Here is a 112772-nt window from a genome sequence, read left to right as displayed (position 1 = left end):
TACGCCCGGCTGATCGCCCAGGCCCGCAGCCGCGGCGTGCGCGTGGTCGGCGCCACCCTGACGCCATTCGCAGGCGCCCTGCCCGGCACACCGCTGAGCGACTATTATCAGCCTGATAAAGATGCGCTGCGCCAGCAACTCAATGCGTGGATACGCGCCAGCGGCCATTTTGACGCCGTGCTCGACTTCGACGCCTGGGCGCGCGACCCCGCGCACCCGCTGCGCCTGCTGCCCGCCTACGACTCGGGCGACCACCTGCACCCGGGCGACGCGGGCAACCGGGCGCTGGCGGAAGGGATAGCCCTGCCGCTGCTATTGAATCAGTCGCCCAGGCCTGCGTACAAGGCCGTGCTCAGGTAGCGCTCGCCAAACGACGGGATGATGGTGACGATGGTCTTGCCCGCGTTTTCCGGACGGCGCGCCACTTGCAGGGCCGCCCACAGGGCGGCGCCGGACGAGATGCCGACCAGCAAGCCTTCATCGCTGGCGGCCAGGCGTGCCGTGGCGAACGCGTCGTCGTTCTTGACGCAAATGATTTCGTCGTAGATAGCCGTATTCAGGATTTGCGGCACGAAGCCGGCGCCGATGCCCTGGATCGGGTGCGGGCCCTTGGTCCCCTTCGACAGCATCGGCGACGCTTCCGGTTCCACGGCGATCATTTGCAAGCCAGGCTTGCGTTCCTTCAACACTTCGCCGATGCCCGTGATCGTGCCGCCCGTGCCCACGCCGGCGACGACGATGTCCACTTGCCCATCCGTGTCGCGCCAGATTTCCTCGGCCGTCGTGGCGCGGTGGATGGCGGGATTGGCGGGGTTATTGAATTGCTGCAACATCAGGTAGCGCGGGTCGGCCGCCACCAGTTCCTCGGCCTTGCGGATGGCGCCCAGCATGCCTTCGCTGCCGGGCGTGAGCACCAGCTCGGCGCCGTAGGCGCGCAGCAGGATGCGCCGTTCGCGACTCATGGTGTCGGGCATGACGAGGGTGCAGCGGTAGCCGCGCGCGGCGCACACCATGGCCAGCGCGATGCCCGTGTTGCCGCTGGTGGGCTCGACGATGACGGTATCGGGATGGATCTTGCCGGCGGCCTCGGCCGCAACGATCATGGACAGGCCGATGCGGTCCTTGACGCTGTGCGCGGGATTGTAGAATTCGAGTTTGGCCAGGATGGTGGCCACACTGCCGGCGGCGATGCGGTTGATGCGCACCAGGGGGGTGTTGCCGATCAGTTCAGTGACGTCGTTGGCGATGTTCATGGAAGGAAGCTCCGCTATTTCAAGAAACCCCAGTCTACCGCGTTTCAAGACACTGAACAAAAAGTTCATGGCGTTGTTGCAATGCCTTGCCGTACTTTCGTACTGTCTTCGGCAATGCGCCTAGCCCTGAACATTTTGTTACGTGCCGATGACGGCGGCGCGAGCATGCGCCGCCGCCAAACTGAACAATTACTTCACGTCCAGCAATTCCACATCGAAGATCAGTGCCGAGTTCGGCGGAATGTCGCCATTGCCGGCGCCGCGCGGGCCGTAGGCCAGTTCGCCTGGAATGATCAGGGTGCGCTTGCCGCCCACTTTCATGCCGGCCACGCCCTGGTCCCAGCCCTTGATGACCATGCCCTTGCCGAGCGGGAAGTCAAACGGACCACGGCCCACGGAGCTGTCGAACTTCTTGCCGCGCGAATCTTTCGCCAGCGGACGGTACAGCCAGCCCGTGTAGTGCACGGTGACGTTGTTGCCTGCGGACGCTTCCTTGCCCGTGCCGACCTTGTTGTCGATCAAGATCAATTTATCGGCGACAGGGCCGGGGCTCAGCGAGACGGCGGAGGCGGGAACAGGCGCTGGCGCCTGTGCCTGCGCCAGCGACGCGGCGACGGAGCAGATCAGGGCAAACAAAACGGAGCTACGCGTCATGATGTATTCTTTCAGTGAGTTTCGGTGAGATCCCTGCGCCAGCGAACCGGCAGGGAACGCCAATAATAGCAAACCGCCGCAACGATAGGAAAAACTTGTCGCCCGATGCCCATTGCCCCCGCCTGTTTTACGCCCTGTGGCCCGATGCGGCCACGCGCGCGGCCCTGGCCGCTTGGCAGGCGCGCCTGGAAGGCAAGCCCGTGCGCGCGGACAAGCTGCACCTGACCCTGGCCTTCCTGGGCCAGCGCCCGGCCAGCGAGCTGCCCGCCCTGCTGGGTATTCTGGAACACATGCCGGCGCGGGCCATGCCCCTGCTGTTCGATCACGCCAGCCATTTTACGCAGCTGGCGCTGGCCTGGGCCGCCCTGGCGCGGCCCTCGCCCGCCTTGCTCGACTTGCGCGCGGCCTGCATGCAGCGTCTGGCGGAACAGGGACTGGCGCCGCGCTTCGAGCACGACCGCTTCACGCCGCACGTGACCCTGGCGCGCCAGGCGCCGCCGCCGGCCATCGAGGTTTTCGCGCCCATCGCCTGGCAGGCGGACGAACTGGTGCTGGTGGAATCGCTGAAAAGCAGCGGCGATTACCGCATCCTGGCCAGCAGGAAGCTGATTTAAGCAGCGTGACTCAGGCGGCGTCCGGCACTGACATTGGCGCTGGCACTTCAGCAACTTTGTCCTGGCGCAAGCTTTTCAGCGCATGGGCGGCCGCCACCATGCCGAAGCTGGCCGTCACCACCACGCTGGAACCGAAGCCGGCGCAATTGAGTCCCGTCACGCCGGCGGGCGCGCTGCCGTCGATGGCGCACGCTTCCGCGCTCTCGGGCGTGCTCAGCGGCTCCATGGAAAACACGGCGTCGACATTGAATTTGTTTTTCACGCCACGGGGGAAACCATATTCCGTGCGCAACAATTTGCGCACGCGCTTGAGCAGCGGTTCCTGTTCCGTCTTCGACAAGTCGCGCACGGCGATCAGTGTCGGGTCCGTCTGCCCGCCCGCGCTGCCGATGGTCAGCATGGGAATGTTGTGCGCGCGGCAATACGCAATCACGGCCGCTTTCGCCTTGGCATTGTCGATGGCGTCGACCAGGTAATCGAAATCGCGCCCGCCCAGCAATTGCTCCAGATTATCGGGGGTAATGAAATCCTCGATCTGCGTGACTTGGCAAAACGGGTTGATCAATTCGATGCGTTCGGCCAGGGCCGTGATCTTGGCCTTGCCGATGGTGTCGCTCATGGCCTGGATCTGGCGATTGATGTTCGATTCGGCCACATTATCCAGGTCGATCAGGGTCAGGCGGCCGACGGCGCTGCGCGCCAGCGCTTCGACGATCCAGGAACCGACGCCGCCCACGCCGATCACACACACATGCGCGGCGCGGAAGCGCGCCAGCGCGGGCGCGCCGTACAGGCGGGCAATGCCGCCGAAACGCCGCTCAAAATCGATCTCGGTCAAGTCCATGGAAATTAGTTCATTGGTGGAGGTATGCATGGCGCCATTTTAACGGACACTGCGCTGGCGGATATTCTAAAATAGCCGAATTGACACAGCGACAAGAGCAATTGTCGCCGCGCCCCCACACCGCTCACCACGAGAACTCGCCATGACCTCTCCCCTGTTCGACTCCGTTCCCGGCTTTGACCAGCCCATCGCCGTGCTCAAGCATTGCCACGACAAGATCCGCAAGCAGCTGACGACCCTGCAAAACCTGCTGGGCCATCTGGCGCAGCACGGCAACACGGCGGACGCGCAGCAGGCGGCCAAGGCGGTGTTGCAATATTTCAATAAAGCGGCCCATCTGCACCATGACGATGAAGAGCAGGACTTGATGCCCATGCTGCAGGCGACGGCCACGGGCGACGATGCCGCCCTGCTGACCACGCTGGTGCCGGAAATCCTCGCCGACCACCAGCGCATGGATCAGGCCTGGCTGACCCTGCGCCCGGAACTGGACGCCATCGCTGCCGGCACGGGCACGCAGCTGTCCGCCGACGGCGTGCGCGATTATGTTGCCGCCTACCAGGCCCACATGGCCAAGGAAGAAGGCCAGCTGGCGCCCATGGCCAAGCGCCTGTTCAGCGCGCAACAGATGGAGCAGCTGGGCACGGCCATGCAGCGCCGTCGCGGCATCGCGCCGGAAGAGACCGCCGCCCCGGCAGCGGCCACCGTGCCCGTGCACGATGCAGCCACCCTGGCCGCCATGCGCATCGATTATGTGCAAAGACTGTTATCCGAGGAAGACGTGCAGCGCGACCCGATTGCGCAATTTGAAAAGTGGTTCGACGAAGCGCTCAAGTCCCAGGTCAGCGAACCGAACGCCATGAGCTTGTCCACCGTCAGTCCCGACGGCAAGCCCAGCTCGCGCATCGTGCTGATCAAGCAGTTCGACGAACGGGGTTTCACCTGGTACACGAATTACAACAGCGACAAGGGCCAGCAGCTGGAACACAATCCGCACGCGGCCCTGCTGTTCTTCTGGCGCGAGCTGGAGCGGCAAGTGCGCATCGAGGGCACGGTGGTGAAGACCACGGCGGCCGAGAGCGACGAGTATTTCAATGTGCGCCCCCTGCAAAGCCGGCTGTCAGCGATTGCCTCGCAGCAAAGTACACCGATCGCCAGCCGCGCCGAGCTGGAAAGCCATTACGAGGCCGTGGCCGCCGCCGTCGGCGACGCGCAGCCACCCCGTCCCGCCCACTGGGGCGGCTACCGTTTGCAGCCGGAACGCATCGAATTCTGGCAGGGACGCCGCTCGCGCTTCCACGACCGCATCGTGTTCACCCGCGATGCTGACGGGCAATGGAGCATGCAGCGCCTGCAACCCTGAGCAGGATAAGCAAGGCGGCGCAAAGCAAGCTGGTCAATATAGGTGTAGGCTATGAGGGTAGAAGTTACTAAATGACATTGTTTCTCAATTTGCGGCTGCCATGGCGGCCGCTTCATTGGAGGCCATTTTGTTTGTACAAAACCAACTCAAGTCCTGGATCGCCAGCATCCGCAGCAAGACCGCCTTGCCGCTGCGCATAGAATTGTGGAACGGCCAGCATGTCGACCTGTCCAGCGAAGCGCCCAGAGTCACCATCCGCCTGCCGACCGTCGCCTCGGCCCGCTACCTGCTGAACCCGTCGCTGGCCAACCTGGGCTCGGCCTATGTGGAAGGCAATATCGAGGTCAAGGGCACGGCGATGGACATGATTTCCATCTGCAATGCCCTGGCGCGCACGACCTTGAAGCCGGAAGGCAAGCTGGCCCGCATCGTGCGCAGCTTTACGCATGACAAGAGCAAGGATGCCGAAGCCATCCGCTACCATTACGACGTGTCGAATGCGTTCTATGAACAATTTCTCGACCCCGCCCTCGTGTATTCCTGCGCGTATTTCGAACACGGCGATGAAACCCTGGCGCAGGCGCAAGTCAAGAAGATCGACCATATCCTGAAGAAAATCCAGCTGCAGCCGGGCCAGACCCTGCTCGACATCGGCTGCGGCTGGGGCGCGCTCGTGATTCGTGCCGCGCAGCAATATGGCGCCCGCTGCGTGGGCGTGACCCTGTCGGAAAACCAGTACGCGCTGGCGCGCGAGCGCGTGGCGGCGGCCGGCCTGGCCCATTTGATCGATATCCGCCTGCAAGATTACCGCGACGTCACGGGCCAGTTCGACCGCATCACCAGCGTGGGCATGTTCGAACACGTGGGCCTGAAACACTTGCCCGACTACTTTTCCATCATCCACAAGCTGCTGGCGCCCGATGGCATGGCGATGAACCACGGCATCACCTCGACCGACCCGGACAATGGCGAAACGCCGTATGGCGGCGGCGAGTTCATCGAAAAGTATGTGTTTCCGCACGGCGAGCTGGCGCACATCGGCAATGTCCTGAAAACCATGCAGCAGGGGGGACTGGAAGTGCTGGACGTGGAAAACCTGCGCCGCCACTATGCGCGCACCTGCGCCCTGTGGACGGAGAATTTCGAAGCCCATGCCGAGCAGATCCGTCCGCTGGCGGGCGAGCGGCGCTTCCGCATCTGGCACGTCTACCTGGCCGGCTGCGCCTATGCCTTCGAGCAAGATCTGATCAGCCTGTACCAGATCGTCTGCGTGAAGGCGGGCCGGCGCTCTTCCACCCTGCCCTGGTCGCGCAACTACATGTATGCGCAAGAGAATACGCAGGAAACAAGGCCGGCGCCCGTGCTCGCGCCCTGACAGGCGCGCGGGGCCGTCTTACTTCAGGCGGCCCGCATACATGGCGCGGAATTTCTCCACCTTGGGCGCGACGACGAGGGCGCAATAGCCCTGCAAGGGATGCTGCTCGACATAATTCTGGTGGTAATCCTCGGCCGGGTAAAAGGTGGCGGCCGGCGCCAGCTGCGTGACGATGGGCGCATCCCACACGCCGGCCATTTCGGCGAGCACCTTGCGCGCCACGCTTTCCTGCGCGGCCGACTGGTAATAGATGACGGAGCGAAATTGCGTACCGACATCATTTCCCTGGCGATTCAAGGTGGTGGGGTCGTGCAGCGTGAAAAAGATTTCCAGCAAGTCGTGGTAAGCGATGATGGCAGGATCGAATTTCAGGCGCACCACTTCCGCGTGGCCCGTGCCGCCCGCGCACACCTGTTCATAAGTGGGATGGGGAACGCTGCCGCCCGTGTAGCCGGACTCGACGCGCGTCACGCCGCGCACTTCCCCATACACGGCGGCGAGGCACCAGAAACAGCCACCGCCGAATACCGCCACTTCCGTCTGTTGATTCATGATGTCCTCCCGCAACGCTGCTGCGACTTATCATTTCACCACTGTAACGCAAAGCGCCATGGCTTGCAGCGCCGCTTGAAACGGCGCGTGGGACACCGCACATACGGGCATGCCGGCCACGATTGCGCTGGCATGGCCGATTTTTGGCATAATGTCAGCAAATAGACAGGTCACCCATGAACACACGCTCTCCCCGCGCGCCCGCGCAAGAATTCGATACGACACATTTCCGCCAGGCACTGTCGCAGTTTGCCACCGGCGTGACGGTCATTACGACGCGCCTGGCCGACGGCAGTTTCCGCGGTTTGACGGCCAGTTCCTTCAATTCCGTCTCGCTGTCGCCGCCCCTGGTGCTGTGGAGCCTCGGTTCCGTGGCGAACAGCATGCCCATTTTCAGCGGCAACTCGCATTACGTCATCAATGTGCTGGGCGCCGACCAGGCGGAACTGGCCACGCGCTTTTCACGCCGCACGCCGAATCCCTTCGACGACGTGGAATACGAACTGTCGCGCACGGGCCAGCCCATCCTGAAAGGCGCATCGGCCTGGTTCGAATGCCACAACCGCAGCCGCTATCCGGAAGGCGACCACGTCATTTTCGTGGGCGAAGTGGAACAATGCGCGTTTGCCGCGCAGCCGCCCTTGATCTTCCACAATGGTAAGTTCAATACACCGCCAGCCTGAGCGGGACAAAAAAAATCCGCCGAGGCGGATTTTTTGTTTTACAGGGTAAAGTTATACCCGATGCTGATACTCACGGCGACCGGGTCGAGCTTGATGTCCTGCGTTTGCCCCGTGGAGAATTTCGCCTTGGTTTTCAGGTAGGTCTTGACCACGGCCACATCGGCAAACCAGCGCTCGTTGAAGGCCAGGGTGCTGCCGACCACCAGGCTGCCTGTCAGCTTGTTGTCCATGCGGTACGTCACTGGTTTTCCACCCGGATCCAGCAAGGCCGTCATCTGGCCCGAGCCTTTTTCCTTCTGGAAATAGGCATACGTCAAGCCCGCGCCCACGTAGGGGCGGATCATCGCATTGGGCTGGAAGAAACGGTACTGGATGAAGGCTGTCGGCGGCAAGGCTTCCGCCGTCCCCAGCTTGCCCGTGCCCTTGATGGAACCGTCGCCGATCAGGTCATGCTTGTACGGCACGCCCAAAATCATTTCAGCGGAAACATTGTCCGTGATCATGTAGGCAAAGGTCAGGATGGGCTTGGTATCCGACTTGACGTCGGCTTTCGTGCCCGGCAATGCTGGCGCGGAAATGTCGCCACTTTCCACGTGCGGCGTGATCTTGTTGAGGCCAGCCTTGGCCATCCAGGTGCCTGCGCTTTGCGCCGAAGCGCCCGTCGCCATGGCCATCGCGGCGGCCGCGGCCAGCACGCGTACAGCGGTATTCAAACGATTCTTCATCTTGTCTCCTGATTCATTATGTGCGGATAGCCCCGCTATCCAGTCTTGTCGCTGCCAGCGCCAGCCACATCGCGGGGATGCAGCTGGCGCGGCCCTCCCTTACAGCCAGCCCCGCACGACCATGTCCTTGGCCACATAACGGGCCAGCAACAGGTTGTTGAACGGCGTAGGGTGCACATCGTCGGCATACGAGTAGTGGCTGACGTCGCCCGCTTTCAGGTTCGTGCCATTGCACACGAGCGAGCTGCCCAGGAAATTCTTCGCTGGCGTCAGGTCGCACGCCGTCTCGCTGACATTGGTCAAGCCATACGGGCCAGGATTGACGCCCTGGTCATGGCTGACGGCAAACACGTCGACCAGCAAGACTTTCGCGTTGCCGTTCAAGCCCCCGCTCAGCTCTCCGTTGAAGGCGCTGACCATGGCATTGATGAGCGCCTTGGTATTGGCATCCTTGCTCAGGCCCGATGGTGTACCGGCCACGTCAGGCAGGTTGTTGACCACCACATAGTTGGCGCCCTTGGCAATGATCTGATCCTTGACCAGCGCCACCAGCTCGGTGCCAGCCTGTTTCATGGCACCAACCAGTGCAGGACCATTCGCCGCGGCGTAATCGGCACCAGCCTTGGCGCCGGCAGCGGCACCGGCGGCGTTGCCGGTGACCGTCGCATCGGCTTGCGCCTTGGTCACCAGCGGGCTATACACGGCTGGCGAAGCGACCGCCGTATCGCCGGCGGTGGCGGCAGCGGTCACGGCAGCGCCCACGATCGATGCTGACGTGGCGCCAGGCGCCGCAGCGGCGGCCGCCACGGCCGCGCCGATGGCTTGCGCTGCCGTGGCAGGGTTGGCGGCGCGCGCTGCCAGGGCAGCAACCAGATTGGAGGCAAAGGCTTTCGCGCCAGCAGCGGCACCGGCAGCCGCGCCAGCCGTCTGGCCAGCAGCAGTGGCCTTCGCTTGCAAGTCGCCCAGCAGGAACAGCACGTCGTTACCGCCCGCCATCACGAAGACGGCTTCCGTACCGCTGAACTTGCCGCCGGAAACGGCCAGGTGGTTCGCAATCTGCGTCACCACGGGCACGGTCAGGGCGCCCAGCGCACCGCCCGCCAACTTGTTGTTCGGGCCGACCGGGTTGGTGACGCGCGAACCGCCCATGGCGTAGCCGAAGCAGCCCGCATGCTTGACGCGCGGAGCCTGCAGGGAGGGAATGCTGCCTTCCAGGCCCGTTTCGGCGGCGCATGGCGCCGGCAAGCCGAATTGCGCGGCTAGGTGCTCGGTCCAGTTCTTGCCCGTCAGTTCAGGATTGATCTTGGTATTGTCGCCATTGATGGTGAATTTGCCGCCACCGCTCACCGCCACGCCGGCGACGGCATACGAACCGACATCGGACAGGCTGTCGCCGAACGACACCTGCGCCGTGTATTTGACTTTCAAGGCTTGATCACCGCCACTGGCGCCGCCGCAACCTGCCAGGACAGCCGCAGCCAGCACGGCCAGCGCGAATTTTGTTTGATGCATTTTGTCTCCTCGGTCTTTTTTCTGGTTTCTAAACGAACGGGCGTGCTATTCGCTACCCAACTAATATGCCATCGTTCCTCAGGCTTGTATAGAAAATATGTTTTAAAAATCAACGAAATAACAACACCGCCAGCGCCCCGTCACGACCGGGCGATCCGCTGAATTATGGAGGATATAAGATGTTTCGTGGCAAGCATCTCTATTGCGCTGCATCAAGAAAAAGCCCCTTGCGGGGCTTTTATTATGCGGACAGAAATTGCTGCAAGATACCACTTGAGCCGAAGGCGGCACGCCGCAGACGGTCATTCACGCCCAGCCACGCGGGGCCGGTGGGCGGTGCTTCGACGAGTATCAGCTCGGCGCCGACCTGGTCCATCGTGCGCAGCGAGGCATACAGCGCATGTGCGTAATTTTCCGGGGTCGCTGCCAGGCGCACGCTGGCGCTGGCCGGCGGCAGATCCGAGTAGTGGATCAGGGCCACGCGGCGCCCGTCATTGAGCAGGCGGTTCAAGGTGGCGCGCACGTCGTCGCTGTGCTGCATCGCAACAGGCGTGTGCGGTGCGTAATGCGATTCCAGGGTGCCCGAGGCGCGCGGCGCGGCCGCGTCCGCCACGGCCGGTGCGCGACCGATGACGGCGGCGATCTGCTCGCTGCTGATATGGCCGGGACGCAACAGCACGGGACCGTGCGTGGCCAGGCGCGACAAATCGACGATGGTCGACTCGATGCCGACATCGCTCTGTCCGCCGTCGAGGACTTGGCCCAGCAAGCCGCTGGCGAGTTCCGCCGCGAATTCATCGCGCACGTGCTGCGCCGTGGTGGGGCTGACATTGCCGAATTTGTTTGCCGACGGCGCCGCCAGGCCGCCCTTGCCGCCCTTGAAGGTGCGTAGCAATGCGATAGCCACCGGGTGCGACGGGCAGCGCAAGCCCACCGTATCCTGGCCGCCGGACACGGCATCGGGAATATGCGCGGCGCGCTTGACGATCAGGGTCAGCGGACCGGGCCAGAAGGCAGCCACCAGTTGCTGCGCTTCGGGCGGAATATCGTCGGACCAGTGCGCCAAGTCGGCGCCAGGCGCCACGTGCACGATCACGGGATGGTCCGAAGGCCGGCCCTTGGCTTCGTAGATGCGCGCCACGGCGGCCGGGTTTTCCGCATCGGCGCCCAGGCCATACACCGTTTCCGTCGGGAAAGCGACGAGGCCGCCCCCTTCCAGCACGGCAGCGGCCGCCGCCAGATCGTGTGCAAGTACGCTCACGGCGCGATTCCCAGGATCAGGCAAGCGTCGCGCAGGCGCTGCTGCGCCTCTTGCAAGGTGGCCGCGATGAAGGTCAGGTGGCCCATCTTGCGGCCACGGCGCGGGTCGTCCTTGCCATACAGGTGCAGGCACGCGCCCGGCAGCGCCAGCACCTGGTCCCACGCCGGTTCGCAGGCAACATCGCTGTCGCCGGCAAACCAGGCGTCGCCCAGGATGTTGAGCATCACGGCCGGCGAATGCTGGCGCACGTCGCCCAGCGGCAGACGCGCCATGGCCCGCACCTGCTGCGCGAACTGGCTGGTGACGCAGGCATCCATCGTGTAGTGGCCGCTGTTGTGGGGACGGGGCGCCATTTCATTGACCACCAGGCTGCCGTCGTCCAGCACGAAAAATTCGATGCACAGCACGCCGACATAACCGAGTTCGGCGACCATGGCTTGCGCCGCCCGCTGCGCCCTGGCGGCGCAGTCGTCCGACACGTTCGGGCCCGGCACCGTGGTGGTAAACAGGACGCCGTCGCGGTGCACGTTTTCGGCGATCGGATACACGACCGATTCGCCATCCACGCCGCGCGCCGTCAGCACGGACACTTCATACGCCAGCGGCAGCATTTTTTCCAACAGGCAAGTTACCTCGCCCATTTCCGCAAAGGCGGCGCGCACCTCGTCGCGCGTGCGCACGCGGAACTGGCCCTTGCCGTCATAGCCCATGCGCACGGTTTTCAGTATGCCCGGCAGCAAGTCGTCGCCGATGGCGTCGATATCGTCCTGCGTGGCGATGACCCTATGCGGCGCCGGCAACACGCCCGATTTCGCGGCACAGTCGACAAAGAAACGCTTTTCCGCGATGCGGTCTTGCGCCACCGACACGCCGTGGGCGTTGGGGGCAACAAACACGCGTTCGGCCAGGCGCGACAGGCTGTCGGCCGGCACGTTCTCGAACTCGGTGGTGACGGCCAGGCATTGCGCCGCCAGGGCGTCGAGGCCGGCGACATCATCATATGCGGCATGGATCAGGCGCTGCGCCACCTGCCCCGCAGGGCAGGCGTCGGATGGCTCCAGTACGGCCACCTGGTAACCCATGCCTTGTGCGGCCTGGGCAAACATGCGGCCGAGCTGGCCGCCGCCCATCACGCCCAGCCATGCCGGTGGATGGGCGGCAGGCAGCAATGGGGAAGTCGATTTACTATTCATTATTTTTCAAACATATTAATCAGGCAAGACCATGGCCTTGGCGGCGGCCGTTTGCGTGGTACGGAACGCTTCCAGCTTTTCGGCCAGGACATCGTCGTTGGCGGCCAGCATCGCCACGGCCGTCAGCGCCGCATTCGCCGCGCCCGCTTCGCCGATGGCGAAAGTGGCAACCGGCACGCCCTTGGGCATTTGCAGGATGGACAACATGGAGTCTTCGCCACGCAAGTATTTCGATGGCACGGGCACGCCCAGCACGGGCACGATGGTCATCGCCGCCACCATGCCAGGCAGGTGGGCCGCGCCGCCGGCGCCGGCGATGATGGCGCGCAAGCCGCGCGCGCGCGCGCTTTTCGCGTACGCATACATCTCGTCGGGCATGCGGTGCGCGGAAATGACTTGCGCTTCGTACGGCACGCCAAACTGTTTCAGGATGGCAACCGCATTCTGCATCACGTCCCAGTCAGAGGACGACCCCATGATGACGCCGACCAGCGGCTTATTCTGCTCGCTCATCTCAGGCCTTCAGCTTCTCGCCCGTCAGGCGTTCGATGGCTTCGAAGTACTTGGCCTGGGTTTTTTCGATGACGTCGGCCGGCAGCGCCGGCGCCGGCGCGGTCTTGCCCCAGGTCAATGTTTCCAGGTAGTCGCGCACGAATTGCTTGTCGAACGACGGCGGCGAAATGCCTGACTGGTAGGAATCGGCAGGCCAGAAGCGCGACGAGTCGGCCGTCAGCACTTCATCCATCAGATGCATGACGCCATTGTCGTCCAGGCCGAATTCGAACTTGGTGTCGGCGATGATGATGCCGCGCGTGGCCGCATATTCGGCGGCCGTCTTGTACAGGGCAATGGCGACGTCGCGCATCTTGGCGGCCAGGTCGGCACCGATGCGCTCTTCCATTTCAGCAAAGCTGATGTTTTCGTCATGCTCGCCCAGCTCGGCCTTGGCTGCCGGGGTGAAGATCGGCTCCGGCAGTTTTTCCGCCTGTTGCAAGCCCGCTGGCAACGCGATGCCGCAGATGCTGCCCGTATCTTGGTAATCTTTCCAGCCCGAACCGATGATGTAGCCGCGCACGACCGCCTCGACCATGATCGGTTTCAAACGCTTGGCCACCACGGCGCGGCCTTGCACTTGCTCCACTTCCTCTGGCGCCACCACGGATTCCGGCGCCACGCCGGTCAGGTGGTTCGGCACGATGTGGCCCAGTTTCTCGAACCAGAAATCGCTCATCTGGTTGAGAACCTTGCCCTTGCCGGGGATAGGCTCGTTCATGACGACATCGAAGGCCGACAGGCGGTCCGTGGTGACGATCAGGATCTTGTCGTCGCCAACGGCGTAATTGTCGCGGACCTTGCCGTGGCCCAGCAATGGCAGGGAGTGGATGGAAGTCTGATAGAGGCTGTTCATAGCGGGGGAATAGTTGGATGAAACGAAACCGGCGGGCAGGGGGTGCCCGCCGGTCGAGAAAATCGGGCACGGAGCATTGCTTCCGGCCCGTTCCAGACAGAATTTTACTTCACAATTTGCGACAGCTCGCCGGCCTTGTAGCGCTCGGCCATTTTTTCCATCGTGATGACCTTGATTTTCGACGCCTGGCCTTCGCAGCCGAACGCCTGCATGCGCGCGCGCACGATTTGCTCGGCGGCGGCACGGGCTGGCTTCAGGAAGTCGCGCGGGTCGAATTTCGACGGGTTCTCGAACAGATACTTGCGCACGGCAGCCGTCATCGCCAGGCGGATGTCGGTGTCGATGTTGATCTTGCGCACGCCGTGACGGATGCCTTCCTGGATTTCCTCGACTGGCACGCCGTAGGTTTCCTTCATGTCGCCGCCGAATTCGCGGATGATGGCCAGCAATTCCTGCGGCACCGACGACGAACCGTGCATCACCAGGTGAGTGTTCGGGATGCGCGCGTGGATTTCCTTGATGCGGTCGATGGCCAGGATGTCGCCCGTCGGCTTGCGGGTAAACTTGTACGCGCCGTGCGAGGTGCCGATGGCGATCGCCAGGGCGTCGCACTGGGTGCGCTGCACGAAGTCGGCCGCTTGCGCCACGTCCGTCAGCAGTTGCTCGCGGGTCATGGTGCCGTCGGCGCCGTGACCGTCTTCCTTGTCGCCCTTCATGGTTTCCAGCGAACCGAGCACGCCCAGTTCCGCTTCCACCGTCACGCCGATGGCGTGCGAGAATTTCACCACTTCACGCGACACTTCCACGTTGTATTCGTAGGAAGCGACCGACTTGCCGTCCGCTTCCAGCGAACCGTCCATCATCACGGAAGTAAAACCCGAGCGGATGGCGGCCATGCAGACGGCCGGCGACTGGCCGTGATCCTGGTGCATGACGACAGGAATGTGCGGATACGCTTCGACAGCGGCGTCGATCAGGTGGCGCAGGAACGCTTCACCGGCGTACTTGCGCGCGCCAGCGGACGCTTGCATGATCACCGGGCTGTTCAGCGCATCGGCGGCAGCCATGATGGCTTGCACTTGCTCCAGGTTGTTGACGTTGAAAGCAGGAATGCCATAACCGTTTTCGGCGGCATGGTCCAGCAGTTGACGCATGGATACGAGAGACATGGTAATACTCCAGATAACAATAGAAACCGTTGCGGCGCTTCGCGGTGATCAACAACCGCGGCGGCGCCTGAATTCTTTCAACTAAATTAGAACGTCCAACAAACTGCTCAGGGCTAGGCGCGTTGCCGAAGGCAGTACAACTAGTACGACTAGGCAATGCAACAACGCCCTGGGCAGTTTTTACTCGAATTCGCCTACCTTCACAATCTTCAAGGCATTCGTGCCGCCCACCTGCCCCATCGGCTCGCCCCAGGTGACGACGATCATGTCGCCCTTGCGGACGATGCCCTGCGCCACCAGCAGCTCTTCCGCCTGCTTCAGTACTTGCGCGCTGGGGGCATTCTGCATCAGATGATACGCCCGAACATTGCGGTACAGCGCGGCTTTGCGCAAAGTGGTGACACTGGGCGTGAGCGCGTAGATCGGCGTGTCGATACTGTGGCGGCTCATCCACAAGGCGGTGGAACCGGATTCCGTCAGCGCCACGATGGCTTTGACGCGCAGGTGATGGGCCGTGAACAGCGCGCCATACGCGATCGACTGGTCGATGCGGGTAAACGTGACGTTGAGGAAATCGGCATCGAGCTTGTTGTATTCGGACTGTTCCGCTTCCACGCAGATGGCGGCCATCATTTCCACCGTTTCGATCGGGTACTTGCCCGAGGCCGTTTCGGCCGACGTCATGACGGCGTCCGTGCCATCGAGCACGGCATTGGCCACGTCGGACACTTCCGCGCGGGTCGGCACGGCGTTGACGATCATCGATTCCATCATCTGAGTTGCCGTAATGGCAATCTTGTTCGACGCGCGCGCCATCTTGATCATGCGTTTCTGCAAGGCCGGCACGGCCGCATTGCCCACCTCGACCGCCAGGTCGCCGCGCGCCACCATGATGCCGTCGGACGCGTCGAGAATCTCTTGCAGGGCAGGAATGGCTTCCGCGCGCTCGATCTTGGCGATCATCATCGGCTTGTGGTGGTACGGTTCGCCGGCGATATTGGCCAGCTGGCGCGCCATTTCCATGTCGGTCGCACATTTCGGGAAGGAAATAGCCAGATAGTCGGCCTGGAAACTCATGGCCGTCTTGATATCTTCCATATCCTTGGCCGTCAGCGCGGGCGCGGACAGGCCGCCGCCCTGGCGGTTGATACCCTTGTTGTTCGACAACTCGCCGCCAATCTTGACGGTGGTGTGGATTTCGCTGCCGTGGATGCGTTCGACGATCAGCACGATGAGGCCGTCGTTCAGCAGCAGCACGTCACCCTTGTGCAAGTCGCGCGGCAGGGCCTTGTAGTCGAGACCGACACGCTCCTGGTTGCCCAGTTCGCCGTTTTCGCCCCACTTGGCGTCGAGGATGAACTTGTCGCCCGCTTCCAGCTGGATGCGGGAATTTTCAAACTTGCCGACGCGAATCTTCGGCCCTTGCATGTCGGCCATGATGGCCACTTCGCGGCCGCACTCGGCCGCCGCCAGGCGCACCAGCGCCGCGCGGTCGATATGGTCTTGCGCCTTGCCGTGGGAAAAATTTAAGCGCACCACGTCGACGCCCGCGCGTATCATCTTCACCAGGATATCGAAGTCGGTGGAAGCGGGGCCGATTGTTGCTACGATTTTTGTACCGCGTGGCATAGGAGTCCTTGTGCGCGAGCGAAGGTGAGCAAGACCTGGCGGCTGAACCGCCCGGCAAGGTAAAAGCGCAGCGATCAGGCTGCGCTTGGTACTGAATTGCTGACGGTAGCGCCTTAAGCGGCGCGTTGCATCAGGATTTCAACGGCGGGCAAAGTCTTGCCTTCCAGGAACTCCAGGAAAGCGCCGCCGCCCGTCGAGATATAGCTGATTTTATCGGTAATGTCGTATTTGGCAATCGCCGCCAGGGTGTCGCCACCGCCAGCGATCGAGAAAGCTTTCGAATCGGCAATGGCCAAGGCCAGGGTCTTGGTGCCGTTGCCGAACTGGTCGAATTCGAACACGCCGACGGGGCCGTTCCACACGATGGTGCCGGCGGCGCCGATTTGCTGCGCCAGCAAGGCGGCCGTTTTCGGGCCGATATCGAGGATCATGTCGTCGTCCGCCACGTCGGCCACGTCTTTGACGGTGGCAACGGCCGTGGGCGAGAATTCCTTGGCGCACACGACATCGACGGGAATCGGCACTTGCGCGCCGCGCTTGGCCATGATGTCGATGATGGCTTTCGCTTCCTCGACGAGTTCCGCTTCCACCAGCGACTTGCCGACATTCAAGCCGACAGCCTTCATGAAGGTGTTGGCGATGCCGCCGCCGACGATCAGGTTATCGACCTTGTCGGACAGGGCTTTCAAGATGGTCAGCTTGCTCGATACTTTCGAACCAGCAACAATGGCCAGCAGCGGACGGGCTGGCGCGTGCAGCGCCTTGCCCAACGCATCGAGTTCGGCGGCCAGCAGCGGGCCGGCGCAGGCGACGGGCGCGAACTTGGCGATGCCGTGCGTGGACGCTTCGGCGCGATGGGCCGTGCCGAACGCGTCATTGACGTAGATATCGCACAATTTGGCCATTTTTTGCGCCAGCTCATCGCTGTTTTTCTTTTCGCCCTTGTTCACGCGCACGTTTTCCAGCAGGACGACCTGGCCGGCAGCCAGGTTTTCCAGGCCAGCGCCATCGACCCAGTTTTGTTTCAATGCAACTTCCTGGCCCAGCAGCTCGGACAGGCGGGCCGCCACGGGCGCCAGGCTGTCGGCAGGCTTGAACTCGCCTTCCGTCGGACGGCCCAGGTGCGACGTCACCATGACGGCGGCGCCAGCGTCCAGCGCGGCGCGGATGGCCGGCACCGAGGCGCGGATGCGCGTATCTTCGGTGATCTTGCCACTGTCATCTTGCGGGACGTTCAGGTCGGCGCGGATAAACACGCGCTTGCCTTGCAGTGCATTTTGGGCGATCAAATCTTGCAGACGGATGAAGTTGAGAACAGCTGACATGGCGATCCAGATGACGAGTGGAAGGAAGTGCGCTATTTTACCGCAATGACCAGAGCAAATCCCCGATTTGTCCTGCTTTACTGAAAAACGTGCAACAGTCGCAAGCCCGTGAAAACCAGCATGCCGAACACGATGGTTTGCAGCATATTGCGGCGGATCACAAAAAAGAGCGTGGCGGCAATACCGGACAAGAGTTTCAAATTCGACAACTCAAGGTGCACTTGCTGCCCCTCCATCAGCATGTCGGGTGCGATGATGGCGGCCAGCGCGCACGCCGGCGCATAGCGCAGCATCTCGCCCACGCGGCGCGGAATGGTGATGTGATGGCCGATCAGCCAAAAGGTGCTGCGCGTGGCGGCCGTCGCCACCACCAGCACGGCGATGGCGATCCACACGTCGGCCCTGCCCCAGTCTATGCCGTCAAACATGGCGTTTTGTCCATTTTTCTGTCAATTCTTCCACGGCCATGGCGCTGACCATGCCCACCACGACGGCCACCAGCAAGCCCAGCTTATACGGCAGGCCGTAGGCCAGCACGGCCACCGCACCCGCCACCAGCACGCCGCACAGGGCGGCGCGGCTGAGGATCAGCGGCACCGTCACGCACAGGATCGCCAGGGTGCCGGCAAAACCCAAGCCCCATTCGGCCGGCACGACGGCGCCCAGCACGATACCGATGAAGGAACCGATTTGCCAGGCCAGCCAGTTGGGGTAGATCAAGCCTTTCAGGAAAGGCAGCTTGGCCGGGTCCGGCGTTTCGTGCGGATAGCGCTGCAGGAACAGGCCCACCGTGATGTCGCCCGCCACATAGCCGAGCCCAAAGCGCTGGCGCCACGGCAGATGGGAAAAATGGGGGGCCAGCAGCACGGAAAAGATGACAAAACGCAAATTGACGACGAGGGCCGTGGCGAAGATCACCCACACGGGCGCATGCGCGGCCAGCAGCGGCAAGGACGCGAGCTGGGCCGAGCCGGCAAAGACAAACAGGGTCATGGCCCCCGCCTGCGCTACAGTCAAGCCGCTTTTCACCATGGCCACGCCCACCACCATGCCCCAGGCGGCGATGCCCAGCAGGGTGGGCGCACCCAGGTTCAGGCCGGCGCGCCAGGCATCTTTCAGCAGGGCGTCGTCCTTGGCGGCCAGGACGGCGTTCACGCGGCGCTCCGGCAGGCGTACTGTGGTAACTGCACAACAATGGTGCGTGGCGACAAGGGTGACAACGGCGATACCGGCAAGGCAAATCCAGTCAGTGTGGCGCTGCAGCTGCCATATTTCCGTAAAAACCCGCGCCGCAGCCGAAGATGATCGAGCCGCCATTTTAGCCATGATTTTTGCTGTCTGCCTGAATCCGTTAAAATCGTGGTTTTGGCAGCAGCCGACTTCCTTCCATACAGCCTCACGGAGCATGACAAGATGACAAAAACCACCCAGCCAGCGGTCGAACTCGACAGTAAAGACCTGCCAGCCCACTGCCCTAACCCGGCCATGCCGCTGTGGTCGTCGCATCCGCGTGTGTTCCTGGAATTCAACAAGGACGGTATCGCCAAGTGCCCGTACTGCGGCACGGCCTACACCCTGAAGGAAGGCGCCAGCGCCGGCCACCATTAAAAAACTGCCCAGCGGCGCGCCACCAGCGCGCCGTTTTTATTTGTATCAAGTTATACCGACCAGCCCGGAGTCGTCATGAAACGTCTGAAAGAACTCAATGGCAGCGCCGCGGAAGTCGAAGCGGCGTTCTACGATGCCTTGCACCGCGCCGACCTCGAAGCGCTGATGGCGCTGTGGGCCGACGATGAAGAGATCGTCTGCATCCACCCGGGCGGCGCGCGCCTGATCGGCCATGCCGCCATCCGCGCCTCGTGGGAAACCATCCTGGCGGGCGGCGGCCTGCACATCGTGCCGGCGCAGCTGCATGAAACGCACAATTTGATGAGTTCGGTGCACACGGTGATCGAAGGCGTCACCCAGGAAGAAGGCGGTCCGGCGCATCTGCTGGCAACGAATGTGTACGTGAAAACGCCGCGCGGCTGGCGCATCGTGCTGCACCATGCCTCCATCGCGCCGGGCGGCGCGCCGGCAGACGCCACGGGGGCGCAGATCCTGCACTGATGTCTTTGTCTCTTTCCTATACTGCCCCGCTCTGGCTGCCTGGCGGCCACGCGCAGACGATTTATCCGGCCGTGTGCCTCGCCAAGCCGGCCGTGGCCTTCCGCCGCGAACGCTGGCAAGCGCCCGACGGCGACTTCGTCGACGTCGACCTGGTCGACGGCCAGCCGGGCCAGCCCTTCGTGGTGCTGTTCCACGGCCTGGAAGGCTCGTCGAACAGCCATTACGCGCGCGCCCTGATGGCCGAGGTGGCCGCGCGCGGCTGGTCGGGCGCCGTGCCGCATTTCCGCGGCTGCTCGGGCGAAGCCAACCTGGCGCCGCGCTTTTACCACTCGGGCGATGCGCAGGAAGTGGACTGGGTCGTGCGCACACTGCGCCCGCGCGCCACCGGCAAGTTTTACGCGGCCGGCGTCTCGCTGGGCGGCAATGCCTTGCTGTGCTGGCTGGGCCAGTCGCAGCACCAGGCCGATTTCGTCGATGCGGCGGCGGCCGTGTCCGCCCCCCTTGATCTGGCGCAAGGGGGCAAGGCCCTGTCTTCCGGCGCCAACCGGCTCTACACGCGCATGTTCCTGAACACCTTGAAACCGAAATGCCTGGCCAAGCTGGAACAGTTTCCCGGCCTGTTTGCGCGCGACGCCATGCTGGCCGCGCGCGACCTGCACGCCTTCGACGACGTCGTCACGGCGCCCCTGCACGGCTACCGCGACGCCGACGATTACTGGCACCGCGCCAGCGCCAAGCACGTCTTGCCGGACATTACCGTGCCGACCCTGGTACTGAATGCGCAAAATGATCCTTTCCTGCCCGGACGCTTCTTGCCGCGCAGCGCCGCGCCGACGGTCACCCTCGAGTATCCGCGCCACGGCGGCCACGTCGGCTTTGCGGCAGGCAAATTGCCGGGAAGCACACGCTGGCTGCCGCAGCGCCTGATGCATTTTTTTGAAGGCGGCAACACGGCGCCATCGGCGCCGCAAACCTGTCACGCTGGCGATGCGCGCACTCACACGGAAAACGCTACACATGGATGAACTCGTCAAGCAGGCCCTGGCCAAATGGCCGAACGTGCCCCACTGCTACGGCTGGCTGGGCCTGGACGCGCGCGGCCACTGGCGCATGCGCGACCAGCAGGCGCAACAGCAAAAATTGCCGGGCGACAAGATCGCCCACACCGCCCTGTTGAGCTTTATCAACCGCAATTACGCCCAGGACGAACGCGGTTGCTGGTTTTTCCAGAATGGCCCGCAGCGCGTGTACGTGAATCTGGAAGCGACGCCCTACATCGCCCGCAGCGACCCGCAGCACGGTTTTGTCTTGCAGACGGGTGCGCCGCTGGAACAGATCGAGCAAGCGTATTGGTGCGATAACGGCGCGCTGATCTTGCACCACGGCGACATCGTCGCGCAGGTGGATGACCGCGACATGGCCCAGGTGCTGCCCGCGCTGCGCATCGACGGCCGGCAAGCCAGCGACGACGCCTTGCTGGCGTGGCTGGAAGAACAGCGGGGCAAGCTGACCATATTGCATGCAGGCAAGGAGATTGCCGTGCAGCCGCTGGCCTATGCCAGCGTAGCGCAGACCTTCGGCTTCCAGCAGGCGCCGCAAGCCGGGTAAGCGCTAACCCTTCTGATCCTTGATCTGTTCGCGGCGTTTTTCCTGCAACTCGCGCTCGCGCGCATCGATCACGGCCTGGTCATAAAAAGTCGCGTCCGTCGATTTGCGGGCGATCGTCAGCTGGTCCAGCGCGGCCATGGTGGCGCCCTGCAGCACGTAGGATTCGGCCAGCGCCATGTGCTGCAAGGTCATCTTGCCCTGGTCCGCATAGGCTTTCGCCAGTAGATCATACAGTTCCGGCTCTTCCTTGTAGAGCTGCACCTGCTCGCGCAAATACAGCGTGGATTGCTCCAGCTTGCCGGCAGCCATCAGCGCTTCCGCATACTGGTGGGCAATGCCGCGCGACAGGGGAAACTGCTGGCGCGCAGCGTCCGCCGCCTTCAGGGCCTGCTGCGCCACTTCCTTCTTTTGCGCCGGCATCAACAGCACTTCCAGCCCCATCGCCGCCAGCAGCGAATTAGGGCCCTGCGTGCCGCCCGACGTCAGCACATTCGGCCCGGCCGGCTGGTGCAGGGCCGCATTGGCCGCATCGAGTTCCTTTTGCGCTTCCACAGGCTTGCCCTGCTTGACGGCAACAAAGGACAGGCCGTAATGGGCGGCCGTCACCTGGAAACGGCTTTGCTGTTCCAGCTGCGTCTTGAAGAGAGCCTTGGCATTCAACAAGCCTTGCACGCTCTCATCCTGCAGCACGCGGGCGCGGGCCCGGGCCAGGTGGAAGCTCAGGCTGTCGGCACGCTGCTTGTACGGCTGCTCGCGGATGCGCGCCTGGATGTCGGCGATGCGTTCGGTCGTCAGCGGGTGGGTCTGCAGATAGGCGGGCATCAGGTCGCTGTACGAACGGCTGGCCGCCTGCATGCGGCCGAAGAAGGCCACCATGCCGGTGGTGTCGAAACCGGCTTCGCCCATGATCTGGAAACCGATGCGGTCCGCCTCGCGTTCGGCGTCGCGGCCGAAATTGAGCTGGCGCTGGATGGCCAGGCCCTGGCCGGCGGCAAACACGCCCATGGCCACGTCGCCTCCCGCGCGCGAAGCGAGCGCCGCCAGCAACATGGCGGCCAGCGGCATCAGGGCATCCTGGCGCTGCTGGCCCAGCATGCGCGCGATATGGCGCTGCGCCACATGGCCGATCTCGTGCGACAGCACGGAAGCCAGTTCCGCCTCCGTTTGCGCCGCCAGCACCAGGGCCGAGTGCACGCCGATGAAGCCGCCCGGCAAGGCAAACGCGTTCAACTGGGGATCGCGCACGGCAAAGAAAAAATAGTCGTAATTCGTTTCGCCCCGCACGCTGGGGCGCGCCGCCACGAGGGCGTTGCCGAAGGTATTCAGGTACTCCAGCAAGGGCGCATCGTCGAGGTAGTCGCGGTCGCCGCGGATGCCGCGCATGATTTCCTCGCCGATCTTGCGCTCCATCGCCGGCGACAGGTCTTCGCGCGACGTATCGCCCAGGTTCGGCAGATTCGGCGCCGGCGGCACGGCCAGCGGCGTCCAGCTGCCGGCCGGCTTGGCCGCCACGCCGGCAGCCGGCGCCGCAGGCGCGGAGGTATAGGTTTGCGCCAGCGCACAGGGTGCCGCCAGCCACAATGCAGCCAGCACCGACGCGCACCGGGAGCTGCGCAGCCATGCCGCGCCGGCGTTTTCAAGGACGATCGGAAGAAGAGTTTTTGAATTCACGGGTGCTATCATACCTTGTTCGCGGCGCCCATTCCCACGCAACAAGCATGCGCCATGCCAGTGGCATGGCGTCGTGGTCAGGCCTGCCGCGCCCCCACTCCTCACCTATTTTGACGCCATGACAACAGCAGACAAGCAAGCCCCCGCCGGGGAACTGACCCATTTCGACGCCACGGGCCAGGCCCATATGGTCGACGTGGGCAGCAAGGAAGACACGCGCCGCAGCGCCGTGGCCGCCGGCACCATCCGCATGCAGCCCGCCACCTTGGCCTTGATTATTTCCGGCACCGCCAAGAAGGGCGACGTACTGGGCATCGCCCGCATCGCCGCCATCATGGGCGCCAAGCACACCAGCGACCTGATTCCCCTGTGCCACCCGCTGGCCCTCACGCGCGTCACCGTCGATTTTGAAGTGGACGAGGCGGCCAACAGCGTGCACTGCCGCGCCCAGGTCGACACGACGGGCAAGACGGGCGTGGAAATGGAAGCACTCACTTCCGTGCAGATCGGCTTGCTGACGATCTACGACATGTGCAAGGCCGTCGACCGGGGCATGGTCATGACGAACGTGCGCGTGCTGGAAAAGCATGGCGGCAAATCGGGCGACTGGCACGCCGAGGTGTAAGACGCCACCGCTTCAGACGGGCACTGGCCGCGTCACCTTGACGCGGCGCAAGTCGCGCAGCAGCCACACGGCGCATGCCAGGCACAGCACGATGATGGCCACGGATAGGGGCAAGTGGAACTGTTCCTGCCCTGCCAGCGCGAAGCCGGCGTGGATCAAACACGTTCCCACGCCCAGCGCGGCGCACACTGCCGCATACAGGCTCGCCTGCGGGGTGTTCAGCAGCACATGCCGGTAACCGGCCAGCACCAGGACAATCGCCGCCAGGTTAAACACCAGAAAACCCTGCACGCCGCCCGGCACATGAAACATCTCCCACTCTTTCCAGTAGGCAGCGTCGATTTGATGCAAGATCAAGAACAACATCGTCCAGAAGTAACTTCGCGGCATAAGATTTACATTCGTTAATATTGATGCAATTGTAAAGCCTGAATCCTGCACCGGCACGCGCGCATGGCATTTTTCGATGCCAATATGAATTTCATTGATATAAATGCTTTTTCATCAAGAAATCATGCATACTGCGAGTCGACCATATCCAGATGAGCATCGCATGACTAGCAACAAGCCCGCCGCGGAAACCAAGCTCCAGGACTTCGAATTCGAGGCCATGAATCTGCAGGTGGGTGGACGCATCCAGTTCATCACGCACCGCACCATCAAACCCATCCAGCATTTCTCGACTCTGATCGGCTATGTGAAAGATGAGTACCTGATCGTCAAGATTCCCATGGAAAACGGCGCCGCCATCATGCTCAACGAGGGCGACAAGCTGACCATCCGCGTGTTTTCCGGCGTCACCGTGTGTTCGTTTTCCTGCAGCGTGCTGCGCATCTTTGGCCGTCCGCTCAATTATGTCCACCTGAGCTTTCCCGACGCCATCCAGGGCACCAGCCTGCGCACGGCGATGCGCGTCAAAGTGGACATCCCGGCGCAGCTCAGCTACCGCGATGTGGCGGCCGTGCCCGTGTTCATCGTCAACCTCAGCGTTTCGGGCGCGCTGATCGAGGCGCCCAGCATGCTCACGCCGGACGACGACGGCGTGGCCCTCAGCTTTACCCTGCTGGTGCAGCCGAACAAGCATCAGATGCGCGTCAACACGCGCGCGCGCATCCAGAACGTCAGCGTGGGCAAGCCGTCGAATGGCCACGCCGCCGAGGTGGCGGAAATCTATACGTATGGCGTGCAATTCATCGACCTGGAACCGACCCACTACACCTTGCTGCAAAACCTCACCTATGAAGCGCTGATCGCGGACCGGCAAAAAATCGTCTGATACTAGCGCGGCAGGCGCCGCTCACTGCGTCGCCACCACTTTCGGAATATTATTCTTGGTAATGGCCTCCTTGGCCGCAGCATTCGTCACGCTGGTGCTGTTGAACCAGCTTAGGCTGCTGGAGCCAAGCTGCAGCTCCATGCTCACCGTCTGGCCGCCCACGCCGCTGCCCATGTCGCCCGCCAGGGTCAGCTCGATATTACCCTTGTCGACCTTTCCGCTCGCCACTTCGCGCGTCGGGCTGAACAAGGGGATGGCGCTGGGCACGGCCTGGGTAGGGGTGCTGCAGGCGGTGGCCAGCCCGCCGTTTTCCTGCACGCACAGGGCCACGGCAGTCTTCAGTGGCGCGGCGGCCGCCAGCACATTGCTGACCTTGGCCCGCATCGTGTAGTCGCCATACTGGGGAATGGCCACGGCCGCCAGGATGCCGGCGATGGCCACCACGATCATCAGTTCTATCAGGGTAAATCCGCTTTGCGCGCGCATCGTATCCTCCCATTGTGCATTGCCCACGCCGTGCATGGTGCAAGCGCCATGCCAGCGGCGCGCCCGGGCAGCGGCGGCACACGTGGAAAGAAAAGCGACACATTTTGGCCGGTTCGGACCAGCGCCGTCGTCCTGGGCCGGGATGCGGCCTGTCTTGCGGACAAAAAAAAGGAGCCGAAGCTCCTTTTTTGTACTGCGGTGACCGGGCTGGAATTACAGCATGGCTTTCAGCAGACGCGCCATTTCCGACGGGTTTTTGGTGACGGTAATGCCGCAAGCTTCCATGATTTCCAGCTTGGCTTGTGCCGTATCGGCACCGCCCGAGATCAGCGCGCCGGCGTGGCCCATGCGCTTGCCTGGAGGAGCCGTTACGCCAGCGATGAAGCCGACGACCGGTTTTTTCATGTTGTCTTTGATCCAATAAGCCGCGTTGGCTTCGTCCGGACCGCCGATTTCGCCGATCATGATGACCGCGTCGGTATCTGGATCGTCATTGAACATCTTCATGATGTCGATGTGCTTCAGACCGTTGATCGGGTCGCCGCCGATGCCGACTGCCGACGATTGGCCCAGGCCCAGTGCGGTCAGCTGACCCACTGCTTCATAGGTCAGGGTGCCCGAACGCGAAACCACGCCGATACGGCCCTTCTTGTGGATGTGACCTGGCATGATGCCGATCTTGATTTCGTCTGGCGTGATCAAGCCTGGGCAGTTAGGGCCCAGCAGCAAGGTTTTGCTGTTGGCTTTGGCCATGCGATCCTTCAAGGCCATCATGTCACGGACAGGAATGCCTTCGGTGATGCAAATGGCCAGATCCATTTCAGCTTCGACAGCTTCCCAGATCGCCGCTGCCGCGCCTGCTGGCGGCACGTAGATGACGGAAACGTTGGCGCCGGTTTCTTTTTTCGCTTCGGTAACGTTAGCGAAAATAGGAATGCCTTCGAAATCTTCGCCGGCTTTCTTCGGGTTCACGCCTGCCACGAAGGCAGCTTTGCCGTTCGCGTAGTCGCGGCAACCGCGGGTGTGGAACTGGCCGGTCTTGCCGGTGATCCCTTGGGTAACAACTTTGGTATCTTTATTGATCAGAATGGACATGTTGATTCCTTAATTAAGCTTGACCGGCAGCGGCGGCAACGACGCTCTTGGCTGCATCTTCCATGGTGTCGGCTGCGATGATAGGCAGACCGGAATCGGCCAGCATCTTTTTGCCCAGATCTTCGTTGGTGCCCTTCATGCGCACCACCAGCGGTACGTTCAGCGAAACGGCTTTCACCGCGGCGATAACGCCTTCGGCGATCACGTCGCAACGCATGATGCCGCCGAAAATGTTCACCAGGATGGCTTTCAGGCCTGGGTTTTTCAGCATGATCTTGAACGCTTCGGTCACTTTTTCTGCCGTGGCGCCACCGCCGACGTCCAGGAAGTTGGCTGGCTCGCCGCCGAACAGTTTGATCGTGTCCATGGTGGCCATGGCCAGGCCGGCGCCGTTCACCAGGCAACCGATGTTGCCGTCGAGCGAGATGTAGGCCAGGTCGAATTTCGACGCTTCGATTTCAGCTGGATCTTCTTCGTCCAGGTCGCGCAGGGCGATGATTTCCGGATGACGGAACAGGGCGTTCGGGTCAAAGTTGAACTTGGCGTCCAGGGCGATGACCTTGCCGCTGCCGGTGACGATCAGCGGATTGATTTCGGCCAGCGAGCAATCGGTTTCCCAGTATGCCTTGTACAGGCCTTGCAGGTTGACGCGGGCGTCGACGATGGAACCGGCAGGCACGCCGATTTTGGTCGCGATGTCGTCTGCCTGGGCATCGGTCAGGCCAACGCTTGGCTCGATGGTGACGTGGTGGATCTTCTCTGGGTGGCTCTCGGCCACTTCTTCGATGTCCATGCCGCCTTCGGACGACGCCATCAGGACGATTTTCTGGGTGACGCGGTCGGTGACCAGCGAAACGTACAGTTCTTGCTTGATGTCGGCGCCTTCTTCCACCAGCAGGCGGTTGACTTTCTGGCCTTCGGCGCTGGTCTGATGCGTGATCAGCTGCATGCCCATGATCTGGTCAGCGTATTCCTTGACCTGTTCCATCGATTTTGCCACTTTCACGCCGCCGCCCTTGCCGCGGCCACCTGCGTGAATCTGCGCCTTGACAACCCACACCGGGCCGCCCAGGGTTTCCGCAGCCTTGACGGCTTCTTCGACGGACATGCACGGAATACCGCGTGGTACCGTCACTCCGAATTGCCGGAGGATTTCTTTGGCTTGATACTCATGGATTTTCATGCTGGCTTCCCTTCTGATACTGATGTGTAAAAATACGGTTAGTGGTGCAAAAAAAACAGGAAAAACAGAGCGCCGGGGTCACGCTTTGGCTACCCAGCGCGGGTAATACTGTGCAACCGCCCCGCCATCGGTGCGCAGGGCGTGGCATTTGTCGAGTTGAAACGGCTTTTCATGCGACAAGTCAGCATTCGCACCGTCACGGGTCGACCAGACATCGCCGGCAAATGCCTGAACCGTCGCAGTCGGCAAGACTTGCGCCAGTTCGGTCAAATGGGTACAGCCGGCGATTCCCGCCAGGCGCTGTTTCAAGTCGCGGCGGAAATTCTTTAATAAATTCAGACCGATCAGCGCTCTGTAAGCGGGGCCGATGGTATCGCAAAAACCGGGATAGGGCACGGCATCGGAGGCGGCTTCGGCCTCGACGATGGTCAGTTCGCGATCGACGGTAATGCGTAAGTGGAGGTCATGCAGGGGGGAGCCGGCGGGACGGGGGCCGGAGGCCAGGGTCGCGTCATAGCTTTTGATATCGGTGATACGGGCGTCAATATCCCACAGGCCGTCGTCGCGCACATACGCTTGGACGTCGATAACGCGGGAGTGCCGGAGGGCGCGCCGGGATACGGGAGTTGACAGGGGCATAAGACCGATGCCGCTTGCGCGGCCATAATTTAGTAAGCAGCCATGTGCCTAAAGCACTCTGTTCGCAGCTTCTACGAACAGCAACCGCACCTGCGGCGCCGCAAAAACCCTAAAAGTGTAGCACACTGGGCGCTGGTTGCGCCGCAACATAATTTTTCATTGCTTCGATAAAAACATTTCAAAGTATAAAGAAAGCACATGGAAATTTACGCTGTTATCACATTCAGTGATGATAGATATGCGCACCTGGGGCCGCGAACCGCATCCAGTTGCCGCCACCGCGCCGAGATCGCACGGCGCAGGCAGCGCTCACGACGTGCAGCGCAACAATACGCCGCTGGCTTGACAGGGCGATGACAGAAGCAGAATCCTGCAAAGAAAACATGGACAAACAGCAAGGCCGACTGGCCCGCGCACGCAAGCAGGGCATCGTGCGGACTGTTGTAGATGGAACACAGCGCGGCCAGAGCGGGCCGCCGGCACGGCACGAAAGCTCGCAGAAGCGCGCCAGCCGCCTAGTCGTCCTCGGGCTCCCGCCCCTTCAAGGCCGCTTGCACGGCGCGCTGCGAAAAGCCGCGCTGCATCAGGAAGCGCATCTGCTTGTTGCGCTGCTCGGCATCCTGCGCCACTTCGCCAAATTTGCGGCGCCACACTTCGCAGGCGCGCGCCACTTCCCCTTCGGCCAGGCCCGCCTTGAGTTCCTGCAGCGCCTCGCCCCCGATGCCATGGCTTTGCAATTCCGCCATGATGCGGCTATTGCCAAAGCGGGCCGAGCGGCGATGGATCAGCGACTCGGAAAAACGCTCCTGCGACAGCCAGTTGGCTTGCTCCAGGCTGTCGAGCAAGGCTTCCACATCGTCGCCTTCCTGCGCATGGCGCTGCAGCTTGCGCCGCAATTCCATGCGGCTGTGTTCGCGCATCGACAGAAAGCGTAGCGCCCTGCCTTTCAGGCTTAGTTGTACCGCTGCCATACCCATATCCCATCTTTACCACACCGGACTGAAAACACAATTGCCGCCAGGCGCACAGGCGCAGGGCGGCAATCATTGTAGAACTTTTTTATGCGGCAAGCTGCCGCCGGCGGGCCAGGCTGGCCCCGCCACTGTCGCTTACTCGGCGGCCTTGGCTTCCGCAGCCTTGGCAGCCTTGTCGGCAGCTTTATCCGCTTTTTCCGGCTTTTCAGCAGCCAGCGGCGGCAGTTCGCGCACGCCCAGCGAAGCGCGGACCTTGTTTTCGATCTCGCGGGCCAGCGCCGGACGCTCTTGCAGGAAGGCGCGGGCGTTGTCCTTGCCCTGGCCGATGCGTTCGCCGTTGTAGCTGTACCACGAACCGGATTTTTCCACGATCTTGGCATCCGAACCCAGGTCCAGGATTTCGCCTTCGCGCGAGGTGCCGGCGCCGTACAGGATGTCGAAGTGCGCTTCCTTGAACGGTGGCGCGATCTTGTTCTTGACGACCTTGACCTTGGTTTCGTTGCCGATCACTTCATCGCCGGACTTGATCGAGCCGGTACGGCGGATATCCAGGCGCACGGAGGCGTAGAATTTCAGTGCATTGCCGCCAGTGGTCGTTTCCGGGCTGCCGAACATCACGCCGATCTTCATGCGGATCTGGTTGATGAAGATGACCAGGGTATTCGTGCGGTTGATGGAGCCGGTCAGCTTGCGCAGGGCTTGCGACATCAAACGGGCTTGCAAGCCCGGCAGGGAATCGCCCATGTCGCCTTCGATCTCGGCGCGTGGCGTCAGTGCGGCCACGGAGTCGATGACGACCAGGTCGACGCTGCCCGAACGCACGAGGGCGTCGCAGATTTCCAGCGCCTGCTCGCCCGTATCCGGTTGCGAGATCAGCAATTCATGCAGGTTCACGCCCAGCTTTTGCGCGTAACCGACGTCGAGCGCGTGCTCGGCATCGATAAAGGCGCAGGTGCCGCCCAGTTTTTGCATTTCAGCAATGGTTTGCAGGGTCAGGGTGGTTTTACCCGACGATTCCGGGCCGTAGATCTCCACCACGCGGCCGCGCGGCAAGCCGCCCACGCCCAGCGCGATATCGAGGCCGAGCGAACCGGTCGACACGACTTGCACTTCTTCGATCGGTGCGCTGGCATCCATGCGCATGACCGAACCTTTGCCAAACTGCTTCTCGATCTGCGCCAGTGCGGCGGCGAGCGCCTTGGCTTTTTCCGATGCGGGTACTACAGCTTTTTTATCGTCCATATGTTCTTTCAGCCGTTCTACAGTCGACGATTCACGTGAATCGGTCGGCCTGCGATAGCGCCAGTGGGTTAAATTCTTTACACAGACAGTACTGTATAAAAAAACAGTGATCAATGCAAGCGGAACGTGGATTTGTTTTGAAACAGATCAATACAACCCTGTTTTTCACAAAAATTCGCCACCTTGCGGAAAATGAAACACAATACAAGCTTCTACCGTCGCAAGCATAGGAAGTGCACCATGCGTATTTTACTTGCCGAAGATGACAGCGTGCTGGCCGATGGCCTGACCCGCTCGCTGCGCCAGTCCGGTTATGCGATCGATTACGTCAAGACCGGGCAAGAGGCCGATACGGCCCTGTCCACCCAGGAATTCGACTTGCTGATCCTCGACCTGGGCTTGCCCAAGATGTCCGGGCTGGAAGTGCTGCGCCGCCTGCGCGCGCGCGCCTCGCTGCTGCCCGTGCTGATCCTGACGGCCGCCGATTCCATCGAGCAACGCGTGAATGGCCTCGACCTCGGTGCCGATGATTATATGGCCAAGCCGTTCGCCTTGTCGGAACTGGAGGCAAGAGTGCGCGCCCTGACCCGCCGCGGCGCCGGCGGCGGCGCCACCATCATCAAGCACGGCCCCCTCAGCTACGACCAGGTGGGGCGCAGCGCCTACATCAACGACCAGATGCTCGACCTGTCGGCGCGCGAACTGGGCTTGCTGGAAATCCTGCTGGGCCGCACGGGCCGCCTCGTTTCAAAAGAGCAACTTGTCGACCACCTGTGCGAATGGGGCGAAGAAGTATCGAACAACGCCATCGAAGTGTATGTCCACCGCTTGCGCAAGAAGATCGAAGTGGGCGGCGTGCGCATCGCCACCGTGCGCGGCCTCGGCTATTGCCTGGAAAAATACTCGGAAGCGGCGCGCCTGAACGCCGAAGCGGGCGAATCGGCAAGCCCGGCCAGCGGCCCCGCCAGCAAGTGAAGGTGCGCGAGGCGCCAGCGGACGAGGCGGACGACGACGACTGGTTCGAGCCGCCCACCACGGAGCAGGATGACACCATCGAGCATTCGCTGTTCGGCGAAATCCTCGACTGGATGCTGGCGCCCTTGCTGCTGCTGTGGCCGATGAGCATCGCCATCACCTATCTGGTGGCCAAGAGCATCGCCAATCAACCGTTCGACCATGCGCTGGAAGACAGCGTGACGGTGCTGACGCAGCAGGTCAAGCAAGCCGATGGCGCGATGCTGCGCCACGTGCCGGACAAAAACGGCAAGGGCCGCGACTTCCTGCGCGGCGACGATGTCGACACTCTGTATTACCTGGTGGTGGGCCCGCGCGGCGAATACCTGAACGGCGACCGCGATCTGCCGCCGCCGCAAGACCCCGACAAATACCGCAGCGGCATGGTGCTGTTTCGCAACGACACCATCCACGGCACGCCCGTGCGCGTGGCGTTCAGCTATCTCGACATTCCTTCCGGCAACGACGATGAACCCAGCCGCGCGCTGGTGCAAGTGGCGGAAACCCTGGAAAAGCGCGCCCAGCTCGCCAATGAAATCATCAAGGGCGTGATTTTGCCGCAGTTCATCATCCTGCCCGTGATCCTGGCTCTAGTCTGGTTTGCCCTGGCGCGCGGCCTGTCGCCGCTGGCGCAATTGCAGGAGCGCATACGCGCCCGCCCGCCCGACGATTTGTCGCCCATCGAATCGGGCCAGGTGCCCGAGGAAATCACGCCGCTGGTCGGTTCGCTCAACGAGATGCTGGCGCGGCTGTCGCTGTCGATCGACATGCAGAAACGTTTCATCGCCGATGCCGCGCACCAGATGAAAACGCCGCTGGCCGGCATGCGCATGCAATCCGAGCTGGCCCTGCGCCAGACCGACCACGACGAAATCCACCGCTCGCTGCTGCAACTGGCGAAAAGTTCGGAAGCGGCCACGCGCCTGGTGAACCAGTTGCTGGCCCTGGCGCGCGCGGAAAACCAGCCGCAGGCCGGCACGGCGTTCGAACCGATCGAGTTGAGCGAACTGGCGCGCGGCGTGGTGCAAGACTGGGTGCAAGCCTCGTTTGCCCAGCATATCGACCTGGGCTTCGAGCAGCCCGCGTATTCGATCTTGATTTCCGGCAATGCCATGATGCTGCGCGAGCTGCTGAGCAACCTGATCGACAATGCCTTGCGCTACACGCCGGCTGGCGGCAGCGTCACGGTGCGCGTGCGCAGCACCCTGGAACTGGCCATCCTGGAAGTGGAAGATACGGGCCCCGGCATACCGCAAGCGGAGCGGGCGCACGTGTTCGAACGCTTTTACCGCATTCTCGGCAGCAATGTCGACGGTAGCGGCCTGGGCCTGGCCATCGTGCGCGAAATTGCTCAGCAGCATGGCGCCGAAGTCGATATTTTTAACAATCCGCGCGCGCAGTCGCCGAAGCTGCCGGGCACCCTGCTGCGCCTGAGCATCGCCCTGCTGTTGCCGGACGCGCCAGAAGAGGATGACATCACGTATGGATAAGCCGAGCCCACCCGCTCCTCCCGCGCGGCCGGCGCGCACGCCCAGCCCCGAGCTGCAGGCGCGCCTCGATGTGCACTGGCGCAAGACGCGGCGCCTGACGGCCATCCTGCTGCTGGTCTGGCTGCTGACGGGCTTCCTGACCGTGTTCTATGCGCGCGAGCTGTTGCATCTGAACCTGTTCGGCTGGCCGCTGCCCTTTTATATGGCGGCCCAGGGCGCCTCACTGGTCTACCTGGCCATCATCGCCTTCTACGCCTGGCGCATGCGGCGCCTCGACCGGGCTTTTCATGCAGAGGAGCAAGCATGAGCAGCCAGCGCAGCTTCTTTGCGCGCCTGTGCCGCTACTACCTGCTGTTTACCGCCGGATTCGCCGCCTTCCTGCTGGCCCTGTCGGTACTGGAACAGGAAGGCATGCCGCGCGCGTGGATCGGCTACCTGTTCATGCTCGTCACCATCACCCTGTACGCCACCATCGGCGTCATCAGCCGCACCTCGAACGTCACCGAATACTATGTGGCGGGGCGCCGGGTGCCGGCCATGTTCAACGGCATGGCCACGGCCGCCGACTGGATTTCGGCGGCCAGCTTCATCAGCCTGGCCGGCGGCCTGTACCTGAACGGCTTCGACGGCCTGGCTTTCATCATGGGCTGGACGGGCGGCTATTGCCTGGTGGCGCTATTGATCGCGCCCTACCTGCGCAAGTTCAGCCAGTACACGATTCCCGATTTCCTCGCCGCCCGCTACGGCAGCGGCACCGACAAACGGGGCGCCAGCGTGCGCGTGGTGGCCGTGGCCGCCACCATCATCGTGTCGTTTACGTATGTGGTGGCGCAGATCTATGCCGTCGGACTGATCGCCTCGCGCTTCACGGGCGTGGATTTTTCCGTCGGCATCTTCCTGGGCCTGGCCAGCATCCTCGTCTGCTCCTTTCTGGGCGGCATGCGCGCCATCACCTGGACGCAGGTGGCGCAGTACATCATCATCCTCGTCGCCTTTCTGATTCCCGCCATGTGGCTGTCGGTCAAGCATGCGGACAATCCCGTGCCGCAGATCGCCTACGGCAAGGTGCTGCCGCAACTGAGCGCGCGCGAACACGTGCTGGAAACGGACCCGAAAGAAAACGAAGTGCGCGCCATCTTCCGCCAGCGCGCGCAAAGCTACCAGGCGCGCATCGACGGCTTGCCCGCTTCCTGGGAACAAGGCCATCTGACGGCCCAGCGCCAGCTCGATAGTTTGCGCCAGCGCAATGCTTCGCTGTTCGACATCCGCAACGCGGAACGTTACCTGATCGCCTATCCGAAAAGTCCGGACGAGGCACGCGTGCTGTGGCAGGCGGCACAGGCGCAGAACCAGAAACGCGCCGAACCGATCATTCCGCACGCGCAGCCGTTTCCCGCCGCCGACCGGGAACAATCCGACATCAAGCGCAACAATTTCCTGGCCCTCGTGTTCTGCATGATGCTGGGCACGGCCGCCCTGCCCCACATCCTGATGCGATCGTACACCACGCCGTCCGTGCACGAAACGCGCGTCTCCGTCTTCTGGACCCTGTTCTTCATCTTGTTGATCTACCTCACGATTCCAGCGCTGGCCGTGCTGGTCAAATACGATATTTACTCGGCGCTGGTGGGCACGCAATACACGAACCTGCCCACCTGGGTATCCTACTGGGCCAACGTGGACAAGCTCAGCCCCCTGATCAGCATCGTCGACGTCAACCGCGACGGCATCGTGCAGCTGGCGGAAATTTCCATCGACGCCGACGTGCTGGTGCTGGCCACGCCCGAGATCGCCGGCCTGCCCTACGTGATTTCCGGCCTGGTGGCGGCCGGCGGCCTGGCTGCCGCCCTGTCGACGGCCGATGGCTTGCTGCTGGCCATCTCCAACGCCCTGTCGCACGACATTTATTACAAGGTGGTCGATCCCACGGCCTCGACGCAAAAGCGCGTGACGATCTCGAAATTGCTGCTGCTGGCCGTGGCCTTCATCGCCGCCTATGCGGCCTCGCAAAAGCCGGCGGACATTTTGTCGCTTGTGGGCGTGGCCTTTTCCCTGGCCGCCTCCACCCTGTTTCCGCCGCTGGTGCTGGGCGTGTTCTGGAAACGCGCCAACCACCAGGGCGCGCTGGCCGGCATGCTGGCGGGCTTTGGCGTGTGCCTGTATTACATGCTGCACACGAGCACCATGCTGGGCGGTAATGCCAGCGGTCAATGGTTTCATATCGCGCCCATTTCCGCCGGCATCTTCGGCGTGCCGGCCGGCCTGGCTGCCGCCGTACTGGTCAGCTGGCTGACGCCGGCGCCTGGGCGCCGCAGCACGGGGCTGGTCGAGCATATCCGGGCGCCGGAATAACAGCGCATCCAGGCCAAGGGATGAAATGGAGAAATTCCGCGACAGAACTATCGGAAAAAACTACGCCCCGGCAAAAAAGGAGTAGGCTGGAGGGCCGTTCCATTTACGAGGAAATCCCATGCCGTCTGGAAAAATTCTTGTCGCCCAAGGGGGCGGCCCCACCGCCGTCATCAACCAGTCGCTGGTGGGCGTGGTGCTCGAATCGCGGCGCTTTCAACATGTCACGCGCGTGTATGGGGCGCTGCACGGCGTGCGCGGCATCGTCAATGAAGAGTTCGTCGATCTGACGCAGGAGACCAGCCACAACCTGGAACTGGTGGCCGCCACGCCATCCTCGGCCCTCGGTTCCACGCGCGACAAGCCCGATATTGCCTACTGCCAGCAAATCTTCGAAGTGCTGCGCGCGCACGAGATCGAACACTTCTTTTACATCGGAGGCAATGACTCGTCCGACACGGTGCGCATCGTCAGCGAGGAAGCGCACAAGGCCGGTTATCCGCTGCGCTGCATCCACATCCCGAAAACCATCGACAACGACCTGGTGGGCAGCGACCACACGCCCGGCTTTCCCTCGGCCGCGCGCTTCGTCGCGCAAGCGTTCGCCGGCGCCAACCTGGACAACGCGGCCTTGCCCGGCGTCTACGTGGGCGTGGTGATGGGGCGCCACGCGGGCTTTTTGACGGCCGCCTCGGCGCTGGGCAAGAAGTTCCCCGACGATGGCCCGCACCTGATCTACCTGCCCGAGCGCGTCTTTGCGCTGGATCAATTCCTCGCCGACGTGAAGGCCACGTATGAAAAACATGGCCGCTGCGTGATCGCCGTCTCGGAAGGCATCCACGATGCATCAGGCGAGCCGATCGCCAGCCTGCTGGCCACACAGGCGGGCAATGCGGTCGAGCGCGATGCACACGGCAATGTGCAATTGTCCGGCACGGGCGCGCTGGCCGACCTGCTGTGCGACGAAATCAAGGCGAAACTGGGCATCAAGCGCGTGCGCGGCGATACCTTCGGCTATCTGCAGCGCTCCTTCATCGGCTGCGTCTCTGATGTAGATCAACGCGAAGCCCGCGAAGTAGGCGAAAAAGCCGTGCAATTCGCCATGTGGGGCGAGCGCGACGGTTCCGTCGCCATCAAGCGCACGGGCTTTTATTCCGTCGATTACGAGTTGCTGCCACTTTCCGATGTGGCGGGCAAGACGCGCACCATGGAAGACGAATTCATCAGCGCCAGCGGCACGGACGTGACGGATGCCTTCCGGCTGTACCTGCGCCCGCTGCTGGGCTCGGGCATGCCCGATGCGTTCCGCCTGCGCGCGGCGAAAGTGGCCAAGGTCTTGAAACCCTAGCTGTTTTCCGCCAGCAATAGTGGCCGCAACTTGACGGCCGCCTCCTTCAATTGCGGCACGTGCTGCAGCAGTTGCTCCACGGACTTGCGCGCCACAGGCGCGTGGCAGGCGATGGCCGCCACGATGCGCCCGTCGGCCGCGCAGATGGGCACGGCCACGGCGACCATGCCATGCACGAATTCCTCGTCGTCGATGCCGATGCCCAGGCGGGCGATGCGCACGATCTCGCGTTCCAGCAGGGCAGGATCGGTGATGCTTTTCGGCGTGCGCGCCTGCAAGGTCAGCATGGCCAGCAACTCGCGCCGCTCCAGCAAATTCATATGCGCCAGGAATAATTTTCCGCTCGCCGTGCAATGCATGGGCGCGCGCGTGCCCAGCACCAGGTGCAGGCGCAGCGGTTCCTGCGTTTCCACGCGGTCCACGTAGACGATCGCATTGCCCTCGGGAATCGCCAGATTGCACGTCTCGCCCGTGGCCGCCACCAGGCTGCCCAGGATGCTGCGGCTCACGCGGATCAGGGCATTGTTGCGCAGGGTCGCCAGCGCCAGGTTGGTGGAAGCGGCACCGGGAACGTAGCCGCGTCCCACGGGCGTGCGCAGCACATAACCATGTTGTTCCAGGGTATCGAGCAGCCGCATCATGCTGGCCTTGGGCACCTGCATGCGCGCGGCCAGCTGCGACAGGGTCAAGGGCTGGCTGGCGCTGGCCAGGTGCTCGATCAGGCGCAGCACGCGCAATCCCCGCGCCTCGTCGCCATGGCTGGCCGCCGTGCTGGACGCCGCCTGACTACCTTCTTCGGCCTCGGCCGGCCGTTTTTGAAACGCATCATGCATGTTCTGTTTCACCTCTCGCGTATGCGGCTGTTTCCGCTTGTCCCGGTGCTGCACGTCTTTTATAAATGGAACAAGACGTTCCAAAAATAATCAATAAATACCAGTGTATCGCAAAAAACGCCCGCCGAGGCGGCGCGATACCGCAACGCAGGAGACAAGAGCAATGTTGCAAACACACTATGATTACATCGTTGTCGGCGCCGGTTCCGCCGGCTGCGTGCTGGCCAACCGCCTGTCGCACGACAGCAACAATCAGGTATTGCTGCTGGAAGCGGGCGGCAAGGACAACAATCCCTGGATCCACGTGCCGGTCGGCTATTTCAAGACCATGCACGACCCGAATCTGGACTGGTGCTACCGCACGGAAGCGGACGCCGGCATCGCCGGGCGCCAGCTGCAATGGCCGCGCGGCAAGGTCTTGGGCGGTTCCAGCTCGCTCAACGGTCTGCTGTATGTGCGGGGCCAGAAAGAGGACTACGACCGCTGGGCCGAGCTGGGCAACGCTGGCTGGAGCTATGCCGAGGTGCTGCCCTACTTTAAAAAATCGGAAGACCAGGAACGGGGCGCCAGCGATTACCACGGCGTGGGCGGTCCCTTGAAAGTATCGGACCTACGCCTGCGCCGCCCCATCGCCGAACACTTTATTGCTGGCGCCACGGAAAGCGGCATCCCCTTCAATGCCGATTACAACGGCGCCACGCAGGAAGGCGTGGGCTACTTCCAGCAGACGGCCAGCAAGGGCTTGCGCTGGAGCACGGCGAAAGCCTTTTTGCGGCCGGCCCGCAAGCGCGCCAACCTGCGCGTGGAAGTGCGCGCGCAGATCACGCGCGTGCTGTTCGAGGGCAAGCGCGCCGTCGGCATCGAATTCCGCCAGGATGGCCAGCTGCGCCAGGCGCGCGCCAGCGGCGAAGTGATTTTATGCGCGGGCGCCATCGGCTCGCCGCAAATCCTGCAATGCTCGGGCGTGGGTCCGCGCGCCCTGCTCGAGGAAGTCGGCGTGCCGCTGGTGCACGACTTGCCCGGCGTGGGGCAGAACCTGCAAGACCATTTGCAAATCCGCCTCGTCTTCAAGACGCGCTTGAAAACCCTGAACGATGAAGTCAACAGCTTGTGGGGCAAGCTGTGGGTGGGCATGCAATATGTGTTTTCGCGCTCCGGTCCTTTGACCCTGGCGGCCAGCCAGGTGACGGTATTTACCAAATCCTCTCCCGAGGTGGAGCGGCCCGACATCCAGTTCCACATGCAGCCGCTGAGCGCCGACAAGCCGGGCGAAGGCGCGCATCCGTTTTCCGCCTTTACATCGTCCGTGTGCCAGCTGCGACCGCACAGCCGCGGCCACGTGTCGATCAAGTCCGCCGACCCGCTCGCCTATCCGGGCATCTACCCGAACTACCTGTCCGACCCGCGCGATCAGCGCACGGCGATCGCCGCCCTGCGCGTGGCGCGCCGCATCGCCGCCGCGCCGTCGCTGGCGCCGCACATCATTGCCGAGTTCGTACCCGGCCCGCAATTCGAGACGGATGAAGAACTGCTGGATGCGGCGCGGCGCTTCAGCCAGTCGATCTACCACCCCAGCGGCACCTGCAAGATGGGCCATGACGCGCTGGCCGTCGTCGACGATCGCCTGCGCGTGCACGGCTTGCAGGGCTTGCGCGTGGTCGACGCGTCGATCATGCCGGAAATCGTCTCGGGCAACACAAACGCGCCCACCATCATGATCGCCGAAAAAGCCGCCGACATGATCCTGGCGGATGCCGTGCGGCTGCCGCAGGCGGCCTGACCCACCCGTTCCATTCCCAGCAAGGAGGATGCCAACGGCGGACAGACCGGCCCGCCCCCAATGACTCGGCAAGCAGCCCAGCATCAAAAAATACATAATCGATATCGATTGGAGACTAGATATGGACAACAATCCCAACAATCCGAAAAAAGCCAAAGAGCTACGGAAAGTCGTGATGGCCAGCGTGATCGGCGCCACCATCGAGTGGTACGACTTCTTTTTATACGGCGTCGTCGCCGGCATCGTGTTCAGCAAGCTGTATTTCCCGGGCGACGATCCGCTCGTTTCGACCATGCTGGCCTACGGCACCTTCGCCGTGGGCTTTTTGTCGCGCCCCATCGGCGGCGTGATCTTCGGCCACTTCGGCGACAAGATCGGCCGCAAGAGCATGCTGGTGATGACCCTGATGATCATGGGAATCTCCACCTTCCTGATCGGCGTGCTGCCCACGTATGACCACATCGGCTACTGGGCGCCCGGCCTGCTGCTGTTCCTGCGCGTGCTGCAAGGCATCGGCCTCGGTGGCGAGTGGGGCGGCGCCGTGCTGATGGCGTATGAATATGCGCCGCAGAAGGAGCGCGGCTTCTATGCCAGCCTGCCGCAGATCGGCCTGGCCATCGGCCTGTGCCTCGCCTCCGGCGTGGTGGCGGTTCTGTCGTACAGCCTGACGGATGCGCAATTCCTGTCCTGGGGCTGGCGCGTGGCCTTCATCCTGTCGGCCGCCCTCGTCTTCATCGGCATGTGGATACGCCTGAACGTGATGGAAACGCCGGAATTCCAGGCCGTCAAGGAAAAGAACGCGGAGACGCAGATTCCGTTTTTCGACCTGCTGAAACGCTACCCGGGCAACGTCTTGAAGGGCATGGGCGCGCGCTATATCGACGGCGTGTTCTTCAATATCTTCGGCGTGTTTTCCATCACCTATCTGACCAATACCATCAAGATCGCCCGCACGGAAGCGCTGATGGGCGTGATGGCGTCCGCCGTCGTGATGTGCTTCTGCATCCCGTTCTTCGGTCGCCTGTCGGACCGCATCGGCCGCACCAAGGTATTTTTCTGGGGTTCACTGATCACGGGCGTGTCGGCCATCCCCGCCTTCTGGATCATGCTCAACCACGCCGACAATCCGCTGCTGCTGTGGTGTTCCGTGATCATCCCGCTGGGCGTGCTGTATTCGGCCGTGTACGGCCCGGAAGCGGCCCTGTTCTGCGACCTGTTCGACGCCAAGGTGCGCTACACAGGCATCTCCTTCGTGTACCAGTTCTCCGGCATCTTCGCCAGCGGCCTGACGCCCATCATCGCCACCTACCTGCTGAAGACGGGCAATGGCGAACCGTGGCACATCGTCGGCTACATCCTGTTCGCGTCCCTCGTCTCGGCCGTCAGCGTGGCCATGATCGGCAGGGGCGGCTCGCAGCCAGATGGGCGCATGAAGCCGGCGCACGCAAGGTAAGCTGGCAACTGGCATAAAAAAAGCAGGCTCTCAAAGAGGCCTGCTTTTTTCTTACGAACGCCACAGCGCCTGACAAAACCGTAGCGAGCGCCAGTGATTTGTGGCTAAGAAGCGCAACCGTACTCTAGTACGGTGAGCATCGCAGGCCGCAAAGCGCGGCGCGCAGTAGGTTTGGTCAGGTGCGATCAGATAACGATGGTTTGATGCTCGTCGCCCACGCGGGCACGGATGGTGCCGATGCGCGAGACGGTTTCGCCGGCAGCTTGCAGCTGGGCGATGGCGGCGTCCGCGTTTTCCTGCGAGACGATGACGGTCATGCCGATGCCGCAGTTGAAGACGCGGTGCATTTCGGCGTCAGCCACGCCGCCATGCTGTTGCAGCCACGTGAACAGCGGTGGCATGGTCCATGCCTTCGAGTCCAGCTCGGCCACCAGGCCAGGCTGCAGCACGCGCGGGATGTTTTCCACCAGGCCGCCACCGGTGATGTGCACCATGCCCTTGACTTCCATGGCATCCATCAGCGCCAGCAATGGCTTGACGTAGATGCGCGTCGGCTGCATCAGCACGTCGGCCAGCTTGCGGCCGTGGAAGTCGCCTTCCAGGTCCGGTTTTGCCACTTCGATAATCTTGCGCACCAGCGAGTAACCATTCGAGTGCACGCCCGACGAAGCCAGACCCAGCACCACGTCGCCCGGGGCGATCTTGGTGCCGTCGATGATTTTCGATTTTTCCACGGCGCCGACGGCAAAACCTGCCAGGTCGTATTCGCCGGCCGGGTACATGCTCGGCATTTCCGCCGTTTCGCCGCCGATCAGTGCGCAACCCGCTTGTTCGCAACCCTGGGCGATGCCCTTGATGACGTCGGTGGCGATGGCCACGTCCAGCTTGCCGCAAGCGAAGTAATCGAGGAAGAACAGCGGTTCGGCGCCTTGCACCAGGATATCGTTGACGCTCATGGCGACCAGGTCGATGCCGACCATGTCATGACGGTTCAGTTCGAACGCCAGGCGCAATTTCGTGCCCACGCCGTCGGTGCCCGAGACGAGCACCGGTTCCTTGTACTTCTTGCTGATTTCAAACATGGCGCCAAAACCGCCCAGGCCGCCCATCACGCCTTCGCGCAGGGTGCGCTTGGCAAACGGCTTGATTGCTTCGACTAAAGCGTCGCCTGCGTCGATATCGACGCCAGCGTCACGGTAGGAAAGGGAAACATTAGAAGTCTGGTTCATGGTGTGGTGGCAGCGGAGGCGGTAAAATAGAAGGCGGATACCCGCCGGCACGCGCGCGCAAGCATGTTTTTCAACATCGTGCGGCAGGGCGCCAGCGGGTGAATTCGGTCGATCAAGTCGCTATTTTATCAAACTGCCCCGCCATTTCGTAATTAACTGCCTTTTTTTAACGCAACAGTACAAACTCCATGCCATTCGCCATCACCGCCGAACAGAAGCAAACAGCATTTTGGATCGCGGTCTGGCTGGCATTCCTGCTGCTGCTCGTCAGCCTGGGCCCCATCCTGACGCCCTTCCTGGCCGCCGCCATCCTCGCCTACGTGCTCAATCCCGGCGTGGACCGATTGCAACGCCTGCACTACAAGCGCTTTTACCTGCCCCGTCCGCTGGCCGTGCTGGTCGTCGTAGTGTTGTTTTTCCTCGCCATTACGGCGCTGGTACTGATCGTCGTGCCCGTACTGCAGAAGGAAATTCCCTTGCTGCAGGCGCAGATTCCCCAATTTCTCAGCAAGGCCAACGAGTTCCTGGCGCCGAAACTGCGCGACCTGGGCATCCGCGTGCGCCTGGACGGCACGGGCATCAAGCGCATGCTGAGCCAGCAGATGGCCACCAGCGGCGACGAAATCTGGAGCACGGTATTGGCCTCGGCCCGTATCGGCGGCACGGCCGTGCTGGGCTGGCTGGCCACCGTGGTGCTGATTCCCGTCGTGCTGTTCTACCTGTTGCTGGACTGGCATCCCATGCTGGCGCGCATCGCCGCCGCCGTGCCGCGCCGCTGGGTCGGCCGCACGGTAGGCATGGCGCAGGAAGTCGACACCCTGCTGGCGCAATACCTGCGCGGCCAGTTGCTCGTCATGCTGGTGCTGGCCACGTACTACTCGGTGGCGCTGGCCATCGCCGGCTTCGAAGTGGCATTGCCTGTGGGCATCATCACGGGCTTGCTGGTGTTCATCCCCTACCTGGGCTTCGGCCTGGGCCTGATGCTGGCGCTGATTGCAGCCCTGCTGCAGTTTGCCGACTGGAGCGGCGTGATCGCCGTGGCCGTCATCTACGGCTGCGGCCAGGTCATCGAAGGCTTTTTCCTCACGCCGCGCCTGGTGGGCGAGCGCATCGGCCTGAACCCGCTGGCCGTGATCTTCGCCTTATTGGCTTTCGGGCAACTGTTTGGTTTCGTCGGCGTACTGCTCGCTTTACCCGCTTCTGCCGTGTTGATGGTCGCTTTTAAGCATCTAAGACGCCACTACCTGTCCAGCACCTTCTATAATGCATAATAAAAGCGGATATCATATCAACCTGGCAATACCAATGATGCACAAGCAGTAATGAAAAACAGGACAAGGCGTACGCCATGAAACAACTGGTGCTCGATTTAGGCACAGACCAGGCGCACAGCCTCGATACCTTCGAGGTGGGACAGAATGCCGAAGTGGCGCAGCTGATGCGCCAGTTCGCCGCGCGCACTTCGCGCGAACATTTTGCCTACCTGTGGGGCGAACTGGCCGCCGGCAAGAGCCACCTGCTCAAGGCCCTGGCCAGCACCGAGCGCGCGCGCTACATTTCGCCATTCTCGATCGAGTCCGAGTTCGTGTATTCGCCCGACGTCGACCTGTACCTGCTCGACGACTGCGAAAAGCTGTCGCCGCTGGCGCAGATCGATGCCTTTGCCCTGTTCAATGAAATCCGCGCCAACAAGGCCTTCATGGTATGCAGCGGCGCCGTGCCGCCGGCCGTGCTGCCCGTGCGCGAAGACTTGCGCACACGCATGGGCTGGGGCCTGATCTATCAAATTCACGGCTTGACCGACGATGAAAAAATCGCCGCCCTGACCCAGGCGGCCACCACCCGTGGCTTGACCTTGTCGCCCGGCGTGTTACCCTATCTGCTGTCCCATTTCCGGCGCGACATGCGTTCGCTGTCGACGATGCTGGACTCTCTCGACCTCTACTCCCTTGAAACCCAACGCCCGATCACCTTGCCATTGTTGCGCGAGTTGCTGCAGGCGGAAGCGAAAGAATGATGAATCTGGCCCTGTTTGACCTCGACCACACCCTGCTGCCCATCGACTCGGATCACGAGTGGGGCGAATTCCTGGTACGCATCGGTGCCGTGGACGCCGCCGAATTCACCCGCCGCAACGACGAATTTTTCGCGCAATACCAGGCCGGCACGCTCGATCCGGTGGAATACCTGGAATTTTCCCTGGGCACCCTGGCGCAGTTTCCGCGCGAACGCCTGGAGGCGCTGCACAAGCAATTCATGGCCGAAGTGGTCATGCCAGCCATCCGCCCAGAAGTCGTGGCCTTGCTGAAACAGCACCAGGACGCGGGCGACCTGCTGGCCATCGTCACGGCCACCAACCATTTCATCACCAAACCCATCGCCGATGCGCTGGGCGTCGAACACCTGCTGGCCGCCATGCCCGAGTATGACGACAAAGGCAATGTCACGGGTAAGCTGGTGGGCACGCCGACCCTGGGCGCGGGCAAGCTGACCCACACCCATGCCTGGCTGGAAAAAATGGGCAAGGAACTGGGGCAGTTCGAGCGCAGCTATTTTTACAGCGATTCGCACAACGACATTCCCTTGCTGTCGGTCGTGACCCACCCGGTCGCGACCAATCCCAATACCGCTTTGAGCGCACACGCATCCCTCCACGGCTGGCCATCACTCCACTTATTCAATGATTAAAAAATTCATCCGCAAGATCCTCGGCGTTAAAAAAGAGGCAGCGCGCGACACCACGGCACCCATCGTGCTCGGTCCTGCGCAACACGGAATCGACCCGAAACTGGTGTCGTCGAATGCCATCCGCGTCACCAGCAGCCTGCAGGAAGCGGGTTTTGAGGCCTTTGTCGTCGGCGGCGCCGTGCGCGACCTGCTGCTGGGCGTCAAACCCAAGGACTTCGACATCGCCACCAACGCCACGCCGGAACAGGTCAAGCGATTGTTCCGCCGCGCCTTCATCATCGGCAAGCGCTTCCAGATCGTGCACGTGATGTTCGGCCAGGATTTGCTGGAAGTGACGACCTTCCGCGGCGCCGGCGCCGATTCCGCGCCCAAGGATGAACACGGCCGCGTCCTGCGCGACAATACCTTCGGTTTGCAGCACGAAGACGCGCTGCGCCGCGACTTCACCATCAACGCCATGTATTACAACCCGGCCACGCAGGAAGTGCTGGACTACCACGGCGGCGTGGAAGACATCCGCGCCAAGACCTTGCGCATGATCGGCAAACCGGAAGAGCGCTACCGCGAAGACCCCGTGCGCATGCTGCGCGTGGTGCGCTTCGCCGCCAAACTGAAGTTCACCATCGAGCCGCATACGGCCGCGCCGATTCCCATCATGGCTCCGCTGATCAACAATGTGCCCGCGCCGCGCGTGTTCGACGAGATGCTGAAACTGCTGATGAGCGGCCACGCGCTGGCCTGCCTGCAGCAACTGCGTAAGGAAGGCTTGCATCACGGCCTGCTGCCCCTGCTCGACGTGGTGCTGGAGCAGCCGCTGGGCGCGAAATTCGTCACCCTGGCGCTGGACGCCACGGACGCCCGCATCGCCGCCGGCAAGACCGTCTCGCCGGGCTTCCTGTTTGCCTCGCTACTGTGGCACCAGGTGCTGGAAAAATGGACGGCCTACCGCGCCGCCGGCGAGTCGACCATCCCCGCGCTGCACCTGGCGGCCGACGACGTGCTCGATTCGCAAACGGAAAAACTGGCCTTGCAGCGCAAGATCGGTTCCGACATGCGCGACATCTGGTCGATGCAGCCGCGCTTCGAGCGCAGGGTCGGCAAGGCCCCGTACAAGCTGCTGGAACACCTGCGCTTCCGCGCCGGCTACGACTTCCTGCTACTGCGCTGCGCCTCGGGCGAGATCGACATGGACATCGGCGAATGGTGGACGGCCTTCTACGAAGGCGACGAGGAAACGCGCGAAGCGCTGCTCGTCAGCGCCAATGCCGCGCCGGGCGCCGTCAAGAAGAAACGTCCGCCACGCCGCAGCACGCGCAGCAAGACGGGCACGGGCGGCTCGACCACCGGCAGCACCAGCGGCGAGTAAACGCAGCCATGCAGACAGCAACGGAAGTTATCGCTTATATCGGCATCGGGGCCAACCTGGGCGACGCGCGCGCCAATGTGCAGGATGCGCTTGCGCGCCTGGCGCGCCTGCCCGGCGCCAGTTTGCTGGACGCCTCGGCCAGCTACCGCACGGCGCCCATCGATTCGAGCGGCGACGACTACATCAACGCCGTGGCGCGCATCGCGACCACCGTGCCGGCAGAGGAACTGCTGCTGGCCCTGCACGCCATCGAAGCGGCGCACGGGCGCGAACGGCCCTACCGCAACGCCCCACGCACCCTGGACTTGGACCTGCTGCTGTATGGCGATGCACGGATCGCCAGCGCCACCCTGACGGTGCCGCATCCGCGCATCACCGAGCGCGCCTTCGTGCTGGTGCCGCTGCTGGCCCTGGCGCCAGCCATCGTCGTGCCCGGCCTGGGCCCGGCGCAGGACTACCTGGCAAGCGTGGCCGACCAGACCATCAGCCAGCTCTGACCCCGGCTCTGATCCATCTCGCTCCCATCCTCTACAATGCCGCTCCTGCAGCTCGCCGCATAAAGTACTACACTAGCGGCGTCGCAATCGCATCACCCCCTTTCACTCTAGAGAATACCTATGTCCGCTTATTTGCAAGGAACAGATCTGGCCGCCAAAGACAAGGCCGCCACACCGGCGCCGGCGCCATCCAAGCCTGTCGCCAACAAGGCCGTGACCATCCATACGCTGGCCACGCTGCGCGCCGCCGGCGAGAAGATCACCATGCTGACCTGCTATGACGCCAGCTTCGCGTCCCTGATGGACCGCTGCGGCGTGGAAATTCTGCTGATCGGCGATTCGCTCGGCATGGTCTGCAATGGCCACAGCTCCACCCTGCCCGTCACCGTGGCCGAACTGGCCTACCACACGGCTTCCGTCGCGCGCGGCAGCAAGTCCGCCATGATCCTCGCCGACCTGCCGTTCGGCGCATACGGCACGCCCGAGACAGCCTATGCCAACGCCGTCATCCTGATGCAGGCTGGCGCGCACATGATCAAGATCGAGGGCGGCGCCTGGCTGGCCGAGATCGTCCGTTTCCTCACCGAGCGCGGCATCCCCATCTGCGCCCACATCGGCCTGACGCCGCAATTCGTGCACCAGCTGGGCGGCTATAAAGTGCAGGGCAAGAGCACGGAAAGCGCCACGGAGCTGAAGAACGACGCGCTGACGCTGCAAAACGCGGGCGCCGCCATCGTGCTGATGGAAGCGATGCCGTCGCAACTGGGCAAGGAAGTGACCGAGATGCTGACGATCCCCACGATCGGCATCGGCGCCGGTCCCGATTGCTCGGGCCAGGTCCTCGTCATGCACGACATGCTGGGCGTCTTCCCAGGCCGCAAGGCACGCTTCGTGCGCAACTTCATGGAAGGCGCGGCCAGCATCGACGACGCCGTCATCGGCTATGTCAAAGCCGTCAAGGATGGCAGCTTCCCGGCGCTGGAACACTGCTTCTGATGTCATTCCGCCTGTCGGCCTGCGCGCTGCGCGCCAGGCCGACAGCGCTTCGCTTTACCCCACCTGTATCCACGTCGTCTTCAACTCCGTGTACTTGTCCAGCGCGTGCAGCGACTTGTCGCGCCCGTTGCCCGACTGCTTGTAGCCGCCGAACGGCACGGTGATGTCGTCGCCATCGTACTGATTGACATGCACGGTGCCCGCGCGCAGGGCGCGCGCCGTCTGGATGGCCTTGGTGATGTCGGATGTCCACACGGCCGCCTGCAAGCCGTACGGCGTGGCGTTGGCCTGTTTCACCGCCTCGGCAATATCCGTAAAGCCCAGCACGGACAAGACGGGCCCGAATATCTCTTCGCGCGCGATCGTCATGCCGGCGTCCACGCCGAAGACGGTGGGTTGCACGTAATAGCCACCCGTATCAAGAAGCACGGCCTCGCCGCCGCCCAGCAGCTGCGCGCCTTCCTGCTTGCCGGAAGCGATATAGTCCATCACGGTCTTCATCTGCGTGGCGTCGACGATGGCCCCCATGACGGTGGCTTCGTCGAGCGGGTCGCCCGGCTGAAAGCGGGGCAGCATGGCCAATGCCTTGGCCAGGAATTCGTCCCTGATCGATTCTTCCACGAACAAACGCGAGGGCGCATTGCAGCTTTCGCCCTGGTTGAAAAAGATGGAACCGACGGCGGCCGCCACGGCCTTGTCCAGGTCAGGGCAATCGGCGCAAACGATGTTGGCGGACTTGCCGCCCAATTCCGTCCACGCCCGTTTCAGATTCGACTGGCCCGCCATCTGCACGATCAATTTGCCCGTGCGCGTGGAACCCGTAAAGCCGATGCAATCGACATCCATGTGCAGGGCCAGTGCGGCGCCCGCCTCGTGGCCATAGCCGGGCAGCACATTGAAGACGCCTGCCGGCACGCCGGCTTCGAGCGCGATGTCGGCCAGGCGCAGGGCCGTCAGCGGCGATTTTTCGGACGGTTTCAAGATCACGCTGTTGCCGGCGGCGAGGGCGGGCGCGATCTTCCAGGCGGCCATGATCATCGGGTAGTTCCACGGCACGATGGCGGCGACGACACCCACCGGTTCGCGCGTGATCAGGGCCAGGCTGTCGGCAGGGGTGGGGGCGATTTCATCGTAGACCTTGTCGATCGCCTCGCCATACCAGCGCAGGCAGTTGGCCGTGGCGCCCACGTCCACGCTCTGGCTGTATTTGATCGGCTTACCCATGTCCAGGGTTTCGAGCAGGGCCAGTTCGGGACCGTATTTCTGCACCAGCTCGGCGAACTTGATCAGCACGCGCTTGCGCTGCGCGGGCGATTTCCCTGCCCAGCGGCGGTCGTCAAAAGCGGCACGCGCGGCCTGCACGGCCGCATCCACGTCCGCGCCATCGCAACGCGCCACCTGCCCCAGCAAACGCCCATCGATGGGCGACAAATTGTCGAAGGTCTGGCCGGACCTGGCCGCGACCCGCTCGCCATTGATGAAGGCGCGTCCATCGATCTCGAGCGCTGCGGCACGTGCGTGCCAGCTGGTGTTTTCCGTCATGGTCGTCTCCTGCAAGATGAAAACGCCAGCTTACTCCTAGTCCGCCGAATACGCCGCAGACAGTTGCTTGCGACGTCTCCGGTCAGCGCGCGCCAGCATCACGGCATACGCGATCACGGCGAGTGTCACGACGAGTATCGTCAGCGCGGCGATGGCGTTGACGCGCGGATCGAGCCCCAGACGCGCGCGCGAGAAGATCACCAGCGGCATCGTCGTCGAGCCGGGGCCGGACAAAAAGGCTGACAGCACCACGTCATCGAGCGACAGGGTAAATGTCAGCAGCCAGGCCGATGCCAGGGCTTGCGTGATGTTCGGCAGGGTCACGAGGAAGAACACCTGGTGCGCGCGGCAGCCCAGGTCCATGGCCGCCTCGGCCAGCGACTTGCTCATTTCCTGCAGGCGCGACTGCACCACCACGGCAGCATACGCCATGCCCAGCAGGGTGTGGCCCAGCCAGATGGTCAGCACGCCCCGCTCGGGGAAACCGAAGACCTTTTGCATGGACACCAGCATCAGCAGCAGGGATAAGCCAATGATCACTTCCGGCATCACCAGCGGCGCGCTGACCATGGCGGAAAACACGGTGCGGCCACGGAAGCGCTGATAGCTGGTCAAGGCGAAGGCGGCGAACGTGCCGAGGATGACGGAAGATGTCGCCGACATGAAGGCGATCTTCAAGGACAAACCGAAACCCGCGATGATTTCCATGTCGCTCATCAGCTCGCTATACCAGCGCAGCGAGAAGCCGCTCCACACCATGTCCTGGCGCGAGCTGTTGAACGAAAAGACGATCAGCACGATGATGGGCAGGTACAGGAACAGATAGCCCAGCGAGAGCCAGCCGCGCCCGAACCAGCGCTGCAGGAAATTACGTCCGTTCATGTGCGCTCCTCCGCGTCCTGGTCCGTCTTGTATTTGTTAAAAATGGCCATCGGCACAAGGATCAGCAGGATCACCAGCACCGTTACCGACGAAGCCATGGCCCAGTCGTTATTGGTGAAGTACTCATCCCACAGCACCCTGCCGATCATCAGGGTTTCCGGGCCGCCCAGCAGCTCGGGAATCACGTATTCGCCCACGGACGGGATGAACACCAGCATGGCGCCGGCGATGATGCCCGACTTCGACAGCGGCACCGTGATGCGCCAGAACGCCTGCAATGGCGTGGCGCCCAGGTCGGCCGCCGCTTCCAGGTAGCGCATGTCCATTTTCACCAGATTGGCGTACAGGGGCAAAATCATGAAGGGCAGATAGGCGTACACCATGCCGACCACCAGGGAAAACGAGGTATTCATCATGTGCAGCGGTTCGCTCACCACACCCAGCGCGATCAGCAGGTCGTTGAGCAAGCCGTGATTGGCCAGGATGCCCTTCCACGCATACACGCGCAGCAGGAACGAGGTCCAGAACGGCAACATCACCAGCATCATCAGCACGGGGCGGATCGACGGTTTGGCGCGCGCCATGAAGTAGGCGAACGGGTAGCCTATGCACAGGCAGATGGCGGTGGTGATGGCCGCGTACTTGATGGAGCTGAGGTAGGTGAGCAGATACAGTTCATCGGCGGCGATGAACAGGTAATTTGCGATTTTCACCTTCAGCACGACGATGCCGTCGACATACGACAGCAAGCCGCCGAACGGGCTGCCCGCTGTGTCCATGTCGGACAGGCTGATGCGCAGCACGATCAGGAAGGGCACCAGAAAGGCGGCCGCCAGGAACAGCGACGGCACGGCGATGACGACGTTGCGGCCCGCATTTTTCCCCGTTATCCAGCGCAGGGTGACGAGATTGCGCAGCAATTGCAAAATAGGCGTCATGATGGCCTCAGCTGGTCAGCACGACGATGTCGGCGCCATCCCACCAGACCCACACGCGCTGCTCGCGCTCGAGGCGCGAGACATCGTGGCGGGCCGCGTTGGTGCGCGAGACTTTCACCACACTGCCGCTGTCGAGGCGCACGTGGTAACTGGTTTCATTGCCAAAATACGCCATGGCGACGATCACGCCCTGGGCGCAGTTATAGCCATGTTCGGCCGGCGACGCGCGCTCCTCCAGGGCGGGAGGCTCGATCTGGATGCCGATTTTTTCGGGGCGCACGGCCACCGAGACATCCATGCCCAGGTTGCCCGTGATGCCATGCGCGACATACTGGCGGCCATCGGGCGTGTCGATGATCACGTGATCCGGTTCGTCTTCCGTGATGCGGCCATCGAACAGATTCACGCTGCCGATGAAGTCGGCCACGAAACGGCAGTTCGGCGTTTCATAGATTTCGCCTGGCGCCCCCACCTGCAGGATACGTCCTTCGCTCATGACGGCGATGCGCGTGGCCATGCTCATGGCCTCGTCCTGGTCGTGCGTGACCATCACGCAGGTGACGCCCACCTGCTCGATGATGTTCACCAATTCCATCTGCGTGCGTTCGCGCAGTTTTTTATCCAAGGCGCCCAACGGCTCGTCGAGCAGCAGCAATTGCGGCCGCTTGGCCAGGCTGCGCGCCAGCGCCACGCGCTGCTGCTGGCCGCCAGACAGCTGGTGCGGCTTGCGCTTCGCGTACTGGCCCAGCTGCACCAGCGCCAGCATCTGCTCGACGCGCGCCGTCACTTCCGCTTTCGGCAAGCCGTCGCGGCGCAGGCCGAAGGCGATGTTGTCCCACACGGACAAATGAGGGAACAGCGCATACGACTGGAACATCATGTTGATGGGGCGCTGGTGCGGCGGCACATCGACGATGCTGCTGCCCGCCAGGGCGATGCGGCCCGACGTCGGCGTCTCGAAACCGGCCAGCATGCGCAGCAGGGTCGACTTGCCGCAACCTGAACTGCCCAGCAAGGCGAAGATCTCGCCCTTGTTGATCGTCACGGAAATGTCATTGACGGCGCGCACGCCATCGAATTCCTTGACCAGTTGATCAATCAGCAAAAAAGGCGCTGGGGCGTCGCTGGCCGAAGCAAAGGGTGTTGCTATCGTCATGTGTGGGTGGCTTCTGGGTAAGAGGGTGTCAAAATGAAAAACTGGCCGCTACAAAGAGCGACCAGGATGGAAGTTTAGCGGAACTGTCGCCATTGCGGTCCAAAAAATGCGCAGATGGCGGCAAAATGGGGCAAAAACCTACACCCAGCCCTTCGCCTGCACGTCCGCATGGGTCTTGTCCAGGCATACCCGTATCAAGCCCACCATTTCGTCGATCTGCGCGCGCGTCATGACCAGGGGCGGCGCGACGATCATTCGCTCGCCCACGGCGCGCATGATGACGCCGTTGTCGAACATGTGGCCGCGGCAGATCATGCCCACGCCCTGGTTCTCGTCGAACAGTTCATTCTCGTGCACGGTGGCGCCCTTCTTGCGCACCAGGTTCAGGCCCGCAACCAGGCCGCAGCTGTCCGCATAACCGACCAGCGGATGTTCGCCCAGGCTGGCGAAGCACTGTTTCAGGTACGGTCCCGTATCCTCGGCCACCTTGGCCACCAGTTGCTCTTCCTCGATGATACGGATATTTTCCAGCGCGGCCGCGCAGGCCACGGGGTGGCCGGAATACGTGAAACCGTGCGTGAATTCGCCGCCCTGCTCGATCAGCACCTTGGCGACCCTGTCGCCCACCAGCACGCCGCCCAGCGGCACGTAGCCCGAGGTGACACCCTTGGCAAAGGTGATCAGGTCGGGCTTGATGCCGAACAGTTCGGAGCCGAACCAGCGCCCCAGGCGGCCGAATCCGCAGATGACTTCATCGGCGATGAGCAAAATACCGTACTTGTCGCAGATGCGCTGGATCTCGGGCCAGTAGGTCGAGGGCGGGATGATCACGCCGCCGGCGCCCTGCACCGGTTCGCCGATGAAGGCGGCCACCTTGTCGGCGCCGATTTCCAGGATTTTGTCTTCCAGCCAGCCGGCCGCCTTGATACCGAATTCCTCGGGACTCAAGCCGTGACCCGATTCCAGGTAATTCGGCTGGCCGATATGCGCGATACCAGGGATGGGCAAACCGCCCTGCGCATGCATGCCATCCATGCCGCCCAGCGACGCTCCAGCCACCGTGCTGCCGTGATACGCGTTATGGCGGCTGATGATAGTGTGGCGCTCCATGCAACCGAGGATATCCCAGTAGCGGCGCACCATGCGCAAATTCGTGTCGTTGCCCTCGGAGCCGGAGCTGGTGAAGAACACGTGGCCGAACTGCGGCGGCGATATCTGCGCCAGCTTGGCCGCCAGCTGCGCGGCCGGCACATTGGTCGTGCCGAAGAAGCTGTTATAGAAGGGCAGCGTCTCCATTTGCCGGTACACGGCTTGCGAGATCGACGTGCGGCCGTAGCCCACGTTGACGCACCACAGGCCCGACATGCCATCGACGATTTTCTTGCCCTGGCTATCCCACAGGTAGACACCGTCGCCGCGCACGATCACGCGCGCCCCCTTGCTGGCGAGGTCCTGGAAATCGGTGAACGGGTGCAGGTAGTGGGCCGAGTCCATCTGCTGGATGGCGGCCGTGTCGTACACCTGCGGCGCCGCGTTTTTCTGCGCCACGGAGGCGACCAGGGCGGCGCTGGGCGCCAGCGGATTGTGTGTTGTGCTCATTGCGATCCTTTCCTATACGTGCAGCAGCAGATGTTCGCGCTCCCACGGACTGATGACGGTCATGAATTCCTGATGCTCGAGGTCCTTGATGGCCGCATACACGTCGATGAAGCGCTCGCCCAGTACCGTGCGCAGCTTGTCTTCCGCGCGCAGCAGCTGCAACGCTTCCGGCAAGCCTTGCGGCAGTTCGAATTTCAGGTCATACGCGCTGCCCACCATCATCGGCGTCGCTTCCAGCTGTTCCGTCATGCCCAGGTAGCCGCAGGCCAGGGTCACGGCCAGCGCCAGGTAGGGATTCGCGTCGGCGCCGATGATGCGGTTTTCTACGCGCCGGTCCTGCACGCCCGATTCGGGCACGCGGAAGCCCACCGTGCGGTTATCCAGGCCCCACTGGATGTTGATGGGCGCGGCCGTGTGGCGCACGATGCGGCGGTAGGAATTCACGTAGGGCGCGACGATGGCCATGGCCGATGGCATGTAGCGCTGCAGGCCCGCGATGTAATGCTTGAAGATGGGCGCAGCCGAACCGTCCTCGTTGCTGAAAATGTTCAGGCCAGTCTTCGCATCGACAACGCTCTGGTGCACGTGCATGGCGGAACCCGGTTCGCCCGCCATGGGCTTGGCCATGAAGGTGGCGTACATATCGTGTTTCAGGGCAGCTTCGCGCAAGGTGCGCTTGAAGAAAAACACCTTGTCGGCCAGGCCCAGCGGATCGCCGTGCAGGAAGTTGATTTCCATCTGCCCTGCGCCGATCTCGTGGATCAGGGTATCGACGTCGAGGTTCATCAATTCGCAGTAATCGTAGATATCCTCGAACAGGGGATCGAACTCGTTGACAGCGTCGATGCTGTACACCTGGCGGCTCGTCTCGGCCCGCCCGCTGCGCCCGATGGGCGGCTTCAAGGGCAGGTCCGGGTCCGTATTTTTCGCCGTCAGGTAGAACTCCAGTTCCGGCGCCACCACGGGTTTCCAGCCCTTGTCCGCATACAGCTTCAGCACGCGGCGCAGCACGGAGCGCGGCGCGAAATCGACCAGCATGCCGTCGGCAAAATAGCAGTCGTGGATGACTTGCGCGGTGGGATCCGTGGCCCACGGTACCATGGTGATGGTGGTGGGATCGGCCTTCAAGATCATGTCGCGGTCGGTGCTGGAAATGGCACGGTCATAGCCGCCATCATCGACCGGGTAATTGCCCGTCACCGTCATGCCCAGTACCGCTTCCGGGATGCGCATGCCGCGCTCCTGGGTAAATTTCCCGCGCGGCAGGATCTTCCCCCGCGCCACGCCCGTCAAATCGGGCACCAGGCATTCGATTTCCGTGACGCGCTTTTCATTGAGCCACAAATCCATATCCGTATAGGTGAAATTTTCGCGTATTGCCATGTTTCCCTCTCGTTGGTCTTGCGCTTTTCCTGATTAAGCGCCGCATGGTGCCGGTGCGGCGCGCCTGTCATTCTTTATTCCTGTGCTGCTGTTCCTGGAAATCGCGGCACGCCTGGCCAAAGGCGCCGAATAGCCGCATCGACTGCGGGTTGTCTTCCACCTGCCATTCCGGGTGCCATTGCACGGCCAGCGTAAAACCGGCGGCACTGGCCACGCTATACGCTTCCACCAGGCCGTCGTCGGCCAGTGCTTCCACCAGCAAGCCATCGGCCAGCCGGGCGACGCCCTGGCCATGCAAGGAATTGACCATCATCTCGCTCTCGCCGCCCAGCAGGCGTGACAGCAGGCCTTCGGGCATCAGCTTGATGCGGTGCGCGGGCATGTACTGGCGCGCCAGGGGATCGAGCACATTCTCCCTGTGGTCCTGCATGCCCGGCACGACGTGCACGGCCTGGTGCAGGCTGCCGCCAAGGGCCACGTTGACTTCCTGGAAGCCGCGGCAGATGGCCAGCAGGGGCAGCTGGCGCGCCAGCGCGGCGCGGATCAGGGGCAAGGTGGTGGCGTCGCGCGCGGGATCTTGCGGCAGGTCGGGATGCAGGATGTCTTCGCCATACAGGCGCGCGTCGACGTTCGAGGCGGAACCGGTCAGCATGACGCCGTCGGCGAGGTGCAGCGCCGCTTCCAGGTCCGCATCCGCACCCAGGGCGGGCAGCAGCAGCGGCATGCAACCGGCGCCGCGCAGCACGGCGTGCAGGTATTTGTCCTGCGCCATGTGCCAGATGTGGCTGCCAAGCTGGCGCTGGCAGGCGGGGACGAGAACGATGGGACGGCGCATAGAGTGCTACCTCGCTGGCGTGACGATCCAATGACAGCCCATGACGGCGCTGCCGCTCGCTTCACTGTACAGCAGAGCCGGCAGGGGCGACCACACCGATGGCCGTGGCCAGCGGCGGCACACATCGCCTACACTACGGCTTTGCAATATTGTCTTTGTTAAAATCATCATATGCCCGTCCGGCGCCAAATACCAGCGCCACCGGCAAAGTCTTCTTACTTTCCCATGCATCCACACCGTTTTCTAGCCTTTCCAAATACCTGTTCCACCCTATGGGAGCAACCATGAAGCACATGCCGTGGCGCGACTTCTTCGCCCTCGTGGTGAGCATCGGCGTGGTGGGCCTGGGCCTGGGCGCCACCATGCCGCTCACCGCGCTGACACTGCACCAGCGCGGCGTGGGCACGGACATCATCGGCATGATCACGGCCGTCAGCGCCCTCGGCATCCTGGCCGCCTCGCCGTTCGTCTCGCGCTGGGTGGGACGCTTCGGCGCGCGCGCCACCATGCTGGGCGCCGTGTGGGTGGCATCGCTGGCGACGATCGCCATGCAGTTCACCGACCACCTGCTGGCGTGGAGCGTGCTGCGCTTCCTGTTCGGCGGCGCCATGGGCGTGCTGTTTACCATCGGCGAAGCGTGGGTGAACCGCCTGGCGCCCGACAATTCGCGGGGACGCGTGGTGGCCATGTACACCACCAGTTTTACCTTCTTCCAGCTGATCGGCCCCGCCCTCGTGGCCCTGTTCAACGACAAGATCAGCTGGAGCTTCGCCGCCTGCGGCCTGCTGTTTTTGCTGGCCGTGCCGGGATTGATGCTGATCTCGAACAGCGGCCCGGAACGCGAACCGGAGGAACACGGCGTGAAATGGCCCCTGATCCTGCCGCGCATGCCGATGATCGTGCTGGGCGCCGCCTTCTTCGCCCTGTTCGACACGCTGGCATTGAGCTTGCTGCCCCTGTACGCGATGGAGCACGGCATCGGCACGGACCTGGCCCTGCTGTCGGCCACCGTGGTGCTGGTGGGTGACACGGGCCTGCAATTCGCGCTGGGATGGATGGCCGACCGCTTCGGCCGCGTCAGGGTGCATGCGGGCTGCGGCGTGGCCGTCTGCCTGCTGCTGCCGCTGCTGCCGTTCGCCGTCGGCACGCCGTGGTTGTGGTGGACCTTGCTGTTGTTGCTGGGCGCGGCGGCGGGCGGCATCTACATGCTGGCGCTGGTAGCGTGCGGCGAGCGGTTTACGGGTCTGTCGCTGACCAGCGCCAGCGCCATCGTCAACGCCACCTGGGGCGTGACCAGCGGCGGCGGACCGCTGCTGACGGGCGTCCTGATGCAATCGGTGGGCGTGAATGCCCTGCCGGCCGTGATGTGGGTATGCGCCGCCATTTTCGTGGGCAGCGCCGTGTGGGAACGCCGAAAGGGAATCGTCTAGCGTTTTTTACTTCGTTTCCAGCCGCTGCCGCAGCTCCTCGGCTACCGGATAGTCGGGATACGCCTGCCGGAACGCCGTCCACTCCTCGTGCGCCAATACGCCTTCGCCGGCCTTGAGCAGGGCGTCGATCTTCACCAACCACACGGAAGCATCGAGCTTTGCGGGCGGCGGCATCGGCGCGGAACGGGCCGCGACGGGCGCGGGCTTGGCCAGCGCGCGCTGCACGGGCGCCTGTCGCTGCATGCTGGCATCGGCCTGCATGGCGACTTGCTGCTCCATCGCCTGATGCATGTCCGTGGCCGGCGGTGGAGGCGGCGGCGATGCTGCCAGTTCAGCCGTCGGCGCTGACTTGGCTACTGCCATGGCGCGCGGCGCAGGCGCCGGTGCCTGCGCGGGTGCACTGGAGACGACTGCCTGCGGCACCGGCGCCGCGGCAGGCATCACTTCCTGCGTGACCGGTTCCCCGACCACGGGGAATTGCGCCGGCTTCGAGCCGAACCAGTCCACTCCGATCAGGTTGACCGTCAACAACACGGCCGCGGCCAGTCCCAGCGGAACGCGCCAGCGCTGCAGGTAGTCCGGTGCTTGCTTGGCGGGCAAGGTGCGCAGCACGCCATCGGCGCTGTCGTTCGCGGCCGCCGGCTGCTGCAAGGCTCTTTCCGCATCCGCCAGAATGACCGTATCGAGCGCGCTGGAAGGCGCGGGCTGCGGCAGGCTGGCCAGCAGCGCGTTCAATTCCTCGTCGTGCCGTTCGTCGTTATCTTGATTGTACGTATTCATGCCTGTCCTCCCGCGCCAGCGGCGCTGTCCAAGCCCGTGCGCAATTTCTGCATGGCGTAGCGCAGCCGGCTCTTGACGGTTTCAGCCTCCGCCCCCGTCACCACGGCGATCTCGAGGATGCTCATGCCGCTGAACTGCTGCAGCACCAGCGCTTCCTTTTGCTCCACCGGCAGCGCGGCGATGGCCGCATGCAGCAGCGCGTGCTGCTGTTTCTGCTCCAGCGATTGCGGCGGCGATGTACCCTCGTCCGCCAGTTCGCCCACGTCGTCGTGTTCCTGTCCTTCCCGCTGGCGCAGGATGTCGATCAGGCGGTTGCGCGCGATCTGGTACAGATAGGTGCGGAACGCCGCCTGCGGCTGGTAGCCGGCGCGCGCCGCATGCAGGCTGGCCCACGCGTCCTGCGCGATCTCGTCCACCCACGCGCGGCGCGGCGAACGCCAGGCCACGAAGCGGTACAGGCCCTGGCTATGGCGCCGGTACAGTTCGCGAAACGACGGCAGATCGCCAGCGCTGTAGCGCAGCATCAGATCTTCATCCGTCGCGGTCAATAAAGTGTCGGGCATGCGGACCAGTGTAGCCGAACTACGCGGCGGCGACAATTTCGCTACGCCGTCAGCGTGCAGCGGGCGCAATGGGTGCATAGCTGATGCGGCGCACTTCGCGGATCTGTCCATCCTTGAACGCCCCTTCCACCAATTCATAGCCGAGCAAAGCGAAGACCCTACCCTGCAGGAACAAGGGGCGCGCATTGCCGTACCAGTCCACGCAGGACGCGCGGCAGCCATCGTCCGGCGTTTGGCCGGACCGCGCCGCCAGCGCGCCCAGTTCCGTCAATTGCAAGCTGCTGTTGCGCAGATAGAGAACGGATGCGGCTGACTTGTTGAGGCCAGGCCGCTCGTCCGCGCCCAGGATGGGCAAGCCGATCATGCCCTCGCCGGCCGCTTGCGGCTTGTAGAAAAAGCCGTGGCTGCGCGATTCGCCCTGCGCCGCATCGGCGCGGATATAGCGCGTGGCAACCGCCGCCTGCGCTCCCAGGCGAATGCTGCTGAAGTGCAGATCCCGTCCCTGCGCGCCGATCACCACGGCGTCATCGCCCAGCGCCTCGATGCGTTCCACGCCGTGCGGCAGGGACAGGGCTTGCACGCTGCCCCCATCGGCCCAGCGTACGGCATACAGGGGCTGGCGCGGCCAGGCCTGGTCAGCCTTGCGGCGTCCGGGATTGCCCGGATTGCCGTACAACAGATACGGTCCCACATAGCGGTTTTGCAGCCCGTAGCCGCCACCACCGGGCAGCGCCTTGTAGCTGCTGGCGGGCGCACTGTCGCGGCCATCGGAAAACGACGCCAATGGCACGCGCAGCAGCGCCATGTCACCCCGGCCACGCGTGCCATCCCACATGGCGTCGCCCTGGCCTTCGGCGCGCAGCAGGACGTTCAGGTGGCCATCCGCGCTTTCCAGGAACGAGAACTGGTCGACGGGTGCGCCGGCCACCTTCAGTGCGCTGGGTGCGCTGCCATCGAGGGGGATGCGGAACAGGCCAGAATCGCTGCCCCGGCGCGTCGTCCACACAAAGACGGATTCGCCCGACACATAAAATACGCGGCCCTGCGGTCCCATCACGGCGGTCGCTTCGCAGCGCATGTCGCGCTGCGCCAGGTCGCACACGGTGACCGTGTGCAGGGCCAGACTGGTACCCGGTTCCGGTTCTTCGTCGGTGCGGTAGATGCGCGTGGCCGGAGCGATGCGCTTGAAGTCCGATGGCACGGCGTCGGGACGCCAGCGGCGCAGCGCGGGAAAGCCGCCGAACGGGTCGCCACGGCGCAGGTTCAGCGACAAGGGAGAGTAAAACACCAGCTTGCTGCCGATCAAACGGCTCGCGTAATTGCGCGACGAATAATAGTCGTTGGAGCGCAAGTGATAGGTGGAGCGGTAGGCCAGCTTGCCGTCCGCATCGATGTCGAACAGGCCGATCTCCGTGCCGCCACGGCTGTAGCTGTAGCCGATCACCACCACCGTATCGCCATCGATCAGCATCTCGTCATACCAGCTGCCCGACGGGTCGCTGCCCGGCGCGAACGCGTCGAGCGAGGCGACGGGCTGCAGGGCCTTGCCGCCCACCTGCACGGTGAACAGCTTGCCGCGCCTGAGCATCACCAGGTGCTTACCATGCAGCTTGACGATGCCGCCTTCGTCCACGCCTGTCGTCTGCACATTGGTGACGGATTCCGCCGCTTCTGCAGACGCTGCCGGCGCGGCTTTCGCCACCATCGGCGCAGGCGGTGGCGCCGACATGTACTGCGCCGTGGCGCCCTGCAGTTTCTGCTGTTCCCTTTGCAGTGCCGCCTGGCGCGCCTGCAACTGCTGCAGGTAGCTGCTCAAGGCCTGCTCGCTGGTAAACGGCGCCAGGGTCTTGCGCGGCGCCGTGCCGGCGGCGTGGCAGCCCGCCGACAGCAGCAGGGACAGTATCAATGTGATCTTGAGGGCGCTGGACATCGCTTCTTCTCCGGTTGGCTGGGGTGTCCAACATGAAACGCAGCGGCGGAGAAAAAGGGGTTAAATGCGCGTAAAAATATTCAGGAAGCCAGCGCCCTATTCAAATCCGCGAATCCGGTCGCCATTGAAATTCGGCAGGCGCCACTCGAAGTGCAACGCCAGGAAACGGAACAGGAAACCGGCGCCGATGGATGCCAGTTGCGCCACGGAGCTGTCGACCTTGAAGTACAGCAGACCGACATACAGGCTGCCCGTAAACAGGGCCACGGTGGCATACACTTCACGCTGCAGCACGAGGGGAATCTGGTTGCACAGGATGTCGCGCAGCAGGCCGCCGAAAACGCCCGTGATCATCCCCGCCAGCACGACGATGGCCGGATGCATCTTGGCCGACATGGCGATGTCGCAACCGATCACGCAAAACGCCACCAGGCCCAGTCCATCGACCAGCAGGAAGACGGCGCGCAGATGGTGCAGGTAGCGCGCGACAAAGGCCGTAACGACGGCCGCGCCGATGGTAAACAGCAGGTACTCGGGATGCGCGATCCAGCCCAGCGGATAGTGCCCCAGCAGCACGTCGCGCACCGTGCCGCCGCCGAGCGCCGTGACGGTGCCGATCATGCAGATGCCGAACAAATCCATGCCGCGCCGCATGCCCATGATGGCGCCGGACATCGCTTCGGCGACAATCGCCACCAGGTAAATCGTATATAACAGCATGCTCTTACTCTTCCGAAAATGATTTGAGAATTTGTTCGCGTTCGCGCGCTTCGCTCAGGGTGCGCGCCTCGTTCGTGCCCGTGCTGGAGCCGCCGTTGCCAGCGTCACCGTGCGCCATGCGCGTATCCGCACCCAGGCTGCCGCAGCTGACGCTGCTGTGGATAAAGGCAAAGTTATCCTTCAGGCAGTCGCCGGCCAGGTATTCGGCATACACGTAATCACCGTCGAGCAGGGACAGGCCTGCCGGTTCGGCCAGCACCTGCTCGCGGCGGCCCTGTACGGCCACCTGCATGTAATCGCGCCAGACGGGCAGCGCCAGGGTGCCGCCGGTGGCGTTACCCAAGCTTTTCGGCTGGTCGTAGCCGAGCCAGACGACGGAGACGAGGCCCGAGGAATAGCCGGCGAACCAGGCGTCGTAGGCGTTGTTCGAGGTGCCCGTCTTGCCGGCCGCGTCGCCGCGTCCCAGCGCCAGCGCGCCACGGCCCGTGCCGCTCTTGACGACGTCGCGCAGCATGCTGTCCATGACGTAGGCGTTGCGCGTGGAGATCACTTGCGTACCCAGCACCGGTTCTCCCTTGGCGCGTGGCGCCGCATCGCTGAACAGCACTTCTCCGCTGCGGCTGCGCACTTCCTTGATCAATTTCGGCGGCATCTGCATGCCGCCATTGGCAAACACGGCATACGATTGCGCCAGCTGCAGCGGCGTGACGGCACCCGCGCCCAGCGCCAGCGGTAGCGAGACGGGATTGCGCGCGCTCTCGAAACCGAAGCGCGTGGCGTAGTGCTGCACATAGCCTGGACCGGCCGCCTGCATCAGGCTGACGGCCACCAGGTTTTTCGAGCGCACGAGGCCCCGCCGCACGCTGATGAAGCCTTCATAGTTGTTGCCGTAATTGCGCGGACGCCACGGCTGCGCGCCCGTCTCCTGCGGCAGCAGCAGGCGCTGCGTATCATCCACGGCCGTGCCGGGGAAATATCCCTTTTCCAGCGCCGCCGAGTACACGAAGGGCTTGAAGCTGGAACCGGGCTGGCGGTAGGCTTGCATGGCGTGGTTGTAGTGGTTGCGGTAGAAATCGAAGCCGCCCGCCATGGCGACGATTTCGCCGCTGTGCGCCTCGACGGAAATGAGCGCGCCTTCCATCTCGGGCAGCTGGCTCACCAGCCAGCGGTTCTTTGCCGCGTCGTGCACCACGCGGATCACGCTGCCCTCGACGATGGCGCGCTTGCCATCCCACTGCAGCTTGCCGCCCAGGCGCGCGTCCGATGCCGTCAGCACGATCTCGTCGCCATTGCGCAGCTGCGCCTTGACCTGGCGCACACCGGTACTCTCCACCTTGCGCACCAGCGCGGCGCGCAATTCGCCGCTGTCCGGATAGGCGGCCAGCTGGCGCGCCACGCTGTCTGCGGAGGCGGCCAGGCGCGCTTCCGGGCCACGGTAGCCGCGCCGCGCCTGCGCATTCAATAGCCCATCGCGCAGCGACTTGTCGGCCGCCCGCTGCGGCGCCATGCGGATGGTGGTCGTCACGTCCAGGCCCATGCTGTAGGCGCCCTCGGGATAGCTTTGCAGGATCAATTGGCGCGCTTCTTCGACCGCATACGCGGCCGCATGCACGGAGCTGTTGCGGTCCTTGTTCAGGGCCAGTTTTTCCGCCACCGCTGCATCGTATTCGGCTGGCGTGATGTAACCGAGTTCGCGCATGCGCTGCAGGATGTAGTGCTGGCGCACGGTGGCGCGCTGCGGATTGGCGACAGGGTTGTAGGCGGATGGAGCCTTCGGCAAGCCGGCCAGCATGGCCGCTTCGGCAATGCTGACGTCGGCCAGCGGCTTGTCGAAATAGATGTTCGAGGCAGCGGAAAAACCGTAGGAGCGTTCGCCCAGGTAAATCTGGTTCATATACAGTTCCAGCAGCTTGTCCTTGCCATAGTGCTGTTCCAGCTTGTAGGCGAGCAGCATCTCCGTCAGCTTGCGCTGCACGGTCTTTTCGCGCGACAGGAAGAAGTCGCGCGCCACCTGCATGGTGATGGTGCTGGCGCCCTGCGCATGGTGGCCCGTGACGACATTGGCGAGCGTGGCGCGCGTGAGGCCATAGAAATCGACGGCGCCGTGTTCGTAGAAGCGCGCATCCTCGATGGCCAGCAGGGCCTGGCGCATGCGCAGGGGGATCTCATTCAAGGGCAGGAATTCGCGGCGCTCTTCGCCGTATTCGGCCAGCAGCTCGCCTTCGCTGGAGAAAATGCGCAGCGGCAGCGCGGGCTTGTACTGGGCCAGGTGCTCGACGGCGGGCAAATCCTGCCACGCCTGGCGCAGCCACCAGCCGCCCGCCATGGCTGCGGACAAGCCCAGGCCCAGAGTCAGTCCCAGGCCGAATTTCAGATTGCGCGCCAGCTTGGATGGCGGCTTGCGCGCCGTGGCGCCGTCTTTGCCGCTGTCTTGCGAGCTGTCTTGCGCCGTATCTTGCGTTTCCATATTGTCATTCCTTTGCTGCCAGGAGGCCGCACGCTGGCGCGCGGCACTCCATCAAAGAGGTATTGTGCACTGCAACACACCTATCCTTATAAAAAGTAAGTATTATTTAGTATTGATAAATTTTTCTTATGTTAGGCGCGCACCATGGACCTCAATCCCAAGCACACGGAAGCGTTCCGCGCCGTCGTCGAAACGGGCAGCTTCGAGCAGGCGGCGCTGCGGCTGCATCTGACGTCGCCCGCCATTTCGCAGCGGGTGCGGGCGCTGGAAAGCCAGCTGGGCAACGCCCTGATCGTGCGCAGCCGTCCCGCGCGCGCCACGCGCATGGGCCAGCGGCTGATGCAGTATCTGAAGCGGGCCAAGCTGCTGGAAGCGGACTTGCAGGCGGAACTGGCGGTGCAGCAGGATGCCCCGCTGACCCTGGTGCTGGCGCTGAACGCGGACTCGATGGGCACCTGGTTCTTCCCGGCCCTGTCCGAGGTGCTGATACGCGAGCGCGTGCTGCTGGACTTGACCGTGGAAGACCAGGACCACACCTACACCTTGCTGGAAACGGGCATGGCGATCGGCTGCATCAGCACGGAGCCCAAGCCCATGCGCGGCTGCACGGCCGAGCCGCTGGGCGTGATGCGCTACTGGCTGGTGGCCACGCCAGCGTTCCGCCAGCAGTGGTTCGCGCACGGGCTGACGCGCAAGGCAGCGCGCACGGCGCCCGTCGTCGCCTACACGCGCAAGGACACGCTGCAATCGTCGTTCCTGCAAGAGGCGCTGGGCTTGCCCGAAGGGGCCTACCCCTGCCATTACGTGCCGGGCGCCACCTCGCACTTCAACGCCATCCGCTACGGCCTCGGTTACGGCATGGTGCCCGAGCTGTTACTGAAGGCAAATACGGACGGTGAGCTGGTGGAAATGCTCACGCCCAAGACCCCGGCCGACGTGGCCCTGTACTGGCATACGTGGAAGGTGCAGTCGCCGCGCCTGGAGCAGCTGTCGCGGCAAATCGTCGCGGCGGCACGCAGCATGCTGAAATAGCTATCGCTGCATGCCCCAGCGCTTGAGAGTCACGCGTTCCAGGCTGCGAAAGCCGATGTTTTCCACCAGCAAGCCGATGACGATGACGGCGGCCAGGCCGGCGAACACCTTGTCCGTGTACAACTCGTTGCGGTTCTGGAAGATGTACCAGCCCAGGCCGCCTTGGCCCGACGTCGTGCCGAATACCAACTCGGCCGCGATCAGGGTGCGCCAGGCAAACGCCCAGCCGATCTTCAGGCCCGAGACAATCGAGGGCAAGGCGCCCGGCACGAGGATGTGCAGCACCAGGCGCAAGCCGTTCAAGCCGTAATTGCGGCCCGCCATGCGCAGGGTGTCGGGCACGCCCTGGAAGCCCGCATACGTGTTCAGGGCCAGCGGCCACATCACGGAATGGACGATGACAAAGATCAAACTGGCGCGCCCCAGGCCGAACCATAATAAAGCCAGCGGCAACAGGGCAATGGCGGGCAGCGGGTTCAACATGGCCGTCAGGGTTTCCAGCACGTCGCGCCCGATGCGGCTCGACACTGCCAGCAAGGTCAGCACGAAGGCGGCCAGCACGCCCATGGCATAGCCCTGCAGCAAGACGACCAGGGATGCGGCCGTACGCGTGAGCAACTCACCGCTGGCGATGCCGCCGATGAATGCCTGCGCCGTCTGCAAAAAACTGGGCAACAATAAATCGTTGTGCGTCCAGCGCGCCGCGCCTTCCCACAGCAGGGCCAGGCTGAGCAAAATCAAGGCCTTGCGCCATAGCGCATGCTGGCCCAGGCGCTGCCAGCGCGACAGCGGCCGCTCGACGGTGACGCCGGCCGGCGGCGGCGCCGCATAGACGAATTCCTGGCGGATGGGAGGTTCCAGCAGCGCGCTCATACGGCCTCCCTGCGTGCCGCGTCAGCTTGCTGGGTGGGAGCAACGTCCTCATCGAACAGCAAACCATGGATGCGGCTGCTGGCAGCCTGGAACTCCGCGCTGCCGGCGCTGTGCAGGCCGAACTGGTGACTGTTCAGTTCGGCGCGCACCCGGCCCGGATGGGGCGACAGCAGCAGGATGCGGTTGCCCACGACCAAAGCTTCCTCGATCGAATGCGTGACGAACACGAGCGTAAAACGCAGCTCTTCCCACAAGCGGCTCAGCTCTTCCTGCATCTTGCGCCGCGTCAAGGCGTCGAGAGCGGCAAACGGCTCGTCCATCAGCAGCACTTCCGGCTGCATGGCCAGGGCGCGGGCGATGGCCACCCGCTGCTTCATGCCGCCCGACAAGGTATGCGGATGGGCATCCTCGAAACCGGCCAGGCCCACCTTGGCGATCCAGTGATGGGCACGCTCGCGGGCCGCCGCCTTGTCCAGACGTTTGCTGGCCAGCAAGGGGAACATGACGTTTTCCAGCACGGTCTTCCATGGCGGCAACTGGTCGAATTCCTGGAACACGACGACACGGTCCGGCCCCGGTTTCTGGATGGCCTGGCCCTGCATGGCGATGCTGCCCGCGCGCGGCGCGATGAAGCCGGCCACGGCTTTCAGCAAGGACGATTTGCCGCAGCCGGATGGCCCCAGCAGCACAAAACGGTCGCCGCGGAACACGTCGAAACTGACGTCATGCGTGGCGCGCACGGTGCGCTGTTCGGTGCGGTATTCCAGGCTGACATTCTTGACGCTGAGCAAAGGCTGTAAGGCGACTGGCGGACGTACCAGGTGAAAAGCGGGTGCGTTCATGTCAGCCTCCTTGCGTAATGGCAGGGTCGTCAAAGAAGTAGTCGCGCCAGCTGTCAGGCAGGTTGCGGATGGCGTTCACGCGGTGCAAAAATTGCGCCAGGCCATGGGTATTTTGCGGCGCGATCTTGAATTGCACTTGCGGATTCGCAAAGATTTTCAGCAGCAGGTTGCGGTCCACCTTGCTCTTGTTGACCTTGATATAGATGTCGGCCGCGCCTTGCGGATTGCTGCTCGCGTACTGCGCCGCTTCCGCCAAGGCGGCGATGAAGGCGCGGTAAGTCTTCGGATTGTCCTTGCGGTACTTTTCCGTCGCATACAGCAGGGTCGACGAGCTGGGCCCGCCTTGCACGTCGTACGAATTCAGGATGATGTGGGCGTTCGGGTTTTGCGCCAGTTCCTGTTCCTGGAACGGCGAATTGCCGAAGTGACCGGTCAGCTCCGTGCCGCCTGCGATGATGGCGGCCGCCGCGTCCGGGTGCGGCAGGGTTTGCGTGATCTTATCGAGGCGGGCGAATTCCTTGTCGCCCCACTGCTTCGCCACCGCCATCTGCAAGATGCGCGCCTGCACGGAAACAGACACGGCGGGCAAGGCGATGCGGTCCTTGTCCGTCAAGTCCGCCAGGGTTTTTACCTTGGGGTTGTTGCTGATCAAATAGTAGGGAAAATTACCGAGCGAAGCCACGCCGCGCACGTTCTGCCTTCCCTTGGTGCGGTCCCAGATGGTCAGCAGCGGCCCCAGCCCGGCCCCCGCGATATCGATATTGCCGGACAACAAAGCGTCATTGATGGCCGGCCCGCCGGACAGGGTGATCCACTCGACCTTGACATCGACGCCCTGCTGCTTGCCATGCTTTTCGATCAGCTTTTGTTCCTGCGCAATATTGAGCAGCAAGAAGGTGATGCCATGCTGGCCCGCGATGCGGATCTGCCCTTCAGCCCGTGCCATGGACATGGCCATGCACAGCAGAGCGATGGCGGCGAGCAGGCGGCGGGCAAAGCTAAAGATCGGCAACATGGACACTCCTTGGGTCAGATCAACAGTCAAAAAAATCAATACGGCGCATCGCCTTCGATGGTGGTGCGATACAACTTGCGGCGCTGGTCGGGCGGGCAGCCCGTCGCCAGGTGCATCAGCGAGCGGTTGTCCCAGAACACCAGGTCGTGCGGCTGCCAGCGGTGCACATATAAATGCTCCGGGCGCACGCTGTGGGCAAACAGTTCATCGAGCAGGGCGCGGCTTTCATCGTCGGGCAAGCCGACGATGCGCGTGGTGAAGTGTTCGCTGACAAACAGGGCGCGGCGGCCCGTTTCCGGGTGCACGCGCACGACGGGGTGCGTCACGGGTTTGACTTCATCGACCTGCGCCTGCGTCAGCGCGGGCCGCCATGGGTTGCGGCGGCGCAATTCCTCGTACTGGCTCAGGTAGCTGTGCTCGGCACGGGCACCCCGCACGGCGTGGCGCAGCGCGGCCGGTAAGCTTTCCCACGCCAGGTGCATGTTGGCAAACACGGTATCGCCGCCCTCGTCCGGCAACTCTTGCGCGTGCAGCATGGAACCGAGGCTGGGCACTTCCTTGTACGACAGGTCGGAATGCCAGAAATGGCCCGCGTCGCCCAGGCCGATGGGCTGGCCATCCTCGACGATGTTCGAGATGATCAGCACTTCCGGCTGCGTGGGCAGCTGGAACTGGCGCAGCACGTGGATTTGCAGGGGGCCGAAGCGGCGGCTGAAATCGACTTGCTGCTGCGGCGTGATGCGCTGGTCGCGGAACACCAGCACGTGATGGTCGAGGTGGGCGTGGTGCAGGCGCTGGAAGTCGCCCAGCGACAGCGGCTGCGCCAGGTCCAGCCCCAGCACTTGCGCGCCGAGCGGCGCATCGAAAGTCTCGATACGGAACGGGCTGGAAGAAAACGCGGGTTTCAGGACGGCCGACATGGGAATTCGTCAAGAGTCAGGGGAAGTCCACTGTATGCCGGCCAGCCTTGCTTGCAAACGAAGCATTTACTATATGGATATGCGCGGCGCGTTGCGCCACGCTGCCACAGCGGCTGTCACGAATTGGCACAGCAGTACCGGCCTTGCCCGGGAATGGCGCTAGCACGCAACTTGCTTATCTACCAAGCTTTAACCCTAGCCCCGGGAAAGCCATGCCCACCTACGCCCTGCTGCTCGCCTTGCTGTTGACTGTTCCCGTCCATGCCCAGGATAGCCAGGGTGAAAGTGATCTCAGCTACAAAGCCTATGTGCACAGCGACAAGCGCATCAAGTGCTTGTACGGCTATGCGGCCGACAAGACGGGCGACCATGCGGCCGCCGTCGCCATCTTTGAAGATTGCATCCGGCGCTGGAACGATGTGTATTCGATGATTTGGCTGGCCCAGCTGTATGAAACGGGCATCGGCGTGACCAAGGACCTGGCGCAGGCGACGGCGCTGATGCGGCGCGGCGCGCATACGAATGATGACGCCGGCTATGCGCGGCTGGCGCGCTACCACTATGGCGTGGCGCTGGCCGAAGGCCGGGGCACGCCGCAGGACATTCCCCAGGCCAAGACCTGGCTGCGCCAGGCGGCGCAAGAGGGCGTGCGGGAGGCGGCCGACTACCTGGGCCGCCTGGAAGGCGCGGCACCTTAGCGCCGCGCCAGCATTGCTGGCTTACGCAGTTGCTTCGTAGCGGGCCAGGCGGGCCGCCATGCGCGGCGCCAGTTCGTGGCCGGCCTTGACGGTCACTTCCAGGTCGTTCAGCAAGCCATCCTTCAAGCCATAGACCCAGCCATGGACGCTGAGTTCCTGTCCGCGTTCCCACGCATCTTGCACGATGGTGGTCTGGCACACGTTCAAGACTTGTTCCACCACGTTCAGTTCGCACAGGCGGTCGCCGCGCTGGCGGCTGGTCAGCACGTCGCCCAGGTAGCGCTCATGCTTCTGGCCCACGTCCTGGACGTGACGCAGCCAGTTGTCGACCAGGCCGATGCGCGTGCCCGTCATGGCCGCATGCACGCCCTTGCAGCCGTAATGGCCGACGATGATGACATGTTTGACTTTCAGCACGTCCACGGCAAATTGCAGGACAGACAGGCAATTGAGGTCGGAATGCACGACCACGTTGGCAATATTGCGGTGCACAAACACGTCGCCAGGCGCCATGCCCAGCAGTTCGTTGGCGGGCACGCGGCTGTCGGAACAGCCGATCCACAGGTATTCGGGCGACGTTTGCGCTTCCAGATTCTTGAAGAAGTTCGGGTCTTTCGCCACCATCGAGTCGGCCCAGCGGCGGTTACGCTGCAGCAGTTCCGCCAGGGCCAGGCCATTTTTCGGTTCGGTCATATCGCTCCCATTGTGTGCGTACGACCGAGTTGGCGGCAGATCGCGCCCATAGGCCGGCGATGCGCGCACATTTCTCAGTCGCGGTGAAAAAAACGCCGGGATGTTTCAGCATCCCGGCGCATGGTATTACGTGTGCTTACTCAAAAAAATCCTTGACCTTGTCTTTCCAGGTCTTGCTTTGCGGACTGTGCTTGGCACCGCCCTCGGTCGTCGACTTTTCAAAGTCGCGCAGCAGGTCTTTCTGTTTTTCCGTCAGTTTCACCGGCGTTTCGATGGCCACGTGGCAGAACAAGTCGCCCGCGTAACCGGAGCGCACGCCCTTGATGCCCTTGCCTTTCAGGCGGAAGGTTTTACCTGACTGGGTGCCTTCGGGAATCGTGAACGACACTTTGCCGTTCAGGGTAGGCACTTCGATTTCGCCGCCCAAGGCCGCCTTGGCGAACGAGATCGGCATTTCGCAATGCAAGTCGTCGCCTTCGCGCTGGAACACGGCGTGCGGCTTGATGTGGATTTCCACATACAGGTCGCCCGACGGACCGCCATTCGTGCCCGGTTCGCCGTTGCCGGACGAACGGATACGCATGCCGTTGTCGATACCGACTGGAATTTTCACTTCCAGGGTCTTGTTGCGCTTGATGCGACCGGCACCGCCGCATGGCGTGCACGGGTCAGTGATGACCTTGCCGCTGCCATGGCATTTCGGGCAGGTTTGCTGGATGCTGAAGAAACCTTGCTGCATGCGTACCTGACCGTGGCCACCGCACGTACCGCAGGTGGTGGGCGAAGTGCCCGGCTTGGCGCCGCTGCCGTGGCAAGTGTCGCACTTGTCCCAGCTCGGCACGCGGATGGTCGTGTCGAAGCCGTGAGCAGCTTGCTCCAGTGTAATTTCCAGGTTGTAGCGCAAGTCGGCGCCACGGTACACCTGTGGACCCGCATTGCGGCTGCGTCCACCGCCACCGCCAAAGATGTCGCCGAAGATATCGCCGAAGCTGTCGGCAAAGCCGCCAGCACCGCCGCCGAAGCCGCCACCGCCGCCCATGTTCGGGTCCACGCCAGCGTGACCGTAACGGTCATACGCATCGCGCTTTTCCGGATTGGTCAGCATCTCGTAGGCTTCTTTGACTTCCTTAAACTTTTCTTCCGATTCCTTGCTATCCGGATTGCGGTCCGGATGGTATTTCATCGCCAGTTTACGGTAAGACTTTTTGATCTCTTCTTCCGAAGCATTTTTTGCGACACCGAGTGTCTCGTAAAAATCACGCTTTGCCATGTTGTCGGCACCTTGCAGTCTATCTACTGATGTAAAAATTACACGAAAAAGCCGAGTCGAGTGCTGCGCTAGGCGCAGCGACTCGGCTCGGCCGGTCTTCGCGGCTAATCCCGCGATGTAGCGTTCAGCCCGGCTACCCCCAGTTCATGGGAGCGCAAGACAATTACTTGCTGTCTTTGACTTCTTTGAAGTCAGCGTCAACAACGTCGTCTTGCTTGGCGCCTGCGTCCGATGCGCCAGCAGCTTGCTGTGCACCTTCCGCGCCGCCGGCAGCTTGCTGCGCTTGCATGTCGGCATACATTTTTTCGCCCAGTTTCTGCGATGCGCTCGACAGTGCTTCCACCTTGGCGTCGATCTCAGCCTTGTCGCCCGCCTTGATGCTTGCTTCCAGGTCGGTGATCGCCGCTTCGATCTTCTCTTTCTCGCCCGCATCGAGCTTGTCGCCGTATTCGGTCAAGGATTTCCGGGTCGAGTGTACCAGAGCATCGGCCTGGTTGCGCGACTCGGCCAATTCTTTGACCTTCTTGTCTTCTTCCGCGTTCAACTCGGCGTCTTTCACCATCTTCTGGATTTCAGCCTCGGTCAAGCCGGAATTGGCCTTGATCGTGATCTTGTTTTCCTTGCCGGTGGCCTTGTCTTTCGCGCCGACATGCAAGATGCCGTTGGCGTCGATGTCGAAGGTCACTTCGATCTGTGGCGTGCCGCGCGATGCTGGCGGGATGCCTTCCAGATTGAATTCGCCCAGACCCTTGTTGCCGGCGGCGATTTCGCGCTCACCCTGGAAGACCTTGATGGTCACCGCAGGCTGGTTGTCGTCGGCCGTCGAGAAGACCTGGCTGAACTTGGTCGGAATCGTCGTGTTTTTGTGGATCATCTTGGTCATCACGCCGCCCAGGGTTTCGATACCCAGGGACAGAGGGGTGACGTCCAGCAACAGCAAGTCCTTGCGTTCGCCCGACAGGACCGAACCTTGAATCGCTGCGCCCACGGCGACGGCTTCGTCCGGGTTCACGTCCTTGCGTGGATCCTTGCCGAAGAATTCCTTCACTTTTTCCTGTACCTTCGGCATACGCGTCATACCGCCGACCAGGATGATGTCATCGATGTCCGACACTTTCACGCCAGCATCTTTGATGGCGGTACGGCATGGTTCCATCGTGGCCGTGATCAGCTCTTCCACCAAGGACTCCAGCTTGGCGCGGGTCATCTTCAGGTTCAAGTGGACCGGTGCGCCGTTCGCCATGGCGATGTACGGCTCGTTGATCTCGGTTTGTTGTGACGACGACAATTCGATCTTCGCGCGCTCGGCCGAAGCCTTGATGCGCTGCAGGGCGATCGGATCTTTTTTCAGGTCGATGCCGTTGATCTTCTTGAACTCGTCGATGATGTAATCGATGACGCGCTGGTCGAAGTCTTCGCCGCCCAGGAAGGTGTCGCCGTTGGTCGACAGCACTTCAAATTGTTTCTCACCATCAACATCCGCGATTTCGATGATCGACACGTCGAACGTACCGCCACCCAAGTCATACACGGCGATTTTACGGTCGCCTTTTTCGGTCTTGTCCAGGCCGAACGCCAGCGCTGCCGCGGTTGGCTCGTTGATGATGCGCTTGACGTCCAGGCCAGCGATACGGCCGGCATCCTTGGTGGCTTGACGCTGCGAGTCGTTGAAGTACGCAGGCACGGTGATGACGGCTTCGGTGACTTCTTCACCGAGGTAGTCTTCTGCCGTTTTCTTCATCTTGCGCAGGACTTCAGCCGAAATTTGCGGCGGCGCCAGTTTTTTGTCGCGTACGCCGATCCATGCATCGCCGTTGTCGGCTTTCATGATTTGGTACGGCATCAGCGCGATGTCTTTTTGCACTTCTTTTTCATCGAACTTGCGACCGATCAAACGCTTGACTGCGTACAGCGTGTTTTTCGGATTGGTCACGGCCTGGCGTTTCGCCGGCGCGCCGACGAGAATTTCGCCATCTTCTTGATAAGCAATAATCGACGGCGTCGTGCGTGCGCCTTCAGCGTTTTCGATTACCTTTGGTTGACCGTTTTCCATGATGGAAACGCAGGAATTCGTGGTTCCCAGATCGATACCGATAATTCTACCCATGATTTTTTTCCTTTTATTTGCTAGATTTCAGATGGTTCTTATATGTGGCAAAGCGGCATGGTTTCAAGGCTTGCTTGATGCCGCCCTCTGATTATTTTGCTTGCGCGGTCGTTACAATGGCTGGACGCAGCAGGCGGTCCGCAATCATATAGCCCTTTTGCAGGACTGACACGATGGTATTGGCTTCCTGGTCCGCTGGCACCACGGCAACAGCCTGGTGTTTCATCGGATCGAGCTTCTCGCCCTGCACCGGCAACACTTCCACCAGGCGGTTGCGCTCGAACGCGGCGGTCAGTTGCTTCAGGGTCATCTCAACGCCTTCTTTCAGCGAGTCGATGGTCGGTGCTTCCACCGTCAGCGCCGTTTCCAGGCTGTCTTTCACCGGCACCATGGCTTCGGCAAAGCTTTCCACTGCGAATTTATGCGCTTTAGCAACATCTTCCTGCGCGCGGCGGCGGATATTTTCGCCATCGGCCTTGGCACGCATGAAGGCATCGTGCATCTCTGCAAGACGCGCTTCGGTACTCGCCAGCTGCTCTTCCAAAGTAGGCTCTGCGGGAGTCGATGGGGCAGTCGCCGCGGCGTCCGCTTGCGGATTAGGTACAGCTTGGTTTTCCTGATCTTGCATCTGAAAAGCTCCTACAATCAATGACTTAAATGAGTTAGTCTAACTATCTTTACAACACTAACGGGCAGATGGGGCTATATCCTATTGTTTCAAGGGGTATGCATGGCAAAACCGGAATTACAGCGATCCATGTTACAGCTTATTACAAAGCACTTCCCATTTCGGGCAGCGATCCGTGCGCGCCCCCTTGATTTTCCAGGCTTCCCACGGCAAAGCGGGCATTCTACCAGCCCCGCCGCAGCCATCGCCACTGGCGATGTTGCTATTCGGAAAACCCCTTGTCTGCGCCAGACATGACAAAGCCGCGCAAGCGCGGCTTTTTATTGTCAAAAAATAATTGCCTTTAATTCGACGCGCCCTGGGCCAGGGCCGCCGTGCGCGCCTGCTCGCCCGCCTTCTTGTCCGCTTCGCGCTGCGCCGCCGTCTTCATCGTCGGCCAGCCAATCATGTGCTGTTCGGCAATTTCCGCCAGGCCAGCGATCCAGGCTGGCGTTTCGTTCAGGCAAGCGATGTAATGAAACTGCTGGCCGCCGGCCGCTTCGAAGTCATGCTTGGCTTCCATGGCGATCTCTTCCAGGGTTTCCAGGCAATCGCTGGTAAAGCCCGGACACAGCAGGTCGACGCGCTTGACACCCTGTTGCGCCAGCGCCACGAGGGTGGGCGCCGTGTACGGCTGCAGCCATTCGGCCTTGCCAAAGCGCGACTGGAAGGTCACCACGTATTGATCTTTGCTCAACTTCAACTTTTCCGCCAGCAAGCGCGCCGTTTTCAGGCATTGGCAGTGGTAGGGATCGCCCAGCAGCAAGGTACGCTTGGGCACGCCATGAAAGCTCATCACCAGTTTTTCGGGACGGCCATGCGCTTCCCAATGGTTCAGCACGGAATCGCGCAAGGCGTCGATGTATGTGTCGTGCTCGTGATACTGCTTGATAAAGCGCAATTCCGGCACATTGCGCACCGTGGCGTAATGGGCAAACACGGCGTCGTAGATGGAACCCGTCGTCGTGCCCGAGTATTGCGGATAGGCCGGCAGGATGGCGATGCGCTCGCAGCCTTCGCTTTTCAGCCTGGCCAGCACTTCGGGCAGCGAAGGCGAACCGTAGCGCATGGCCATGGCCACGGTGACGCCGTCGTGCCCCCGCTCGGCCAGGGCGCCGGCCAGCAATTTCGCCTGCTTTTGCGTGTGCACTTTCAGGGGCGAACCGTCGCGCGTCCAGATCGACGCGTATTTCTTGGCCGACTGGCCGGAGCGGAAAGGCAAAATGATCAGGTTCAAAATGAACCACCAGACGAGACGGGGAATCTCCACCACGCGCGGGTCGGACAAAAATTGCTTCAGGTAGCGCCGCACGGCCGACGAAGTCGGCGCATCGGGCGTGCCCAGGTTGACCAGCACCACGGCGCTGCGGTCGATACTGCCATGCGTGTACGGCGGTTCTGTTTGAAATGACATGAAGGCTCTTCGAAGGCGTTGGATGGATTAGCCGACCATTATAGTTACATTGCGTCAACATCGGGGAGCGCTGCCAGGCAAAGGCAGTGCTCCCCGCAGTCCAAGGTCAAATCGCCAGCAATTCGCGCGCATGCTTGCGCGTGGTGGCCGTGATTTCCAGGCCGCCCAGCATGCGCGCCACTTCTTCCACCCGGGCCTTGGCGTCGAGCATGTCGATGCGCGACGCCGTCTTGCCATTGTCCAGGGTGCTTTTTGCCACCTGGAAATGCTGATTTGCCTGGCTGGCCACTTGCGGCAAGTGGGTTACGCACAGCACTTGCCGTCCCTGCCCCAGGCGTTTCAACAGGCGTCCCACCACTTCCGCGACGGCGCCGCCGATGCCGCTGTCGACCTCGTCAAAGATCAGGGTCGGCGTGGTGGTGGCGTGCGAGGTGATGACGGAGATGGCCAGCGCGATGCGCGCCAGTTCGCCGCCGGACGCGACTTTCGCCAGCGAGCGGGGCGCCGTGCCCGCATGGCCGGCGACGAGAAACTCCACTTGCTCCAGGCCATGCGCGGCCGGTTCGCACGGGTGCAGGGCGATTTCAAAGCTGCCACCCGTCATGCTCAGTTCCTGCATGGCGCGCGTGACGGCATGCCCCAGTTCCAGGGCGGCGGCGCGCCGCGTGTTTGATAACCGTTCGGCAACGCCGCGGTATTCCGCCTCGATCTTCGCTTCCTGGCGCAGCAAGCCCTCGATGTCGGATGCGTCGGCCAGGTGCTGCAGCTTTTCCGACAGCTTCACGTGTTCCTCAGGCAACTCTTCCGGCGTGACGCGGAATTTGCGCGCCGTGCTGTGCATGGCTTCCATGCGCGCGTCGAGCTGGTGCAGGCGCTCCGGGTCCAGTTCGACCCGGTCCAGGTAATTGTTCAGCGCGTACACGGATTCCTGCAATTGAATGCGCGAAGATTCGATCAGGTCGACAATCGGTTGCAATTCCGCATCGACGGACACCAGCTTGCCCAGCTTCTGGTTCAGGGCCGACAGTTGCGACACGATCGGATGGTCTTCCTGCTCAGAAATGATGGACAAGGCTTCCTGCGCCCCTTCCAGCAGGCTGGCTGCGTGCGACAGGCGGCTGTGCTCGTTCGTGATCTCCGTCCATTCGCCGGGCTTGGCGGCCAGTTTTTCCAGTTCTCCCACTTGCCATTCCAGGCGTTCGCGCTCGTACAGCACGTTGGCGGCATTGGTTTCGAATTCCTCGCGCTGGCGCACGAGAGCGCGCCAGCGCTTGTGCAGGGCGGCTACTTGCCGCGCATCCTGCTCCGCGCCCGCTTCGCGCGCCGTTGCCTGGCCGTCGAGCAAGGCGCGCTGCGCTTCGCTTTTCAGCAAGGACTGGTGCGCATGCTGGCCGTGGATGTCGACCAGCATGTCGCCCAGCTCGCGCAGCTGCGCGGCCGTGGCGGGGATGCCGTTGATATACGCTTTCGAGCGGCCCGCGTTGTCGATTACGCGGCGCAACAGGGCGCCGCCCTCGTCGTTGGCGAACTCATTGGCCACCAGCCACGCTTGCGCCACCTCGCTGACGGAAAAATCGGCCGTGATGTCGGCCTTGGCCGCGCCTTCGCGCACCACGCTGGCGTCGCCGCGCCCGCCCAGCGCCAGGGTCAGCGCATCGATGAGGATGGACTTGCCGGCGCCCGTCTCCCCCGTCAGCACGCTGAAGCCGGCGGAAAATTCCAGTTCAATGGTATCGACAATGACAAAATCGCGAATGGACAGTGTATGGAGCATGGCTTCTGTGGTTGGGCGGCGCACCGCGGGTTGACGTGGAGAAAATGTTAGCTGAGCTTGCCCTCGCCCGACGGATACTCATTCCAGTGCAATTTTTCACGCAGGGTGTTGTAGTAACTCCACCCTTCCGGATGCAGGAAGGTAATCGCATGCGGCGAACGGCGGATGAGGATGCGGTCTTGCTGCACCAGGCTGGCAAAGGTCTGCATGTCGAAATTGACGCTGATATCGCGCCCGCGCACGATTTCCACGACGATCTGGCTGGAGTCGGGCAAGACGATGGGGCGGTTCGACAGCGCATGCGGGGCGATCGGCACGAGCACGATGCCGCCCAGGGTCGGATGCAGCAAGGGGCCGCCGGCCGACAGCGAGTACGCGGTCGAGCCCGTGGGCGTGGAAATGATCAAGCCATCCGAGCGCTGGTTGTACATGAAGTGGCCATCGACCTCGACGCGCAATTCGGCCATGCCTGCGCCGCCGCCGCGCGAAACGACGACATCGTTGACGGCCATGCCCACGTGTATCGACACGCCGTCACGCAGCACGCTGCCTTCGAGCAAGGTGCGGCGTTCGGCCTTGAAGCGGCCGCCGAGAATTTGCGCCAGCACGGGCAGCATGCGTTCGAGCGGAATATCCGTCATGAAACCCAAACGCCCCTGATTGATACCGATCAAAGGTACGTCGAATGGCGCCAGCTGGCGCGCAATGCCCAGCATGGTACCGTCGCCGCCCATGACGATGGCGCAATCGGCAGCGGCGCCGATCTCGGCCGGCGACATGGCGCGCACGCCGGGAAACGCCAGGTTCAGGTGTGCAGCCGTCTCCGCCTCGAAGACCACCGTGTGGCCCAGCACTTGCAGGAAATCGACGATGCTTTTCACGGGCTCGGCAATGCCATCCGTATTCTGGCGCACGACCAGGGCGATGGTCTTGGCGCCCAGGTTGAAGCGCTCTCCCGGGGCTGGCAAGGTCGCGGCTGGCTGTTCGGCGTGTGTATCGACGGGCATAAGAGTCTCGGTAGTGAATTCGGTGGCAAACCGCCCCAGGCTGTCGCATCGCACGCCGGCATCGCATAATACTGTATATATGCACAGTATAGTGCGGCTGCCGCGTGCCTGCAAGGGGCGTTCTTGGTGTTGCACGCAGTGTAGCGCAGAAAAAGAATCGTCCATGCGTGCGCCAGCGCTCCCTGCCCGGACAAATCCGCTTGCGGGCAGCCCCGCGCGGCGGGACACTGATGGCACGTCATTTTTACTGTCAGGAGGCCATATGGCTACCCAGCCAAGCGAACGCAAGATCAATACCGATGAAAAAGTCAGCAATGACGGCATCGACCGCCTGCCGCACGAGCGCGACGAGTCGCCCGATGCGCAAAACGTGCGCCCGCGCAAGATCATGCAGCAGGCAGCCAGCGACCTGGAGCAAGGCCTGGTCGATACGGACCGGCGTGCCCAGCCCGGCGTGGAAAAGGTCAAGCCGGCCGAACCGAAACAGGCGCGTCCCGACGCAGAACTGGAACCAAAGAAGGCGCGCTGAGTCGAACCGTCATGGGCCGCGCATGCTCCCACAGTGTGACGCAACGAACGGAAGCGGCAAGCCCCGGCGCGCATGATGGACGCTCGAACCACGCAAGGAGTACATCATGAAAAAAACAGGATCAGCCGTCTGGAGTGGCGGCCTTAAAGATGGCAAAGGGTTTATTTCCACCCAAAGCGGCGCGCTCGACAACGTAGCCTATGGCTTCAACACCCGCTTCGAAGACGGTCCCGGCAGCAATCCGGAAGAACTCATCGGCGCCGCCCATGCGGCCTGCTTCACCATGGCCCTGTCCGGCCAGCTGGGCGAGGCGGGCTTGCGCGCCACGGCCCTGAAAACCACGGCCGATGTCAGCCTGGAAAAAATCGATGGCAGCTATGCCATCACGGCCGTGCACCTGACCCTCGTGGCCACCATCCCCGGCGCCACCGACGAAGCGTTCCAGGACGCGGCCCTGCGCGCCAAGCTCGGCTGCCCCGTGTCCAAATTGCTGGCTACGGAAATCACCCTGGACGCCCATCTGGAGTAATGCCGGCATGCCGTCCGCTGCCGTCCCCTCACCGGACGGCAGGGGCGGTCTCGGCAAGAAAGCCGTAAAACGCATAAAATCCTGCCATTCCCCTATTACCCTCAAGGATTTACGATGCGTATTTTGCACACCATGTTACGGGTCGGCGACCTGCAGCGCTCCATCGATTTTTACACCAAGGTCCTGGGCATGAAATTGCTGCGCACCAGCGACAACCCGGAATACCAATACACGCTGGCCTTCGTCGGCTATGGATCGAATCCCGACCACGCGGAACTGGAACTGACGTATAACTACGGCACCACCAGCTACGAGCTGGGCACGGCGTATGGCCACATCGCCATCTCGGCCGACGACATCGTCGCCGCTTGCGACGCGGCACGCGCGAATGGCGGCAACGTCACGCGCGAACCGGGCCCCGTGAAAGGCGGCAACACGGTCATCGCCTTCATCACCGACCCGGACGGCTACAAGATCGAATTGATCGAGCGCAAGTTCGACGGCCAGGGCGGCGGCCTGTAATACCTCAGCCTGGCTCGGCGGCCTGTGCAATGGCCGCGCGCAGCCAGGCGATGCCCGCATCGCCGTCCGTGCGGCGGTGCCGTATCACTTCAAACGCAAACGGCGCAATGGCAAACGGCGCAGCGTACTGCGCCAGCCCTTGCGCCGCGCTGCCCTGCAAGGCGCGCCGCGCCACCGTCAGGATCAAGTCCGTCCCCCTCACAACATCCGGAGCGACCGTCCAGTACGGCACGCGCACGGCGATGCGGCGCGTCTGTCCCAACTGGGCCAGGGCCGCGTCGACTTCGGCCGCCATGCCACCCTCGCTGGACGCCACCAGCACATGGGGACGCGCCAGATAGGTGTCCAAACTCAGCATTTCACCGGCCGCCAGGCTGGCCGGATCGAGCGCGCACGCGAACGTTTCCTCAAATAAAGTTTCTCTATGCAGTTGCTCGGGCAGTTGCGGGAACACGCCGAGCGCCAGGTCGATCTCGCCATCCTGCACGCCAGCGATCACGGCCGGACGGCTGGCGTAGCTGACAACCAGGTCGATGCCGGGCGCGTCCGCGCGCAGGCGCCGCAGCAAAGCAGGCAAGAGCAAGGCCGCGCCGTAATCCGACATGGCCAGGCGAAACACGCGCTGCGCCGTGGCCGCCTCGAAGACGGCGCCGCCCAGCACGGAACGCACGCTTTGCAGGGCTTCGGCCAAGGGCCGCGCCAATTCCAGCGCGCGCGCCGTCGGCTGGAAGCCGCCCTTGCCGCGCAATAGCAGCGGGTCGCCGAGCAGGTGGCGCAAGCGGGCCAGCGCATGGCTGACGGCAGGCTGGCTCATATGTAACCGTTCGGCCGCGCGCGACAAATGGCGCTCGCTGAGCAGCGCATCCAGGATCACCAGCAAGTTCAAATCGACGGCGCGCAGATTATTCATTTCATGCATAGTTGGATGACAAACTACGAATTGGATTTAATCATGACAGCATAATACGATGATCGCATCAACTCAACAAAGATGGAGTCGCACATGCATGGATGGATCACCGTATTTGCCCCGCTGGCCATGCTGGCCGGCGCCGTCGTTCCCTTCCAGGCGGGCGCGAATGCCGCGCTGGGCCGCAACCTGGGCCACCCGCTGTGGGCCACCCTCGCCTCGCTGGCCGTCAGCGCCGTGCTCGCGTCGCTCGTGATGCTGCTCTGGCGGGTGCCGGCTCCGGATATCCAGCTCGCCATGCGCGGGCCCGGCTGGTCCTGGCTGGGCGGCGCGGCCGGCGTGTTCTATATTACCGCCGCGCTGATGCTGGCGCCGCGCATGGGGTCCGGCCCCTTCATGGCGGCCGTCATCGGCGGGCAAATGCTGGCCGCGCTGGCCATCGACCGCTACGGCTTGCTGGGCTTTGCCGTGAAGCATATTTCTCCGCTGCACTGGGCCGGTGCGGGGCTGGTGGTGGCGGGCGTGATCCTGACGCAAGTGGCCAACAGCCGCGCCGTGTGATAACACGGCAAGACGAAAAAAAACCAGCGCCGTCGCCGGTGCTGGTTTTGATCGTGCGCAATACTGGATTATTTGTCCAGCAAGGCATTGACGGGCATCAAATCCGTTTCCTTCAGGGTGCCGGCTGCCGCCTTCAGGCGCAAGCCGTTCATGATGGTGTCGTAGCGGGCTTTCGACAGGTCTTTTTGCGTCGAGAACAATTGTTTCTGCGCATTCAACACGTCGATATTGATGCGCACGCCCACTTGATAGCCGAGCTGGTTCGACTCCAGCGCCGATTTGCTCGACACTTCCGCCGCTTCCAGCGCCTTGACTTGCGCCAGGCCGCTATTGACGCCCAGGAAAGCCTGGCGCGCGCCCTGCGAGGCCGTGCGGCGTGCCGTTTCCAGGTCGTTGCGGGCCTTGTTTTCCAGCGCGATCGATTCGCGCACCTTGCTGGTGACGGCAAAGCCGCTGAAGATCGGGATGCTCCACTGCACGCCGATGGCATTATTGTTATTGCCGTTGCCATTGCCGCCACCCGAGGAATAGGTATGGCCAGCGTTGGCGATCAGGTCCACGGTCGGGTAGTGGCCGGCGCGGTTGCGGCCGATGTCGCGCTTGGCCGATTCCACATTGAACTGGGCCGTGACGACGCCGTAGTTCTGCTCTTCCGCGGACGACACCCACGGCTCGACGGCAGCCGGTTCAGGCGCGCTGATGACGACGCCCGTGCGCATCGGCGCCAGGGTGGTCGGCGCTTCGCCGATGATGGTTTGCAAGGCGCTGCGCTTGTTGGCCAGATCATTGATGGCGGCAAATTCCTGCGCCACCACCAGGTCGTAGGCCGCTTGCGCTTCGTGCGTGTCGGTAATCGTTTGCGTGCCGACTTCGAAGTTGCGCTTGGCCGATGCCAGTTGTTCCGTCGTGGCGACCTTTTGCGCCTGCGTGGCGCCCAGGTTGTCCTGCGCGCTCAGCACGTCGAAATACGCCTGCGCCACGCGGGTGATCAGGTCTTGCTGCACTTGTGCAAATTGCGCTTCGGCAATCGCCTGCGCCAGCTTGCTTTGCTGATAGGTTTCCCAGCGATCCCAGCGGAACAGCGGTTGCGCCAGTGTCAAATTGTAGGCATTCGTGCGCACATTCACGGACGGCGAGGTGATCTTGTTGCCGCCATTGTTCTGGGCGATCTGTTCCTGATTGCCACGCGTATTGCTGCCCGACGCGGAGATTTGCGGCAGCAAGCCTGCCAATCCCTGCGGAACCCGCTCCATCCCGGCCGACAGGGCCGCGCGCGCGCTGGCGTACTGCGCGTCATTGGCCAGCGCCTGCTGGTACACCTGGATGAGATCGGCCGCCTGCGCTTGCAGCGAGTATGTCATCGAGACAAAGGCGCTGGTCATCAGCACGGCGATAAGGGGTTTCCGCATTGCATTTCTCCGTTGGAGTCGTCAAAAGTTGATGGAATCAAAAATCTGCTACCGCTTGCCTTGCGCCCGCCGGGTGAGCGGGGTACAGGCCTCCGCAGGCATGCAGGAAAACATGCCTGGGTGCATCTACTGCAAAATAGCTTAGTATTTAGGCATCGCGCTGTCGACTTGCAGCGCCCAGGCATGCACGCCGCCCGTCAAATTACTGATCTTGCCAAAACCATTGCGCTCCAGGAAGGCTGCCACTTGCATGCTGCGCATGCCGTGATGGCAGATGCAGACGATTTCGGCGTCTTCATCGAGGTCATCGATGCGCGCAGGAATCGAATTCATCTGCATCAGGGTGGCACCGTCGAGGTGGCACAGGTCGAACTCCCACTGTTCCCGCACGTCCAGCAACAAGGGGCGCGGGCGGGAAGGGTCAGCCAGCCAGGCGGCCAGCTGCGGTGCACTCAAATGCTCCATCGAATCGGTCGCCTCAGAACTGGAAATGCGACGGTGCCACGGCTTGCAGCGGCGTGACATTGGTTTCAAACAGCTTGCGCGTGTCGTAGGCCTTGTCCGAGCTGCGCGTGATCAGGTGCGCCGACATGATCGGCGCTTCGCCGATGATGGCCAGGATGCGGCCGCCGACTTTCACTTGTTGCAACAGTGCTTCCGGCAACACGGCCAGGGCGCCGGACACGACGATCACGTCATACGGTGCGCCCTTGCTCCAGCCCTGGGCGCCGTCGCCCAGTTCCACGGTGACATTCGTCACGCCGTTGGCGGCCAGGGTCTGCTCGGCCAGGGTTTTCAATTGGGGAACGATTTCCACGCTCGTCACATGACGTGCCTTGTGCGCCAGCAACGCGGCCATGTAGCCGCTGCCGGTGCCGATTTCCAGTACATTTTCATGCTTTTTGACGGCTACGTCTTGCAAAATGCGTGCTTCCAGCTTCGGCGTCAACATGCATTCGCCACCGCCCAGTGGAATTTCGGTATCGACGAAGGCCAGGTTCTTATAGGCGGCCGGCACGAAATCTTCACGCTTGACCACGTTCAACAGCTCCAATACGTCGATATCCAGTACGTCCCATGGACGGATCTGCTGTTCGATCATATTGAAGCGGGCTTGTTCGATATTCATCTTTGGACTCGGTAAGTGAAGTAATAATCCGCCATTTTATCGTTGAACTGGCTGAAAGCACATGTTAACCATAAAGGCGGGGAATGGAGGAAATTTGCGACGATCTGCAGATTTGGGGGGGCGAACCTTGGAAAAGGGGCAACTGAACGGTAGAGGCAAGCTCCGCTTATCAACTTTTCCCGGGCGCCTCCACCTGCAAGCTGCGCAAGCTCATGTCGATAAAGGCATCCATGTAGGCGACGGGATCGATGTTCTTGACCTCGCACGGCAGGAAGGAGTGCGTCCACATCATCAGCATGGTGACGGGCGCGCTGAGGATGGTGCTGACCAGCACGGGATCGACCTGGCGGAATTCGCCGCGCTGCATGCCCCGTTCCAGCAAGGTGGCGATCAGCGCATTGCCGCGCGTGACCACCTCTTCGTTGTAAAACTGCGCCAGTTCCGGGAAATTGTTCGCTTCGGCCAGCATCAGCTTGGTCAAACCGGCCAGCTTGGTGGCGCCGAATTCTTCCCACCATTGCATCATCATGCTACGCAACAACTCGGCGCTGCTGCTGTCCGAGGCGGCCATGCTGTCTTCCGCCTCGCCGATGGAATGCACGATATTGTCGCGCACCACGGCCTTGAACAGCTCTTGCTTGTTCTCAAAGTACAGGTACAGGGTGCCTTTCGACACGCCGGCCCGCTTGGCCACATCCTCCAGGCGCGTCGATGCGAAGCCCCGTTCGACAAACAGGTCGAGGGCGGCGGCGAGCAATTCCTGCGGGCGGGCATCCTTGCGCCGCTCCCAGCGGGGCTTGGTATCAATCGGGGCTTGCATGTGTCTTTCCAAGTAACTTACTTTTGAGTCATTAATGGTAGACCGGTCTACCGTCAAGGTCAAGCGCTTCCCATGCGCGCGGCGCGGGACATCGTTCGGCACACCGAACACCGGCATTGTACGCTCCGCGCCGGCGTTGGCGGCACCTCCCTCTGGAGCCGGACTGCGGCGCCGGGTGAAGCAGAATGCGTTTCAGCCCCCATTTTGCGCAGTTCGTCGCATTTCCCTGCCAGCCAGCGCACCGCTTTGCTATCTTCTCATCGACAGCACGGCAGCCGCGGCGCGGCAGCCGGCTCTTTTCTTGTCCCGAACTAAAACAATCATAAAGGAAACACCATGCGTACCTTGCTGGCCCTGTGCTGTGCCGTTGCCCTTGGCGGTTGCGCCATCGTCATCAACCCCAACGATGGCGAAGTACGCTATGCCGATTCCAGCAGCAATGTCATCCAGGGCAATGGGCAAGTGAGCCGCGACGTGCGCCAGGTCAGCACCATCAGCGCGCTCGACATCGACAACATGAAGCGCATCGACATCAAGATCGACGTGCGCGTCGGCCCGACGGCATCGCTGGTGATCGAAGCGGACAGCAATCTGCAACCGCTGATCCATAGCGACGTGAACGGCAATACGCTGCGCCTGTGGAGCGACACGAACATTCGCAGCAGCAATGGTATCCACGTCATCTATACGACACCGCAATTGAGGAAGATCAACATCTCCGGCTCGGGCCGCCTGGTGGTCAGCGGCCTGAATGGCGACGATTTCAGCCTGGAACAGCGCGGGTCGATGAAGAGCGAATTGTCGGGCACGACGGGACGCTTCGACGTGGCCAACCATGGCTCGGGCAGCATTAACGCGGCGGCCCTCGCCAGCGGCAACACGGACGCGGTGCAGAACGGCTCGGGCAGCATCCAGCTGGGCAGCGTGCACGGCGAACGCATCAACGTGGCCGTCAACGGCTCGGGCAGCATCAGCGCCAACGGCGCCGTGCAGCGCCTCGACGCCAACGTGAATGGCTCGGGCGATGTCAACCTGGCGTCGCTGCGCAGCGACGTTGCCTATCTGGCGAGCAACGGCTCCGGCGACATCGACGTCAGCGTCCAGAATGAAGTCAACGCCCGCGCCAGCGGTTCCGGCCGGATCACCGTGCATGGCGATCCGGCCCGCCGCACTTTATCGGGCAAGCGCGTCAGCATCGTGCGCTGAACGCGCCCAGGCAACACATGGGAGCCGGCTTGCTATACTGTCGGCTCCTCACCCGCCCGTCTGAACTCCCATGTCACCATCTGCCACCCTGGCATGCCGTCCCTCGTGCGGCGCCTGCTGCACCGCACCGTCCATCACCAGCCCGATTCCCGGCATGCCAGAGGGAAAACCGGCGGGCGTGCGCTGCGTGCAGCTGGCCGATGACAACCGTTGCAATATCTTTGGCCAGCCGGAACGGCCCGCGTTTTGCGGCGGCTTGCAGCCATCCGCGGAGATGTGCGGCGACAACCGCGAACACGCGGTGCACTGGCTGGCCGAGCTGGAACGGCTGACGGCGCCCTGAGCGGCGGCGCGCACGGCGTCCCTGCTTGCGTCGCCCTTAGCGCGCGTCTTCCGCTTCCTCGGCGTCGCGCTGCCGCTTGTATTCCAGCAAGGTGGCAATCCCCAGATAGATCAGCAGAAGGCACACGGAATCGCGTGCATCGCTCCAGCCCAGCGTGCCATGACGCATCCAATGCAGCGCATTCAACACGATCATCATGCCCAGGATCAACCATCCACTGCGGCGCAGGGCGCGGCCCGGCAAACTTGCCTTGAAAGAGGTACTCGAAAACATGGCTGCCCTTATTTCATACCATTTTTTACAACACTAACAGAACTTATATCTTTTCGGCAATATTTGACGGAAACCTGCGTACGCTTGACTCTGTTTGCACGTTTGCGTATATTCTTGCACATTCTTGCACGTTTATAGGTTCACCATGTCCGCCACCTTGCTCCTCAAACAACGCCACGCGCTGATCCAGCAACAATTGCATGCCGACGGTCGCGTGCTGGCGCTGGACCTGGCGCGCCAGCTCGACGTATCCGAAGATACGATACGGCGCGACCTGCGCGAGATGGCGGCGGCCGGCCTGTGCCAGCGCGTGTATGGCGGCGCCCTGCCGCTGGCGCCGGACGGCGGCACCTTGAGCCAGCGCAAGCAGGAAGCGCCGGAACGCAAGGCGCGCCTGGCGCAGGCCGCCGTGTCCCTCGTGCGCGCGGGCCAGGTACTGTTTCTCGATGCGGGCTCGACCAACCTGGCCATCGCCAGCGCCTTGCCAGAGTTAGCGCTCACTGTCATCACCAACGCACCAGCCATTGCCATGACCCTGATGGAACGCCCGGAAATCGAGTTGATCATGGCTGGCGGCAGGGTCGACCGCAGCGCCGGCGCCAGCCTGGGACCGCAGGCGCTGCGCACCGTCGAGCGCATGCATCCCGACCTGTGTTTCCTCGGCGCTTGCGGCGCCGATGCGGACGCGGGGGTAACGGCCTTCAATTACGACGAGGCGGAATTCAAGCGCAGCATCGCCGGCGCCAGCAAGGCGGTGGTCGTGGCCGTCACCAGCGACAAGCTGGGCACCGCCGCACCCTTTGGCGTATTGGCCACGGGCTTGCTGCAGCACCTGGTGCTGGAAGCCGATGCCGACGCTGCCCACGTGGCCGCCTTTGAACGGCTGGGCGTGCAAGTGTTGCGCGCCCGCGCCTGATTTTATCCACCCCGACTTTGAAAAGCTCCCCCATGCATCTCACCGGCACCCTGCAACAACGCGCCACGCGCCTGGTCTTCTTCGCCGCCGGCCTCGGCATGGCCGCCTGGGCGCCCTTGGTTCCCTACGCCAAGTCGCGCCTGGGCCTCGATGAAGCCACCCTCGGCATTTTGCTGCTGTGCCTGGGCGCCGGCTCGCTGTGCGCGATGCCGTTTACGGGCATGCTCACGGCACGCTTCGGCTGCCGCAAGGTCATCGTTGGCGCCGGCCTGCTCCTGACCGCCATCCTGCCCGGCCTGGCGCTGGCTGCCACGCCGCTGCAACTGGGCCTGGTGCTGCTGGTGTTCGGCGCGGCCATGGGCACGTTTGACGTGGCCATCAATATCCAGGCCGTGATCATCGAAAAAGCCAACGGCGGCGCCATGATGTCGGGCTTTCATGCGCTGTTCAGCGTGGGCGGCTTCGCCGGCGCGGCCTGCATGGCCCTGCTGTTGTGGCTGGGCCTGACGCCGGCCTGGTCCTGCGTGGTGGTGATGCTGCTGCTGTGCGGCGTCCTGGGCGCGGCGCAAGGCCATCTGCTGCCGACGGCGTCCGCCTCCGGCGAAAAGACGCCGCTGTTCGTCATGCCGCATGGCGCCGTCATTTTCATTGGCCTGTTGTGCTTTATCGTCTTCCTGGCCGAAGGCGCCATCCTCGACTGGAGCGCCCTGTTCCTCACCACCACGCGCGGCGTGGAAGAAGCCAAGGGCGGCCTCGGCTACGCCGCCTTCGCCATCGCCATGACGGTGGGCCGTTTCACCGGCGACAAGGTGGTCAGCCACTTTGGCGGCAAGCGCGTGCTCACTTTTGGCGGCTTGTGCGCAGCGGCAGGCTTCTTCCTGGCCGTGCTGGCGCCGCACGCCAGCCTGGCCATGCTTGGCTTCGTGCTGATCGGCCTGGGCGCGGCGAATATCGTGCCCATCCTGTTTACGGCGGCAGGCAACCAGCATGCCATGCCGGCCAGCCTCGCCGTGGCGGCCATCACCACCATCGGCTACGCGGGCATCCTGGCCGGCCCGGCCGTGATCGGCTTCGTCGCCCACGCCACCAGCCTGAACATCGCCTTTGCCATGCTGGGCGCCGCCCTGCTGCTGGTGGCGGCCAGCGCGCGCCTGGTGGCGCCGGCAAAGCAGGTATCCTGATCCCTCCTCCTGTCTGGCGAACGGCGCTAAAAAAGCGCCGCCCAACTGCGCCCAAATAAGGTCCGCGGGCCTGCGGCATGGTAAGCTTCGACCCCGCGCACATTGCTGGCGCCACGCGGTCACCCCATCCTGTCACTTATACCCGTTTATACATCTATGGATCTCATTCTTGCGTTAAAAGCCATCATCATGGGGCTGGTCGAAGGTTTTACCGAATTCTTGCCGATTTCGTCCACGGGACATCTGATCCTGGCCGGCAGTCTGCTCGACTTTACCAAGGATGTCTCGAAAGAAGTCATGGATGTCTTCGAGATCGCCATCCAGGCCGGCGCCATCCTGGCCGTGTGCTGGGAATACCGCCAGCGCATCGGCAGCGTGCTGTCCACCTTCAGCACCGAAGTCAAGTCGCGCAAATTCGTGCTGAACGTGGCCATCGCCTTCATTCCACTGGCTGTCATCGGCCTGGCCATCGGCAAGATGATCAAGCATGCGCTGTTCAAGCCAGTACCGGTCGCCATGGCCTTCATCATCGGTGGCATCATCATCTTGCTGGTGGAGCGCCGCGCGCGCACCAATCCCGTCACCGTGCGCGTCAACTCGGTCGATGAAATGACGCCGTTCGACGCCCTGAAAGTGGGCTGCGCGCAGGCATTCGCTCTGATCCCTGGCACCAGCCGTTCCGGCTCGACCATCATCGGCGGCATGCTGCTAGGCCTGTCGCGCAAGACGGCCACCGAATTCTCGTTCTTCCTGGCCATCCCGACCTTGTTCGCGGCCACCTTCTACTCGCTGTACAAAGCGCGCGACATCCTGTCGGCCACCGACGTGCCCCTGTTCGGCCTGGGCACCGTGGCCGCCTTCATTTCCGCCTTCCTGTGCGTGCGCTGGCTGCTGCGCTACATCAGCTCGCACGACTTCACGTTTTTTGCCTGGTACCGCATTGTGTTCGGCTTGCTGGTGTTGGCCAGCGCCCACTACGGCTGGGTTGTTTGGGCAGAATAAGGCACTATGAATCAAGATCTTAACCAGCGCGCGCTGCACCTGCTGCAAACGGTTTTCGGCTACCCGGCCTTCCGCGGCCAGCAAGCCGACATCGTCGACCACGTCAGCCATGGCGGCGACGCGCTGGTGCTGATGCCCACGGGCGGCGGCAAATCGCTGTGCTACCAGATTCCCGCCCTGCTGCGCGACGGCGTCGGCGTCGTCGTCTCGCCACTGATCGCGCTGATGCAGGACCAGGTGGACGCGCTGGAAGAAGTCGGCGTGCGTGCCGCCTTCCTCAATTCCACGCAAACCTACGAGGAAGCGAGCCGCATTGAGCGCCTGGTGCGCACGGGCGGCATCGACGTCGTCTACGTGGCGCCAGAACGCCTGATGACGCAGCGTTGTCTGGACCTGTTCCAGGCCTCGAAGATCTCCCTGTTCGCCATCGATGAGGCGCATTGCGTGGCCCAGTGGGGCCACGACTTCCGCCCCGAATACATCAAGCTGTCGGTGCTGCACGAGCAGTTTCCGGACGTGCCGCGCATCGCGCTCACGGCCACGGCCGATCCGCAGACGCGCGCCGAAATCGCCCTGCGCCTGCAGCTGGAAGACGCGCGCCAGTTCGTCTCGTCCTTCGACCGCCCGAACATCCGCTACCAGATCGTGGAAAAGGCGAATGGCCGCAAGCAGTTGCTCGACTTCATCAACACGGAACACGCGGGCGACTGCGGCATCGTCTACTGCCTGTCGCGTAAAAAAGTCGAGGAGACGGCGGAATTTCTGAACCAGAGCGGCATCCGCGCCCTGCCCTATCACGCCGGCATGGAATACGCGAAACGCAGCGCCAACCAGGCGCGCTTCCTGCGCGAAGAAAACATCGTCATGGTCGCCACCATCGCCTTCGGCATGGGCATCGACAAGCCCGACGTGCGTTTCGTCGCCCACCTGGATCTACCGAAAAGCATCGAGGGCTATTACCAGGAAACGGGGCGCGCGGGCCGCGACGGCATGGCCGCCAACGCGTGGATGGCGTACGGCTTGCAGGACGTGGTGCTGCAGCGGCGCATGATCGACGAATCGGAGGCGGACGACACCTTCAAGCGCGTGCTGGGCGTCAAACTCGACGCCATGCTGGGCCTGTGCGAAACGCTCAGCTGCCGCCGCATGCGATTGCTCGAATACTTCGGCGAACCGGCTTCGCCGTGCGGCAATTGTGACACCTGCCTGGTGCCGCCAATCTCGTTCGACGGCACCGTGCCCGTGCAAAAACTGCTGTCGGCCATCTACCGCGTCGACCAGCGCTTCGCCGGCGGCCACGTGATCGACGTGCTGCGCGGCGTGGAATCGGAGCGCATCAAGACCTGGCACCACGACTCGCTGTCCGTCTTCGGCATCGGCTCGGACCTGGGCGAAGCGGAATGGAAATCGATTCTGCGCCAGGCCATCGCGCTGGGCCTCGTCTCGGTCGACCATGAACAATACAGCTCGCTGAAACTGACGGATGCCTCGCGCCCCGTGCTCAAGGGCGGCCAGAAAGTGCAGCTGCGCCAGTACCAGAAACCGGTGAAAACCAGCAAGCGCAGCACCAGCGTGGCGAAGGGCTATGTCGAGACGGATCTGTCCACCAGCGAACAGGCGATTTTCGACAGGCTGCGCTGGTGGCGCGTGGAGACGGCACGCACGCACAACGTGCCGGCCTACGTGATTTTTGTCGACGCCACCCTGCGCGAAATCGCCAAGGCCAAGCCCACCTCGCTCGAGCAGATGCGCGGCGTGAGCGGCGTGGGCGAGAAAAAACTGGCCTCGTACGGCGACGAAATCGTAGCCATGATCCTGGAGATGATTTGATGGAAGATTTGATGGAAGCACTCTCGTCCGACCTGATCTATCAGGCCGTGAAAATTCTCGGCGCCCAGCCCGGCGCCGAAGACGCGGTGGAAGCGCAAGTACGGTTACTGGTGCAGGACGATCTCACCGTGCGCCGCCTGGCCGACGTGGTGCCGGAAGCCTTCGGCCTGGTGCTGGCGTCGCACCTGCCCGGCGCCGAAAACATGACCCTGCCCCATACCTTCTGCGCCCAGGACGAGGACGGCGAATGGGTGGAGTTTCCCATGCGCCGCGAGCCGATCTTTGTCGTCGCCGCGGATATCGCCCAGCACACTTTCCACAACGGCCCGCGCGCGCTGATACAAAACCTGGCCAACCGCAGCTCCTTGCTGTCGGCCATCAACAAGGCCTTGAATGCGGGCGGCTCGCTCGACGGCACGACCCTGGGTCCGCCATCCTTCTTCGGCCTGCCGGCATCGCTGTACCAGCCGGCGGCATCACCCGCTACGCCCTGAGCACTTCACTTTGCCCTTGTCCTTGATAAGAGAACGCTGCCGCGATGGAAACCAAATGGCTGGAAGACTTCATTTCGCTCGCTGAAACGCATAACTTCAGCCGTTCCGCGGCCCTGCGCCACGTCACCCAGCCGGCCTTCTCGCGGCGCATCCAGTCGCTGGAAAACTGGCTCGGCATCGACCTGGTCGACCGCACCTCCTACCCAACGCGCCTGACGCCCGCCGGCGCCGTATTCTACGAGCAGGCACTGGAAATGCTGGGGCAGATCAACGGCGTGCGCGCCCTGTTGCGCGGCAAGCGTGCGGCTACGCAAACGAGCGTCGATTTCGCCGTGCCCCATACCCTGTCGCTGACCTTCATGCCGAAATGGCTGACGGCCCTGGAAGAAGGTTTTGCGCCGATCAACAGCCGCCTGATGGCGCTGAACGTGCACGACGCCGTACTGCAATTGGTCGACGGCGGCTGCGACCTGCTGCTGTGCTATCACCATCCGCGCCAGCCGGTGCAGCTGGACCCGGGCCGCTACGACATGCTGGTGATGGGCCGCGAAACCCTGCGCGCCTATGCGCGCTGCGGCCAGGACAAGGTGCCGGACTTCGTCCTGCCCGGCAGCGCCAAGGAGCCGCTGCCCTTCCTCTCCTACACCAGCAACGCCTACCTGGGACGCATGGTGGAATTGCTGGTGGCCGACGCCAAGGCGCCGCTGTTCCTGGAAACCTGCTACGAAACGGACATGGCCGAAGGCTTGAAGATGATGGCGCTGGAAGGCCGCGGCATCGCCTTCCTGCCCGAATCGGCCGTCATGCGCGACGTCAAATACAAACACCTGGCGCGCGCCGATGGCGGTGCGCCAGGCTGGGAAATCGAGCTGGAAATCCGCCTGTACCGCGAACGCCCATCGAGCCTGCGTCCCGGCAAGCAGATCGTCGAAAGCCTGTGGCAATACCTGGTGCAGTCGCAGGATGGCAAGGCGCGCATGGGCAAGCGCCGCAAACGCACCACCGAGGCCACCCAGTCCTGACTGGCAATCCTGGCAACACAACTATGCAATAAATGCATAACCGGATGCGCACAAAGCATTGGCCGGGGCATGAGGCTATCGCCTACGATGCGGTTCCGCTGCGCGCAGCTGCATATCGGCTGTGCCTCTAACGTATTCGTATTGTCCAGGAGCTTATCAAGCATGACCAGCAAGCACGCACTTCCTTCCTACCTGAATCCTGAAGACCTTGGCCCATGGGGCGTCTACCTCGAGCAGATCGACCGCGTTACGCCGTACCTGGGCAACCTGTCGCGCTGGGTGGAAACGCTGAAGCGTCCAAAGCGCATCCTGACGGTCGACGTACCCATCGAGCGCGATGACGGCACCATTGCCCACTACGAAGGCTACCGCGTGCAGCACAACCTGTCGCGCGGCCCAGGCAAGGGCGGCGTGCGCTTCCACCAGGACGTGACGTTGTCGGAAGTGATGGCCCTGTCGGCCTGGATGACGGTCAAGAATGCCGCCGTCAACGTGCCATACGGCGGCGCCAAAGGCGGTATCCGTGTCGATCCAAAGACCCTGTCGCGCAACGAACTGCAACGCCTGACCCGCCGCTACACGAGCGAGATCAGCATGATCATCGGACCGAACAAGGATATCCCGGCGCCGGACGTCAACACGAATGAACAAGTCATGGCGTGGATGATGGACAGCTACGCCATGATCGGCGGCAATATGTCGACCGGCGTGGTGACGGGCAAGCCAATTTCGCTGGGCGGCAGCCTGGGTCGCCGCGATGCGACGGGCCGCGGCGTGTTCGTCGTCGGTTGCGATGCGGCCGCCAAGGTCGGCATGTCGCTCGAAGGCGCGAAAGTCATCGTGCAAGGTTTCGGCAACGTGGGCGGCGTCGCTGCACGCATGTTCGCTGAAGCCGGCTCGAAAGTGGTGGCGGTACAAGACCACAAGACCACCGTCGTGCACGCTGGCGGCTTGAACATCCCGCAACTGCTGGCACACGTGGCCGAAGTGGGCAGCGTCGAAGGCTTCCCGGGCGCCGAGGCATTCGTGCCACGCGAAGATTTCTGGGGCATCGATTGCGACATCCTGATCCCGGCCGCGCTGGAACAGCAGATCACGGCTGAACGCGCTCAAGTCATCCGTGCCAAGATCATCCTGGAAGGCGCCAATGGCCCGACCCTGCCGGCAGCGGACGACATCCTGACGGACCGCGGCGTGCTGATCGTGCCGGACGTGCTGGCCAACGCCGGCGGCGTGACCGTCAGCTACTTCGAATGGGCGCAGAACTTCTCGAGCTTCTTCTGGACGGAAGAAGAAATCAACAGCCGCCTGACCCGCATCATGCGCGAAGCGTTCGACGCCGTATGGCAAGTGTCGCAAGAGAAGAAAGTGTCGATGCGTACCGCGACCTTCATCCTGGCGTGCACCCGTGTTCTCCAGGCTCGCGAAGTGCGCGGCCTGTACCCATAATGGCTGCCTGAGAAAAAGCCCGGGGCGTTGTTGCCGTGCCTAGCCCCGGGCATTTTTCAGGCGCCATTGGGTTGATGGCGCTCTAAAAAAATCCCGCCACACTTGCGTGTGAGCGGGATTTTTTGTATCTGGCAGATTTTTTACGCCGCGTAGCCTTGCGGATTCTGGTGCTGCCAGCGCCAGTGGTCGCGGCACATGTCGTCGATGTTTTTCTGTGCTTGCCAGCCCAGCAGTTCCTTCGCCTTGTCGGCCGAGGCGTAGCAACTGGCGATGTCGCCCGGGCGGCGCGGCACGATGTCGTACGGTACCTGGCGGCCGCTGGCGGCTTCGAAGGCGCGAACGGTGTCGAGCACGCTGTAACCGTGGCCCGTGCCCAGGTTGACGGTAAAGCCACCCTCGGTGGCAAACAGGCGGTTCAACGCGGCCACGTGGCCCAGCGCCAGGTCGACCACGTGGATATAGTCGCGCACGCCCGTGCCATCCGGCGTGGCGTAGTCGTTGCCGAAGACGGCCAGGCGCTCGCGGCGGCCCACGGCCACCTGGGCGATGAAGGGCATCAGGTTGTTCGGGATGCCGGCCGGATCTTCGCCGATCAAGCCGCTGGCATGCGCACCGACCGGATTGAAGTAGCGCAACACGCCGACTTGCCACTGTGCATCAGCATGCACGAGATCCGCCAGGATCTGCTCGACCATCAGCTTCGAGCGGCCGTACGGGTTGGTCACGGACAGGCGCGACGTTTCCAGGATCGGCAAGGCTTCCGGGTCGCCATACACGGTGGCCGACGAGCTGAACACAAAACGCTTCACGTTCGCCGCCGCCAGCACTTCCAGCAAGGCCACGGTGCCCGTGACATTGTTGTCCATATACATCAGTGGCTGCGCCACGGATTCGCCCACAGCCTTCAAGCCCGCGAAATGGATCACGGCATCGATGGCGTGCTCGCGCAGGACGGCGGCCATGGCCGCGCGGTCGCGCACGTCCGCTGCATAGAAGGGCAAGCTTTTGCCGGAGATGCGCTCCACGCGCGCCATCGCTTCGCGCGCGCTATTACACAGGTTATCCACCGCGACGACTTCAAAGCCGGCAGCCAGCAATTCGACACAGGTATGCGAGCCGATGAAACCGGATGCGCCCGTCACGAGTATTTTCTTGGACATAATATCAATCAATGCAAAAAAGATAAGACTACCGTAATTCCCCCGCCTTGCCTAGCCAGCGCACTAGCGCGCATTAAAAAAAGCCTGCGGCGTCGCCGCGGCAGGCTTGTTCTCGTGCAAACGGCACGGGTGGGCAAACCGCCAGGTTATTTCTTGATGAACACCAGATCCCACACGCCATGGCCCAGCTTCAAGCCACGGTTTTCAAACTTGGTCAGAGGACGATACGCCGGCTGCGGCGCATAGCCTTCGGCACTATTGTGCAGCTGCGGCTCGGCGCCCAGTACTTCCAGCATTTGCACCGCATAATCTTCCCAATCCGTGGCGCAATGCAGATAGCCGCCCGGCGCCAGGCGATCGGTCAATTGCTTGACGAACGGCGACTGGATCAGGCGGCGCTTGTTATGGCGCGCCTTGTGCCATGGATCGGGGAAGAACACGTGGATACCGGCCAGCGAATTGGCGGGAATCATGTGCGTCAGCACTTCCACGGCATCGTGCTGCAGCAGACGCAGATTCGTCAGCGACTCTTCGCCGATCAGCTTCAGCAGGCTGCCGACACCGGGCGTATGCACTTCGACGCCGATGAAATCCTTCTCCGGCATGGCTTTGGCGATATGCGCGGTCGTCGCGCCCATGCCGAAGCCGATTTCCAGGATGACGGGCGCCTTGCGGCCGAACACCTGCTCGAAATCCATCGGTTCTTTGGCGAAAGGCAACAGAAACTGCGGGCCCAGAGTCTCGAGCGCGCGCGCCTGCGCCACGGAAAGCCGTCCCGCGCGGGTCACGAAACTGCGGATGCGGTGTTCGGTCGGATCGTACATCATCGGCCGCGCCGGGCCGTTTGCTGGGGTATCAGAAGACATGGGAATGGAGAAATAAGTGGCTGCGCCGCATCAAGCCAGGCGCCAGCGAAAAATGGAGCGGGTGAAGGGAATCGAACCCTCGTCGTAAGCTTGGGAAGCTCGACAAGGAACTCAACAACCATGCGGGCTTGCGGCCCGTTTCTGCTCCGCAAAGGTGACATTATAGCAGCCCCACAGGTAGCTATCTATGCGGTGCTTTTTGTGTTTGAGGAGCAAATTATGGTAGCTTGATGATAAACCGACGTTGATCAGCCGCACCTTGACAAATGATCAAGCACCTACCGGCGTCGTAACCATGTGAGTTGGGTTGCAACGTGCTGGCATAAGATACCGCAACCGTTACCAGACTCGAGATACCTATGCCAGCATGATGCTCTCTTCAGGTGAGCATCTAATGTGAGTCACAAAGCAGATGGGGCATGCAGACGGGGAGTATGATTTCACGATTGTACGGTCGGTGCATGCCAAATGCTGCCCTAAAGCTGGAAAATGGATAGAGATCGCGTTTGGACCTCCCTCCCTTAAAGGCAATTGGAACGTTGCCGCTCATATCGCAAAACAGTAATCATCCTTGCATGAAAAATTTGTAATTTACCGAAAAGCGTGTACATTTAACATATTTTTCCATATAGCAATAGCATAAACAATGAACCAACAAATAACGGTCCCGGTAAGCAAGCTCGATTTCGATCTACAGAATCCACGCTACCCTGTACAAAACAGCGATCGCGAAGCACTCGAAAAGATCTTACTTTCGAGCATGCCAAAAAGTCTCAAGCTTGCAGAACACATTGTCAAGTATGGCCAAAATCCTACTGATCTCATCATCGTTATAGAAAACGGTACCAGATATACAGTTCTGGAAGGTAACCGCCGAACCTCAGTCCTCAAAGTCCTATCAAAGCCAGTCTTGCTTGATTCGATGCCAACTGGTGCCGGAGTACCTGCATTTTGCAAGCGAATGAAAGCTCTCGCTACCAAGGCCAACAATTCCACAGTTAACAAGGTAACAGTGGTGTTATTTCCGTCTCGAATTGCCGCGGATCCTTGGATCAACTTAAAGCATACAGGGCCTAATGATGGAGCTGGAACGGTCCCATGGGACTCGATAGCCAAATCTCGGTACAGCAATAAGGGAGACATTGGACTGGAGCTGCTCGACTTCGGCAAGGCGAACAACTGGTTCACGGACGATGATCTCAAAAACTCCAGCGGCGGGCCATTTCCGCTGTCTACATTGAATCGACTCTTGGGGGATCCACAGATTCGAACTGCTCTCGGCCTCGATCTGCTAAATGGCGTGCTACTTTCGCGGGTATCCGTTGATGAACTAGCAAAAGGAGTGAAGCAAGTAGTTGCCGATCTTTCTACTGCAAAATGGAACGTTACCAAACTTAAGTTAAAGGGAGATCGGAAGAACTACCTACAGCAATTCCCAGCAGCGTCGCTACCACAAGAGGCTGCGGGAGGCGCTGCCGCCTGGCAGGTGGATGTTGAATCCGTGCCGCAGCCGGCACCTCAGGAACCAACGGCACCGAAGCCTCGACAAAAAAGCAGCACACGGAAAGCTCTAATACCTAAAGATTTTGTCATCACTACAAGCCCAAAGAGCCCGCGCCTAAATCGAATCCTGGCTGAACTGAAAAAGATGGAGGTTGAAAAGCAAGAGAACGCAGTTGCGGTACTCTTCCGTACCTATATCGAGTTGACTTTGGATGACTATATTGCCCGTACCAGTCTTAAATTCGCTATGTCTCGCCCTCCACAAGCGTCACTCGCAGAGAAGGCAAAGGGTGCTGCGGCACACCTCAAGACGTTAGGATTGTTAGACAAAAATCAATCCGCAAACGTTGATAGGCTCGTTGGTATCAACTCCGATCCAAAATCAGAATTTGGCAGTATTACCACCTTGCATTCGTTTGTACACTCTAGGCACTCCAACCCGATACCGTCTGAACTGCAGCTCGCTTGGGATAACATCGCCCCGTTCATGCACCTCGTCGGTCACGTGGAAGATTAAGGTGGCCACCCCTGAGAAAAACGGGTACAGTAGCGCTTAACTTTGAGGGGCAATCTTGTCTGGCTATTTTTCACCGCTACGTTACCCGGGCGGAAAAACAAAACTTACTGAGTACGTAAAAGCACTTTTCCGCCACAACAAACTGATGGGTGGGCACTACGTAGAGCCTTACGCCGGAGGCGCCTCAATAGCTCTTGAGCTTGTTATTCAAGAGTTTGCTGAGCGCGTCCACATCAACGATCTGGATCCAGCTGTATGGGCATTCTGGGACTCTGTGCTCAACAATACCGATGCACTTTGTCAGAGGATTGAGGCCACACCTGTGAACATGGAGTCCTGGCTAGAACAACGTCAGATACAAAAAAACAAAGCCGAAGCCAATACATTAGACCTAGGATTTTCAACTTTTTTCCTAAACCGGACAAATCGCTCGGGCATCCTTAAAGCTGGTGTCATCGGAGGAAAAAACCAGGATGGCAACTTCAAAATTGACGCTCGGTTCAACAAAGATGAGCTTATTAAACGGATCGCCTTAATTGCGGAGCACCGTGCACGGATAAATCTCTACAATTTAGACGCAGTAACCTTACTGGACACAATCGTACCGCCGCTACCGCACAACACTCTCGTATATCTTGACCCCCCTTATTACGTAAAGGGAGGAGACCTATATGAGCATCACTATCAACATGAAGATCATGCAGAAGTAGCCGCAGCGAGTCGTAGGATCAGGCAACATACAATGATTTCATACGACGATGTCGCACCAATTCGGCAACTCTACAACGACTACCAATTCGTTAGCTATAGCTTAAGTTACTGCGCTCAAAATCGCTATCGGGGCACAGAGGCCATCTTCTTAGGGCACTCTCTGGAGTGCCCTGGCTTGCGCGCATCGATGCAAGCAGCCTGACCAACTAGTAATAAATGGCAAGGTTATGACACGCCAGGGGACGCGATTGTTCTTGGTTATGGAATTTTTCCATCGGTTGCGTAAAAAACTGCCCAAAGTGCGTCAAAATGCGTCAAAACGCATGCCCCCTCTTCGCCCCGCCGCGCCAGTCTTCATGCGCCTTCGGCCATGGCGCAAATTTGAGTCAAAAGAGCCCTATATAGCGGGCAGGTGTGGAGGGGGGACAACTGCGCGCGCCGGGCCGAAATGGGGCTTTTTCTTGCATCTAGAGCAACATCAATCATCAGGACGTGAAAAAGCCGCCTCGTGGGCGGCTTGTGCGGTGGCTGGGGCGCTCTGGCGCGGCTGGACTGTCGCGGCCCTGCCCTATCGGCTATCGCGGCGTGGCGCTCATCCTGGGCGGCCGGCGCGGATCATCGCCGCCTGCTCCTTCTCATAGTCGTCGCGGCAGTCCACATTGCAGAACAGCAGCGCGGGCGCCAGCGCCTCGTCGCAGTAGTGGCAGCAGCCATGCGCCATCAGACCCGGCCGGCGCCGCACGGCGGCCAGGCCGCGCGCCACCTCGGCGAAGATGATTTTATCGGTGTTGTCGATGTGGTCGCTCATGCCGCGCCCTCCCCACCCGTGGCCAGGTCATACGGGGCGAAGCACACTACTTCCACGCCGGCCCATTCGTTGATCGCCATGAACTGTGCCTGCAGCGGCACCAGCTCATTGCGTGCGAAGACACGCGCGGCCGGTTCCACCGCGCCGAAGCCGCCGGCATTGTTCGGCAGGATGCCCATGAGCTGTGGTGGCACGCGGTGCGCGGCCAGCTGGTCGTCGCGCGTCACGCTCTTGATATTGAAAAACTCGTCCTTGGCGGCCACGTCCGACACCGGCAGAATCTGGATGCCGTCCTTCTTGCCGTTCGGCGCGTACATGAACAGGTTGCGGAAGTTACCCGGCCCCTTGCTGTCGCGCATGGCCTGGCGCAAGTTGTCCACGTCCTGGGTGTTGGCGGCGGCATCCGTCATGTAGAAGACGAAACCGGCGTGCGAACCGTTCTTGTAGTACTTGCGGCGGAACAGGGTGGCCGCCTCGTTGAGCCAGGCTGATTGCAGCGCGCTCAGGTACTGCGGCACGCCGTACAGCTCCTGATTGACGTCCGGCTCCATCAGGTGGAACACGCGCCCCTTGTCGAACTGGTGCACGGCCTGGTAGCCGTTCACAAAATAATAGGTATCCAGATCGACGCCACGCCGCATGTATTTGGCCAGCGCATGCTGGTACGCCAGCGCCTTGCCGCTGCGGCTGGGTCGGTCTTCCAGGTAGGCGTTGCCGAACGTCAGGAAGTCCAGCGCCATGCGCTTGAAGGCATCGCGCGACAAATACTTACTGGGGATCATGGTGGAGGCCAGCACGTTGGCCTTGAAGTGGATGGCGCTGCTGTGGTGCACGCCCGCGTTAAACGACTTGGCCAGGCCGGCCAGGTTGACGGGCGGCTCATACCAGTGGCCGTTCTTCCAGCATTCGAAGCAATCGAGAATGTCGGCGTGCTCGAGCACGGGTGTGGGGTCGCCGAAGGAAAACGCCTCGATGCCGGCGGCGGCCGGCGCCGTGGTAGCTGGTGGGGCGGGCTGGGCCTGGCGGCCCCGCAAGTGTCGTGCTTTGCTCAAGAATAAATCTCCATGAAAGAGTGGTGGTTGTCGGTGGTGCCTTCGAACGGCTCGTGATCGAGGGCGTGCATGCAGGCCCACGCCAGATCGGCGTGGCCGGTTTCATCGGTGCGCCCCGCCACATAGGTGACGTTGCGCCCGCTGGGGGTGAGGGTCTTGCGGATGGCCATGAACGATTGCGCGATGTCCGTCCAGCCGGCGTCAAACTCCAGCCGCGCCTTGCTGATGATATTTTTCGCCTTCAAGACCATGCGGGTTTTGACCTCGGGCGAGTAGTTGATCGCCGTGGCGGCCGGGAAGAACTGGCGCACGATGGGGAAGACGCCGATACCCATGCCTGTGGTGTCGATACCGATGTATTCGACGTTGTAACGCTGCGTCATCTGGCGGATGGCTTCGGCGTGATCCTTGAAATCCTGCCCGCGCCACTGGTGGCGCTCCAGGATGCGGAACTTGCCGCCGGCCGTCATGGGCGGCGCCAGCACGACGCAGCCGGCGCTATCGCCGTTCAAGGCCGGGTCGTAGCCGATCCACACGGGCCGGTTGCCGAACGGGCGCAGGCCCAGCAAGGGCTTGTAGTCGTCCCACTCCACCCAGGAATCGACCATGCAGCGCTGCAGCTCGGCCAGCGGGAACACCGAGGCGGAGTCGTCAATAAAATTGCACATCAGCAGGTTGTCGAACTGGTCGGGGCTGTATTCGAAGTTGCGCAGCTCGTCGATGTCGAACAGGTTGCAGCCGCCGCGCTCGGCGTCCAGGATGGTGACGATCTGGCGCCAGATCTTGTCCTCGCCCGTGAAACCGGACGACAAGCGGCCGTGACTCACATCGATATTCACCTGGTCGGCCTTGGCGCGGCGCTTGTTGAACAGCTCGCCCGTCCAGAACGGGTACGCCTGGTGCGTGGTCGAGGATGGCGTGGAGAAATAGGTCTTGCGCCACTTCTTGTGGATGGCCATGCCCGAGGCCACCTTGTTGAGTTCCTGGAAATTCTGCGTCCAAAAGAATTCATCGAAGTAGAAATTGCCGTGGTAGCCCTGCGCGGTGCGCGCGTTGGTGCCCAGGAAGTACAGGTGCGCGCCGTTCGGCAGCACGATAGGGTCGCCCGTCAGCTCGATGCCGGCCGCCTCGCGCGCGAATTGCACGATGTATTGCTTGAAGACGTGCGCCTGCGACTTCGACGCGGACAGGAAAATCTGGTTCCGCCCGGTTTCCATCGCATCGGCCAGCGCCTCGCGGGCGAAATACCAGGTGGCGCCGATCTGGCGCGATTTCAAAATGGCGCGCGTGCGCTGGTCGCCGTTGCGATACCAGACCTTTTGATAATCGAAGAGCGAATCCTGGAAGGCGTCGAGCAGCTGGATTTTCTGCTCTTCGCTAAAGTCGTTGCGCGTCGGCTTCTTCTTCGGCCCGGCATTGCGGTTCGCCAGCTTGGGATTGAGATCGACCTCGTTGCCGCCCGGCTGCTCGTAGCGGCGCACGCGCGCCATCTGCACGATGGTGCGCGCCAGCAAGTCAATTTCCTTGTAGTCGCTACCGCTCTTGACCTCTTTTTCGATCAGCTTGACCAGGCGCAGCTCGGCCGACGCCTCGACGTGCTCGATGGCCTGCGCCTTGTCCCATTCGTCGCGCTCTTTCCAGCTATTGATGGTGCTGCGCTTGATCCCCAGGTGACGGGCGATGGACGAAATGCGCCAACCCTTCCAGTACAGGGCGCGCGCGGCACGGCGCGGTTCGGATTCGGGCACGGCCAGTTCGGCGATTTTCTCGTCGGGGGTTTGTTCGCTTGTTTTCTCGATTGTCAGCATGCCGCCAGCGTAGGCCGCGCGCGCGCGGAGCGGGGGAAGGCAAAAGTCGCTATGGCCCATAGCAACCCGCACCGCATTGAATCGCGGCGCCAAGACGTTGACCATGGCGTTATCCGATCAACCGAGAACGCCCACCATGTCCAAATCGAAATTCTTCCGCGTCGCCACCGAAGGCGCCACCACGGACGGCCGCAACATCGACCGCGCCACCATCGAGCAGATCGCCGCCACCTACAACCCGAAAACCTACGGCGCGCGCATCTGGCTCGAGCACATTCGCGGCATCCTGCCCGACAGCCAGTTCAAGGCCTACGGCGACGTGATCGCCGTGAAAGCCGAGGAAGTGGACACCGACAGCGGCAAGAAACTGGCCCTGTTCGCGCAGATCGAACCCACGCCGGAACTGGTGGCCATCAACAAGGCAAAACAGAAGCTGTACACCAGCCTGGAAATTCAGCCCGACTTTGCCGACTCGGCGCAGCCTTATCTGGTCGGCCTGGGCGTCACCGACAGCCCGGCCAGCCTGGGCACGGATGCACTGAAATTCTCCGCCAGCCGCAAGCAGCAAAGCGCCAACCTGTTCACGTCCGCCGTCGAGGTGACGCTGGAATTTGACGAGCCGCAGGGCACCAAGCTGGCCGACGCCGTGAAAAACCTGCTGTCGCGCTTTTCCCATAAATCCGGCACCGACGCCGCGCAGTTCGCCGACATCAGCGAAGCCGTCGAAGCGCTGGCCGGCCACGTCGTCACCGTCAACGACAACTACACGGGCACCCTGGCACGCCTGGAAAAAACCGAAACTGCATTGAAGGCCACGCAGGACGAGCTGGCCGCTTTCAAGGCGCAGATGGACGAAGCACCCGGCAACGGCCCGCGCCGCCCGGCCGCCACTGGCAACGACGGTGCCGTGCAGACCGAGTTTTAAGCGCGCGCCATCCACCTACCCTATTCAACAACGGAGCATCGAACCATGAAAAAGCAAACACGCCAGGTCTTTGGCCAGTATGAAACCCGCCTGGGCCAACTGAACGACACGGACAACGTGGCCAAGACCTTCAGCGTCACCCCCAGCGTGCAGCAAAAGCTGGAAACGAAGATGCAGGAATCGAGCGAGTTCCTGTCGAAAGTAAACATCATCGGCGTGACCGAGCAGGAAGGCGAAAAGCTGGGCCTGGGCGTCTCCGGCCCGATTGCCGGCCGCACCAACACCAAGGACAAGGAACGCAAGACGCGCGACCTGTCCACCCTGGACGGCACCAAGTACCGCTGCGAGCAGACCAACTTCGACACGCATCTGAACTATGCCAAGCTGGACGCCTGGGCCAAGTTCCCCGACTTCCAGTCGCGCGTGGCCAATGCCATTTTGACGCGCCAAGCGCTCGACCGCATCGTCATCGGCTTCAATGGCGTGAAAGCCATGGCAGACACCGATCTGGACGCCAATCCGCTGCTGCAGGACGTCAATAAAGGCTGGCTGCAGCACCTGCGCGAGCTGGCGCCCGAGCGCGTGCTGGGCCTGGTGGCCGCCGGCATGCCGGGCAAGGTCATCATCGGCGACGTCGACGGCGCCGACTATGCCAATCTGGACGCGGCCGTCACCGATGCCGTCAACCTGCTGGACCCGTGGTATCAGGAAGACACCAATCTGGTGGCCATCGTCGGGCGCAAGCTGCTGAACGACAAGTACTTTCCGTTGGTCAACACCAAGCAGGCGCCCACGGAAACCCTGGCGGCCGACATCATCATCAGCCAGAAACGCATCGGCGGCTTGCCGGCGGCGCGCGTGCCCTACTTCCCGGATAACGCCATCCTCATCACGCGCTTCGACAATCTGTCGATCTACTTCCAGGAAGGCGCGCGCCGCCGCCGCGTCGAGGACGTGCCCAAGCGCGACCGCATCGAAAATTACGAGTCGTCGAACGACGCCTACGTGATCGAAGACCTGGGCCTGGCCGCGCTGGTGGAAAACATCGAGCTGAAAGACAAGTGATGAGCAACCAGTCTCCCGCCCTGCGCCACCGCGCACGCATGCTGGCCGAGCGCACGGCCGGCGCCGCCGCGCCGCAAGGCGTCACCACCGGCACGGCCTACGATCTGATGCTCTACAAGCTGTCCGATGACCGGCGGCGCCTGAAAGCCATTCAGTCCGTCGAGCGCAAGATTGAGGTCAAGGCCATCTTGCTGCCTGAGTATGCGCAATGGATCGACGGCGTGCTGGCTGGCGGCAAGGGTGCGCAGGATGATGTCTTTGCCACCCTGCTGGTGTGGCACATCGACACTGGCGAGTATGCGCGCGCCCTGGTCATGGCCGCCTACGCCCTGGAACACAAGTTCACCTTGCCCGATGGCTACAGCCGCGACATCGCCACCTTGATGCTGGACGAGTTCGCCGCCGCCTTCCTGCAGGGCAAGCTGGCCGCCGATCCGCAGCACGCCGCGCAGGTGCTGGGCCAGGTGGAACAGTTGACGGCCGCCAGCGACGCGCCCGACCAGGCGCGCGCCAAGCTGCACAAGGCCATCGGCCTGGCCATGATCGCCGTGCTGGACAAGGCCGACGACACGGACATCGCCCCGGCGCTGGTGGCGCAGGCGGAAACGGCCATGGCCCAGTTGACGCGTGCCCGCGCTCTATCCGAGTCATGCGGCGTCAAGAAAGATATGGAACGGCTGGAACGGCGCATCAAGCGCGCGGCCGGTTCCACGTAAAGAGCATCCCCCGCAGCACGGCGGCACGGGGGGATTCTGGCCAACCCTTTGACCTGATGAACCCCGTCCACCGCCCCCTTTTGAAAGCGTCCCGTATGTCCTTCATGGCCCTGCCCCCGTCGATTCAGCCAGGCACCGCCCCGGCGCCGCCAGCGCCTTCCCCTGGCGTCATCGAGAACGACGGCTGGTTTCCCAACATCCTGCTCACCGATATGCGCGACGCCATGCGCCTGGACGGCACCGTCACCGACGCGCGCCTGGTGCAAGCCGTGGTCGATGCCATCCTGCACGTCAACCGCGAGCTGACCGACTGGCGGGACAAGCAAGCCGCAGCCGGCAACGCCGCCCTGGTGGACGTGCCGGCCGCGCGCATCAACCGCGAATCCCGCCTGCTGGCGCAGTACCGGCGCGCCGTCTACAGCACGGCGAAGGCCGATCTGATCGAGCGTTACCGCGACTACGACAGCACGGCCACGTCCGTCAGCGACAAGAAAAGCATGGAATGGCTGGACGAGGCACCCGGCGCGCAGCGGCGCAATGCGCAATGGGCCATCGCCGATATGGTCGGACGCACGCACCTGACCGTGGAACTGATCTGATGCAGGTGCGCACGCGGCAGCACGACACGGTAGACGCCCTGGTGTGGCGCTACCTGGGCGACGGCGCGGGATACGTCGAGCACACCCTGGAAATGAATCCCACGCTGGCGCGCCATGGCGCCGTGCTGCCCGCCGGCCTGGTCGTCACCCTGCCCGAGCCGGCGCCCAGCACGGGCCAGCTTGCTGACATCGTGCAGCTATGGGACTGATCCTGGCATTGACCCTTTATCCATCATGAAAAATCTATCACCCCTCTCACCGGAGAATCAAGCAATGTCCGCAGAATCGTTTGGTGGTTTCGCCACCCTGGTCAAACTGTACGGCTTCAAGGCAGCGCTGGGCATGGTCGGCGCCGCCATGCTGTACATCGTGCTGCCGCCGTTGAACAGCGACGGCACCTTCAACAAGGGCGAATTCGTCGCCCGCCTGGCCTGCGCCGGCGTGTTCTCGTGCCTGCTGGGCGGCACCGTGTACCAGCTGCTGTGCGCCCAGCTCCCGGCCATCGGCGCCATGGTCAACGCTTCCGCCATCGACCTGATCGTGGGCGCGCCCGGCTGGTGGGTATCGCGCGCCGTGGCCCTGTGGTTCCAGCGCCGCAGCGACAAGGACATCGCCGAGCTGGTCAAAGACGCGAAGGAACATTGATGGCCACCACCGACAATCCACTGATCGCGCGCGTCATCGACGCCATCTTGCGCGCCGAAGGCGGCTACGTGAACGACCCGCAAGACAAGGGCGGCGAAACCAACCTCGGCATCACCGTGGCCGTGGCCCGCGCCAACGGCTACACGGGGCCGATGCGCGAGCTGCCCGTGGCCGTGGCGCGCGCCATCTACACGGCCCGCTACATCACGGAACCGAAGTTCGATCAGGTGCTGGCCCTGCACGCAAGCATCGGCGCCGAAGTGATCGACACGGGCGTGAACATAGGGCCGCACCGCGCGGCCGAGTTCCTGCAGCGCTGGCTGAACGGTTTCAACGACACCGGCACGCGCTATCCCGTGCTCACCGTCGACGGCCGCCTGGGCGCCCAGTCGCTGGCCGCGCTGGCCGCCTTCCTCGCCTGGCGCGGGCAGGAAGGTGCGACCGTCATGCTGCGCGCCCTGAACGGCCTGCAGGCGGCGCGCTATCTGGAAATCACCGAAGCCAACAAGACCCAGCGCCGCTTTCTGTTCGGCTGGATCAAGGAACGGGTGGCCATGTGACCACCACCTGGCGCCCGCTGGCCGCCGTTCTCCTGTGCGGCGCCATCGCGGGCTGGACGGCGCAGGGATGGCGCAAGGACGCCAACATCGCCGAATTACAGCGCGCGGCCGCCACCAACAAAAGCACCGCCGCCAGCGCGCTGGCCCAGGCCACCGCCCGCGCGCTCACCCTGGAGCGCGCCGCCGGCGCCGCCCTGGCCCAGCGCGCCGACCACCTCACCCAGGAGCAAACCCATGCAAAAACCGAGCGTGACCGTTTTAACCATGACGTGCGCAGCGGCGCTGTGCGCCTGTCAATCCCCGTCGCCGGCGGCCAGTGCGCCGCCACTGCAGATACCACCGCTGCCGCAGGCCATCGGCACCAAGCGGGTGCCGAACTTGACGCAGCGACTGCGGCAGCTCTTGACGCCATTGCCGGCGACGGCGACGACGCCACCCGCCAATTGAACGCCTGCATCGACGCCTACAACCTAGTCCGAGACACCTACCATGTACAAACCGAATAGCCTGCGCCAGCACCTGGCTGCCGCCATCCCCGACCTGCAGCGCGACCCGGATCGCCTCGTCGTCTTCGTCGATGAAGGCAACGTCGTGGCCACCACCACCGCCTCGCTCTCCTTCGAATACCGTTTCAAGCTCAACCTGATCGTGACCGACTATGCCGGCGACGCGGACGCCATCATGGTGGCCATGATCGCCTGGCTGAAAGTCCACCAGGCCGAACTGATGGCCAACGAGGAAGCGCGCAAGCATGGCATCAGCTTCGAAGTGGACTTCAACAACCACGAAACGGTCGATATCTCAATCAAGCTGAACCTGACCGAGCGCGTCATCATCAAGCGTGGCGACGGCGGCCGCCACGACATCAAGCACGCGGCCGAGCCTCAAGGGACACCCGGATATGCAGACGAGTTCTGGACGCTGTACGACGGCGACACCCTGCTGGCCGAATGGCAAGTGCCGCAGGCGGGCGCATGAGCGACGACCTGCACACGCTGGAAGCCTGGGCCGGCGCTCTGCTGGCCAAGCTGGCGCCGGCCCAACGCCGCGCCATCAACCACAAGGTGGCCATCGACCTGCGCCGCAGCCAGGCGCAGCGCATCAAGGCGCAACAGGGACCGGATGGTACGGCCTATCCGGCACGCAAGCGGCGCAAGGACCTCAAGGGGAAGAATGGACGGATCAAACGGCAGAAGACTGCCATGTTCGCCAAGATTCGCACTGCAAAATACCTCAAGGTGCATGCCAATCCTGGCCAGTTGACTGTCGGCTTCGTGGGCAAGGTGATGCACGTCGCACGCGTGCATCATGAGGGCTTGACGGATAACGTCTCAAAGAAGGGGCCAAAATACAACTACCCGGCCCGGCCGCTGCTGGGATTTAGTGAAGCGGATCGGACGTTAATTCGTGATTCCTTATTGCGTCATTTGGAAAAGTTCTGAGATGAATAGATTTGGGAATTCGACTGACATAAGTTATCATTTGAGTTAGAGTTGCATTGAAATTTACGCTACCAACCAAAAGGATATGTCAGCCAAAAAAATCTAAAAATAACTCTTAACTACCATCATAAAAATTTTCTTCAGCAATATCAGCGCCACCTAGTGATTAGATAGTACGCATCATAAAGCTATGGAACCTAGCAAACTTAGTTCGACTTTTTAATAATACATAAAATGTTAAAACTCAAGAAGTGCAAATTCACCGGCATTCCCGGAATTCAAACCTTAGAACTAGATTTTTCAAAAATAACAACATTTACAGGCCCTAATGGGACGGGTAAAAGTACTGTCTTAAAAATTCTCGATCTGGCATTTCGGATTCTTGAGGAGCGTGAAGTATGCGACAAGCTTCCACAACATGATCCGTGGCACCTATTTGAGACTGCCGAAATTTCGTTCGAATGTGAAGAACCTTTACAAACAAAGCTAATTAGCGATATTGATTTACTCACTATTTCTATTGACTGTGACAATTCCAGTTATTACATCTCAGGAATTTCATCTACCAAACAAACCTTAACGTTTCAAAAGCCGATTCTAAAAAGTGAATTACAACACTGGAATGAGGAAATTGTAGAAGCCAAGGTTATCTTAAACCAAATAGAGATGGACATTTTAAAGTCTCCGCCTCATATTCAAGAACAAACAATTCGAGATAGAAAACAGGCACGCAATATAGCCACAGAAAAAGAAACATCAAATTCCAAATTAATAGATCAAAATAAACTAATACATTACAACTTCGAAGAGGGGGACAAGGAAACCAGCGCAACAATTCTTCGCTCTGAATTCATTGACTCCCTAAAAATACTAAGAATACCAACAATCAGACTCATCACCACCCAGAATCTATTGGATCAAGACATACCAGAATTAATAAATCACTTGATTGATTTAAAAAAAGGCGATAAAAATGATTCTAAAAAATTCAAATCAAGCGAAGAATGCCTCAATAGACTTTTACAATCAGAAATTGATGTTTCCGATAAAAAAGATATTGGAACTAGACTTTTAATTCATGGAATATCCTATGAAAAGGCATCTACCGGCACGTATTTGACTCTTTCATTTTTCGCGTTAACTGAAAGAGAGGATCCAAACAAAATAGTTTTATGGGATGAGCCAGAAAATGGCCTGCATCCTACCCGGCGCATTCAACTTCTTGAACTCATGCGCGCAGATGGCCGCCAGTTTATCATCGCCACTCATGCTACTGAGTTTGCTCCAATTCTTCAATCTGATAACAGAGTTTATAGATGTGTAACTGACTACGATGAAGAATTTTCAAAATTCAAGTTTTCGGTAATTTCAGTCGCGACGCGTCGTGAGGCATTTGCGACATTGGAAGCACTAGGAATACATCCGGCGCGCACTCTTTTCACTGCCAACGTTGTAATTTGGATCGAGGGACCAACAGAATTAGTATTTTATAGGCATTGGCTATCCCGTCGACTTGCGAAAGATGGCTATCAAGAAGGCCTACACTACAGTTTTATGCAGTACGGTGGAAGTCTAATAAACTATTTAGAAGTTGCCGATGATGGTCAATTTAAATCCACCATTGACCTCTTAAGCCATTGCCGATTTCCTGTGGTATTAGTAGATTCCGACATTTCGGAAGAACATCCTTCATTAGAAAACAAACACCTAAAAGAGGGTGCTCAAAGAATATCGAATCAAATAAAGATATTAAACGATGGCCGCAGGGGCGCTGCCATATTCCAAGCAACGCAAGGCAGGGAAATCGAGAACTATCTTCCTAAATCTTCTATTTTTTTTGCCATAGAAAAACTATGGAAAGAATTTTCCATCATTAAAGATTCTTTACCCATAGATGAAATTGATCTTGGGAAATATCGGAAATATCCAGAAGCAATCGAGGAATTTTTAAAAAAGCACAAAATTCTTGATTCAAAGGGACTTCCAAAAGGCAGAAGTATATGGGGGCCCTCCAATAAAGTTGCAATGATGAGCGCAGCTCTTTCAATGCCGAACCTTGACGAAGACCAACTGAACTTTAACTGCATAAAAGATTTGAATGAAATCGATATTTTTATTCGTTCAAAGCACGAAGTTGAATATTCCAATGGTCTTAAAAAATAACATTAAGAGCACCTTTTGAAGACCTACATGCACCTGCTGTTTAACTTAACCCATCAACGATAACCTTAGCCACTAAGCTGCATATCAACCCGCCCCCGCGTGCATCCGCACGCGGACTTCGGCAACATGCACTGCATGAACGCCGACCTGTCCGACCTCCTCCGCTTGCTGCAAAACCTGATCCGCCTGGGCACCATCGCCGAGGTCAACGGGGCCAAGGCGCGCGTGCGGCTCGGGCCGACACTCACCACTGAATGGCTGAAATGGGCCACCCGGCGCGCCGGCAGCACGCGCACCTGGTCGGCGCCCACCATCGGCGAACAGGTGATCGTCTTTTCTCCTGGCGGCGACCTGACGCGCGGCATCATCCTGCCCGCGCTGTACTCGCAGGCGTTTGACGCGCCCGAAACCAGCGACAGCATCCACACCACGCACTACCCTGACGGCGCCGTGGTGCAGTACGACCACGCGGCCCATGCCCTGACGGCCACCCTGCCAGGCGGCACGGCCACCATCACCGCCGACAAGGTGACATCGAACGCGCCCAGCACCATTTGCACAGGCGACCTGACCGTCATGGGCAATCTGCTTGTCGAGCAATCGGCAACCGTCAACGGCGCCACCGCGCTGAATGGCGGCGTGAACGCCAAGGCCGGCGCCGCTGGCGGCGTTGCCATGGCCGTGCAAGGCACGATCAAAGCGACCGAGGACGTGCTGGCCGGCGCCATCAGCTTGCTCAAGCATCCGCACGGCGGCGTCAAGGCCGGCGGCGACCAGTCGGGCGGGCCGCAAGCATGATGGGCATGCACGCCGCCACCGGGCGCAGCCTGACGGGCCTTGGCCACCTGCGCCAGTCCGTGACCGACATCCTCACCACGCCCATGGGTTCGCGCATGCGGCGCCGCCGCTATGGCTCCGAAGTGCCCGAGCTGATCGACCAGCCCTTGAACAGCGCCACGCAATTGCGCATCTACGCGGCCACCGCCTTTGCCCTGCGCCGCTGGGAGCCGCGTTTGCAACTATCCAGCGTGCAGCTCACGCGCGACACGGACGGCGCCATCGCGCTGCTGCTCGATGGTACTGCGAATGGCCAGGGCATCACCCTGTCCGTGCCCGTCAAGCAAGGCGGCAGCGTATGAGCACGCCCATCGACCTGACACAATTGCCGGCGCCCAGCGTGGTCGAAGTGCTGGACTTCGAAACCATTCTGGCCAAGCGCAAAGCCCACTTGGTGAGCCTGCTGCCGGAAGCCGAGCGCGCGGCCGTCACGGCCCTGTTGGAGCTGGAATCGGAGCCGGCCACCAAGCTGCTGGAAGAAAACAGCTATCAAGAAACCATCCTGCGCAACCGCGTCAACGAGGCCGGCAAGGCCGTCATGCTGGCCTTTGCGCTCGATGGCGACCTGGACCAGTTGGGCGCCAATGTCAACGTGGAACGCCTGACCATCACGCCGGCCAATCCCAACGCCCTGCCGCCCGTGGCCGCCGTCATGGAAGACAACGACGCCTACCGCCTGCGCATCCAGGAAGCGCCGGACGGCCTGTCCGTGGCCGGCCCTAAAGCGTCCTACGAATTCCACGCCCGCAGCAGCGACGGCCTCGTCAAGGACGCGAGCGCCACCAGCCCCGCGCCGGCGCATGTCATCGTCACCGTGCTGGCCAACAACGACACAGGCATCGCCGACGCCGCGCTCTTGGGCACCGTGGCGCGCGCGCTCAACGCCGAGGACGTGCGCCCCTTGGGCGACCGCTTGAGCGTGCAAGCCGCCCAGGTCATCGATTACCAGATCGAGGCCACCTTGTTTATCGGCGTCGGCCCGGAAGTGCCGATTCTGCTGGACGCCGCGCGCACCACCGCCGTGCGCGTGTCGCAGCCGCGCCGCCCGCTGGGGCACAGCATCTACCGTTCCGCCTGCAGCGCCGCCGTGCACGTCGAAGGCGTGCGCAAGGTCGTCTTGACCAGTCCGGCGGCGGACATCGAACTGAACGCCACCCAGGCCGCACGCTGCACCGCCATCAAGTTGAATGTGGTGGTGCTCGATGAATAAGCACGTGGCCAC

Annotated in this window: 115 protein-coding genes (1 of these 115 running past the window's edge); 56 read left to right on the top strand and 59 right to left on the bottom strand. The window is 62.1% G+C overall.

Translation table 11 applies throughout. From position 1 onward, the window contains the following. On the top strand, positions 1 to 360 hold the final stretch of the coding sequence (locus tag O3301_RS20360; protein ID WP_305057323.1) for an SGNH/GDSL hydrolase family protein. The gene continues 933 nt to the left of window position 1, outside the view; 360 of the gene's 1293 nt are visible here — the last part of the coding sequence; its start codon lies beyond the left edge, outside the window; it ends in the stop codon at positions 358 to 360. On the opposite strand, the gene cysK is transcribed toward O3301_RS20360, so the two are convergent. Together cysK and O3301_RS20350 are read right to left on the bottom strand one after the other, a co-directional pair. Then, complete coding sequence (cysK, locus tag O3301_RS20355; protein WP_077408662.1) at positions 321 to 1253, bottom strand: cysteine synthase A; 933 nt, start codon at positions 1251 to 1253, stop codon at positions 321 to 323. The two genes, O3301_RS20360 and cysK, sit on opposite strands and share 40 nt — an antisense overlap. 189 nt (positions 1254 to 1442) lie before the next feature. Continuing rightward, positions 1443 to 1907 (bottom strand): FKBP-type peptidyl-prolyl cis-trans isomerase, encoded by a 465-nt coding sequence (locus tag O3301_RS20350; RefSeq protein ID WP_077408663.1) that lies wholly within the window; start codon positions 1905 to 1907, stop codon positions 1443 to 1445. Between the two features lie 95 nt (positions 1908 to 2002). On the opposite strand from O3301_RS20350, the gene thpR reads away from it, so the two are divergent. Further along, positions 2003 to 2521, top strand: a complete 519-nt coding sequence (thpR, locus tag O3301_RS20345) for an RNA 2',3'-cyclic phosphodiesterase (RefSeq protein ID WP_305057322.1) — start codon at positions 2003 to 2005, stop codon at positions 2519 to 2521. A 10-nt stretch (positions 2522 to 2531) separates the two neighbouring features. On the opposite strand, the gene tcdA is transcribed toward thpR, so the two are convergent. After that, positions 2532 to 3395 (bottom strand): tRNA cyclic N6-threonylcarbamoyladenosine(37) synthase TcdA, encoded by an 864-nt coding sequence (gene tcdA / locus O3301_RS20340; protein ID WP_305057321.1) that lies wholly within the window; start codon positions 3393 to 3395, stop codon positions 2532 to 2534. 112 nt (positions 3396 to 3507) lie between these two features. Between tcdA and pdxH the strand changes: the two genes are divergently transcribed. Both pdxH and O3301_RS20330 read left to right on the top strand, forming a co-directional pair. Next, positions 3508 to 4728: a pyridoxamine 5'-phosphate oxidase gene (gene pdxH / locus O3301_RS20335; protein WP_305057320.1), complete on the top strand. Its 1221-nt coding sequence runs from the start codon at positions 3508 to 3510 to the stop codon at positions 4726 to 4728. A gap of 127 nt (positions 4729 to 4855) precedes the next feature. Then, on the top strand, positions 4856 to 6103 hold the full coding sequence (locus O3301_RS20330) for a cyclopropane-fatty-acyl-phospholipid synthase family protein (protein ID WP_099668346.1): 1248 nt from the start codon (positions 4856 to 4858) through the stop codon (positions 6101 to 6103). 18 nt (positions 6104 to 6121) lie between these two features. On the opposite strand, the gene msrA is transcribed toward O3301_RS20330, so the two are convergent. Next, complete coding sequence (msrA, locus tag O3301_RS20325; protein ID WP_305057319.1) at positions 6122 to 6655, bottom strand: peptide-methionine (S)-S-oxide reductase MsrA; 534 nt, start codon at positions 6653 to 6655, stop codon at positions 6122 to 6124. Positions 6656 to 6831: 176 nt separating this feature from the next. Between msrA and O3301_RS20320 the strand changes: the two genes are divergently transcribed. Next, positions 6832 to 7338: a flavin reductase family protein gene (locus tag O3301_RS20320; protein WP_077408668.1), complete on the top strand. Its 507-nt coding sequence runs from the start codon at positions 6832 to 6834 to the stop codon at positions 7336 to 7338. A gap of 38 nt (positions 7339 to 7376) precedes the next feature. On the opposite strand, the gene O3301_RS20315 is transcribed toward O3301_RS20320, so the two are convergent. The 11 genes from O3301_RS20315 to O3301_RS20265 all read right to left on the bottom strand — a co-directional run bounded on the left by O3301_RS20315 (position 7377) and on the right by O3301_RS20265 (position 18715). Continuing rightward, positions 7377 to 8063, bottom strand: a complete 687-nt coding sequence (locus O3301_RS20315) for an OmpW family protein (RefSeq protein WP_305057318.1) — start codon at positions 8061 to 8063, stop codon at positions 7377 to 7379. A 99-nt stretch (positions 8064 to 8162) separates the two neighbouring features. Further along, a complete protein-coding gene (locus tag O3301_RS20310; RefSeq protein ID WP_289917567.1) occupies positions 8163 to 9575 on the bottom strand; it encodes an SGNH/GDSL hydrolase family protein in 1413 nt (470 codons plus the stop codon). Positions 9576 to 9816: 241 nt separating this feature from the next. After that, a complete protein-coding gene (locus O3301_RS20305) occupies positions 9817 to 10836 on the bottom strand; it encodes an L-threonylcarbamoyladenylate synthase (protein WP_305057317.1) in 1020 nt (339 codons plus the stop codon). After that, positions 10833 to 12029, bottom strand: coding sequence for a 5-(carboxyamino)imidazole ribonucleotide synthase (locus O3301_RS20300; RefSeq protein ID WP_305057316.1), 1197 nt, complete (start codon positions 12027 to 12029; stop codon positions 10833 to 10835). The genes O3301_RS20305 and O3301_RS20300 overlap by 4 nt, the downstream gene beginning before the upstream one ends. 15 nt (positions 12030 to 12044) lie before the next feature. Then, positions 12045 to 12542, bottom strand: coding sequence for a 5-(carboxyamino)imidazole ribonucleotide mutase (purE, locus tag O3301_RS20295; protein ID WP_077408673.1), 498 nt, complete (start codon positions 12540 to 12542; stop codon positions 12045 to 12047). A gap of 1 nt (position 12543) precedes the next feature. After that, positions 12544 to 13437, bottom strand: a complete 894-nt coding sequence (locus O3301_RS20290; protein ID WP_305057315.1) for a phosphoribosylaminoimidazolesuccinocarboxamide synthase — start codon at positions 13435 to 13437, stop codon at positions 12544 to 12546. Between the two features lie 104 nt (positions 13438 to 13541). After that, complete coding sequence (gene fba / locus O3301_RS20285) at positions 13542 to 14606, bottom strand: class II fructose-bisphosphate aldolase (RefSeq protein ID WP_289903317.1); 1065 nt, start codon at positions 14604 to 14606, stop codon at positions 13542 to 13544. A 180-nt stretch (positions 14607 to 14786) separates the two neighbouring features. After that, positions 14787 to 16235 (bottom strand): pyruvate kinase, encoded by a 1449-nt coding sequence (gene pyk / locus O3301_RS20280; RefSeq protein WP_099666366.1) that lies wholly within the window; start codon positions 16233 to 16235, stop codon positions 14787 to 14789. A 113-nt stretch (positions 16236 to 16348) separates the two neighbouring features. Then, positions 16349 to 17560 (bottom strand): phosphoglycerate kinase, encoded by a 1212-nt coding sequence (locus tag O3301_RS20275; RefSeq protein WP_099666365.1) that lies wholly within the window; start codon positions 17558 to 17560, stop codon positions 16349 to 16351. A gap of 77 nt (positions 17561 to 17637) precedes the next feature. Then, positions 17638 to 17988 (bottom strand): AzlD domain-containing protein, encoded by a 351-nt coding sequence (locus O3301_RS20270; protein WP_034780613.1) that lies wholly within the window; start codon positions 17986 to 17988, stop codon positions 17638 to 17640. After that, positions 17981 to 18715, bottom strand: coding sequence for an AzlC family ABC transporter permease (locus O3301_RS20265; RefSeq protein ID WP_305057314.1), 735 nt, complete (start codon positions 18713 to 18715; stop codon positions 17981 to 17983). Before O3301_RS20265 ends, O3301_RS20270 begins: the two co-directional genes overlap by 8 nt. A 258-nt stretch (positions 18716 to 18973) precedes the next feature. Between O3301_RS20265 and O3301_RS20260 the strand changes: the two genes are divergently transcribed. The 4 genes from O3301_RS20260 (at position 18974) to O3301_RS20245 (ending at position 21277) form a co-directional block, all read left to right on the top strand. Further along, a complete protein-coding gene (locus O3301_RS20260) occupies positions 18974 to 19168 on the top strand; it encodes a zinc-finger domain-containing protein (protein WP_034780619.1) in 195 nt (64 codons plus the stop codon). Between the two features lie 75 nt (positions 19169 to 19243). Then, positions 19244 to 19669, top strand: coding sequence for a nuclear transport factor 2 family protein (locus O3301_RS20255; RefSeq protein WP_034780622.1), 426 nt, complete (start codon positions 19244 to 19246; stop codon positions 19667 to 19669). Then, positions 19669 to 20694, top strand: coding sequence for a YheT family hydrolase (locus tag O3301_RS20250; RefSeq protein WP_305057313.1), 1026 nt, complete (start codon positions 19669 to 19671; stop codon positions 20692 to 20694). Before O3301_RS20255 ends, O3301_RS20250 begins: the two co-directional genes overlap by 1 nt. Continuing rightward, positions 20687 to 21277, top strand: a complete 591-nt coding sequence (locus O3301_RS20245; RefSeq protein ID WP_305057312.1) for a DUF2946 family protein — start codon at positions 20687 to 20689, stop codon at positions 21275 to 21277. Before O3301_RS20250 ends, O3301_RS20245 begins: the two co-directional genes overlap by 8 nt. A 3-nt stretch (positions 21278 to 21280) precedes the next feature. Here O3301_RS20245 and O3301_RS20240 read toward each other — a convergent pair whose 3' ends face one another. Next, a complete protein-coding gene (locus tag O3301_RS20240) occupies positions 21281 to 22870 on the bottom strand; it encodes a M48 family metalloprotease (protein WP_305057311.1) in 1590 nt (529 codons plus the stop codon). Positions 22871 to 23066: 196 nt separating this feature from the next. On the opposite strand from O3301_RS20240, the gene moaC reads away from it, so the two are divergent. Beyond that, positions 23067 to 23573, top strand: coding sequence for a cyclic pyranopterin monophosphate synthase MoaC (gene moaC, locus O3301_RS20235; RefSeq protein WP_305057310.1), 507 nt, complete (start codon positions 23067 to 23069; stop codon positions 23571 to 23573). A 12-nt stretch (positions 23574 to 23585) separates the two neighbouring features. Here the strand turns inward: moaC and O3301_RS20230 are convergent, their stop codons facing one another. Continuing rightward, positions 23586 to 23963 carry a DUF6713 family protein gene (locus tag O3301_RS20230; RefSeq protein WP_369812216.1) on the bottom strand — a complete coding sequence of 126 codons (378 nt, stop codon included), beginning with the start codon at positions 23961 to 23963 and terminating at the stop codon, positions 23586 to 23588. A 163-nt stretch (positions 23964 to 24126) separates the two neighbouring features. Here O3301_RS20230 and O3301_RS20225 point away from each other — a divergent pair, with 163 nt between their 5' ends. Continuing rightward, a complete protein-coding gene (locus O3301_RS20225; protein WP_305057308.1) occupies positions 24127 to 24849 on the top strand; it encodes a flagellar brake protein in 723 nt (240 codons plus the stop codon). A 21-nt stretch (positions 24850 to 24870) separates the two neighbouring features. On the opposite strand, the gene O3301_RS20220 is transcribed toward O3301_RS20225, so the two are convergent. From O3301_RS20220 to recA, 6 genes are all read right to left on the bottom strand, one after another. Next, positions 24871 to 25335, bottom strand: coding sequence for a pilin (locus O3301_RS20220; RefSeq protein WP_289912936.1), 465 nt, complete (start codon positions 25333 to 25335; stop codon positions 24871 to 24873). Positions 25336 to 25548: 213 nt separating this feature from the next. After that, entirely contained in the window at positions 25549 to 26430 is an 882-nt protein-coding gene (sucD, locus tag O3301_RS20215; protein WP_034746085.1) for a succinate--CoA ligase subunit alpha, read from the bottom strand. Positions 26431 to 26443: 13 nt separating this feature from the next. Then, positions 26444 to 27613 (bottom strand): ADP-forming succinate--CoA ligase subunit beta, encoded by a 1170-nt coding sequence (gene sucC / locus O3301_RS20210; protein WP_034788653.1) that lies wholly within the window; start codon positions 27611 to 27613, stop codon positions 26444 to 26446. A gap of 78 nt (positions 27614 to 27691) precedes the next feature. Further along, a complete protein-coding gene (locus O3301_RS20205) occupies positions 27692 to 28252 on the bottom strand; it encodes a DUF2889 domain-containing protein (protein ID WP_077408684.1) in 561 nt (186 codons plus the stop codon). 515 nt (positions 28253 to 28767) lie between these two features. Then, positions 28768 to 29223, bottom strand: coding sequence for a recombination regulator RecX (gene recX, locus O3301_RS20200; protein WP_305057307.1), 456 nt, complete (start codon positions 29221 to 29223; stop codon positions 28768 to 28770). A 138-nt stretch (positions 29224 to 29361) separates the two neighbouring features. Beyond that, on the bottom strand, positions 29362 to 30468 hold the full coding sequence (gene recA, locus O3301_RS20195) for a recombinase RecA (protein WP_071321836.1): 1107 nt from the start codon (positions 30466 to 30468) through the stop codon (positions 29362 to 29364). A 240-nt stretch (positions 30469 to 30708) separates the two neighbouring features. On the opposite strand from recA, the gene O3301_RS20190 reads away from it, so the two are divergent. The 5 genes from O3301_RS20190 (at position 30709) to O3301_RS20170 (ending at position 36669) form a co-directional block, all read left to right on the top strand. Further along, complete coding sequence (locus O3301_RS20190; protein ID WP_034746066.1) at positions 30709 to 31443, top strand: response regulator transcription factor; 735 nt, start codon at positions 30709 to 30711, stop codon at positions 31441 to 31443. 2 nt (positions 31444 to 31445) lie between these two features. Next, positions 31446 to 32972, top strand: coding sequence for a sensor histidine kinase N-terminal domain-containing protein (locus O3301_RS20185; protein WP_369812215.1), 1527 nt, complete (start codon positions 31446 to 31448; stop codon positions 32970 to 32972). After that, complete coding sequence (locus tag O3301_RS20180) at positions 32965 to 33279, top strand: DUF4212 domain-containing protein (RefSeq protein ID WP_305057306.1); 315 nt, start codon at positions 32965 to 32967, stop codon at positions 33277 to 33279. The genes O3301_RS20185 and O3301_RS20180 overlap by 8 nt, the downstream gene beginning before the upstream one ends. Further along, on the top strand, positions 33276 to 35324 hold the full coding sequence (locus tag O3301_RS20175; protein ID WP_289912932.1) for a sodium:solute symporter family protein: 2049 nt from the start codon (positions 33276 to 33278) through the stop codon (positions 35322 to 35324). Before O3301_RS20180 ends, O3301_RS20175 begins: the two co-directional genes overlap by 4 nt. Positions 35325 to 35442: 118 nt before the next feature. Then, on the top strand, positions 35443 to 36669 hold the full coding sequence (locus O3301_RS20170) for a 6-phosphofructokinase (RefSeq protein WP_251350117.1): 1227 nt from the start codon (positions 35443 to 35445) through the stop codon (positions 36667 to 36669). On the opposite strand, the gene O3301_RS20165 is transcribed toward O3301_RS20170, so the two are convergent. Beyond that, entirely contained in the window at positions 36666 to 37502 is an 837-nt protein-coding gene (locus tag O3301_RS20165) for an IclR family transcriptional regulator (protein ID WP_305057305.1), read from the bottom strand. The two genes, O3301_RS20170 and O3301_RS20165, sit on opposite strands and share 4 nt — an antisense overlap. 163 nt (positions 37503 to 37665) lie before the next feature. Between O3301_RS20165 and O3301_RS20160 the strand changes: the two genes are divergently transcribed. Continuing rightward, complete coding sequence (locus O3301_RS20160; protein ID WP_305057304.1) at positions 37666 to 39282, top strand: GMC family oxidoreductase; 1617 nt, start codon at positions 37666 to 37668, stop codon at positions 39280 to 39282. 121 nt (positions 39283 to 39403) lie between these two features. Beyond that, a complete protein-coding gene (locus tag O3301_RS20155) occupies positions 39404 to 40735 on the top strand; it encodes an MFS transporter (RefSeq protein ID WP_289903303.1) in 1332 nt (443 codons plus the stop codon). Positions 40736 to 40920: 185 nt separating this feature from the next. Here the strand turns inward: O3301_RS20155 and purM are convergent, their stop codons facing one another. Next, a complete protein-coding gene (purM, locus tag O3301_RS20150) occupies positions 40921 to 41964 on the bottom strand; it encodes a phosphoribosylformylglycinamidine cyclo-ligase (RefSeq protein WP_305057303.1) in 1044 nt (347 codons plus the stop codon). Positions 41965 to 42152: 188 nt separating this feature from the next. On the opposite strand from purM, the gene O3301_RS20145 reads away from it, so the two are divergent. From O3301_RS20145 to panB, 6 genes are all read left to right on the top strand, one after another. Beyond that, the gene (locus O3301_RS20145; protein ID WP_305057302.1) at positions 42153 to 43235 is read left to right on the top strand and encodes an AI-2E family transporter; all 1083 of its coding nucleotides are present in this window, start codon (positions 42153 to 42155) and stop codon (positions 43233 to 43235) included. Between the two features lie 77 nt (positions 43236 to 43312). Beyond that, complete coding sequence (gene hda / locus O3301_RS20140; protein ID WP_058048421.1) at positions 43313 to 43981, top strand: DnaA regulatory inactivator Hda; 669 nt, start codon at positions 43313 to 43315, stop codon at positions 43979 to 43981. Then, positions 43981 to 44652: an HAD family phosphatase gene (locus O3301_RS20135; protein ID WP_099668341.1), complete on the top strand. Its 672-nt coding sequence runs from the start codon at positions 43981 to 43983 to the stop codon at positions 44650 to 44652. The genes hda and O3301_RS20135 overlap by 1 nt, the downstream gene beginning before the upstream one ends. Continuing rightward, entirely contained in the window at positions 44645 to 46018 is a 1374-nt protein-coding gene (gene pcnB / locus O3301_RS20130; RefSeq protein ID WP_305057301.1) for a polynucleotide adenylyltransferase PcnB, read from the top strand. Before O3301_RS20135 ends, pcnB begins: the two co-directional genes overlap by 8 nt. Positions 46019 to 46026: 8 nt before the next feature. Further along, on the top strand, positions 46027 to 46515 hold the full coding sequence (gene folK / locus O3301_RS20125) for a 2-amino-4-hydroxy-6-hydroxymethyldihydropteridine diphosphokinase (RefSeq protein ID WP_305057300.1): 489 nt from the start codon (positions 46027 to 46029) through the stop codon (positions 46513 to 46515). A gap of 120 nt (positions 46516 to 46635) precedes the next feature. After that, complete coding sequence (panB, locus tag O3301_RS20120) at positions 46636 to 47511, top strand: 3-methyl-2-oxobutanoate hydroxymethyltransferase (RefSeq protein WP_305057299.1); 876 nt, start codon at positions 46636 to 46638, stop codon at positions 47509 to 47511. A 54-nt stretch (positions 47512 to 47565) separates the two neighbouring features. On the opposite strand, the gene O3301_RS20115 is transcribed toward panB, so the two are convergent. From O3301_RS20115 to O3301_RS20085, 7 genes are all read right to left on the bottom strand, one after another. Further along, a complete protein-coding gene (locus tag O3301_RS20115) occupies positions 47566 to 49053 on the bottom strand; it encodes an aldehyde dehydrogenase (protein WP_305057298.1) in 1488 nt (495 codons plus the stop codon). Between the two features lie 36 nt (positions 49054 to 49089). Further along, positions 49090 to 49935 (bottom strand): ABC transporter permease, encoded by an 846-nt coding sequence (locus O3301_RS20110; RefSeq protein ID WP_289917609.1) that lies wholly within the window; start codon positions 49933 to 49935, stop codon positions 49090 to 49092. Beyond that, the gene (locus O3301_RS20105) at positions 49932 to 50873 is read right to left on the bottom strand and encodes an ABC transporter permease subunit (protein WP_289903298.1); all 942 of its coding nucleotides are present in this window, start codon (positions 50871 to 50873) and stop codon (positions 49932 to 49934) included. Before O3301_RS20105 ends, O3301_RS20110 begins: the two co-directional genes overlap by 4 nt. Positions 50874 to 50880: 7 nt before the next feature. Further along, on the bottom strand, positions 50881 to 52029 hold the full coding sequence (locus tag O3301_RS20100; RefSeq protein WP_289917610.1) for an ABC transporter ATP-binding protein: 1149 nt from the start codon (positions 52027 to 52029) through the stop codon (positions 50881 to 50883). A gap of 138 nt (positions 52030 to 52167) precedes the next feature. Further along, entirely contained in the window at positions 52168 to 53628 is a 1461-nt protein-coding gene (locus O3301_RS20095; protein ID WP_305057297.1) for an aspartate aminotransferase family protein, read from the bottom strand. Between the two features lie 12 nt (positions 53629 to 53640). Next, entirely contained in the window at positions 53641 to 55011 is a 1371-nt protein-coding gene (locus O3301_RS20090; protein ID WP_152284186.1) for a glutamine synthetase family protein, read from the bottom strand. A 67-nt stretch (positions 55012 to 55078) separates the two neighbouring features. Next, the gene (locus tag O3301_RS20085) at positions 55079 to 55846 is read right to left on the bottom strand and encodes a gamma-glutamyl-gamma-aminobutyrate hydrolase family protein (RefSeq protein ID WP_305057296.1); all 768 of its coding nucleotides are present in this window, start codon (positions 55844 to 55846) and stop codon (positions 55079 to 55081) included. Between the two features lie 284 nt (positions 55847 to 56130). On the opposite strand from O3301_RS20085, the gene O3301_RS20080 reads away from it, so the two are divergent. Next, positions 56131 to 57276 carry an MFS transporter gene (locus O3301_RS20080; RefSeq protein WP_305057295.1) on the top strand — a complete coding sequence of 382 codons (1146 nt, stop codon included), beginning with the start codon at positions 56131 to 56133 and terminating at the stop codon, positions 57274 to 57276. 6 nt (positions 57277 to 57282) lie between these two features. Here the strand turns inward: O3301_RS20080 and O3301_RS20075 are convergent, their stop codons facing one another. The 5 genes from O3301_RS20075 to O3301_RS20055 all read right to left on the bottom strand — a co-directional run bounded on the left by O3301_RS20075 (position 57283) and on the right by O3301_RS20055 (position 63736). After that, entirely contained in the window at positions 57283 to 58056 is a 774-nt protein-coding gene (locus O3301_RS20075) for a hypothetical protein (RefSeq protein ID WP_305057294.1), read from the bottom strand. Continuing rightward, positions 58053 to 58619: a sigma-70 family RNA polymerase sigma factor gene (locus O3301_RS20070; RefSeq protein ID WP_305057293.1), complete on the bottom strand. Its 567-nt coding sequence runs from the start codon at positions 58617 to 58619 to the stop codon at positions 58053 to 58055. The genes O3301_RS20075 and O3301_RS20070 overlap by 4 nt, the downstream gene beginning before the upstream one ends. 49 nt (positions 58620 to 58668) lie before the next feature. Next, entirely contained in the window at positions 58669 to 60549 is a 1881-nt protein-coding gene (locus O3301_RS20065) for a beta-propeller domain-containing protein (protein ID WP_305057292.1), read from the bottom strand. A 96-nt stretch (positions 60550 to 60645) separates the two neighbouring features. Beyond that, the gene (locus tag O3301_RS20060; RefSeq protein ID WP_099376350.1) at positions 60646 to 61269 is read right to left on the bottom strand and encodes a trimeric intracellular cation channel family protein; all 624 of its coding nucleotides are present in this window, start codon (positions 61267 to 61269) and stop codon (positions 60646 to 60648) included. 4 nt (positions 61270 to 61273) lie between these two features. Beyond that, positions 61274 to 63736, bottom strand: a complete 2463-nt coding sequence (locus O3301_RS20055) for a penicillin-binding protein 1A (protein ID WP_305057291.1) — start codon at positions 63734 to 63736, stop codon at positions 61274 to 61276. 144 nt (positions 63737 to 63880) lie between these two features. Here O3301_RS20055 and O3301_RS20050 point away from each other — a divergent pair, with 144 nt between their 5' ends. After that, entirely contained in the window at positions 63881 to 64768 is an 888-nt protein-coding gene (locus O3301_RS20050) for an HTH-type transcriptional regulator ArgP (protein ID WP_099666334.1), read from the top strand. Here O3301_RS20050 and O3301_RS20045 read toward each other — a convergent pair whose 3' ends face one another. From O3301_RS20045 to O3301_RS20030, 4 genes are read right to left on the bottom strand one after another with little or no spacing between them, the layout of a single operon-like run. Beyond that, a complete protein-coding gene (locus tag O3301_RS20045; RefSeq protein ID WP_289903289.1) occupies positions 64769 to 65641 on the bottom strand; it encodes an ABC transporter permease in 873 nt (290 codons plus the stop codon). Further along, on the bottom strand, positions 65638 to 66483 hold the full coding sequence (locus tag O3301_RS20040; protein WP_305057290.1) for an ABC transporter ATP-binding protein: 846 nt from the start codon (positions 66481 to 66483) through the stop codon (positions 65638 to 65640). Before O3301_RS20040 ends, O3301_RS20045 begins: the two co-directional genes overlap by 4 nt. 1 nt (position 66484) lies before the next feature. Further along, positions 66485 to 67498, bottom strand: coding sequence for an ABC transporter substrate-binding protein (locus tag O3301_RS20035; RefSeq protein WP_305057289.1), 1014 nt, complete (start codon positions 67496 to 67498; stop codon positions 66485 to 66487). A gap of 35 nt (positions 67499 to 67533) precedes the next feature. Beyond that, on the bottom strand, positions 67534 to 68418 hold the full coding sequence (locus O3301_RS20030) for a TauD/TfdA family dioxygenase (RefSeq protein ID WP_305057288.1): 885 nt from the start codon (positions 68416 to 68418) through the stop codon (positions 67534 to 67536). Positions 68419 to 68630: 212 nt separating this feature from the next. Here O3301_RS20030 and O3301_RS20025 point away from each other — a divergent pair, with 212 nt between their 5' ends. Further along, a complete protein-coding gene (locus O3301_RS20025) occupies positions 68631 to 69116 on the top strand; it encodes a tetratricopeptide repeat protein (RefSeq protein ID WP_289903285.1) in 486 nt (161 codons plus the stop codon). 21 nt (positions 69117 to 69137) lie between these two features. Here the strand turns inward: O3301_RS20025 and can are convergent, their stop codons facing one another. The 7 genes from can to O3301_RS19990 all read right to left on the bottom strand — a co-directional run bounded on the left by can (position 69138) and on the right by O3301_RS19990 (position 78048). Further along, a complete protein-coding gene (gene can, locus O3301_RS20020; RefSeq protein WP_099666328.1) occupies positions 69138 to 69809 on the bottom strand; it encodes a carbonate dehydratase in 672 nt (223 codons plus the stop codon). 136 nt (positions 69810 to 69945) lie between these two features. Further along, the gene (dnaJ, locus tag O3301_RS20015; protein WP_086147258.1) at positions 69946 to 71079 is read right to left on the bottom strand and encodes a molecular chaperone DnaJ; all 1134 of its coding nucleotides are present in this window, start codon (positions 71077 to 71079) and stop codon (positions 69946 to 69948) included. Between the two features lie 163 nt (positions 71080 to 71242). Next, a complete protein-coding gene (gene dnaK / locus O3301_RS20010; protein ID WP_070290878.1) occupies positions 71243 to 73186 on the bottom strand; it encodes a molecular chaperone DnaK in 1944 nt (647 codons plus the stop codon). 91 nt (positions 73187 to 73277) lie between these two features. Next, the gene (gene grpE / locus O3301_RS20005; RefSeq protein ID WP_305057287.1) at positions 73278 to 73814 is read right to left on the bottom strand and encodes a nucleotide exchange factor GrpE; all 537 of its coding nucleotides are present in this window, start codon (positions 73812 to 73814) and stop codon (positions 73278 to 73280) included. A gap of 343 nt (positions 73815 to 74157) precedes the next feature. Continuing rightward, positions 74158 to 75267, bottom strand: a complete 1110-nt coding sequence (gene hemH / locus O3301_RS20000; RefSeq protein WP_305057286.1) for a ferrochelatase — start codon at positions 75265 to 75267, stop codon at positions 74158 to 74160. 106 nt (positions 75268 to 75373) lie between these two features. After that, a complete protein-coding gene (gene recN / locus O3301_RS19995) occupies positions 75374 to 77041 on the bottom strand; it encodes a DNA repair protein RecN (RefSeq protein ID WP_305057285.1) in 1668 nt (555 codons plus the stop codon). A gap of 47 nt (positions 77042 to 77088) precedes the next feature. Next, on the bottom strand, positions 77089 to 78048 hold the full coding sequence (locus O3301_RS19990; RefSeq protein ID WP_289903282.1) for an NAD kinase: 960 nt from the start codon (positions 78046 to 78048) through the stop codon (positions 77089 to 77091). 262 nt (positions 78049 to 78310) lie between these two features. Here O3301_RS19990 and O3301_RS19985 point away from each other — a divergent pair, with 262 nt between their 5' ends. The 3 genes from O3301_RS19985 to gloA all read left to right on the top strand — a co-directional run bounded on the left by O3301_RS19985 (position 78311) and on the right by gloA (position 79628). After that, entirely contained in the window at positions 78311 to 78577 is a 267-nt protein-coding gene (locus tag O3301_RS19985) for a hypothetical protein (protein ID WP_305057284.1), read from the top strand. Between the two features lie 106 nt (positions 78578 to 78683). After that, a complete protein-coding gene (locus tag O3301_RS19980) occupies positions 78684 to 79106 on the top strand; it encodes an OsmC family protein (RefSeq protein ID WP_035828320.1) in 423 nt (140 codons plus the stop codon). Between the two features lie 114 nt (positions 79107 to 79220). Next, complete coding sequence (gene gloA, locus O3301_RS19975) at positions 79221 to 79628, top strand: lactoylglutathione lyase (RefSeq protein ID WP_010401713.1); 408 nt, start codon at positions 79221 to 79223, stop codon at positions 79626 to 79628. A 4-nt stretch (positions 79629 to 79632) separates the two neighbouring features. Here gloA and O3301_RS19970 read toward each other — a convergent pair whose 3' ends face one another. After that, positions 79633 to 80538, bottom strand: a complete 906-nt coding sequence (locus tag O3301_RS19970; RefSeq protein ID WP_305057283.1) for a LysR substrate-binding domain-containing protein — start codon at positions 80536 to 80538, stop codon at positions 79633 to 79635. 93 nt (positions 80539 to 80631) lie between these two features. Here O3301_RS19970 and O3301_RS19965 point away from each other — a divergent pair, with 93 nt between their 5' ends. After that, positions 80632 to 81099 (top strand): DMT family transporter, encoded by a 468-nt coding sequence (locus tag O3301_RS19965; RefSeq protein WP_305057282.1) that lies wholly within the window; start codon positions 80632 to 80634, stop codon positions 81097 to 81099. A gap of 68 nt (positions 81100 to 81167) precedes the next feature. Here O3301_RS19965 and O3301_RS19960 read toward each other — a convergent pair whose 3' ends face one another. The 4 genes from O3301_RS19960 to O3301_RS19945 all read right to left on the bottom strand — a co-directional run bounded on the left by O3301_RS19960 (position 81168) and on the right by O3301_RS19945 (position 84457). Continuing rightward, positions 81168 to 82508 carry a TolC family outer membrane protein gene (locus O3301_RS19960; RefSeq protein WP_099666320.1) on the bottom strand — a complete coding sequence of 447 codons (1341 nt, stop codon included), beginning with the start codon at positions 82506 to 82508 and terminating at the stop codon, positions 81168 to 81170. A gap of 141 nt (positions 82509 to 82649) precedes the next feature. After that, the gene (locus O3301_RS19955) at positions 82650 to 82973 is read right to left on the bottom strand and encodes a rhodanese-like domain-containing protein (protein WP_034745954.1); all 324 of its coding nucleotides are present in this window, start codon (positions 82971 to 82973) and stop codon (positions 82650 to 82652) included. 13 nt (positions 82974 to 82986) lie between these two features. Further along, on the bottom strand, positions 82987 to 83637 hold the full coding sequence (locus tag O3301_RS19950; protein WP_034788761.1) for a protein-L-isoaspartate O-methyltransferase: 651 nt from the start codon (positions 83635 to 83637) through the stop codon (positions 82987 to 82989). Positions 83638 to 83806: 169 nt separating this feature from the next. Continuing rightward, a complete protein-coding gene (locus tag O3301_RS19945) occupies positions 83807 to 84457 on the bottom strand; it encodes a TetR/AcrR family transcriptional regulator (protein ID WP_077408726.1) in 651 nt (216 codons plus the stop codon). Between the two features lie 336 nt (positions 84458 to 84793). Between O3301_RS19945 and O3301_RS19940 the strand changes: the two genes are divergently transcribed. Next, entirely contained in the window at positions 84794 to 85663 is an 870-nt protein-coding gene (locus O3301_RS19940) for a head GIN domain-containing protein (protein ID WP_305057281.1), read from the top strand. Positions 85664 to 85733: 70 nt separating this feature from the next. Next, positions 85734 to 86006: a YkgJ family cysteine cluster protein gene (locus O3301_RS19935; RefSeq protein ID WP_305057280.1), complete on the top strand. Its 273-nt coding sequence runs from the start codon at positions 85734 to 85736 to the stop codon at positions 86004 to 86006. A 36-nt stretch (positions 86007 to 86042) separates the two neighbouring features. On the opposite strand, the gene O3301_RS19930 is transcribed toward O3301_RS19935, so the two are convergent. Continuing rightward, positions 86043 to 86279 carry a hypothetical protein gene (locus O3301_RS19930; protein WP_077408729.1) on the bottom strand — a complete coding sequence of 79 codons (237 nt, stop codon included), beginning with the start codon at positions 86277 to 86279 and terminating at the stop codon, positions 86043 to 86045. A gap of 145 nt (positions 86280 to 86424) precedes the next feature. Here O3301_RS19930 and O3301_RS19925 point away from each other — a divergent pair, with 145 nt between their 5' ends. The 7 genes from O3301_RS19925 to O3301_RS19895 all read left to right on the top strand — a co-directional run bounded on the left by O3301_RS19925 (position 86425) and on the right by O3301_RS19895 (position 94173). Beyond that, entirely contained in the window at positions 86425 to 87195 is a 771-nt protein-coding gene (locus O3301_RS19925; protein WP_305057279.1) for a DeoR/GlpR family DNA-binding transcription regulator, read from the top strand. A gap of 32 nt (positions 87196 to 87227) precedes the next feature. After that, positions 87228 to 88376, top strand: coding sequence for an MFS transporter (locus O3301_RS19920; protein WP_305057278.1), 1149 nt, complete (start codon positions 87228 to 87230; stop codon positions 88374 to 88376). Positions 88377 to 88532: 156 nt separating this feature from the next. Beyond that, positions 88533 to 89378, top strand: a complete 846-nt coding sequence (locus tag O3301_RS19915; protein WP_099666310.1) for an undecaprenyl-diphosphate phosphatase — start codon at positions 88533 to 88535, stop codon at positions 89376 to 89378. Between the two features lie 6 nt (positions 89379 to 89384). Continuing rightward, complete coding sequence (gene recQ / locus O3301_RS19910; RefSeq protein WP_305057277.1) at positions 89385 to 91208, top strand: DNA helicase RecQ; 1824 nt, start codon at positions 89385 to 89387, stop codon at positions 91206 to 91208. Between the two features lie 11 nt (positions 91209 to 91219). Further along, entirely contained in the window at positions 91220 to 91702 is a 483-nt protein-coding gene (locus tag O3301_RS19905) for a hypothetical protein (protein ID WP_305057276.1), read from the top strand. 44 nt (positions 91703 to 91746) lie between these two features. Beyond that, a complete protein-coding gene (locus O3301_RS19900) occupies positions 91747 to 92724 on the top strand; it encodes a LysR family transcriptional regulator (protein WP_305057275.1) in 978 nt (325 codons plus the stop codon). Between the two features lie 162 nt (positions 92725 to 92886). Next, positions 92887 to 94173, top strand: a complete 1287-nt coding sequence (locus tag O3301_RS19895) for a Glu/Leu/Phe/Val dehydrogenase (protein WP_034785857.1) — start codon at positions 92887 to 92889, stop codon at positions 94171 to 94173. 140 nt (positions 94174 to 94313) lie between these two features. On the opposite strand, the gene galE is transcribed toward O3301_RS19895, so the two are convergent. Together galE and trmB are read right to left on the bottom strand one after the other, a co-directional pair. After that, entirely contained in the window at positions 94314 to 95333 is a 1020-nt protein-coding gene (gene galE, locus O3301_RS19890; RefSeq protein WP_305057274.1) for a UDP-glucose 4-epimerase GalE, read from the bottom strand. A gap of 146 nt (positions 95334 to 95479) precedes the next feature. Continuing rightward, positions 95480 to 96160, bottom strand: a complete 681-nt coding sequence (gene trmB / locus O3301_RS19885; protein ID WP_305057273.1) for a tRNA (guanosine(46)-N7)-methyltransferase TrmB — start codon at positions 96158 to 96160, stop codon at positions 95480 to 95482. A 685-nt stretch (positions 96161 to 96845) separates the two neighbouring features. On the opposite strand from trmB, the gene O3301_RS19880 reads away from it, so the two are divergent. Together O3301_RS19880 and O3301_RS19875 are read left to right on the top strand one after the other, a co-directional pair. Continuing rightward, entirely contained in the window at positions 96846 to 98219 is a 1374-nt protein-coding gene (locus tag O3301_RS19880) for a hypothetical protein (RefSeq protein ID WP_305057272.1), read from the top strand. Positions 98220 to 98274: 55 nt separating this feature from the next. Further along, on the top strand, positions 98275 to 99132 hold the full coding sequence (locus O3301_RS19875) for a DNA adenine methylase (RefSeq protein ID WP_305057271.1): 858 nt from the start codon (positions 98275 to 98277) through the stop codon (positions 99130 to 99132). Positions 99133 to 99522: 390 nt separating this feature from the next. On the opposite strand, the gene O3301_RS19870 is transcribed toward O3301_RS19875, so the two are convergent. From O3301_RS19870 to O3301_RS19860, 3 genes are read right to left on the bottom strand one after another with little or no spacing between them, the layout of a single operon-like run. After that, positions 99523 to 99738, bottom strand: coding sequence for a hypothetical protein (locus tag O3301_RS19870; protein WP_305057270.1), 216 nt, complete (start codon positions 99736 to 99738; stop codon positions 99523 to 99525). After that, positions 99735 to 100790 (bottom strand): phage portal protein, encoded by a 1056-nt coding sequence (locus O3301_RS19865; RefSeq protein WP_305057269.1) that lies wholly within the window; start codon positions 100788 to 100790, stop codon positions 99735 to 99737. Before O3301_RS19865 ends, O3301_RS19870 begins: the two co-directional genes overlap by 4 nt. Beyond that, positions 100787 to 102598 (bottom strand): terminase ATPase subunit family protein, encoded by a 1812-nt coding sequence (locus O3301_RS19860; RefSeq protein WP_305057268.1) that lies wholly within the window; start codon positions 102596 to 102598, stop codon positions 100787 to 100789. The genes O3301_RS19865 and O3301_RS19860 overlap by 4 nt, the downstream gene beginning before the upstream one ends. Before the next feature lie 136 nt (positions 102599 to 102734). On the opposite strand from O3301_RS19860, the gene O3301_RS19855 reads away from it, so the two are divergent. From O3301_RS19855 to O3301_RS19790, 14 genes are all read left to right on the top strand, one after another. Then, positions 102735 to 103523, top strand: coding sequence for a GPO family capsid scaffolding protein (locus O3301_RS19855; RefSeq protein WP_305057267.1), 789 nt, complete (start codon positions 102735 to 102737; stop codon positions 103521 to 103523). A 45-nt stretch (positions 103524 to 103568) separates the two neighbouring features. Then, complete coding sequence (locus O3301_RS19850; RefSeq protein WP_305057266.1) at positions 103569 to 104588, top strand: phage major capsid protein, P2 family; 1020 nt, start codon at positions 103569 to 103571, stop codon at positions 104586 to 104588. Then, positions 104588 to 105304: a phage terminase small subunit gene (gene gpM, locus O3301_RS19845; RefSeq protein WP_305057265.1), complete on the top strand. Its 717-nt coding sequence runs from the start codon at positions 104588 to 104590 to the stop codon at positions 105302 to 105304. Before O3301_RS19850 ends, gpM begins: the two co-directional genes overlap by 1 nt. Positions 105305 to 105399: 95 nt before the next feature. Beyond that, positions 105400 to 105903 (top strand): head completion/stabilization protein, encoded by a 504-nt coding sequence (locus tag O3301_RS19840; protein WP_305057264.1) that lies wholly within the window; start codon positions 105400 to 105402, stop codon positions 105901 to 105903. Beyond that, positions 105903 to 106112, top strand: coding sequence for a tail protein X (locus O3301_RS19835; protein ID WP_305057263.1), 210 nt, complete (start codon positions 105903 to 105905; stop codon positions 106110 to 106112). Before O3301_RS19840 ends, O3301_RS19835 begins: the two co-directional genes overlap by 1 nt. 64 nt (positions 106113 to 106176) lie before the next feature. Further along, complete coding sequence (locus O3301_RS19830) at positions 106177 to 106548, top strand: hypothetical protein (protein WP_035820867.1); 372 nt, start codon at positions 106177 to 106179, stop codon at positions 106546 to 106548. Then, on the top strand, positions 106548 to 107108 hold the full coding sequence (locus tag O3301_RS19825; RefSeq protein WP_305057262.1) for a glycoside hydrolase family 108 protein: 561 nt from the start codon (positions 106548 to 106550) through the stop codon (positions 107106 to 107108). Before O3301_RS19830 ends, O3301_RS19825 begins: the two co-directional genes overlap by 1 nt. After that, positions 107105 to 107614, top strand: a complete 510-nt coding sequence (locus tag O3301_RS19820) for a lysis system i-spanin subunit Rz (protein WP_305057261.1) — start codon at positions 107105 to 107107, stop codon at positions 107612 to 107614. The genes O3301_RS19825 and O3301_RS19820 overlap by 4 nt, the downstream gene beginning before the upstream one ends. Beyond that, positions 107598 to 108086 carry a phage tail protein gene (locus O3301_RS19815; protein WP_305057260.1) on the top strand — a complete coding sequence of 163 codons (489 nt, stop codon included), beginning with the start codon at positions 107598 to 107600 and terminating at the stop codon, positions 108084 to 108086. Before O3301_RS19820 ends, O3301_RS19815 begins: the two co-directional genes overlap by 17 nt. After that, a complete protein-coding gene (locus tag O3301_RS19810) occupies positions 108083 to 108550 on the top strand; it encodes a phage virion morphogenesis protein (RefSeq protein ID WP_305057259.1) in 468 nt (155 codons plus the stop codon). Before O3301_RS19815 ends, O3301_RS19810 begins: the two co-directional genes overlap by 4 nt. A gap of 234 nt (positions 108551 to 108784) precedes the next feature. Next, positions 108785 to 110713, top strand: coding sequence for an AAA family ATPase (locus O3301_RS19805; protein ID WP_305057258.1), 1929 nt, complete (start codon positions 108785 to 108787; stop codon positions 110711 to 110713). 135 nt (positions 110714 to 110848) lie between these two features. Further along, entirely contained in the window at positions 110849 to 111511 is a 663-nt protein-coding gene (locus O3301_RS19800; protein ID WP_305057257.1) for a phage baseplate assembly protein V, read from the top strand. Continuing rightward, positions 111508 to 111852, top strand: a complete 345-nt coding sequence (locus O3301_RS19795; protein ID WP_305057256.1) for a GPW/gp25 family protein — start codon at positions 111508 to 111510, stop codon at positions 111850 to 111852. The genes O3301_RS19800 and O3301_RS19795 overlap by 4 nt, the downstream gene beginning before the upstream one ends. Beyond that, the gene (locus O3301_RS19790; protein WP_305057255.1) at positions 111849 to 112760 is read left to right on the top strand and encodes a baseplate J/gp47 family protein; all 912 of its coding nucleotides are present in this window, start codon (positions 111849 to 111851) and stop codon (positions 112758 to 112760) included. Before O3301_RS19795 ends, O3301_RS19790 begins: the two co-directional genes overlap by 4 nt. The last annotated feature ends 12 nt before the right edge of the window (positions 112761 to 112772 follow it).

It is taken from the genome of Janthinobacterium sp. SUN211 (assembly GCF_030587315.1).
GTDB lineage: Bacteria > Pseudomonadota > Gammaproteobacteria > Burkholderiales > Burkholderiaceae_D > Janthinobacterium > Janthinobacterium kumbetense.
The sequence above is the reverse complement of the archived record's forward strand: the minus strand, read 5'-3'. Positions and strand labels throughout refer to the sequence as shown.

Bases quoted from the DNA above. Each gene is read 5' to 3' on its own strand.
- dnaJ (WP_086147258.1), bottom strand. From the start codon at position 71,079: ATGGCAAAGCGTGATTTTTACGAGACACTCGGTGTCGCAAAAAATGCT.
- O3301_RS19790 (WP_305057255.1), top strand. From the start codon at position 111,849: ATGAGCACGCCCATCGACCTGACACAATTGCCGGCGCCCAGCGTGGTC.
- O3301_RS20270 (WP_034780613.1), bottom strand. From the start codon at position 17,988: ATGTTTGACGGCATAGACTGGGGCAGGGCCGACGTGTGGATCGCCATC.
- O3301_RS19900 (WP_305057275.1), top strand. From the start codon at position 91,747: ATGGAAACCAAATGGCTGGAAGACTTCATTTCGCTCGCTGAAACGCAT.
- O3301_RS19805 (WP_305057258.1), top strand. From the start codon at position 108,785: ATGTTAAAACTCAAGAAGTGCAAATTCACCGGCATTCCCGGAATTCAA.
- recN (WP_305057285.1), bottom strand. From the start codon at position 77,041: ATGCTCCATACACTGTCCATTCGCGATTTTGTCATTGTCGATACCATT.
- O3301_RS20320 (WP_077408668.1), top strand. From the start codon at position 6,832: ATGAACACACGCTCTCCCCGCGCGCCCGCGCAAGAATTCGATACGACA.
- O3301_RS20205 (WP_077408684.1), bottom strand. From the start codon at position 28,252: ATGCCCCTGTCAACTCCCGTATCCCGGCGCGCCCTCCGGCACTCCCGC.
- O3301_RS19905 (WP_305057276.1), top strand. From the start codon at position 91,220: ATGGAAGCACTCTCGTCCGACCTGATCTATCAGGCCGTGAAAATTCTC.
- O3301_RS20030 (WP_305057288.1), bottom strand. From the start codon at position 68,418: ATGTCGGCCGTCCTGAAACCCGCGTTTTCTTCCAGCCCGTTCCGTATC.
- O3301_RS19990 (WP_289903282.1), bottom strand. From the start codon at position 78,048: ATGCCCGTCGATACACACGCCGAACAGCCAGCCGCGACCTTGCCAGCC.
- O3301_RS19840 (WP_305057264.1), top strand. From the start codon at position 105,400: ATGTCCTTCATGGCCCTGCCCCCGTCGATTCAGCCAGGCACCGCCCCG.
- O3301_RS20310 (WP_289917567.1), bottom strand. From the start codon at position 9,575: ATGCATCAAACAAAATTCGCGCTGGCCGTGCTGGCTGCGGCTGTCCTG.
- O3301_RS20080 (WP_305057295.1), top strand. From the start codon at position 56,131: ATGAAGCACATGCCGTGGCGCGACTTCTTCGCCCTCGTGGTGAGCATC.
- O3301_RS20220 (WP_289912936.1), bottom strand. From the start codon at position 25,335: ATGCGCGCGCAAAGCGGATTTACCCTGATAGAACTGATGATCGTGGTG.
- O3301_RS20145 (WP_305057302.1), top strand. From the start codon at position 42,153: ATGCCATTCGCCATCACCGCCGAACAGAAGCAAACAGCATTTTGGATC.
- hemH (WP_305057286.1), bottom strand. From the start codon at position 75,267: ATGTCATTTCAAACAGAACCGCCGTACACGCATGGCAGTATCGACCGC.
- fba (WP_289903317.1), bottom strand. From the start codon at position 14,606: ATGTCTCTCGTATCCATGCGTCAACTGCTGGACCATGCCGCCGAAAAC.
- O3301_RS19860 (WP_305057268.1), bottom strand. From the start codon at position 102,598: ATGCTGACAATCGAGAAAACAAGCGAACAAACCCCCGACGAGAAAATC.
- O3301_RS19870 (WP_305057270.1), bottom strand. From the start codon at position 99,738: ATGAGCGACCACATCGACAACACCGATAAAATCATCTTCGCCGAGGTG.
- O3301_RS20105 (WP_289903298.1), bottom strand. From the start codon at position 50,873: ATGACGCCTATTTTGCAATTGCTGCGCAATCTCGTCACCCTGCGCTGG.
- O3301_RS19935 (WP_305057280.1), top strand. From the start codon at position 85,734: ATGTCACCATCTGCCACCCTGGCATGCCGTCCCTCGTGCGGCGCCTGC.
- O3301_RS19895 (WP_034785857.1), top strand. From the start codon at position 92,887: ATGACCAGCAAGCACGCACTTCCTTCCTACCTGAATCCTGAAGACCTT.
- O3301_RS19920 (WP_305057278.1), top strand. From the start codon at position 87,228: ATGCATCTCACCGGCACCCTGCAACAACGCGCCACGCGCCTGGTCTTC.
- pdxH (WP_305057320.1), top strand. From the start codon at position 3,508: ATGACCTCTCCCCTGTTCGACTCCGTTCCCGGCTTTGACCAGCCCATC.
- O3301_RS19880 (WP_305057272.1), top strand. From the start codon at position 96,846: ATGAACCAACAAATAACGGTCCCGGTAAGCAAGCTCGATTTCGATCTA.
- O3301_RS20070 (WP_305057293.1), bottom strand. From the start codon at position 58,619: ATGCCCGACACTTTATTGACCGCGACGGATGAAGATCTGATGCTGCGC.
- sucD (WP_034746085.1), bottom strand. From the start codon at position 26,430: ATGTCCATTCTGATCAATAAAGATACCAAAGTTGTTACCCAAGGGATC.
- O3301_RS20170 (WP_251350117.1), top strand. From the start codon at position 35,443: ATGCCGTCTGGAAAAATTCTTGTCGCCCAAGGGGGCGGCCCCACCGCC.
- pcnB (WP_305057301.1), top strand. From the start codon at position 44,645: ATGATTAAAAAATTCATCCGCAAGATCCTCGGCGTTAAAAAAGAGGCA.
- O3301_RS19955 (WP_034745954.1), bottom strand. From the start codon at position 82,973: ATGGAGCATTTGAGTGCACCGCAGCTGGCCGCCTGGCTGGCTGACCCT.
- O3301_RS20110 (WP_289917609.1), bottom strand. From the start codon at position 49,935: ATGAACGGACGTAATTTCCTGCAGCGCTGGTTCGGGCGCGGCTGGCTC.
- trmB (WP_305057273.1), bottom strand. From the start codon at position 96,160: ATGATGTACGATCCGACCGAACACCGCATCCGCAGTTTCGTGACCCGC.
- cysK (WP_077408662.1), bottom strand. From the start codon at position 1,253: ATGAACATCGCCAACGACGTCACTGAACTGATCGGCAACACCCCCCTG.
- O3301_RS20055 (WP_305057291.1), bottom strand. From the start codon at position 63,736: ATGGAAACGCAAGATACGGCGCAAGACAGCTCGCAAGACAGCGGCAAA.
- pyk (WP_099666366.1), bottom strand. From the start codon at position 16,235: ATGCCACGCGGTACAAAAATCGTAGCAACAATCGGCCCCGCTTCCACC.
- O3301_RS20160 (WP_305057304.1), top strand. From the start codon at position 37,666: ATGTTGCAAACACACTATGATTACATCGTTGTCGGCGCCGGTTCCGCC.
- O3301_RS20315 (WP_305057318.1), bottom strand. From the start codon at position 8,063: ATGAAGAATCGTTTGAATACCGCTGTACGCGTGCTGGCCGCGGCCGCC.
- panB (WP_305057299.1), top strand. From the start codon at position 46,636: ATGTCCGCTTATTTGCAAGGAACAGATCTGGCCGCCAAAGACAAGGCC.
- O3301_RS19930 (WP_077408729.1), bottom strand. From the start codon at position 86,279: ATGTTTTCGAGTACCTCTTTCAAGGCAAGTTTGCCGGGCCGCGCCCTG.
- O3301_RS19980 (WP_035828320.1), top strand. From the start codon at position 78,684: ATGAAAAAAACAGGATCAGCCGTCTGGAGTGGCGGCCTTAAAGATGGC.
- O3301_RS20090 (WP_152284186.1), bottom strand. From the start codon at position 55,011: ATGGCAATACGCGAAAATTTCACCTATACGGATATGGATTTGTGGCTC.
- O3301_RS19850 (WP_305057266.1), top strand. From the start codon at position 103,569: ATGAAAAAGCAAACACGCCAGGTCTTTGGCCAGTATGAAACCCGCCTG.
- purM (WP_305057303.1), bottom strand. From the start codon at position 41,964: ATGAACCAGACTTCTAATGTTTCCCTTTCCTACCGTGACGCTGGCGTC.
- O3301_RS20245 (WP_305057312.1), top strand. From the start codon at position 20,687: ATGGATGAACTCGTCAAGCAGGCCCTGGCCAAATGGCCGAACGTGCCC.
- O3301_RS20040 (WP_305057290.1), bottom strand. From the start codon at position 66,483: ATGAACGCACCCGCTTTTCACCTGGTACGTCCGCCAGTCGCCTTACAG.
- O3301_RS20180 (WP_305057306.1), top strand. From the start codon at position 32,965: ATGGATAAGCCGAGCCCACCCGCTCCTCCCGCGCGGCCGGCGCGCACG.
- O3301_RS20060 (WP_099376350.1), bottom strand. From the start codon at position 61,269: ATGCTGTTATATACGATTTACCTGGTGGCGATTGTCGCCGAAGCGATG.
- O3301_RS20155 (WP_289903303.1), top strand. From the start codon at position 39,404: ATGGACAACAATCCCAACAATCCGAAAAAAGCCAAAGAGCTACGGAAA.
- O3301_RS20250 (WP_305057313.1), top strand. From the start codon at position 19,669: ATGTCTTTGTCTCTTTCCTATACTGCCCCGCTCTGGCTGCCTGGCGGC.
- O3301_RS20075 (WP_305057294.1), bottom strand. From the start codon at position 58,056: ATGAATACGTACAATCAAGATAACGACGAACGGCACGACGAGGAATTG.
- O3301_RS20135 (WP_099668341.1), top strand. From the start codon at position 43,981: ATGAATCTGGCCCTGTTTGACCTCGACCACACCCTGCTGCCCATCGAC.
- dnaK (WP_070290878.1), bottom strand. From the start codon at position 73,186: ATGGGTAGAATTATCGGTATCGATCTGGGAACCACGAATTCCTGCGTT.
- O3301_RS19915 (WP_099666310.1), top strand. From the start codon at position 88,533: ATGGATCTCATTCTTGCGTTAAAAGCCATCATCATGGGGCTGGTCGAA.
- O3301_RS19815 (WP_305057260.1), top strand. From the start codon at position 107,598: ATGTACAAACCGAATAGCCTGCGCCAGCACCTGGCTGCCGCCATCCCC.
- O3301_RS20190 (WP_034746066.1), top strand. From the start codon at position 30,709: ATGCGTATTTTACTTGCCGAAGATGACAGCGTGCTGGCCGATGGCCTG.
- O3301_RS19945 (WP_077408726.1), bottom strand. From the start codon at position 84,457: ATGCAAGCCCCGATTGATACCAAGCCCCGCTGGGAGCGGCGCAAGGAT.
- O3301_RS20175 (WP_289912932.1), top strand. From the start codon at position 33,276: ATGAGCAGCCAGCGCAGCTTCTTTGCGCGCCTGTGCCGCTACTACCTG.
- O3301_RS19830 (WP_035820867.1), top strand. From the start codon at position 106,177: ATGTCCGCAGAATCGTTTGGTGGTTTCGCCACCCTGGTCAAACTGTAC.
- O3301_RS20050 (WP_099666334.1), top strand. From the start codon at position 63,881: ATGGACCTCAATCCCAAGCACACGGAAGCGTTCCGCGCCGTCGTCGAA.
- recQ (WP_305057277.1), top strand. From the start codon at position 89,385: ATGAATCAAGATCTTAACCAGCGCGCGCTGCACCTGCTGCAAACGGTT.
- O3301_RS20350 (WP_077408663.1), bottom strand. From the start codon at position 1,907: ATGACGCGTAGCTCCGTTTTGTTTGCCCTGATCTGCTCCGTCGCCGCG.
- grpE (WP_305057287.1), bottom strand. From the start codon at position 73,814: ATGCAAGATCAGGAAAACCAAGCTGTACCTAATCCGCAAGCGGACGCC.
- O3301_RS20225 (WP_305057308.1), top strand. From the start codon at position 24,127: ATGACTAGCAACAAGCCCGCCGCGGAAACCAAGCTCCAGGACTTCGAA.
- gloA (WP_010401713.1), top strand. From the start codon at position 79,221: ATGCGTATTTTGCACACCATGTTACGGGTCGGCGACCTGCAGCGCTCC.
- O3301_RS19795 (WP_305057256.1), top strand. From the start codon at position 111,508: ATGATGGGCATGCACGCCGCCACCGGGCGCAGCCTGACGGGCCTTGGC.
- O3301_RS19855 (WP_305057267.1), top strand. From the start codon at position 102,735: ATGTCCAAATCGAAATTCTTCCGCGTCGCCACCGAAGGCGCCACCACG.
- O3301_RS20045 (WP_289903289.1), bottom strand. From the start codon at position 65,641: ATGAGCGCGCTGCTGGAACCTCCCATCCGCCAGGAATTCGTCTATGCG.
- tcdA (WP_305057321.1), bottom strand. From the start codon at position 3,395: ATGCATACCTCCACCAATGAACTAATTTCCATGGACTTGACCGAGATC.
- O3301_RS20025 (WP_289903285.1), top strand. From the start codon at position 68,631: ATGCCCACCTACGCCCTGCTGCTCGCCTTGCTGTTGACTGTTCCCGTC.
- O3301_RS20260 (WP_034780619.1), top strand. From the start codon at position 18,974: ATGACAAAAACCACCCAGCCAGCGGTCGAACTCGACAGTAAAGACCTG.
- O3301_RS20275 (WP_099666365.1), bottom strand. From the start codon at position 17,560: ATGTCAGCTGTTCTCAACTTCATCCGTCTGCAAGATTTGATCGCCCAA.
- O3301_RS20100 (WP_289917610.1), bottom strand. From the start codon at position 52,029: ATGACGATAGCAACACCCTTTGCTTCGGCCAGCGACGCCCCAGCGCCT.
- O3301_RS20085 (WP_305057296.1), bottom strand. From the start codon at position 55,846: ATGCGCCGTCCCATCGTTCTCGTCCCCGCCTGCCAGCGCCAGCTTGGC.
- moaC (WP_305057310.1), top strand. From the start codon at position 23,067: ATGACAACAGCAGACAAGCAAGCCCCCGCCGGGGAACTGACCCATTTC.
- purE (WP_077408673.1), bottom strand. From the start codon at position 12,542: ATGAGCGAGCAGAATAAGCCGCTGGTCGGCGTCATCATGGGGTCGTCC.
- O3301_RS19950 (WP_034788761.1), bottom strand. From the start codon at position 83,637: ATGAATATCGAACAAGCCCGCTTCAATATGATCGAACAGCAGATCCGT.
- recA (WP_071321836.1), bottom strand. From the start codon at position 30,468: ATGGACGATAAAAAAGCTGTAGTACCCGCATCGGAAAAAGCCAAGGCG.
- folK (WP_305057300.1), top strand. From the start codon at position 46,027: ATGCAGACAGCAACGGAAGTTATCGCTTATATCGGCATCGGGGCCAAC.
- msrA (WP_305057319.1), bottom strand. From the start codon at position 6,655: ATGAATCAACAGACGGAAGTGGCGGTATTCGGCGGTGGCTGTTTCTGG.
- O3301_RS20165 (WP_305057305.1), bottom strand. From the start codon at position 37,502: ATGCATGATGCGTTTCAAAAACGGCCGGCCGAGGCCGAAGAAGGTAGT.
- O3301_RS19835 (WP_305057263.1), top strand. From the start codon at position 105,903: ATGCAGGTGCGCACGCGGCAGCACGACACGGTAGACGCCCTGGTGTGG.
- O3301_RS20095 (WP_305057297.1), bottom strand. From the start codon at position 53,628: ATGAGCACAACACACAATCCGCTGGCGCCCAGCGCCGCCCTGGTCGCC.
- O3301_RS19800 (WP_305057257.1), top strand. From the start codon at position 110,849: ATGAACGCCGACCTGTCCGACCTCCTCCGCTTGCTGCAAAACCTGATC.
- galE (WP_305057274.1), bottom strand. From the start codon at position 95,333: ATGTCCAAGAAAATACTCGTGACGGGCGCATCCGGTTTCATCGGCTCG.
- O3301_RS20065 (WP_305057292.1), bottom strand. From the start codon at position 60,549: ATGTCCAGCGCCCTCAAGATCACATTGATACTGTCCCTGCTGCTGTCG.
- O3301_RS20300 (WP_305057316.1), bottom strand. From the start codon at position 12,029: ATGAATAGTAAATCGACTTCCCCATTGCTGCCTGCCGCCCATCCACCG.
- O3301_RS19960 (WP_099666320.1), bottom strand. From the start codon at position 82,508: ATGCGGAAACCCCTTATCGCCGTGCTGATGACCAGCGCCTTTGTCTCG.
- O3301_RS20230 (WP_369812216.1), bottom strand. From the start codon at position 23,963: ATGCCGCGAAGTTACTTCTGGACGATGTTGTTCTTGATCTTGCATCAA.
- hda (WP_058048421.1), top strand. From the start codon at position 43,313: ATGAAACAACTGGTGCTCGATTTAGGCACAGACCAGGCGCACAGCCTC.
- O3301_RS19985 (WP_305057284.1), top strand. From the start codon at position 78,311: ATGGCTACCCAGCCAAGCGAACGCAAGATCAATACCGATGAAAAAGTC.
- O3301_RS20290 (WP_305057315.1), bottom strand. From the start codon at position 13,437: ATGAACAGCCTCTATCAGACTTCCATCCACTCCCTGCCATTGCTGGGC.
- recX (WP_305057307.1), bottom strand. From the start codon at position 29,223: ATGGCAGCGGTACAACTAAGCCTGAAAGGCAGGGCGCTACGCTTTCTG.
- can (WP_099666328.1), bottom strand. From the start codon at position 69,809: ATGACCGAACCGAAAAATGGCCTGGCCCTGGCGGAACTGCTGCAGCGT.
- O3301_RS20035 (WP_305057289.1), bottom strand. From the start codon at position 67,498: ATGTTGCCGATCTTTAGCTTTGCCCGCCGCCTGCTCGCCGCCATCGCT.
- O3301_RS19970 (WP_305057283.1), bottom strand. From the start codon at position 80,538: ATGAATAATCTGCGCGCCGTCGATTTGAACTTGCTGGTGATCCTGGAT.
- O3301_RS19825 (WP_305057262.1), top strand. From the start codon at position 106,548: ATGGCCACCACCGACAATCCACTGATCGCGCGCGTCATCGACGCCATC.
- O3301_RS19810 (WP_305057259.1), top strand. From the start codon at position 108,083: ATGAGCGACGACCTGCACACGCTGGAAGCCTGGGCCGGCGCTCTGCTG.
- O3301_RS19925 (WP_305057279.1), top strand. From the start codon at position 86,425: ATGTCCGCCACCTTGCTCCTCAAACAACGCCACGCGCTGATCCAGCAA.
- O3301_RS19965 (WP_305057282.1), top strand. From the start codon at position 80,632: ATGCATGGATGGATCACCGTATTTGCCCCGCTGGCCATGCTGGCCGGC.
- O3301_RS20255 (WP_034780622.1), top strand. From the start codon at position 19,244: ATGAAACGTCTGAAAGAACTCAATGGCAGCGCCGCGGAAGTCGAAGCG.
- O3301_RS19940 (WP_305057281.1), top strand. From the start codon at position 84,794: ATGCGTACCTTGCTGGCCCTGTGCTGTGCCGTTGCCCTTGGCGGTTGC.
- sucC (WP_034788653.1), bottom strand. From the start codon at position 27,613: ATGAAAATCCATGAGTATCAAGCCAAAGAAATCCTCCGGCAATTCGGA.
- O3301_RS20115 (WP_305057298.1), bottom strand. From the start codon at position 49,053: ATGACGGAAAACACCAGCTGGCACGCACGTGCCGCAGCGCTCGAGATC.
- gpM (WP_305057265.1), top strand. From the start codon at position 104,588: ATGAGCAACCAGTCTCCCGCCCTGCGCCACCGCGCACGCATGCTGGCC.